The sequence below is a fragment of the Methylobacterium sp. PvP105 genome, from assembly GCF_017876975.1.
Taxonomy (GTDB): Bacteria; Pseudomonadota; Alphaproteobacteria; order Rhizobiales; family Beijerinckiaceae; genus Methylobacterium; species Methylobacterium radiotolerans.
This window is the reverse complement of the sequence record NZ_JAGIPA010000001.1, coordinates 3,263,604-3,370,588: the sequence shown is the minus strand read 5'-3', so window position 1 is coordinate 3,370,588 and position 106,985 is coordinate 3,263,604. Positions and strand designations below refer to the sequence as shown.

Here is a 106,985-nt window from a genome sequence, read left to right as displayed (position 1 = left end):
CGGTCGCCGGGCCGCGCCGAAGCGCGCCTCGGAGGTCCGCAGGATCGACCCGCGCGACTGGACGCCTCCGAGCGAGCGGTCCGCATGAACTGGAAGCTTGACGCCAAGAACGGCTTGGCGTAGTTCGGATCCTGCAGAAATTTAGAAGGCCTCGGCGGACCCCCGCCGGGGCCTTCGTCGTTACGGGCCCCGCCCGAGCGAACGGTGCGGCGTGCGACAGCGCGTGAAAAAGGCATCTCAGTAAGCCGGCCAGCCAGGACGCCCGAAAGACCCGCAGCCGTCCCGAGGACGGTGGTTGAAGCTGTAGCCCCGGCCCGCACCTCCCTAATTCGCTGACAAAGCAGACCATTCCTTGATAGGGTCGCCCCGATGACGGATCCGCGGCCGTGACCGAACGCGACATCGTCGAGCGCCTCCACGGCCTCTGCCTCCTGGCGGACCGCCTGCGCGCGCCGGGCCACCGGCACACGCCGGAGGACTACGTCGCCGATCGCGACGAGATCCGCGACCACGCGCGGCGCTTCTACCGGGACCTGACCGGCAGCTGGCCCGGCCACGAGGCCGGCGGCACGGCTGGCCCGGAGCGCAGGCCTCGGCCGCCAGTCCCGGCGGCGGTCCTTCGCCACCGCGAGCGCACCAAGGCTGCCCGCGCCGCTCGCGCCTGACGCGCGGCCCGGCCCACCGACCCACGCCCCGCCCTCGCGCGGGGTTTTTTCGTTGAGAGCCCCGATGACGCTTCGAGAGCGCATGGCCACGGTCGCGCTGTGCGACGCCGTGCTCGCCTGCTCGGCCTGCACGCCGAGCCTGCGCCGCCGCGCGGAGCGCCTGCGCGCCCACGCCGCCCGGGACTACTCCCGGGTGAGTTACCTCGTGATCGTGGTGGCCTGACGTGACGTTCGAGGACACCACCCTGCGCGTCGGCGTCGCCGCCGATGCGAAAGGCTACTCGGCCGCCGAGCGGCTCGGCGCCGGCAAGCCGAGCGCCGGCGAGAAGCGCCGCGCCGGTCGCACGCGCCGGATGATCATGGACCTGCCGAAGGACGGCGCGGTCGTGATCGTCCACTCGCCCTCGGTGATCGGCATTTTCCGCGACCTGATCCGCTCGGTGCGGGGCGACGCGGTCGCCGATGCCACTCGGGTTGTGGCCGCGCCGACCGTCCTCGACGAGATCGCCGTCGTGCGCCGCCTCAGCCTGCCCGTGTTCCGCGACCACTTCGTCGAGGAGCAGCGCGAGCACGCCCGCGGCGTCCTTCACGCGTGGCGGCAGTGATGCCCCGCGTGCTCCGGAGCCTCGCGCTCCTCATCCGTCTCCGCCGCGCCGCGCCGCCGCCAGTCCGCTCCTGGCGCGATCCCGCGCCGAAGCTCTGCGTCGGCCGACCCGTTCACTCCGGCCGGGCTCTGTCCGCCGGCGGGGCTCCCTGACATGGACGCCGCGCCGCTGCCGTTCATCGCGTGCGCCTTCGTGCTTCTGATCGCGATCGCCGGGATCGACGCCCATCACGGCGGCCGCAGCGCCGAGCGCGCCATCCGGGACGTGCTCCTGATCGGTGCCCTGCACTTCGCGCTCGCGGCCTGCGTCCTGATCGCAGCCATCTGCATGGGACACGCGGCATGAACACCGTCGTCGCCTTCGCCATGCTCTGCTCGGCGGCGATCGCCGGTTCGGATTGCGACCGCGCTAACGCGCTCGACGTCCTCGAGCAGCCCTCCGCCTCGGTGGAGGCGTGCAAGCTGCTCGGCCAGGTCATGGCCGCCGAGGCCTTCGGCGATGCGCGCGCGGGTCGCTACGTGAAGGTCGGCTGCAGCCGCCAGAAACGCTGATGTCGTCCAACCGCCGCGTCGCATGGGGCGCCGCCTTCAGCAGGGCCCGAGGGGATCGCATGGTACGCCGTGAGATCCGCGAGGAGCGTCTGAAGACGAAGCGCTGCTCGACGCTCGACCTCTCCGCGTGGCGCGGCCAATCGGGCAACCGCTACGTCGTGGCCGTCTACACGCTGGCCCAGGCCGGCGCGGTCAGCGCCCCTGGCGCCGTCCTTATCGGTGTCCGCCGCGGCTCTGACGGGCCTGCCCGCATCGTCGGCGTCGGCTGGCGCGGGACGATGGCCGAGGCCGTCGAGTTCGCCAGGGCCGACGGCGCGACGGAGATCCACGTGCACCGCCTCGCCGACTCCGACGAGGACCGCGAAGCGATCGTCGAGGACCTGGTGGGTGACGATGCGCTCTGAGCCCCGCCCACACCTCGACCTCTGGTCGCTCGTCGCGATCTACGCGGCCTCGGCGACGATCGTCGTCGAGGCGAGCTATCAGCTGCCGATGGCCCTGCTCGACGAGTGAGGCCGGATCCTGCGGGACCGATGATGTTCCGCGCCTGGTACCGTCGCTTCGCGCTGGGCTTCGCCCGGGCGCTGGCCGAGCCGACCGGTTCGGCCTAGACTGATCTCGCTCTGAAAAGAGGCGGGAGCCGAGGTGCTGCTACACCTCGAACCGCGTGCTAGGGACACGCATGACCGCAGACAGCCGCTCCGGAAACGGATCGGCGACCACCCCGCCACCGCTCGAGCGGCCGGGGCACACTGCATCAGGTTATGCCCGAACACCATTCCGAGGCGGCCACAGCGCCGCCGCACCGTGCCGCGCCAGCTCCCGGCGCGCTCGCAGACCCCGCATCGAGCGATCGGTGCGGGGTCTTGCGCTTCTCCTTCCCGGAGACCGTCCAGATCGGATCGGCGACGCTGATCCGCGCGGACAGCCTGTTCGACGTGCTCGCGGCCCTCGTGCCGGGCTCGATCGGCGGCGTGCTGACCGATCCGCCCTATTCGAGCGGCGGCCTCCACGCCGGCGACCGCATCCGCGCGCCGAGCCAGAAGTACCAGTCGAGCGAGTACCGGCACCTCCAGGCCGAGTTCGTCGGCGACAACCGCGATCAGCGGTCGTTCCTGGCGTGGTCCGGTCTGTGGATGCACCGGGCCCGGCTCGGCATGCGCCCCGGCGCGATCCTCGGCGCGTTCACCGACTGGCGACAACTGCCGGTGACCACGGACGCGTTGCAGACCGCCGGCCTCGTCTGGCGGGGCATCGTGCCCTGGGACAAGACCGAGGCGGTCCGGCCTCAGCTCGGGCGCTACCGCAATCAGGCTGAGTTCCTGGTGTGGGGCACGAACGGCCACCGCGCTTCGGTCGGTCGGATCGCGCCCGGTGCCTATCGGGCCTCGGTCCCGCGGGCGAAGCTGCACATGGCGGCCAAGCCCGTGTCGCTGATGCGCGAGCTGCTCGCGATTATCGACGGCCCGGTGCTGGACCCGTTCATGGGCTCGTCGCCGATCGGCGAGGCCTGTGCCGAGCTCGGGCTTCCGTACCTCGGGGTCGAGGCCGACCCGCGCCACTTCGACACCGCCTGCCGGCGGCTCGAGGCGTTCGCCGAGCGCGGCGCCGCGGCCTGATTTAACCGGGTTTTGATCCTGTCATCCGCAGGCCGAAACGGGCGATTTCCAAGGTCTTAAAAGACCTTGGAAATTTCGGGTCGTTGAGGGCGAAAAGCGTAGTAAAAACATGAGCTTGCAGGCGGTTTCGGGCTCGCGCCGCGTGGCCCGTCTGCGGGCACGGAATAAAGTCCAGGCAGAGGCGAAGGCCACGGCCTCGACCCGCGCGGTGATCTACACCCGGGTCAGCACGGACGAGCAGGTCACGGGCCACGGGCTCGAGGCGCAAGAGCGCGCGGTCCGCGCGTTCGCCGAGAGCCAGAGCTACGAGGTCGTCGGGATCGTCTCCGATCCGGGCGTCTCCGGCGCGGTTCGCCCCGCGGATCGCCCGGGGTTCGCGACGATCCTGCAGATGGCCGAGGCGCGCAGCTTCGAGATCCTGCTGGTCGCCAAGATCGACCGCCTGTCGCGCGATGTGCGGCACGCGCTGATGACGGTCTCCGATCTGGCCGAGTTGCACGGCGTGGCCTTCCGGTCCGTGACCGAGGCCGTGATCGACACGTCCAACTCGATCGGGCGGATGTTCTTCACCTTCTTCGCCGGCATGGCGGAGCAGGAGCGCTACCTGATCCGCGACCGCACCGCGGGCGGGCGCACCACCAAGGCTCGGAAGGGCGGCTTCGCCGGCGGCCAGGCGCCCTACGGCTATGAACGCGACCTGGAGGGCGGCCTCCGGATCGTCCCGGCCCAAGCGAAGGTCGTCCGCCGCATCTTCGAGGCCCGGAAGCGCAAGACGACGCTGAAGGCGATCGCCGAAGCGCTGAACGCCGACGGCATCCCGGCGCCGAAGGGCGGCCGCTGGTCCATCTCGACGGTCGCCTACGTGACCGACAACATGAAGTACCGCGGCGCCATCGAGTACCTGTTCCGCTGGAACGGGCAGGAAACCCACGTGCTCGCCGACGGCGACCATGAAGCCATCGTGAAGTCGCCATGACCTGTCCGAACTGCCCCGCCAGCCGCGCCGGTGCCTGCGGCCGCCAGGGCTGCCGCGAGCGCCTCGCGGAACTCCGCGTGGCGACCGTCGTCGGTCCCGCCCGGGACGAGATGCTGCAGGCCGCCCGCGCAGAGCTTGGCCTCTTTCGCCTCTTGCTGCCCGAGGATGACTTCGCCCCACAGCTCGCCCGCCTCGACCTCCAAGAGGGCGACATCGTCACGGTGCGCACCCGCTCCAAGCTCGACGCCGACAAGGCCAAGCGATGGCAGGACGGCTTGGAGAAGCTGATCCGCGCGCAGGGCTGGCGCGACGTCGGGGTGCTCATCCTCGATGACTGCACCGACCTGACGGTCGACCGGCCGACCACGCGCCCCGCGCAGCAGCGCCGGGAGTTTCCGCAACCGATGCAGGGCTGCTGATCATGCCGAAGGCAACGGACCAAGAGATCCTGGCAGCCTCGTACGCTCTCCGCGTGGCGCGCGCCGATCTCAATGTCGCGTTCGATGCCGAAATGGCGGCGGAGCGGGAACTCGTCGCCCGGCGTCAGGCCCGTGACGAGGCTCGGAGCGTCGCGGATCGGGCCCACCGCGAGTTCGATCGTCTGCTCGAGCTGCGCGATCATCCGTCCGAACAGGCATGACATGGCCGCGCAGACGCTGACGATCCTCGATCCGGTCTCGGGCGAGCTGAAGACGATCACGGTCGGGCGCTGATCCCATGCTGAAGCTCGACGCCAGCGAGTTCGGCCTCAAGGCCGAGGCCGTTGGCCGAGCTGCCCGGCAGGTGCCGTTCGTCGCCGCGGTCGCACTGACCAACGCGATGAAGGACGCACGGGAGGCCGAGCGCGAGACCATGCGGTCCGTGTTCGACCAGCCGTCGAGGTTCACGCTCAACAGCCTGATGGTCCGGCCGGCCACGAAGCAACGCCTCCAGGCAGAGCTCGGCTTCAAGGAAGGCAGCGGGTCGATCCCGGCCTGGAAGTTCCTCGGGCCTCAGGTCGCCGGCGGCACGCGCCGCCACAAGCGGTTCGAGGTCCTGCTGATCCGCAAGGGTCTGATGCTTGCGGGCGAGTTCGCGGTGCCCAGCACGCGCTGTCCGCGGGACGGCAACGGCAACGTGTCGGGCGCCTTCATCACCCGCATGCTCTCGGCGCTCGGGGCACAGTCGGACCGGTACCAGAACACCACGGCGCGCTCGAAGCGCCGCAACGTCGGGCGGAACGTCGAGTACATCGTCTTCCGCAACCACGGTAAGGCACCGGACGGGATCTACCTTCAGAAGGAGAAGTGGGCGGTGCCCATCTTCCTGTTCGTGAAGGGCGTCAGCTACTCCAAGCGCTTCCCCTACTACGAGAAGGCGGGCGCCGTGGTGCCGGCCGCGTACCGGAAGCACTTCCGGGCGGCCTGGGAGCGCTTCGTCGTCAACGACGTGCGCCGGAAGAGCTGACCGGACGGCGGCCGCCAGCGGCCCGCGAAGGCCACGGGAGGGCCATCCGGGCGCCCGAGGGGCGGGCCGGAGGGCCGAGGGGTGCCTCACCCCCCTCCCCGGCCAAATCCAGGGTCCTTCCGGGAGGGGGGTGCCGGTGAGGGGAATTCGGACCCCATCGGTTCACCCTCTGAGAAATTTTGAAAACAGGGGTTGTTGTTGATGTCCGGCGCCATCGACGGCCGGCTCGTAAACCGCGCCGACCTCGCCGGGATCTTCGGCGTCAGCGTCAACACGGTGACGAGCTGGATCGAGAAGGGCTGCCCCTACGTCGAGCGCGGCAGCAACGGCGTGGAGTGGCAGTTCGACACAGCCGCCGTGATCGACTGGAAGGTTCAGCGCGCCGTCGAGAACGTGGCGATGAGCGCCAGCGACGACGGCACGAGGGACAGCAGCAAGGCTCGGCGCGAGGACGCGGATTGCCGCCGCGCGGTGGCCAATGCGATCGTCGCCGAGATCAGCGCCGACGAGGCGCTGAAGGCGGTGGTGTCCCGCCATGACGCGGTCGCCGACATGGCGACCTTCTGCCAGGTCCTCCGGACCGGCCTCTCGAACATGGCCTCCAAGGTCGCCGGACGGGCGGCCACGATGACCAACGCCTCCGAGATCGAGGCGATGGCCAAGGCCGAGATGAACCGAGCCTTCACGGCCGCCCGCGAGGAAATCGCCCGGCGGTGGTTTGCAGGACGCGAACCCGACGATGACGCTGGCGGAGCGGATAGGAACCCACCGGCGGGGTGAGTACCCGGCCGGTCGCGACGCGACGCGCACCGAGCTGGACCAGCTTTTCGACGAGGCCCTCGTCTTCAAGCCGCATATGTCCGGCTCGGAGTGGGCGGAGGAGCACGGCCGGATCCCGAAGAGCACGGGCTCCGAGAGCGGGCCGGTCACCCTCTACGGGTACCAGCGCGGCCTCATGGACGCGATGTGCGATCCGACGCTGCCGCTGGTCACTGTCCTGAAGGCGGCCCGCGTCGGCTACACCCGACTCGCCACCCTGGCGATCGGCTACCACCTGCATCAGGACCCGACGCTCTGCGCGGTCGCGCAGCCGGTCGAGGACGACGCGGAGGAGTTCGGCGCCACCGAGATCGCGCCGATGCTGCGCGAGACCCCGGTGCTCGCGAAGATGCTACGGCCCGTCCGCAAGGGCGAGAAGCAGGACTCGGCGACCTTCTACCAGCTGTCGAACGGCGCCCTCGTGCGCGTCGTCGGCGCGGCTTCGGACGACGCGTTCCGACGCTACTCGGCCCGGTTCCTATTCGCCGACGAGATCGACGGCGACGGCTGGACGCCCGGTGCCAAGACGCAGGGCGACAAGCTCAAGCTGTTCTGGACCCGCGGTGAGACCTTCTACAACCGAAAGCAGGTCCGAGGCTCGACCCCGCTCCTCGAGGAGACGAGCCGGGTCTGGAAGCTCTGGCTGGTCTCGGACCAGCGGCGCTACTTCGTGCCCTGCCCGCAATGCTCGGAGGCCGCCGGCGAGCTCGACGGCTGGCAGTATCTGGACTGGGGCGGAAAGGACACGCCGCACGGTCTGAAGTGGGATCTGAACGAGGACCGCTCGCTCAAGTCCGTCTGGTACCAAGGCACCTGCGGCTGCATCATCGATGAGGGCAGCAAGGCCTGGATGGACGCCCACGGCGAATGGCGGGCGACCGCGACGCCGAAGACGCCCGGGCACGCCGGCTTCCATCTCTGGACCGGCATGTCGCTCAACGTGAACGCCGCCTGGCCGGTGATCGTGCAGGAATGGCTGGAAGCCCAGGACGATCCCGCGAACCTCGTCCAGCCGTTCGTGAACCTGCGCCTCGGCCGGCCGTACCGGCAGACCTACGGCCAGGAGATCAAGCCGACGGCGTTCCTGGAGCGCTGCGAGGAATACGGCGCCGAGGTCCCGGACTTCGTCACCACCCTAACGCTGGGGGGCGACGTCCAGTCCGGCGCCAACGCCCGCATCGAGGGCGGCATCTGGGGCTGGGGCCCCGGCCTGGAGAGTGCCCTGATCGGCCATTTCGTCCTGATGGGCGATCCGGCCGAGCCCGGCGTCTGGCAGTCCCTCGACGCCCTGCTGAAGCGGACCTTCCGCAAGGCCGACGGCACCGAGCTGCGCGTGAGAGCGGCCGCCATCGACTCCGGCGGCCACCACACGGCTGAGACCTACGCCTTCTGCACCGAGCGCCGGAAGCGCAAGGTCTGGGCGATCAAGGGCAAGTCAGAGGCGCGGGGCGCTCGCACCAAGGTGTGGCCGCGGCTCGCGTCCACGAAGCTCGGCTCGTCCTGGTACATGATCGGCGGCAACGCCGCCCGCGACTTCGCCTACGGCTCGCTGCCGCTGGTCGATCCCGGCCCGCGCTACGTCCACTTCCCGCTGGTGCCGGCGCGCGGCTCCCGGCCGATCGACGCCGAGTACTTCGAGCAGCTGACCCGCGAGAAGCTCGTGGTGCGACGGCAGGGCTTCACCGAGTGGGACAAGCCGAAGGTCCCGCGCGAGGCCGGCGTGTGCTTCGTCTACGCCTACGTGGCGATGTGCGGGCTTCAGAGCCTGTCCCGCCGCTACGTGGCGCTGGGCAAGATGCCCGAACGCGAAGAGCCTGAGGAGCCGCTGGACGACGAGCCGGCGGCCGAGCCGGGTCAGGCCGTCGTCGTGGCGCCGCCGGCCGAACGACCGGCGCCCCGCCCCGTGGTGGTGCAGCGCGCCGAACCCAAGAAATCGTCGGCGCCCAAGCCGCCCGGGAAAAGGCCGTCGACATGGCTGTAGACTACGCGGCCCGGATCACGGCGATCGAGGACGCGCTCGCGCAGGGCGTCCTCACCGTCAGCTACGAGGGCAAGTCGGCGAGCTATCGCTCGTTCGAGGAGATGCTGAAGATCCTGGGCTATCTGCGTCGCCAGCTCGCGCGGGCGAACGGGCAGCGCGTGTCGAACGTCGGCCTAGCGAGCTTCGATCGCGGCTACACCCGTCGCGGGTGGCGCTGCTGATGGCCGGCGAGGTCAAGGTCGCGGGCCCGAAACCGGACCGCGCAGGCGCTCCCTGCGCGCGGCGGCGCTCCTACGAGGCCGCGCAGCGCAGCCGCAACGGCGATACCTGGCTCGGCGCCGTCCGCTCGGCCGACGCAGAGCTCTACAACGAGGCCCGGACCCTGCGCGACAAGTCGCGCTGGCTCGTGCGCAACAACCCCTATGCCGCGAAGGCCACCGCGAGCCTCGTGTCGAACGTCGTCGGCGAGGGCATCGTGCCCCGGCCGGTCACCGGCTCGCCCTCGCGGGATCGCAAGATCTGGGAGGCCTTCCAGCGCTGGTCGTTTCGCTGCGATCACGCCGGGCAGCTCGATTTCTACGGCCTGCAGGCGCTGCTGTTCCGGGAGATGGTCGAGGGCGGCGACTCCCTGATCCGCCGCCGGTACGTGAAGAAGCGCGGCAAGGGAGACGTGCCGCTGGAGCTTCAGCTCCTCGAGGCCGATTTTCTCGACCCGATGCGCAACGGCGTGCTGCGCGAGGGCGGCCTGACGATCCAGGGCGTCGAGATCGACATGGCGAGCCAGAAGCGGCGCGCCTACTGGCTCTACCCCTACCACCCGGGCAACCTGCCGTACTTCTACGGCGGCGAGCCGATGATCTCCGCGCCCGTGCCGGCCGAGGAGGTTCTGCACGTCTACGAGCTGCAGCGGACCCAGACGCGCGGTGTCCCGTGGGGCACGCCGGCGATGGAGCCGACGAACCTGCTCTCGGACTACGAACTCGCCGAGAGCGTTCGGAAGAAAACCGAGGCGTGCGTCGTCGGCTTCGTGCTCGGCGCCGATGACGACGACGAGGACAACCTCGGCCTGCGGGTCCAGGACTCCGACGGACGCGAGGTTGAGCGCTTCGAACCGGGCATGATCCCGCGGCTGCACGGCGCGAAGGACGTGAAGTTCAACGCGCCGACCGCCGTCGGCGGCTATGGCGAGTACAAAACGAAGCGCCTCCAGGAGATCGCGGCCGGCTGGCGAATGCCCGCTGAGTTGATCTCGGGCGACCTGTCCGAGGTGAACTTCTCCTCGATGCGGGGCGGCCTGGTCGAGTTCCGGCGCCTCGTCGGCACGATCCAGTGGCAGATCCTGATCCAGATGGCGCTCCAGCCGATCTGGGAATGGTGGTGCGAGGCCGCCTACCTCGCGGGCGTAATCGACCTTCCGTACGTGCCGGTCGAGTGGTCGCCGCCCGAGTTCGCCTGGGTCGACCCGCTGGCCGACGCCCAGACCGCGGCCATCGAGGTCCGCAACGGTTTCCGCACCTGGCAGGACGTCGTGGCCGAGAAGGGGCGCAACCCCGACGACGTCCTCGACGGCATCCGCGCCTTCAACGTGAAGGTCGACGACCTTGGCATCATCCTCGACTCGGACCCGCGGCGCACCAATGCCAAGGGGGTCCAGCAACCCGAACAGGACGAGGCCGCGGGCGAAGAGCCCGAGCTCTCCCGCCCGAACCGGGGCGCCACCCGCGGCCGAAGGGGTCGTGCAGCTTCCGCAATTCGACCGCCTGGCGGCCGTGCGCGCGGAGAGCTTCGACGCGGACAGCAACACGATCGAGATCGTCTGGACCACGGGCGCGAGCGTCCGTCGCTACGACTGGTGGGACGGGACCGAGTACGACGAGGTCCTGTCGGTCGACCCTAAGGCGATCAGGCTGGAGCGCCTCAACCTCGGCGCGCCCTTCCTCGACAGCCACTGCTCCTACGGCTGCGACAACGTCATCGGCGCGGTCGTGCCCGGCTCGGCCAAGATCGAGGATGGCCGCGGGCTCGCCCGCATCCAGCTCTCGAAGGCGCCGGGCGTCGCCGACACGGTCCAGAAGATCCGCGAAGGCGTCATCCGCAACGTCAGCGTCGGCTACTGGGTCCACAAGGTCGAGAAGACCGAGGCCGACGACGGCACGGTCGCCCGCTGGGACGTCGTGGACTGGGAGCCGCTGGAGATCTCCGCGGTCCCGATCCCGGCCGACGCCGCCTCTCAGATCCGTTCCGACCAGGCCGAAGGCGAGAGCCCGAAGCTCCGCGCCTGCCTGGTCGTCACCCGCAACCCGGCCTCCGGGCCATCCCCGAAGACCCGAGGAGACAAGTCCATGGCCGGTAAGCCCAGCAAGCCCAAGTCCCAGCGCGCCAAGACCCCGGCCGAACTCGAGGCCGAGAAGAAGCGCCTCGCCGCGGCCCGCAGCGCCGCCGCCCGGAAGGCGGCGGCCCGGGCCGCGCGCGAGGACGAGTGCGACACCGACGAGGATGCGGACGGCGATGCCGAGCGCGACGAGGACCAGGACGAGGAGCGCGATTGCGACGACGGCGAGGATGGCGATGCCTGCTCGGACGACGAGCGCGACTGCGACGACGACGATGCCGAGGACGATGAGGATCGTGACGGCGAAGACGACGAGGACGACGGAGAATGCGAGCGCGCCGCGCCGAAGCCCGGCAAGCGCAAGGCCCTGACCGCCGCCGAGGTCCGCAAGGCGGCCGAGGTCGCGGTGCGCGCCGATCGCGTCCGCGGCGCCAAGATCCGCGAGATCGCCAAGCAGTTCGGCTTCCCGAACCTCGGCGAGCGACACGCCAACGGCGAGACCTCGGTGCGCGCCTTCAAGGATCTCGTGCTCGAGCGCCTGGCCGATCGCCAGAAGAAGCGCGGCAATACCACCTTCGCGGCCGCCTCGGCGGCCGGCGTGGGCGAGGAATACCGCGGCGCGGTGCCCGCCGCCCGCGACTTCGAGAAGGGTGCCGCCGAGGCACGCGCCCTGCTCGGCAAGAAGTAATCGGCGCCCACAGCGCACAGCGAAGGATCCCCCGCGATGGGCACCAGCAACGTTTACGCCTCCTACGACCCGACGGCGCTCTTCGCGGGCGCCTTCCCGGTCCGCCACCGCCCGGTCACCGTCGCCAGCGGCTCCAACGCCGCCGGCGCGCCGCTGAAGCGCGGCACCCTGCTCGGCCGCGTCACCGCGACCGATAAGTACGTCCCCTGCGTCGCCACCGTGAACGACGGTAGCCAGGTCCCGGCCGCGGTCCTGGCCGCCGACCTCGACGCGTCGGTCGCCGACGCCGTCGGCCCCGCCTACTTCGAGGGTGAGTTCGCCGGCGAGATCATGACGATCGACGCGTCCTGGACGATCCAGACGCTGCAGGCGTCCCTCCGGCAGAACAAGGCCGACCTCTACGTCCGCACCGTGGGCGTCCTCGGCTGATCCGCTTCCACCCATCCCGGTAGATCGCAGGGCCCCGTCGCGGGCCCTTTTCTTTTGGAGCCCGCGATCATGGCGATCGACTACAATTCCACCGCCCAGCTGCTCGGCGCCTTCGGCGTCCTCGACAAGGCCAAGCCCGTCCTCCTGAACCTGTTCTTCACGATGGAACAGGTGTTCGATACCGAGGAGGTCTACTTCGACAAGGTGCAGCGCGCCCGGCGCTTGGCCCCCTTCGTGGTGCCGACCGTCGAGGGCAAACCGCAGCGCTCGCGCGGCTACACCACGATGGGCTTCCGTCCGCCCTACGTGAAGCCGCTCCACATGATCGAGCCGCAGAAGATGCTGAAGCGCCGCGTCGGCGAACAGCTGCTCGGCAATATGACCCCGACCCAGCGGTTCGAGCTCGCGCTCTACGACAACATGCTGATCGAGGACGACGAGATCACCCGGACCGAGGAGTGGATGGCCGCGCAGCTGCTGCTCAACGGCGCCATGACCTGTCAGGGTGAGGATCACCCGCCGGTGCTGGTCGACCTCAACCGCAACGCCGCCCACACCGTCGCGCTCACTGGCGCGCTGCGCTGGAACCAGACGGGCGTCGACCCGTACCAGAACATGCGCACCTGGGCGAAGACGGTGCAGCGCAACTCGGGCTTCCACCCGGGCGTGGTCGTGTTCGACCCGCTGGCGGCCGATTACTTCCTCAACAGCCCGGGCGTCACCCGGGTGATGAACACCTACCGGCAGACCTCCGGCAACGTCGACCTCGCCGGCAAGGTGACGGGCGGCGGCCTCGGCGAGGAGGTGAAGTACCTCGGCTCGATCGGCGAGTTCGACTGCTTCCAGTACCAGCAGCTCTACACGGATGCCGCGGGCAACGTGCAGCAGTTCATGCCGGACAACACGGTGATCATGGGCAACACGGTCGGCTGCCAGGGCATCCGTACCTACGGCGCGATCATGGACGCCGATGCCGGCCTCGCCCCGCTCGCCCGCTTCCCGAGCGTGTGGAAGGAGAAGAACCCCTCCGCGTGGTTCTCGATGATGCAGTCGGCGCCCCTGCCGCTGCTCGGCTGGGTCGACGCGACCTTCTCCGCGACCGTCGCCTGACGCCTCCGCGCCCCTGATCCGGCGGCGCCCCTGACGGCGCCGCCTCGCCTGCAACCCTGAGATCGCGAGGGCCTCGACCCATGGCCACCAAGAAGATCGTCACCTCCGTGACGCTGCACATCCCGGCGAAGGGGCATACGCCCTTCGAGTTCGACGCCTTCTCGAACCGCATCGGCGGGAAGTACGCCATCGACGAGGTCCCGCCCGGTTCGGTGGTCGAGCTCGATGCCGATGAGGCCGACGCGCTGATCGCCGCCGAGCGGGCGACCGCGTTCGAGGACAAGGCCGCCCCCGCGGCTGAGAAGACCGCCGCGAAGCCGGCCGCCGCGTGATCGACTTCGCCGCCCTGGCACTCGGGCCCGGCATCACCGCGTTCGGGCGCCCGGTTACGGTGACGCCGCTGGCCTCGTCGCCGGTCCGCCAGCCGTTCGACGCCACCGGCGTCTGGACGGTGAAGAACACCAACATCCAGCTCGAGGGCGACCAGAGTCTGAACACCACGGTGCTCACGCTCGGGATCCGCCTCCCGGACTGGAAGTACGAGCCTGAGCAGTTCGCCCTCGTGCGCATCCCCGCCGCCGGCTTTTACCCGGACGAGGGCACGCTCTGGATCGACGACATCGATCCGGACGGCCAGGGCGGCGCCACCCTCACCCTGAAGCGCGGCTTGCCGCCGGAGCTGTGATGCCGTCACCGTCGACGCAGATCCGGGAGGCGATCATCGAGCGCCTCCAGGGTCAGGACTGGCTGGCGGTCAAGGCAATCCGCCGGCAGCCGCGACCGCAGATCCAGCACACGAACCTCCCCGCGCTCCTGGTCATCCTCGTCGACGAGCTCGAGACGCCGGAGGACGAGGCCAACACTGGGCCGCCGCGCTTCATCAGCGAGGTGACGATCGGCATCTCGGTGGTGATCGGGCATCAGCCGCCCGAGCAGCTCGACGCCGACCTCGACGACATCGTCGACCGGATCCGCTCGCATCTCCTGACCGACCCGACGTTCGTGCGCGGGGTCGACCCGGGCAAGGCCGAGGACGATCCGGAGCGCTTCCCGCTGTTCGAGGCGGTGAGCAAGGTCCGCCGCGGCCGCGTCTTCCCGCAGGACGGCGAGACGTACTTCGCGGAGGGGCGGCTGGAGATCACCTTCCTGGCGCGCACGAATTACGACCCGGTGATCCCGGACGTCCTCGAACACGTCGTCATCACCGCCCGCCCGGCCGGCGCCGGCCCGGGCACGCCCCCGATCGGGCTCACGATCGACCTTCCCACTACCTGAGCCGGCCCGCGCCGCTCCCAATCCGAGGACATCGCCATGGCCGGATCAGCCACGGTCGCCGTCAGGGCGACCGAGGAGCGCTACCGCGCGCTCAAGCACATGCCGTCGCAGACCGGCTTCGAGGCGGACGGCACAGCCCGCTGGCCGGCCGACCAGTTCACGTTCCGCCTGCGGGACGAGGGCGCCATCGAGCTCCTGGAGGATCTGCACGACGCCGGCGGCCCCACCGCCGCGCCGACCTCCGCCAAGCCCGCCACCAGCGCGAGCGCCGCCGCGCCCGCCGCCGCTTCGCAGGAGTAAGCCGCGATGGGCATCACGCGCGTTCCGGACAACTACAAGATCCCGGGCCCGAACACCCAGATCGACCCCTCGCAGGCCGGCACCCCAACCTCGCTGAAATGGGCGCTGCTCCCCGGCATCCTGACGTCGGCCGGCTCGGCCACGCCGAACCAGGTCGTCGCCTGCGGCACGAACGCGGACGCCGACGCCCTGTTCGGCCCGGGCTCGATGCTCGCACGCATGTTCAAGACGTTCTTCAAGGGCGTCACGAGCGTGCCGATCTACTGCCTGCCGGTGCCGGAGCCGGCCGCCGGCGTCGCGGCGACAGGCACGATCACGGTCACGGCTGCCCCGACCGTCGCGGGCACCTATCCGCTCTACATCGCGGGCCAGCTCGTGCCGATCGCCATCGTCTCGGCGGACACCACGGCGACGGTGGCCACCAAGATCGCAGCCGCGATCACCGCGACCCCGGACCTGCCGGTCACCGCCTCCGCGGCGGCCGCCGTCGTCACCCTGACGGCCAAGTGGAAGGGCCTGACCGGCAACGACATCAACGTGCAGGACTGCTACCTCGGCCGCTACGGCGGCGAGCAGCTGCCGGCCGGCCTCGCGGTGACCTACCCGACGGGCAATCAGCTCTCGGGCGGTACCGGCACGCCGGACTTCACCTCGGCGATCGCGGGCCTGGGCGATGCGCCCTACAAGTTCGTCGCCCTGCCGGTGAACGACTCGGGCTCCTACACCGTCTGGGACGCCGAGTACGGCTTCACCGACAGCGGTCGCTGGGGTCCGTACCGCCAGAGCTACGGCCAGATCTTCTCGGCGCGCCGCGGCGCCTACGCTGATCAGGCCACCTGGGGCCCGTCGAACAACTCGGCGGTCATCTCCCCGATGGCCTTCGAGCCGCAGAGCCCGTCGCCGGTCTGGGAGTGGGCCGCCGCCTACACCGCCGCCGCCGCGTTCTCGATCAACGCCTACGCGGCCCAGCCGCTGCAGACGCTCCCGCTGGTCGGCGTGCTGCCGGCGCAGAAGGCCTATCGCTGGAACAAGACCCAGCTGAACGCCCTCGCGCAGGTCGGCCTCGCGATCCAGGGAACCGACCTCTACGGCGGCACCACCAATCAGCCGGTGATCCTGCGCGAGCAGACTTCCTACCAGAAGAACGCCTACGGGCAGGCCGACAACGCCTTCGAGCTGGTGACGACGCTCGCTACCCTCGACGAGCGCTACACCCGGGTGCGGCAGCGGCTCACCAACGCCTTCCCGCGGATGGCTCTGGCCAACGACGGGACCAAGTTCGCCACCGGCAAGCCGATCGTCACGCCGCTGATGATCAAGGCGGAGATGGTCTCGGAGTACCGGGACATGGAGTACGACGGTCTCGTCGAGAACGCCGCGCTCTACATCGCGAACCTCTCGGTGGCGCGCTCGAACACCGAGCCGAACACCGTCGAGATCCTCGATCCGCCGGACATCGTGAACCAGCTGCGGCGGCTCAACATCCTCGCGCAGTTCCGCCTGCAGTTCCCGCTCAGCGCCTCCGGCACCTGATCGGTCCTCCACGCCTTCCCGCAATCCAACCCGCCCTCTGAGGCGGGTTTTTCTTTGGAGCACCGGCCATGGGCCAGAGGATCGCCGGCACCGCCTTCGTGAAGGCCGGCAACAAGCAGTACGACCTGCGCGGCTCGTTCATCGTGTCGCCCTCGCCGTCGAAGCGCGAGGGGGTCGCCGGCCAGGACGGCGTGCACGGTTTCATCGAGACGCCGCGCGTGCCCTTCATCAAGGGCGACCTCTCGACCACGGCCGGCCTGACCATCGCCGAGCTCGACGCCATGACGGACATCACCGTCACCGCCGAGCTCGCGAACGGCAAGACCTACGTCCTGTCGGGCGCCTGGACCGAGTCCGCGCACGAGATCGACACCGGCGCCGGCAAGGTGTCGGTGAACTGGATGGGCCTCACCTGCGACGAGATCTGATCATGGCGGACACCATCGAGGCCCCGGCGCGGGACCCGCGCGAGATCACCTGGCCGTACGAGCACCAGCTCGCGGCCGCGGTCCGCGCGCACGACGAGATGGTCAAGGTGCTCGTGCTGCGCGAGCCGACCGGCGAGGAGGTCCTGGAGTTCGGTCTCCTGGAGGGTCTGTCGGCCGACCAGTTCTTCCCGCTGGTGAGCAAGCTCGCGAGCGTGCCGACGTCGACGCTGAAGAAGATCGGCGCGCGCGACATCCTCTCGCTGGGGACCGTCCTCAGCCGTTTTTTCGTGTGGGCGGCCCTGCCGCCGGCGCCGTCCACGACAGTCTCCGCCTAGGCCTCGCTTTCCACGCGTGGCCGTTCTCGCGGCCGATCGGCACCTATCCGCCGGCGACCGTGGCTCACCTGATGGCCCACACCCTGGCGCTGATGCCGCGGCACGCCCCACGCGAGGACCAGGATGGCTGACGACAAGCTCAGGATCGTCGCCACCGTCGAGGATCAGTTCACCGGGCCGCTGACCAAGCTCCAGAAGGGGCTGAAGGGTGTCGGCGACGAGACGTCCAAGCAGGGGGCGACCTGGAAGAAGGACTGGGCCGGCGTCCGCGAGGAGGCCAGCAAGTTCCAGGGCGTCCTGCGCGGGTTCGACCCGATCTTCTCGGCCGTGGGTGTGACGGGGTTCGGGGCGGCCATGTCGATCACCGGCATGGTGTCGGCGATGCGCGGCTTCGCGGGATCGACGCAGCAGCTCTCGATGCTGTCCCGGGAAACCGGCGTGGCGGTAGACAAGCTGCGCGCGTTCGGGGCGCTCGGCGAGCGGTTCGGCGTGTCGGCCGACAGCATGAAGAGCTCGGTCGGATCCTTCGCGACCGTGATGTTCGACCTGCGCCGGCGGTGGGGCGAGGCTTACTCCAGCCTCCAGGCGATGAACCTCGGCAAGCTCGCCGAGGATGTGATTGGTGCGCCCAACATGGACGAGGCGCTCAAGCGCGCGATCGACGGCATCCAGGCGATCCCGGAACCGGAGGTGCGTCGGCGTGTATCCCGGTTGTTCTTCGGGACCGACGACATTGCGCGGGTGGTGGGCTCGATTTCGGGCAAGGCCAGCGAGGCACTGGCCCAGGTTCAGAAAGAGGTCGGACACCTCGACAAGCAGACCGAGGAGGCCGCCGCCCGCTTCGAGCAGAGCATGGGCCGGATCGGCGCCGCGGCCGAGCGGCTGAAGCTGAAAGTCCTCGGGCCGATGCTGAAGGGCACGGCCGACGTGATCGAGGACGCCGAGAAGAACGGCCTGCGCGGCAACGATGGCGAGCAGGCGCTCCGCAATCAGCTGTCCCCGTTCGGCGGCCCCGAGGCCACCCCGCGGGAGAAGCTGGAAGGCCGCCGCGCGCAGGTCGAGAGCCAACTCAAGCTCCTGGAGGCCGGCCCGCGCGGGGCAGACTACCAGCGCAAGCACGACCGGATGATCGAGGAGCTGAAGCGCGTCGCGGACGAGCTGCAGAAGGTCCGCGAGAACGGCGGGGCGAGCGTCAGCCCGTCGAGCTTCGGCGGGTCCACAGGCGGCGGATCGTTGATCCAGAAGGCGGCCTGGGGCGGCGGTGGGTTCGGTGGCGGTGGCCCGCTCAGCGGTGGTGGCGGGTTCGGCGGTAGTGGTGGAAGTGGCTACTCCGGCGGAACTTCACCACGCGCGCCGGTTCCGAACGCCGGGGCGATCCAGCGCAGCAGCGGCCCGATCACGCCCGGCACCGGCCCGTTGGGCGAGGCTCCTCAAGCGCAGGAGCCAAAGGAATACTTCGGGCAGGACGTCGACGTCTCCCGCCTGCCGGCCGGCATGCGCAACAACAACCCCGGGAACCTGAAGTACTCGGGCTCTGAGTGGCAGCGTCGCAACTTCCCCGGCATGGTCGGGCCGTCGCAGAACACCGATCAGGGCTCGCCTCAGATTGTGTTCAACAGCCCCGAAGCGGGCATGCGCGCGGCAGCCCGCCTCGCCCTGACGAAGTTCGACGGCGGAGCCGACACGCTCCAGAAAATCATCGCCGGGGCCAACGGCTGGACACCGGGGCATCCGACCGCCCCGGCCAACATCGCCAAGACGATGGGGATCGGCCCGAACGACAGGCTCGACCTGCGCGACCCTGCTCAGATGCAGAAGTTCCTCCGCGGCCTGCTGTGGCAGGAGCACGGACCGTCGAACCTGCTGTACAAGGACGACACGCTGCAGCGTGCCGCCGAGGCGGCGCTCGGTCGTGGGGGCGAGGCGGGTTCCGGCCCGCTGTCGCGCAGCGGCAAGGACGTCGAGCCGGTCGACGGCGTCGGCGGTGTCGACCAACGCCAGGGCGGGGGCATTCGCCGGCAGGCCATCACGGACGAGCTGCGCGACCAGTTGGCGAAGGCCGCCAAGAATGCGGCCGTCAACGCGGAGGTCTACTCCGGAGGCCAGGATGACCACGGCCGCCACCGGACGGGGAGCCATCGGCACGATGGCGGCCGCTCGGCCGACGTGAGGCTCTACACCACCGGGCCCGACGGCCAGCGGCGCTACCTGTCGATGAACGACCCCGCCGACCGCAAGGTCATGGAGGGTTTCATCCGCGGGACGGTCCGCAACGGCGCCACCGGCGTCGGCGCGGGCCCCGGCTACATGGGCGAGCACGGCATCCACATCGGCGGTGGCCCGTCGATGGCTTGGGGGGCTGGCGGGCGTTCCGCGAATGCGCCCGATTGGGTGCGGCGTGCTCACCGGGACGGCACGGTCGATCGGGCCAACGCGAGCAGGCAGGCTGACGCGGCCAAAGAGGCAAGCGCGACGCCGCCGAAGGCGAAAGCCCCGGTCGGGGACGCCTTGATGGACCGCTTCTACGGCCGCGGCGCGCCGGGCGCCGGGCCGGGCATGCAGATGCCGGGCGCGCCGGCCGATCCCAAAGGCACCCTGCACATCAAGTTCGACAACCCCCCTGCCGGGATGACGCACCGGGCCGATACGGGCGGTCTGTTCCGCGAGACGACCGTGTCGAAGGGTCGATCGCAGATGGACATGGACCGGGCGTAGCGGCTCGCGCCGAGCCACGATCCGAGGCTTTACGCATGAATTGGCGCGACGAGCTCCGCCCGCCGTCGTTCCGCGGCGTGCCGTTCAAGATCGAGGCAAACACCCGCTTCGGTGGGCGGCGCGGCTTCACCTACGAGTTCGCCAAGTCCGAGCGCAGCTCGGACGAGGACCTCGGGCGCCGCGTCACGCGCGTGGCGATCTCCGGCTACGTCATCGGCGAGGATTACCTCGATCAGGCCGACGACCTGGAGGCGGCGCTGCAGCGGGAGGGCGCCGGCCTCCTCGTCCTGTCCACGATGGGACAGGCGACGATGCGCTGCGAGACCTACCAGCGCATCGAGACGAAGGATCAGGGCGGCTTGGCCCGCTTCGAGATGGCCTTTGTGCGCTCTCAGGTCGGGGTCGCCGCCCCGTCCGGGCGGGAGAACACCCAGGCCGCCGCGCGCGCGGCGGCCGCGCAGAACGCGACCGCGGCCGAGCTGTCCGCCGGCAGCGACGACGACTGGAGCTAGGACCGGATGACCTTCGCCCAGCGCCGCGTCGCTGTCGCGGCGCTGAAGGCCGTGCTCGATGCGCTGCTCACGTCGGGCGTCGACGCCACGAGCCAGGAAGGGGCGACGCTCCGGCAGCTCTGCGGTGCGCTCTCGGCTGATGCCGTCGGCCAAGTCCAGGCCGGCACCTTCGGGCCGCCGCTGCGCGCGTGCTTCACGGCCGCCACCGCCGCCGGCGCCACGTTCGTCGGCATGGACCAGGTTCGACAGGCGGCGCAGGCCGTCACGGCTCCGGATCTGCCGGTGCAGCGCGTCGCCCAGATCGCGGCGCGTTTCGCGCTCACCGAGATGGTCAACATTCTGGCCGGGACCGTCTTCGTGTCGCGGCAGGATATCGACGCGGCGCTGGCGCGGGTGAACCTCGCCTTCGCCCCGGCCGAGGACTTCGCCGCCGGGCGCTTCGACAATACTGCGTGGCGTGCGCTCACCGCACTGCACGCGGCCTGTGTCCGCGATCTGACCGCCCGGGGCAGGCCGCTGCCGCGGCTCGTGCCCTACAGCTTCGGCACTCGCATGCCGCTCCTCACCCTCGCCAACCGCCTGTTCGGCGATGCGGGCCGCGCCGAGCAGCTGCTCGCGGAGAACCGCGACGTGGTTCACCCCCTGTTCATGCCGGCCTCCGGCAACGCCTTCTCCGGCTGAGAGCGACCGGTGCCCAATCCCGACCTGATCTGCGAGGTCCGCACCGAGGGCGGCGTCTATCAGGACTGGCTGACCGTCCAGGTGTCCCAGTCCTTCGACGCCGCGTGGCAGCGCACCTTCCGCCTCACCTGCGCCGAGCCGGAGGATCCGAACAGCCGCCGCCAGACGACATCGGGCTCCTCGTGGGGCGAGGCCGCTCAGATCGCGGCCCAGCGCCTCCTGCCCGGTATGCGCGTGGACATCGCGCTCGCGGGCGAGGTCGTCATTCAAGAGGGCTACATCGGCAACCGGCAGACCGCCTTCGACGCCAATCGGCACGGCGTCCAGGTGTCGGGCTTCTCGAAGGCCGAGCTCACCCGCAAGGCGTCGGCTGACGGCGGCACGGGGCAGTTCCGCGGCTACAAGCTCGACGCGATCGCCAACCGGCTGCTGAAGCCGCACGGCCTCAAGTTCCGGGTCGAGGGCGGTCCGGACGGCTGGGACACCCCGTTCCCGAACTTCACGATCCGGCACGGCGAGACGCCCTTTGACGCGATCTCGCGCGGCTGCCGACAGCGCGGCCTGTGGCTGCGGGCCGATGCCAACGGGGATATTGTCGCCGGCGCACGACAGGGCGGCAAGGGTGCGATGTTCGAGGAGGGGGTCAACATCCTCTCGGCGAACTGCTCGATCGACATGCCCTCGGTCCAGGAGATCGTCGCGCGCTCGCAGGTCGCGGGCTCCGACAGCCTGTTCGGGCGCCAGGCCGCGGAGATCTCCGCCAAGGCGCAGATGAGCAATGGCGTGCCCGGTCTCGCCCGCAAGGTGCTGGCCGAGATGCCGCTCGGCCAGAAAGAGCTGCAGCTGCGCACCAACATGGAGGCGCAGGCGATCGAGGCCGACCTCCTGCGGGTGACGCTGGCCTATCAGGGCTGGCTCAACCCGAACGGTGAGCTCTGGGCGCTGTCCGACTTCGTCAGCGTGCGCTCCGGGATGCTGTTCCCCCTCGCCGACCCGCTGATGGACCTAAAGCTCTGGGCTTACACCTACGGGCAGACGCCGGAGGGTCAGACGACGACGGCGATCGAGCTCGTGAACGCCAAGGCCTTCCAGCAGAAGAACCCCGACGGCCAGTCGTCCGACGGCTTCTACAACCAACCCGTGACGCAGGCGCAGCCCGAGGCGCGCACATGACCGGAGGCGGCGCATGAGCACGTTGCGCGCCGGAGGTGACGACGGCGCCCGCCGCGCCTACCTCGGCATCGCCCGCGGCACCCTCGTCGCGGTCGATGACTCGACCAAGCTCCAGGAGCACACGGTCCGGGCTTGGTTCGGGGACCAGTTCACCAACGTCGAGCACTGGCACCCCTACGGCTTCAGCAGCGTCCCGCTTAAGCCGACCGATCAGCAGCAGGGTCAGGCTGAGGTCCTTGTGGCCGCAGTGGGTGGCAACCCCGACCATCCGGTCGTGATCGCCACCGCTGACCGCCGCCACCGCCCGAAGAACCTCAAGCCGGGCGAGAGTTCGCACCACGACGATCAGCGCCAGCACACGCACCTGACCCGGGATGGCGTCAACCAGACCGGCAAGAAGGTCACGATCACGGGCGGAGACGACGGTGCGGGCCGGGCGGTGAAACCCGCCACCGACAATTTCGAGCTCAACGAGCAGCTGAAGGGGCTGGCGGCCCGCCTGTCGCAGGTGGAGGACTCGCACCACGCCCTCTTCGACGTGGTGTCCAAGTTTCGCCAGAACGCGGAGCAGGTCATCCCGGCGCTCGCCCCGGTCAACGCCGCGACCCAGGTCACGAACGCCCTCAGCGGCGCGCCGGGCGGCCTGGACGCCATGAAGGCGCTCGCGGAGGGAAAGCTCACTGGCTACCTCCAGAACGCCCTCCAGCGCGGCCTGAAGTCGTTTCTCGACCCCGGCCGGCTCATGGGCATGGCGAGCCTGCTGTCGGGCAACGTCGAGGGCCTGATCGCCGGCCTGGAGGCGCAGATCGCCGGCCTGATCGCCAACAACCCGGTGATCGGGATCGTGGACGACCTCGTCGACGAGCTGGAGGCGCTGAACGCGAGCGGCGGGCCCGAGGCGGCGATCGCCGCGAAGGCTGCCGAGCTGACCGGCCAGATCGAGCAGCTGACCGGCGCTAACCCGGTGATCGGCCAGATCGCCAACCTGCGGGGCCGGCTCCTGCAGCTCGCCGACCAGGCCGGGCCGGCGATGAACTTCCTGGAGCCGCAGAAGCGGCTCGTGCAGGGCCAGACGAAGTCGATGCGCTTCGGCGGCCCGGGCTGAGAGACGCGCCATGACGGATGTCCGGATCGCGCCGACGGGCACCGCCCCGGGCCAGCCCTTCCAGGCCGTCGACCTCGACCTGCTGCTCACGCCGGCGGGTCAGCTCGACACCTCGGACGAGCTGGCGACCGCCGTCGTCGTCGCCCTGATGACCGACGCGCTCGCCGGCCCGGACGACGACCTGCCGGACTCGCGCGACACCGACCGCCGCGGCTGGTGGGGCGACGTCGATGCCGAGGAGATCTGGGACGGCTGGCCAATCGGCTCGAAGCTCTGGCTCCTGTCCCGGACCACGATCACCGGGGCGGCCGCCCGCAAGGGCACCACCACCATCCAGATCGAAGACTACATCCGCGAGGCCCTCCAGCCCTTCCTCGACCGGAAGATCGCGACCCGCCTCGACGTCACCGTGGTCCGCGCCGGCATCGAGCGGATCGAGGCGCGCGTCGTGATGTACCGCGGCGACGAGCTGCTGCTCGACCTTCGCTTCAGTGACCTCTGGGCCGGGATCGTCGTCTCCGCGCCGACCGGCTGACCGGCCTCCCACCACCGCCACCGCCCGAGCCGACCCGCTGGAAGCCGCCCTGCGGCGCGCCTGAGGCTGCCCCATGCCGTTCAACCTGCCGGACCTGCCGAGCATGCGCCGGCAGAACCGCGACAATCTCGCGGCCTACCTGAAGGGCGCCGACGCGAGCGTCCCGAACAACGCCCTGCGCGTGCTCTCGGATCAGAACGCCGGCGGCGCGTTCCTGAACCTGAAGTACCTCGCCTACATCGCCAAGAACGCCCTGCCGGACAAATCCGAGGGCGACTGGCTGCTGCGCTGGGCCTACATCCTGTTCGGCGGCCCGAAGGCGGCGACCTTCGCCTCCGGCACGATCGCGCTCACCGGCGTGAAGGGCACGCTCCTGACGGCCGGGTCGATCCTGGCGACCTCGGACGGTGTCCAGTACCAGACCGCGGCCGACGTCTACCTCTCGGCCACCGCGACACTCGCCGCTGTCACGTGTCTGACCGCGGGCGCGATCGGCAACCGGGACGCCGGCGCGCCGCTGTCGCTGACGGTGGCGGTCTCCAGCGTCGACGCGCAGGCCACGGTCGTCCTGATCGACGGCGGCGCCGACACTGAGAGCGACGACGATCTGCGCACCCGGGTGCTGCTGCGCCTGCGCCGGCCCCCGATGGGCGGCGACGCCGACGACTACATCCAGTGGACGCTGGCCGTCCCCGGCGTCACCCGCGCCTGGTCGAGCCCGAACGGCATGGGCATCGGCACCGTGGTGGTGCGGTTCCTGTGCGACGCGCTGCGCGCCGGCAACGCCGGCCTGCCGACCGACGACGACATCGCCCAGGTCCGCGCCTATCTCGACACGGTCCGACCCGTCTGCGTGAAGGACTTCTTCGTGGTCGCCCCGATCCCGCAGGGGCTCGGGATCGCGATCCGCAACCTGTCGGACGACACGCCGTCGATGCGGCTCGCCATTGAGACGGCGCTTCAGCTGCTGCTCCTGGAGCGCGCCGCCCCCGGGCAGACGATCTACGCGGCCTGGGTGTCGGCGGCGATCTCCGAGGTCGTGGGCGAGGGCTACTTCGATCTCGACTTCGAGGACGCCGTGATGGCTTCGCCCGGGCACATGGCGAGCCTCTCGGCCGCGGCCGGCGGCGGGATCTCCTACCCATGAGCGACGGCTTCATCCGCCGCGACGGCGACGACTACGCCGAGGCCTTCGCGCGCCTGCTGCCGCGCGGCGAGGCGTGGTCGCGCGACCCCGACGGCGACCTGATGCGGCTCGTGCGGGGCCAAGCCGAGATCTGGGGCGCGGTGGTCGACCCGCGGGCCGCCGACCTTCTGGAGCTCGAACTCGACCCGCGCTTCACGACCGAGCTGCTGCCGGACTGGGAGCGCGCCTTCGGTCTGCCCGACCCGTGCGTCCAGGAGCAGTACACCCTGGAGGAGCGGCGCCTCGCCCTCATCGAGCGGATCACGACCGAGGGCGGCCAGAGCCGGGCGTTCTTCTACAACGTCGCCTCGCGCCTCGGGTACGTGATCCGGATCGTCGAGTACTCGCCGTTCATGGCCGGGATCTCCCGGTGCGGCGACACGCGGGCGACCGGCACCAACGGCGAGCAGTACCGCTGGCAGGTCGGACCGCCTGAGATCCGGTTCTACTGGACGGTGCGGGTCTACGGTTCGCGCGTGTCGTGGTTCCGGGCCGGCGCTGGCCAGTGCGGCATCGATCCGATGGTGCGCTTCAGCATGGCCATGGACCTCGAATGCCTGTTCCGGCGCTACAAGCCGGCGCACACCGAGATCCTGTTCGACTACGCCAACGTCACGCCGAAGTACCAGGAATACGTGCCCTTCCGGGCAGGCGTGAACCACTGCGGGACCGACCCGCTGCTGACGATCATCGAGCACGGCGGCGACCCGCTGCCGGCCGAGAGCGTGCCGCTCTACTAGCCCCGCCCCTCAACCGATCGCTTGGCCGACGCTGACCCGCCCCGCGGGCCGGGCGCGGTCGCGCGCGTCCGGAGCGCCCGCCCGTGCAGTACAATAAACCCTTCGATCAGACGAACCCGGCGGCCGGCTACGTCAACGGCAACCCGGCGACCAACACGGCGGGCTCGATCCCCTGCGCCGAGGGTCTGGAGTACCCGCAGCGCGAGATCGTCAACGCGATCACCGCTGCCGGCCTCACGCCGACGAACGGCGATCTGACTCAGCTCGCCCAGGCGATCAAGGCGCTCATCGCCTCGACCGCGATCACGCCGGTCGTGGCGGCCGTCACGCTCTACGTCGACAGCTCCACGGGCAGCGACGCGACCGGGGACGGATCGCAGGCCAAGCCGTTCCGAACCAACGCGCGGGCCATCCGGTATGCCGCCTCGCGCTACGCGTTCGGCGGCTACGGGCTCCTGGTGCAGATGCTCTCGGCCGGTGCCTACGATCTGCCGGCGGTGGTCACCGGTGTCCCGAACCTCACGATCCTGGGCGCTCCGGCCAATCGCGGCAACTACCTCCTCACCGGTGCGGGCACGAAGGATGCCCAGACGCAGGTTACGGGAACGGTCTGCACCATCAGCGGGGCGACGCTGCGCAACACCAATCCGGCGCTGAATACGATCGCGGCCGGCAGCAACGTGACGATCGACAACTGCGATTTCACCGGCGACACGGCGCTGAACGCCAGCCACCTCTTCGCCGGACCGGGCGGCTCCGTCACCCTCAGCGGGACGATTGGCATCGCGCAGAGCGCGGGCGCGATCCTCGACGCGCAGGGCGGCACGATCACCTCGTTCGGCACGATCAACGTGCCGTCGGCCGGCGTCTTCACCAACGTCGTCAACTGCATCAACGGCCGCGTCGCCTTCGGCACGGGCGCGGCGTGGGGTGGCACGACTTCGGGACGGCGGTTCTACGCCGGGCTCAACGGCGTGATCCAGCTCTACGGCCGCGGCGTCAACTTCATTCCGGGCACGACGGCCGGCACTTCGGACACGGGAGGTCAGGTTGCGTAACTTCAACGCCTCGGACTGGTACTGGCGCCTGCCGAACGGCACCGACATCTTCGCCTCGGCGCGCGGGGCGATCGTCGGCGCCGACGACGCCGCCCTGAAGGCGTGGAGCGCGCCCGACGATTGGGAGCCGACGCCCTGTCCGGTCGACGCCAGCGGCGCGCCGACGCTGGTCGCGCTTCGCGAGGAGCTGGCACGCTGGGGACTGGCGCTCCCCGATGCTCTGGCGGCGGCGCCCTCCGCGGCCGATCTCGTCGCCTACGCAGCGGCCCGGCGCTTCGCGGTGGAGACCGGCGGAGTGGTGGTCAACGGCGTGACGGTCGCCACCGACCGGGACAGCCAGTCGATGGTCGCCAATGCCTACGCCGGGATGCAGGCGGGCGCCGTCGCCTCCGTCAAGTTCAAGGCCGCCTCCGGCTGGATCGAGCTGACGGCCGACCAGATGAAGGCGGTGGCGCTCGCCGTCTTCGCCCACGTCCAGGCGTGCTTTGCCGCCGAGGACGGGTGCGACGCCGGCATCAACGCCAGCCCGCCCACGATCACGACCCTCGCGGAGGTCAACGCCGCCTTCGCAGGACTCGCGCCCGCGGCCTGATTGCCAGCACCCCGTACCGGTCTGTCCCGCGCCGCCTCCGGGCGGCTTTTTGCTGCCCACTCGCCTGAGGTCCGGTGCATGTCGAGCCTCGCCCCGATCCAGCTGATCCAGCCGCAGCGCGTCGACTTCGACACGACGCAGGCGACCGACTGGCTCGATGGCTTGCCGCTGATCGGCTCGCCGAGCTTGGGCGGGGTGATCGCCGGGCCATCCAACGTTGGCCAAGCGAGCTTCACGGCCTCCGTCGCGCCCGGCACCGCGCTTGGCGTCCACAGGGTCACCGTGGCGGCCCTCGTGAATGGGCTGGTTGACCTGACCGTTTTGGATCCGTCGGGGACGATCACGGGCTTCGGGATCGCCGGCCTGCCCTTCTACGCCGGCGGCCTCACGATCAACCTGACCCAGCTCACCGGGCAAGCTGCGCTGGCGGTCGACGACACCTTCGCGGTGTCAGTTGTGCCCACGCCGGTCGACCTCACCGGCCTCGTGTTCGACCTCGATGCGCGCCAGTCGCTTGGGGCGGCGACCATCGCGCTCCAGGCCACCAGCGGCGGCGCGAACCCGAGCATCGCCAACGGTGGCCCGCTCGGCGTGATCGCCATGGCGGTCGCCCGCGCGACCATGGCCCGGCTGCCGGTCAAGCCCGAGGGCTACCCCTACGGCATCACCGCCACCGACCCGGCGACGGGCCTCCGGGTCCCGACCTTCTACGGCCTCATCCACCACACCGCCGTCCCCGCACAGATCGGACAGGGAGCCTGAGAGCATGGCGATCCGAGGTTCTTCGCTCGCCCGTGCCTATGTGCCGGTCGGCGGGCCGGCCGGCCTGCCCGGGCAGAGCACCTACGCGGCGTGGCTGGCCCTGGGCAACACCGGCGAGCTTGCCGACTTCGTGGCGGCCCAGAAGGGTGCGCCGGGTGGCGTCACGACGCTCGCCGGCAAGGTTGGCGCTCTGGGTCTGGACGATATCGGGGCGCTGGCCAAGACCGGCGACGCCTCCGGGACCAAGGTCCGACTTGCCATCGCCGCGGCGGTCGCGCGAGCCGTCACCGATCGGGCGACCGACCATGGTGTGACCCCGCAGGATTTTGGCGCCGTCGGCGATGGTGTGGCCGATGACACGACGGCCCTTCGCTCGTGGCTGGCGGCGCTCGGGCTCGGCCGGCGCGGTGCCATGCCGCCCGGGCTTTACCGGTTTACTCAGCCGCTCCAGTTCCCGATCGTCAGCAATCTGTCGCTCGCCGGCTCCGGCAGCCATTCGAGCGTGTTCTGGTACGACGGACCAGACGCCGCCAAAGACATCATCACGATTGGAGACACGACCAGTTCAATCTCTCAGGTCCGGCAATGCAACCTGTCCGGCTTTCGAGTTGCCTCTAATCTGAAGATGACGGCCGGCGCCGGGCTTCGGATGCGCGGTCTGGTTCGGTCCGTGCTGCGAGATATCATTGCAGACGGTCAGGACGGCAACGGCAACCTGTTCCACGGCCTATGGTTCGACCAGGTCGATATGGTCGTGCTGGGGCAATACGAAGCGCGCGCTCAAGGCGATGCGGTTCGGCTCAACGGCGCGCTGGGGAATGGCGCCAAGGCCGGACTTTTCCTGCATCAAGGCAAGATCGCCGGCAGCGGCGTCGGCATCCGCGTCGGGGGCGCGTTCGGCGGCTTCAGTCTGGAACAGACGGACGTCATTGCCAACGGCACCAACATGATCGTCGATACAACTCTGACTGCTGAAGGCAACAGAGAGGTATTCATCGGTGCCACCGTATCTTTCGACAGCGCTCAGGACGCCAGCTCCGCGTCGATCGTCCTCGACGATAGCTTGATCGCCAACGGCATCATCGCGTTCACCGGCACTTGGAACACATCCGGCCCCGGCCACGGCTTGTGGGTCAAGAACTGGCGCGGTTCCGACCTCATCTGGACTGGCGGTACGATCGGCGCATTCACCGACAACGTCCGGGTCGATGATGCCTCGGCGAGGGCGACCTTTTCAGGAGGGTTGGCGATCCGGGCAGCGCGAGCATACGGCGTCAACCCGACCGTCGCTGGCCACGCCGTGGTTGTTTCCAATGTCCGCGGCGTTGGGAATGCGCTCGGGACCTTGAATGCAACCTATCAGGCTGGGCGGCTTCTCACCTCTAGCGAGCTTGTTCCCGCCGTCGCGACGACGGGGCTGACCCTCTCGAACGACGTTACGACCCCAGCAAGCGTCATCAACATCGGTCCGGGATCCGCGACATCTTCTCCCCGGTCCGGGGTGATGGCGATGTTCGGCGTGCTGAACAAATCCATCCTCAGTACTTGGGTGGCGGGCACGGGTGGCGGGCTGGACACAGGCGCCGTAGCGTCTTCGACTTGGTATCACGTGTTCCTGATCAGCAACCCGTCAACGGGCGCTGTGGACGCGCTGTTTTCGCTCTCGCCCAGTACGCCCACGCTGCCGGCTGGATATCTGCTGTATCGGCGCATCGGTTCCGTTCGCACTGATGCGAGCAGCAACATTCTACCGTTCAAGCAAACCGGGTCCACCTTCGTCTGGACTGCGAGCGTGACCGATTTGAACGGGGGCGCATCGACGACAGCGTCGCTCGTGCCGTTGACTGTCCCGACGGGGGTCCAAGTCGAGGCGCTGTTCCGAGCGGGGGCCTCCAGCAGTTCCCCGAACGGCCTCATGATTTCCTCTCCAGATGCCGCGGATGAGGTGCCAACGTTCCCAAACTACTCGCTGACATGGGCGGCAAATACCAACGCCTTCGGGGAGTTTCGCGTCCGAACGGATACGTTCGGGCGGATCCGTGCTCGCTCGTCCGTCGACAGCACGATTTTCGGCGTACGCACCTACGGCTGGGTCGACCCTCGCTGACCTGACGCCCACGGCGCCCCGCGGATCCCACCCGCGGGGCGCCGACCTGATGCCGCGCGGCTGATCGCCCGGCCCCAACCCGACACCTTGGATCCCGCCATGCTCCTGCAGCGCCTCGCGCTACGGGCCGCAGTCGCTTGCGCGCTGCTGTTCGCGCCTGCCCACGCCCGAGCCTGGGAAGGCATTGCCTCGACCTACGGCCGCGAGATCTTCCGCATCAACCCGAAGGGGCTGACCGCCAACGGGGAGCGGTTCAAGCCGATGGGGCTCACGGCGGCGATGTGGGACGTCCCGTTCAATACGCGCGTTCGCGTGACGAACCTCGCCAACGGCTGCAGCGTGATCGCCCGGATCAACGACCGAGGGCCACACAGGCGGCTGCGCCGCGCGATCGACATGTCCACCGGCGCGGCCCGCGCGCTGTGCTTCGACGGCCTCGCTCGCGTCCGGATTGAGATCCTGGACCGGGCCGGGTCGGGACGCCGCTTGGCGGACGCGCGCTGATGCGGGCCCGGATCCTGGCGGCGTTGCTGGCCGTCCTTGTGTCCGGCGCGCCGGCAGCGGCCACCGCCCGGCCGCGCATCCCGCACCTGCCGCCCCGGCCGAGCGCGGCGAGCCTTCTGGCCGCGGCGCCGATCGCGCCGAACGGCCTGCTCATCCACGACGCCGGGCGCCTGCGCACCCTTGAGCTCGACGAGATCGCGCCGCTGCGCCTGCGCCTCTCCATCCCCTTCTGAGGACCTGACCCATGGCGAAGGACGGTTTCGCACGAGCCTACGCGCGCGTGCGCGTCTACGAGGGCGGCAACGTCGACGATCCGCGCGATCCCGGCGGCCGCACGTCGCGCGGCGTCACGCAGCGCGTCTACACCGCGTGGCTGCGCCGACAGGGCCTGCCGAACGCGGACGTCTGGACCGCGACCGACGCGCAGGTCGCCGCGATCTATCGCGCGCTCTACTGGGATAAGGCCGCCTGCGACGAGCTGCCGGCCGGCGTCGACTTCGTCGTCTTCGACGGAGGGGTGAACAGCGGAGTCGGGCAGTCGATCCGGTGGCTGCAGCGCAGCCTCGTCGGCTACCCGGGCGCGATCGACGGCGCGATCGGCGACGTCACGCTGCACGCGGTCGGCCAGGACGAGGACAACGACGCCCTGATCGCGCGCTACTGCGCAGCCCGCCTCGGAACGCTGCGGGGGCTCAAGACCTGGCGGGCCTACGGCAAGGGCTGGTCGGCCCGCATCGCCAACGCGCAGAAGATCGGCCAGGGCTGGGCCTCGGGCAGCGTCGGGCCCGCGCCGGTCGCCGTCGACCAGGTCGGCGGACACCGTAAGGCGGTAGTTTCACCGGAAACGATCGCCCGGCCGCTGCTCTCGACGGCCTCGACCACGGTGGTGACCTCGGCCTCCGCGGTCGCCGCGCCCGTGTCCGAGCTCGGGCAGCAGCTCGAGGTGATGCGCGATTGGTTCGCGTGGATGCCCTACGTGCTCGGTGGACTCGCGGTCGTCGCCGGCGTCGCCGGCATCATCGTGAAGTACGGGCACGCGGTGGCCGACAAGGTCCAGGCGGGCTCCGCCACCGAAGCGGTGGACACGAGCGCCGACGAGGACCTGCCCGCAGTCGCGGTCGAGGATCCCGCCGCTCCGCAGGCCGCACCCGTATCGCCGGTCCCCGCGGCGGAGGCGGCCTGACATGCGCGCCCTCCTGGATCGCATCAAGGCCCTCGCCGAGCGCGGGGCCGGCCTCCTGGGCGTCGGCGCCGTCGCCTTCGCTCTGCTCTCCGGCCTCACGCTGGGGTCGCTGCCCAGCGCCGGGCTGTCCTTCCTGATCGGTAAGGCGGCCGGCTACCGCGCCGCGGACCGGCAGGCCGAGATCAATCGCCTCGCCCGCGACGCCGCCGAGGCGCGCGTCGACGCGGCTGCCGCTCGGGTCGCCGAGCAGGCTGCCCGGGCGGGTGAGGCCCGCAACGCGAGCGCCCAAGCGGCGGCGGAGAAACGCAATGTCGAATACGCGAAGGCTCTTCGGTCGCTCGGCCCGATGGGCGCTTGCGGGCTGTCTGACGCTGACATCGGCCGCCTGCGGGACAACGCGTGGGCTGTTCAGCGCGGCGCCCGGCGTCCGCACGCTCCCGCCAGTCGCTGACATCGTCCCAGCGCCGGCGCCAAGGCCGGTGCCGAAGTGGGGCGAGGATGCGCGGCTCTACGCGCGGCGCGCCCTCGACTACGGCGACGCCAACGCGGCCGGCCTCGCCGATGCCGCAAACCGGTACGGAGCGCTCGCCGACGCGATGAAGCATCCCGCGCCGGCGCCGGAAACGGCCGCGCCGTAGCCCCGCAAGCCTGTGAAAGTTTCACGGGCTTCCTGGCCGGCTGCTGCCTCTCACCCACCGAACGCAAGCCGGTTTGTCTCTCACGAGAGGCCGGCCCGCTTAACACAACGCGCGACCGGAACACCGGCGCGCGGTTCTCCGGCCTTGGGGGCCAGGATCATGACGCAGCAGCTCCAGCAGACCCAGCAGATGCAGATGCAGCCGCGGGACACGGATACGCGTCTCGGGATCCTGGAGACGGCCGTCTCCGACATCCGCTCAGTGATGCAAGACATCCGTAGCGACCTGAAGACCCGCAGCTCGATCAACTGGGCGCCGGTGAACATCATGCTCGCCGTCTGCACGGTCGCCGGCGGCATGTTCTTCACGTGGGTCAATTCGAACAACGGTCGCCTCGAGGGCGCGATCGCCAAGGTGGAGGCGCGCACCGAGGCCTACGTGCCGCGCCAGGACCTCGACACACGTTTTGCAGTGGTTTCGCAGCGTCGGGACGATCTCCAGCGCCTGACCGATGCCCGGGTCGAGCGGGTCGAGCGCGATCTCGACACGATCACGAAGCAGCTGGTCCCGCGCGGGGAGCACGAGCAGATGTGGGCGGCCCAGCGCGCCCGCGATGCGGATTTGCAGCGCCAGTCCGACCAGAACCGGCAAGGGCTCTATGACCTCAACACCCCGCGCGACACCATCCAGGGCATGCAGCGCCGGATCGACGAGCTGGAGCGGGATGCTCGCGCGCCGGCGCGGCGCTGAGTTTTGCGGGTTAACGTCTTTCGGGGTTGATCCGCGGTCAAAACGTACCCGCAGCCAAATCGGCTTCCAAGGTTGATAGCGGCACACCGAGGATGAGCTTCCGGGTCCGCAGCGCGCCATGTCCGTGGCCCTCGCGGGTAATCCCGAGCCGGATCTCTTCGCCAATCCGGCCGTGCTTGAGCAGGGCCTTGGCCCGCAGCGTTTCGAGGTCGTAGCCGACGCCTTGCATGTTCATGCGGCCGATGAGGTTGTTCAGGCTTTCGACATAGGCGTTGGTCTGGAGGTGGTCCCAGTAGTTCAAGATCCACGGCCGCCAGTTGTTGATGGCATCGATGCTCGGCTTGAATGGGCGACGGTAGGCGGGCGGCAGATCCCGCAGCCATTGGTCCATGCGCTCGCTCGCCTCGGCCTTGGAAGTCGCATCGTAGATCTCGTAGTAGGCTTCCTTCCACTCGTAGGCGTGTTTGAGTTCAGGGAAGAACGTGAACAGGGCAGTCAGTTGATTGCGGGTGAAGGGCTTCGCGGTTTCCCAGCGAGCGAGGAAGACCTTCTGCTTGTTCTTGAGGTGAATGCGCTCGGACTTCGATATGTCCCCTTGGAACAGGCGTCTGATCGCCTCCACGCCTCGGTTGGATGTCCGTTGGACATGGTACTTGTCGATGACCGTAACGGCATTCGGGAACAGCTTCTTGGTGATGCCGCGATAGTCCTTCCACATGTCCTGACAGACCACCTCGACGTGGTTCCTGCCGGGCATGGCCCCGAAGTAGCGGTTCAGGTCCAGCACCTTCCGGGACGGCTGCATGTCGAGCATGTAGCCCCGTTCGATGTCGCCGATGATGAAGCGGGCCTTCTTCTGGATGTACTTCTCGTCCATGCCGAGCACGCGGGGCATCGTCGGCACGTAGCCCTTCAGCTTCTTGGCGGCGTAGTCCTTGAAGATCCGCTCAACCTGCTTGGCATCGACGCCATTGACCTGCGCGGCCTGATTGAACGGCCACTCAACGGCGTCCTTCTGGATGCGCCGGAGCAGCTTCTTGGTCATGTCGTGGCGCGTGTCGATGTCGGGCAAGCCCTCGTACATCGGCCTGCCGCACTCCTTGCACTTGTAGCGCTGGCGGTCAATTTCGATGAACACGGTCTGCCGCCGCATCTTCAATTTGACGGGCTGCCCCTGGATCGGGAAGTCGCGATGCTTGCCGTTTCGCTTCGTGACATGCCGCATGTCCGCCAGCAGGCAGCACCGCGGGAACGTCGGCGCCTTGCTCCGAACGGTGATGATGAGGGTGCCATCCTCGGTGCGGGTGTCCTCAACGATCAGCCGGTCGAGGCGCAACAGGTCCGTCACTCGGACCCCTCGGCAGCCCCTTTGCCCGGCTGCCGTTTCTCCCGCCGCTTCAGTTCGCGCTCGACGGCTCCGCGAAGGAGATCGGACCGCTTTTCGCCCTGATCCAACACAGCATCCATCCGCGCGAACGTCCCGGCCGGGAGCCGCGCAGGCATCTGCTCTTCGTTGATACGCTTCCGGCCCACGGCCACGTTCATTGCTGATATCTCCATTTTCCGCAAACTGATATCACCTACACGGATCGCGCTTGACCCGTATCAGATATCATCTATTGTGAAAAGAGATATCAGATTGAAGGACATCTTAGATGGAAAACGCAGCGAGAATTAACCCTGCGGCCTATGCCGCAGTTCTTGAAGCCGTCCGCTCGGCTTGGGCGCTTGTCGATAATACGGGGTATGACGAGTTTCTTCCTCTCGCCATCAACCGGGATGACTGGAATGACTTGGCGGCCAGTATGGCGGCCTTGAACGCCCTGATCCCGGCGGGTGAACTTCCAGCGGAGCCGCCTCATGCTGTTGTCTGCTGTTGGCCCGCCGCCTCCGGTTCGAGGCCGGAACTCAGTGAAGTCACGGAGTTGCAGATCCGCTATTTGTGCAGCGCTCTTGGTGGCTCAATTGACGAGAAGGCGGCGCTGGCTTTGCGCGTCCGTGAACTCGAAGCCGATTGCGGGGCAGCCATCGGCGCGATCCGCAACACCATCGTGGCGCTCGATGCGCAAGGTTGCTGCCAGATGATGGCAGACGCGCTGCGCATCCTGATCGACAGGGTGGATGCTGGCGGATCAATCCGCGGCGAGTGGCCACCCTCCGGGTCAACCGACACGACCCATCAACCTCCAAAGCCCCAATCGACCTGATGGGCGGCTATGGGCTTAGCAACCTCGAATGTCGGATACCCTAAAAATGTTCCGCGGAACATTGCGCGGCAATCGCCAAGGCCAGGTCGTGGCGGCCGTCACTGGCGAATTTTGGGGGGCTCCCGGAAAGAATGACCAGCAATAAAATCAATAACTTAACGTTGCGAGTTCGTTAACAGACCTTTTAATCGAGCGGGCGCAAGACAATAGGTCGGGATCGCGGCGGCCGCCCGGCCGAACCGGGGGCTCCCCGCCCCGGGGGCGCGATCTGACGCGGGCACCGGCCGGCCCTGCGATCGGGCTTAACGCGCCGTTAACCATGCAGGCGGCAGATTTTGCCGAGCCCGCTCGTCCCGGCGCGGCCACGCCATCCCGGAGGCGACCATGGCCCTCACCGATCTGCCCGTGCTGAGCATGCTGCGCACGCGGATGCAATGGGCGCAGGCGCGCCAGGGCGTGATCGCCGAGAACGTCGCCAACGCCGACATGCCGGGCTTCAAGCCCCGCGACCTCGTGGAGCCGCGCTTCGACCGGGCCACCGGCGCGCTGGCCACCACCGGGTCCAGCCTGACGCTCACGAGCGCGGGCCACATGGCCCCGCCCGGCCAGAGCGTCGGGGCCGATTCCAAGCGCGCCAAGGGCTTCGAGATCCGCCCCAGCGGCAACGGCGTCAACCTCGAGGACGAGATGATGAAGGCCGGCGAGAACCAGTCGGACTACCAGCTCGCCGCCTCGTTGTACCAGCACAGCCTGACCACCCTGAAGATCGCGATCGGCAAGAGCTAGGCGCGCCGGCCGAAAGTGGAGCGCTGACGGCCGCGGCGTCGCGGCGGCGGGAGGGTCCTGAGCCATGGAATTCACGAAGTCGCTGGCGGTGGCGGCCGCGGGCCTCAAGGCCCAGTCGGGCCGGATGCGCATCATCGCCGAGAACATCGCCAACGCCGATTCCGCGCCGGCCTCGGCCGGGGCGCAGCCCTACCGGCGCAAGATCCCGACCTTCACCAGCCACCTCGACGACGAGACCGGCGCCCGGCTGGTCGAGGCGGGGCGCGTCAAGCGCGACCCGTCGGCCTTCCGGACCAAGTACGAGCCGGGCAACCCCGCGGCCGACGCCCAGGGCGTGGTGCAGATGCCCAACGTCAACGCGCTGATCGAGAACATGGACCTGCGCGAGGCCCAGCGCTCCTACGAGGCGAACCTCAACATGATCAGCGCCACCCGCAAGATGCTGGCGCAGACCCTCGGCATCCTGAAATGAGCCCCGAGGCCCGCGGCAGGACCGCATAGCAAGGACGCATGGCGATGGCTTCGAGCAACTTCGCGGCGGGGGCCTACGCGGCCGTCCAGGGCCTCGCCGGCGGCCGGCCCGCCCCCCGGGTGCAGCCGACGACCGGCACCGGCACCGACTTCATGCAGATGCTCGGGCAGACCCTGGACAGCGTCGGCGATGCCGGCCGGCGGGCGGATTCCCAGGCCGTCTCGGCCGCCGCCGGCAAGGCCAACGTCGTGGACGTGGTCACCGCGGTCGCCGAGAGCGAGACCGCCCTCCAGACCATGGTGGCGGTGCGCGACCGCATGATCTCCGCCTACGAGGAGATCATGCGCATGCAGATCTGACCGGCCGACCGTTTCGCCGCCCGCTCCCCCCGCACAGATCGCACCCCCATGACCGGCCTCGCCATCCTCGACATCGCCCGCGACGGCATCTTCGTGTTCCTCAAGGTGGCCGGGCCCCTGATGCTGGTCGCCCTCGCGGTCGGCCTCGCCGTTTCCCTGGTCCAGGCCCTGACGCAGATCCAGGAGCAGACGCTGATCTACGTGCCCAAGGTCGTGGCGGTGTTCGCCGCGCTCCTGCTGATGCTGCCCTTCATGGGCGACGCCATGGCCGGCTACATGACCCGCATCGCCGCCCGCATCGCGGCCGGCGGCTGATGCGCGCGCCGGCCGGGACAGGCGCGGCTCCCGCGTGCCATAGGGGCCGCGATGAACCTGCTCCTGCCCGGCATCGCCTCGGCCTACCTGATCACCTTCGCGCGCATCGGCACGCTGATCATGCTGATGCCGGGGATCGGCGAGCAGACGGTGTCGCCACGGCTGCGCCTCGCCTTCGCGCTGCTCACCGCCCTGGTGCTGTTCCCGACCGTGCGCCCGCTGCTCGGCGGCACCGAGGGCGTGGCCGGCCCGCGGCTGATCGGGCTCCTGTTCGGCGAGACGATCATCGGGCTCGTGCTCGGCCTGACAGCGCGCATGATCCTCGCCGCCCTTCAGACCGCCGGGGTGATCATCTCGGCGCAGGTCGGGCTGTCCTACGCCATGACGGTCGATCCCAGCCAGGGCGGCCAGCAGGTGGCGATCGGCAACTTCCTGTCGCTGCTCGGGATCACGCTGATCTTCGCCGCGGACCTGCACCATCTCGCCATCGAGGGCGTGGCCCGCAGCTACGAGGTGCTGCCCCCCGACGGCGTGCCGTCCTTCTCGGACGCGCTGATGCTGGCCACGAAGGCGCTCGCCCGGGGCTTCACCCTGGCGGTGCAGATCTCCGGCCCGTTCATCGCCTTCGGGATCCTGTTCAACCTGGGGCTCGGCGTGCTGTCGCGGCTGATGCCCCAGATGCAGGTGTTCTTCCTGGCGGTGCCGGCCTCGGTGCTGATCGGCATGCTGCTGCTGATGGGATGCCTCGGCGTCATGATGGGCGTCTTCCTCGACGATCTGGGCCGGTATCTCGGGGATTACGTCGGCCGCTGAGCGGCCGGACCGCCCGTGACCCGATGATGTCCACGCTCTGAGCGCGACGTGAGATGGCCGACGATACCGACGACGAGGACAAGACCGAGGAGCCGTCCCAGCGACGGCTCGATCAGGCCATCGAGCGCGGCGACGTCGCGACCAGCACCGAGATCAACACCTTCGCGATGCTGGGCGCGTTCACCCTGGCGCTGCTGGTCGCGGCCCCGACCATCGCCACGAACCTCCTGCACGGGCTCAAGGCCTACCTCGCCAACGCCCACGCCCTGCCGGACGACGCCGCGGCCATGAAGGCGGCCATGACGCGCGGCCTGTGGCTGTGGCTCCAGGCGGTGGCGGTGCCGGTGGGACTGGCCGTCGTGGCGGGGCTGGCCGCGGGGCTCCTGCAGCACCCGCTGGTGTTCTCCGCCGAGACGCTGATGCCGAAATTCTCGCGCCTCTCGCCGATGGCGGGCGTGAAGCGGCTCCTCGGCGTCGAGGCCCTGTTCCAGTTCGGCAAGGGGCTGGCGAAGATCGCCGCCGTGGGCGTGGTCGGCGCGGTGATGCTGTGGAACGACCGCGACCGGCTGGAGGTGTTCGCCCGCCTGGACCCGGCCGCCTCCATGCCGGCGATCCTGTCCCTCAGCCTGAAGCTGCTCGCCGGCATGCTGTGCATGCACCTCGCGATCACCCTCGGCGACGCGCTCTACGCGCGGTTCCGCTGGCGCAAGCGCCACCGGATGTCGAAGGAGGAACTCAAGCAGGAGATGAAGGAGTCGGACGGCAATCCCGAGGTCAAGGGCCGCCTGAAGCAGCTCCGGATGGCCCGGGTGAAGAAGCGCATGATGGCCGCGGTCCCCACCGCCACCGTCGTGGTGACGAACCCGACCCACTACGCGGTGGCGCTCCGCTACGAGACCGGCATGGCCGCGCCGGTCTGCGTCGCCAAGGGCGTCGACGCGCTGGCCCTGCGGATCCGCGCGGTGGCGGCCGAGACCGGCGTCGCGGTCATCGAGAACCCGCCGCTCGCCCGGGCGCTTCACGCCACCGTGGAGATCGACCGGGAGATCCCGGCCGAGCATTACCGGGCCGTGGCGGAGGTCATCGGGTTCGTGCTGCGCCTGCGCAGAAGGGCGGCGTAGGCCGCGCGCGACCCCGCGCCGGGGCAATTCGCCGAGTCAGTTTGCCGAGTCAGTTTGCCGAGCCGTTCTGCCGAACGCCCGGGCCGGCGAAAGCCACGCTTCCTCCACCTTTTTTCGCGAGGCTGTGTCTAGGCTTGGCGCGACGAGACTGATGCCGCGCCGCGCATGTCCTGATATGGCCGGCGGACTAACCGGGTGACTGTTCTGGAATGAAGCCGATGGCCGACGTCACTGGACCTCCGGCGCCCGCCGCGGGCCCGCAGAATTCGGGTCCCCCGGTCGCACAGGCGTCAGCCCTGCTGGGAACGGGCTCGATCGACCGGTCGGAACAGCCGGGCCGGGTCGGCCTGCTGCTCGTGCTCGCCGGGCTGCTGGTCGGCGCCGCTATCGGCCTGTCCTTCGTGGCCAACGAGCAGGCCCAGTCGCTGATCGTCTGGCTCCTGGCCCTGCTGGCCATGGCGGGCGTGTTCTTCCTGTTCGCCCTCGCCATCGGGGCGCTCCAGCTCAGCGGCAGCGCCGCCCGGGACGACATCACCAAGGGCATCGTCGACGCCTCGCCGGACGGCAAGCTGGTGGTGGAGGACGGCGGCCGGCTGATCTACGCCAACGAGGCCTACCTGCGGATCGCCAGCGGCGACACCTTCTCGAACCTCGTGCCGGTGGAGCGCATCCTCGTCGGCTCCCCGGAGGTTTCCGAAGCCGTCTACCGCCTGTCGCAGGCCTCGCGCGACGCCCGGGCCCACACCGAGGAGGTGCGGATGTCGCCGCCCCTCGGACCCACGGCCGGCGAGCGCGGCTTCGGCTGGTACCGGGTCTCGGTGCGGCCCCTCGCGCGCCCGCGCCGGGCGGCCTCCCTCTGGACGGTCGCCGACATCACCGCCGAGCGCGAGCGGCAGGAGAACGTCTTCCAGGAACTCCAGCACGCCATCGACTACCTCGACCACGCCCCGGCGGGCTTCCTGTCGATCGATCCGGCCGGCGCCATCGTGTACATGAACGCGACCCTGGCGGCCTGGCTCGGCTACGACCTCGCCAGCGTCGGACCGGGCGGCCCGCACCTCACCGAGATCGCACCGGAGGCGGACGTGCTGGTGCGCACCGCCGGCCTGCCCGGCGAGGTCCGCACCGACCGCTTCGACCTCGACCTGCGCCGCCGCAACGGTCACACCCTGCCGGTCCGGCTCTACCACCGGGTCGCCTTCGGCAAGGACGGCAAGCCCGGCTCGTCGCGGACCTTCGTGATCAACCGCTCCGCCGGGGCCGAGACCGACGAGCCGCAGCGCGCCGCCGAGGTGCGCCTCGCCCGCTTCCTCAACAACTCGCCGATCGCCATCGCGACGCTCGACAGCAGCGGCCGGATCGCCCGCGCCAACGCCTCGTTCACGCGGCTGTTCGGCACGGTCCCGCGGCAGGCCGACGACGGAGCCCCGGACGGCGAGGGCGTGCCCCGGGTCGAGCCCAACGTCGCCGACTCGGTGGCGGACCGGACCGCCCTGGAGGCCGGCCTCGCCCGCGCCGCGAGCGGGCGCACCGATCCGGAGCCGATCGAGGTCCAGCTGAACGGGCCCGGCGGCCGCTCGGCCCGGGTCTGGCTGAGCCCGGCCGACGGCGGCGATCCCGGCCAGCAGACCGACGAGGCCGAGCGGGTGATCCTCTACGCCCTCGACACGACGGCGCAGCGCCAGCTGGAGCAGCAGGTCGCCCAGGCCCAGAAGATGAACGCGGTCGGCCAGCTCGCCGGCGGCATCGCGCACGACTTCAACAACGTCCTGCAGGCGATCATCGGCTACTCGGACCTGCTGCTCGCGAGCCACCGGCCGACCGACCCGGCCTTCCAGGACATCATGCAGATCAAGCAGAACGCCAACCGGGCGGCGGGCCTCGTCCGCCAGCTCCTGGCGTTCTCCCGCCGGCAGACCCTGCGTCCCGAGGTGATGAATGTCGGGGAGGCGCTCTCGGAGCTGACCCTCCTCCTCAAGCGGCTCCTCGGCGAGCGCGTCGCCCTGGAGCTGAAGCACGGCCGCGAGGTCTGGCCGGTGAAGGCCGACGTCAACCAGTTCGAGCAAGTGATCGTCAATCTCGCGGTCAACGCCCGCGACGCCATGCCGGAGGGCGGCAAGCTGATGATCCGTACCGAGAACGTCTCCGATCCGGGGGCGGCCGCGGGGGCGGAGGGGCGCGGCGGGGCGCCGGCGGGCGACCACGTGCTGATCGAGGTGCGCGACACCGGTCAGGGCATCCCGCCCGAACTGATGGAGAAGATCTTCGAGCCGTTCTTCACCACCAAGGAGATCGGCAAGGGCACCGGCCTCGGGCTCTCGACGGTGTTCGGCATCGTCAAGCAGTCCGGCGGCACCATCGACGTGCAGTCGAAGGTCGGGGAGGGCACCGCCTTCCGCATCTACCTGCCGCGCCACGTGCCCGTGGCAGAGGCCGAGGAGGTGCCGGTCGCGGCCGCCGAGCCCGCCCTGCCGCGCGCGGAGCCGCTCGCGCCGACCGTCCTGCAGCCGGGCGCCGATCCGACCGCCAAGCCGGCCACCGGCAGCGACGGCGTCGCGCCGCGGGGTGAGGCGCCGCCCGCCAAGGCCGACAAGCCGGCGCCGCGCAAGCCCGCCGCCGACCATACGGGGCAGGGCACCATCCTGCTCGTCGAGGACGAGGATCCGGTGCGGGCGGTCAACAGCCGGGCGCTCTCGGCCCGCGGCTACACGGTTCTGGAGGCGGCCTCGGGCCTAGAGGCCCTGGCGATCGTGCGCGAGGGCGCCCAGACCATCGACCTCGTCGTCTCCGACGTGGTCATGCCCGAGATGGACGGCCCGACCCTCCTGCGCGAGGTGCGCAAGCATCAGCCCGACCTGAAGGTGATCTTCGTCTCCGGCTACGCCGAGGACGCGTTCCGCAAGAACCTGCCCGAGGGCGAGACCTTCAATTTCCTGCCGAAGCCCTTCAGCCTGAAGCAGCTCGTCGAGACCGTGAAGAAGACGATGGCCGACTGAGGGTCGGCGCCGGCGCGTCCTCCCGCCGCCCCTGAACGCGAAGCGGCCCCGGAGAGGCTCCGGGGCCGCCGATCTTCGCGGGTCGCAAGGTCCGCCGCGCGCCGATCCCGGTGCGCGGCGGCGCGGCTCAGGCCTCGCCCTCGTCGAGATCGTCCGCCGTTGGAGCGGCGTTCTCCAGGATCTTCTCGGCGACCAGACCGGAATTCTGCCGGATCGAGCCCTCGATCTCGGCGGCGATCTTCGGGTTGTCGCGCAGGAAGCCCTTCGAGTTCTCGCGGCCCTGGCCGAGGCGCTGGCTGTTGTACGAGAACCAGGCGCCGGACTTCTCGACGATGCCGGCCTTCACGCCGAGGTCGATCAGCTCGCCGACCTTCGACACGCCCTCGCCGAACATGATGTCGAACTCGACCTGCTTGAACGGCGGCGCGACCTTGTTCTTCACCACCTTGACGCGGACCTGGTTGCCGATCGCCTCGTCGCGGTCCTTGAGGGTCGAGATGCGGCGGATGTCCAGGCGCACCGACGCGTAGAACTTGAGGGCGTTGCCACCCGTAGTCGTCTCGGGGCTGCCGTACATGACGCCGATCTTCATCCGGATCTGGTTGATGAAGATGACCATGCAGTTCGAGCGCGAGATCGAGCCGGTCAGCTTGCGCAGGGCCTGGCTCATCAGCCGGGCCTGGAGGCCGGGCTGGCTCTCGCCCATCTCGCCCTCGATCTCGGCCCGCGGGGTCAGCGCGGCCACCGAGTCGACCACCAGCACGTCGATGGCGCCGGAGCGCACCAGCGTGTCGGTGATCTCGAGCGCCTGCTCGCCCGTGTCGGGCTGGGAGATGAGCAGGTCGTCGAGGTTCACGCCGAGCTTGCGGGCATAGACCGGGTCGAGGGCGTGCTCGGCATCCACGAAGGCGCAGACGCCGCCCTTCTTCTGGGCCTCCGCGATGGTGTGGAGCGCCAGCGTCGTCTTGCCCGACGATTCGGGACCGTAGATCTCGATCACGCGGCCGCGCGGCAGGCCGCCGACGCCGAGCGCGATGTCGAGGCCGAGCGAGCCGGTCGAGACGGTCTCGACCTCCTGAACCTTGTCGCTCTTGCCGAGCCGCATGATCGAGCCCTTGCCGAAGGCGCGCTCGATCTGAGACAGGGCGGCGTCGATCGCCTTGGACTTGTCCTTGTCCACCGGGGGCATGTCGACCACTTTCAATGCGGGCTGGGCCATCTGGCGGGCTCCTTATGAAGGGGTTGGACGCAGTTCACAACGCGCGTCGCCACCGCTTCTATGTACCCGTTTTGTTCTCAGTCGACAAGGCCCGGGACGCCGCTCGTCCGCCGGGCGGACGCGAAAGTGCGGCTGCGCGGCGCACACCGAGTTCGAGACGGAACGCTGGCCGTTCACACGCCCGGGAAAAACCCGGCGGCCGATCGGCCGAATCGTCCCATAGGCGCTCCCGGAAACGACGACGCCCGGCACGAATCCGGCTCTCGCGAGTCGAATTGCGTCCGGGCGTTCGTCGTTCCGGTCACCCGGCGAACCCGGGACGGACACCCTCGCGGGCACCATCCCGCGACGCCGCGGGCCGGGATCAGGCGATCGCGGGAAGCCGCAACCGCCGGGATCGCGGGATCAGGCGGCTTCGCCGGCCTCGGCCTGGGCAGCGTCGCCCTCGACCAGCTTCCAGGTCTTGGTCTTCGAGAACGGACGGCACTCCTCGATGAACACCGTCTGCCCGACCTTGGCGACGTTGCCCTCGTCGTGCGCGTGATAGTTCTTCGAGCGACGCACGGTCTTCTTCATCACCGGGTGCGTGAAGCGACGCTCCACCTTCACCACGATGGTCTTCTCACCCTTGTCGCTGACGACGGTGCCCTGCAGGATGCGCTTCGGCATGGTTGTCTCCTAAAACCCGCCTCAGCCCTTGGCCTGCTGCAGCGTCTTGGCGCGCTGCAGAGTCCGGACACGGGCGATGTCGCGGCGGACCTCACGGACGCGGGCGACGTTCTCGAGCTGGCCGGTGGCCCCCTGGAAGCGCAGGTTGAACTGCTCCTTCTTGAGGTTGATCAGCTCGTCATTCAGCTGATCCGGCGACAGCGCCTTCAGATCAGACAGTCTCTGGATCGACTTCACGATATCCTCCGTTCAGTCGGCGATGCGCTGGACGACCCGCGTGCGGATCGGGAGCTTCGCGGCGCCGAGGCGGAGCGCCTCCTTGGCGATGTTCTCGGCAACGCCGTCGACCTCGAACATGATCCGGCCGGGATGGACCCGGGCCGCCCAGTAATCCGGGGCGCCCTTACCGGAGCCCATGCGGACCTCGGTCGGCTTGGACGAGACCGGGACGTCCGGGAACACTCGGATCCAGACGCGGCCCTGGCGCTTCATCTCGCGGGTGATCGCGCGGCGGGCCGCCTCGATCTGGCGGGCGGTGACGCGCTCGGGCTCCACCGCCTTCAGGCCGAACTGGCCGAAGTTCAGCTCGAAGCCGCCCTTGGCCGCACCGTGGATGCGGCCCTTGAACTGCTTGCGGAAGCGGGTCTTTTTCGGTTGCAGCATGGCTTCCTACCTTACGCGTGCTCGCGCTCGCGGCGTCCGCGCTCGCGGCCGCCCTCGCCATCGCGCTCACGGCGTCCGCCGGAGCGGCCGCCCTCTTCCTGGGCCTTCTTGTCCTGAGCCATCGGGTCGTGCTCGAGGATCTCGCCCTTGAACACCCACACCTTGATGCCGCAGGTGCCGTAGGTCGTGAACGCCGTGGCGGTGCCGTAGTCGACGTCGGCGCGCAGCGTGTGCAGCGGGACGCGGCCCTCGCGGTACCACTCCTGGCGGGCGATCTCGGCGCCGCCGAGGCGGCCCGAGCAGTTGATCCGGATGCCCTCGGCGCCCAGACGCATGGCCGACTGGACGGCCCGCTTCATGGCGCGACGGAAGGCGACGCGGCGCTCGAGCTGCTGGGCGATCGAGTCGGCCACCAGGGTGGCGTCGATCTCGGGCTTGCGCACCTCGACGATGTTGATGGTCACGTCGGCCTTGGTCATGGTGCCGACGAGCTTGCGCAGCTTCTCGATATCCGCGCCCTTCTTGCCGATCACCACGCCCGGACGACCCGAGTGGATGGTGACGCGGCACTTCCGGTGCGGGCGCTCGATGACGATCTTGGAGACCGCCGCCTGCTTGAGCTGCTTCATGAGGGCGGCGCGGATCGCGACGTCCTCGTGCATGAGCTTCGCGTAGTCGCCCTTGTTGGCGAACCAGCGGGAATCCCAGGTCCGGTTGATGCCGAGCCGGAGACCGATCGGGTTGACTTTCTGGCCCATCAGATCCTCCTCAGGCCGCTTCGGCCTGGCGGACTTCGCGAACCACGATGGTGAGGTTCGAGAAGGGCTTCAGGATGCGCGCGCCGCGGCCGCGGGCGCGGGCGTGGAAACGCTTGAGAACCAGCGCCTTGCCGACGAAGGCCTGGGAGACGACGAGGTCGTCCACGTCCAGGTCGTGGTTGTTCTCGGCGTTGGCGATGGCGCTCTCGAGGCACTTCTTGACCTCGGTCGAGATCCGCTTGCGCGAGAACTGCAACTCGGCGAGCGCCGTGTCGACCTTCTTGCCGCGGATCATCTGCGCCACGAGGTTGAGCTTCTGCGGGCTGACGCGCAGCATGCGCGCGACGGCCTTCGCCTCGTTCTCGGGGAGCGCGCGGGGGGTGGCTTGCTTGCCCATCTCAGCGCCTCTTCGCCTTCTTGTCGGCCGCGTGGCCCGGGAAGGTGCGGGTCGGCGAGAACTCGCCGAACTTGTGCCCGACCATCTCCTCGGTGACGTAGACCGGGATGTGCTTCTGCCCGTTGTGCACACCGAAGGTGAGCCCGACGAACTGCGGGAGGATCGTGGAGCGGCGGCTCCAGATCTTGATGACCTCGGAGCGCGAGGAGCCCCGCGCCGCCTCGGCCTTCTTGAAGAGGTAGCCGTCGACGAACGGCCCCTTCCAGAGAGAGCGTGCCATAGCGATTACTTCTTGCGGTTGTGGCGGCTGGACAGGATGAACACGTCGGTCCGCTTGTTGGACCGGGTCTTCTTCCCCTTGGTGGGCACGCCCCAGGGCGTGACCGGGTTGCGGCCGCCCGAGGTGCGACCCTCGCCGCCGCCGTGCGGATGGTCGACCGGGTTCATCGCCACGCCGCGGTTGTGCGGGCGCTTGCCGAGCCAACGGTTGCGCCCGGCCTTGCCGAGCGAGATGTTCATGTGGTCCGGGTTCGAGACCGCGCCGACGCTGGCGAAGCACTGACCATGGACCAGGCGCTGCTCGCCGGAGTTCAGGCGGAGCGTCACGTAGCCCTGGTCGCGGCCGACGATCTGCGCGTAGTTGCCGGCCGAGCGGGCGATCGCGCCGCCCTTGCCGATCTTCAGCTCGACATTGTGGACGATCGTGCCCACCGGCATCGAGCCGACCGGACCGGCATTGCCCGGCTTGATGTCGACGCTCTCGCCGGCCACCACCTTGTCGCCCGGCTGCAGGCGCTGCGGGGCCAGGATGTAGCTCTGCTTCCCGTCCGGGAAGTTGATCAGCGCGATGAACGCGGTGCGGTTCGGATCGTACTCGATCCGCTCGACGGTGGCGGCGACGCCCAGCTGGTCGCGACGCTTGAAGTCGACGTTGCGCAGCACGCGCTTGTGGCCACCGCCGCGGAAGCGGACGGTGATGCGGCCGAGGTTGTTCCGGCCGCCGGAGGACGACTTGCCCTCCGTCAGCGCCTTCACCGGCTTGCCCTTGTAGAGCTCACGGCGGTCGACGAGCACGAGCTGGCGCAGGCTCGGCGTGACCGGTTTGAATGTCTTCAAGGCCATCGGCTTGGATCCCTAAAACCCGTCCTCAGAGCCCGGTCGTGACGTCGATCGTGTGGCCCTCGGCCAGGGTCACGATCGCCTTCTTCACGTCGGAGCGCTGTCCGCGGAGGCCGCGGAAAATCTTCTTCTTTCCCTTGGTGACAAGGGTGTTCACGGCCGTGACCTTGACGTCGAACAGCTTCTCCACGGCCTCCTTGATCTGAGGCTTGGTCGCCTTGGGGGCGACCCGGAACACGACCTTGTTCTGCTCGGTCAGGTTCGTCGCCTTCTCGGTGATGACCGGGGAGACGACGATGTCGTAGTGGCGCGGATCGGCACTCATTTGAAACGCTCCTCCAGCGCGTCGACGGCGGCCTTCGTCAGGACGAGCGTGTCGCGGCGCAGGATGTCGTAGACGTTGATGCCCTGCACGGGCAGCACGTCGATCTGCGGGATGGCGCGGGCGGCCCGGCCGAAATTCACGTCGACCTCGGCACCGCCGATGATCAGCGCGTTCGAGAGGCCCATCTTGCCGAAGCGCTCGATGAGACCCTTGGTCTTGTGGTCCTCGATCTTGATGTCGTCGACGACGATCAGGGTCGAGGCCTTGGCCTTGGACGACAGGGCGTGGCGCAGGGCCAGCGCGCGGACCTTCTTGGGCAGGTCGTGGCTGTGGTCGCGCACGACCGGGCCGAACGCTCGGCCGCCGCCGCGGAACTGCGGCGCCGAGGCCGCGCCGTGGCGGGCGTTGCCCGTGCCCTTCTGCTTGTAGAGCTTCTTGCGGGTCCGGTTCACGTCCGAGCGGTTCTGCACGGCATGGGTGCCGGCGCGGCGCTTGGCGAGCTGCCAGCGGACCATGCGCTGCAGCAGGTCGGCGCGCGGCTCCAGGCCGAAGATCTCTTCGTTCAGCTCGACCGAGCCGGCACCGGCGCCGTCGAGGGTTTTGATATCGAGCTTCATCACGCGGTCTCCTCAGCCGCAGGGGCCTCGGTCGCCGGAGCGGAGGCGCCGTTCTCGCGGAACTTGCCCGGCAGCGGAACATCGGCGGGGAGCTTGCGCTTCACCGCGTCGCGGATCTGGATCCAGCCGCCGGCGACGCCCGGCACCGCGCCCTCGACCAGGATCAGGCCGCGCTCGGGATCGGTGCGCACGACGCGCAGGTTCTGGGTCGTGACCCGCTCGACGCCGAGGTGACCCGGCATCTTCTTGTTCTTGAAGGTCTTGCCCGGGTCCTGACGGCCACCGGTCGAGCCGATCGAGCGGTGCGAGATCGACACGCCGTGGGTGGCGCGCAGGCCGCCGAAGTTCCAGCGCTTGATACCGCCGGCGAAGCCCTTACCGGTCGTGGTGCCGGTGACATCCACGAACTGGCCGGGGATGAAGTGGTCCGCGGTGATCTCGGCGCCGACCGGGATCAGCGCGTCCTCGGTGACGCGGAACTCGGCGAGCTTCTTCTTCGGCTCGACCTTGGCGACCGCGAAGCGGCCCCGCTCGGCGGCCGAGACGTTCTTGACCTTGGCCTTGCCGACGCCGACCTGCAGCGCGACGTAGCCGTTCTTCTCGACGGTGCGGTGGGCAACCACCTGGCACTGATCGATCTTGAGCACGGTGACAGGGACATGCTCCCCCGCGTCCGTGAAGACGCGGGTCATGCCGACCTTCTGTGCGATGACGCCTGAGCGCATAGGTTCTCTCCCTCGCGCGATGAAACGGTAAGCTCTAAGTCCTCAGCGGACTCAGAGCTTGATCTCCACGTCCACGCCGGCGGCGAGGTCGAGCTTCATCAGCGCGTCCACGGTCTGAGGCGTCGGATCGACGATATCGAGCACCCGCTTGTGCGTGCGCATCTCGAACTGCTCGCGCGACTTCTTGTCGATGTGGGGCGAGCGGTTCACGGTGAACTTGGCGATGTGCGTCGGGAGCGGGATCGGGCCGCGGATGGTCGCGCCCGTACGCTTGGCCGTGGAGACGATCTCCTTAGTCGACGCATCGAGGATGCGGTGATCGAACGCCTTGAGGCGAATGCGGATGTTCTGACCGTTCATGATCCTGGAACCTTGAGAGGGACGGCGGGGTACGCGGGGCGCTCACCCCGCCGCGCCCTGCTAAGGATGCTTGCTCGAGCTCAGTCGTTGATGGCGGCGACGACGCCGGCGCCGACGGTGCGGCCGCCCTCGCGGATGGCGAAGCGCAGCTTCTCCTCCATGGCCACCGGCACGATCAGCGCCACGTCCATGGTCACGTTGTCGCCCGGCATCACCATCTCGGTGCCCTCGGGGAGCGTGCAGATCCCGGTCACGTCCGTGGTCCGGAAGTAGAACTGCGGCCGGTAGTTGGTGAAGAACGGCGTGTGGCGGCCGCCCTCCTCCTTGGTCAGGATGTACGCCTCGGCCTTGAACTTCGAGTGCGGCTTCACCGAACCCGGCTTGCACACCACCTGGCCGCGCTCCACGTCCTCGCGCTTCGTGCCGCGCAGCAGCACGCCGACGTTGTCGCCCGCCTGGCCCTGGTCGAGCAGCTTGCGGAACATCTCGACGCCGGTCACCGTCGTCTTGGTGGTCGCCCGGATGCCGACGATCTCGACTTCCTCGCCCACCTTCACGATGCCGCGCTCGACGCGACCCGTCACCACCGTGCCGCGGCCCGAGATCGAGAACACGTCCTCGATCGGCATCAGGAACGGCATGTCGATCGGACGCTCCGGCTGCGGGATGTAGGCGTCCACGGTCGCCATCAGCGCCAGGACCGCCTCCTTGCCGATCTTCGGCTCCTTGTCCTCGAGCGCCATCAGCGCCGAGCCCTTGGTGATCGGGATGTCGTCGCCGGGGAAGTCGTACTTCGACAGCAGCTCGCGCACCTCGAGCTCGACCAGCTCCAGCAGCTCCTCGTCGTCGACCATGTCGACCTTGTTGAGGAACACCACCAGCGCCGGCACGCCGACCTGGCGGGCCAGCAGGATGTGCTCGCGGGTCTGCGGCATCGGGCCGTCGGCCGCCGACACAACCAGGATCGCGCCGTCCATCTGCGCCGCGCCCGTGATCATGTTCTTCACGTAGTCGGCGTGGCCGGGGCAGTCGACGTGCGCGTAGTGACGGTTCTGCGTCTCGTACTCCACGTGCGCCGTCGAGATCGTGATCCCGCGCGCCTTCTCCTCAGGCGCCTTGTCGATCTGGTCGTAGGCCGTGAACGTCGCCCCGCCCGTCTCGGCCAGAACCTTCGTGATCGCCGCCGTCAGAGACGTCTTGCCGTGATCGACGTGGCCGATCGTGCCAATGTTGCAGTGCGGCTTGGTGCGGGAGAACTTTTCCTTGCCCATCAGAGCCTCCTAAATTCGAATTCGCGTTGCGGAAGAAGAGATGCTTAGGCGTACTTGGCGATGACCTTGTCGGCCTCGCCGCGCGGCACCTCTTCGTAGTGGTCGAACTGCATCGTGAAGTTGGCGCGGCCCTGGGAGAAGGAGCGCAGCTGATTCACGTAGCCGAACATGTTGGCCAGCGGCACCATCGCGTTGATGACGTTGGCGTTGCCGCGCATGTCCTGGCCCTGGATCTGGCCGCGGCGGGCGTTCAGGTCGCCGATGACCGAGCCGGTGTACTCTTCCGGCGAGACGACCTCGACCTTCATCACCGGCTCGAGCAGGACCGAGCCGCCCTTCTGCAGGGCCTCACGGAAGGCCGCGCGGGAGGCGATCTCGAAGGCGAGCGCCGACGAGTCGACGTCGTGGTAGGCGCCGTCGACCAGCTCGACCTTGACGTCGACGACCGGGAAGCCGGCCAGCACGCCGGCGCCGAGCACCGAGTTCAGGCCCTTCTCGACGCCCGGGATGTACTCCTTCGGCACCGCGCCGCCGACGATCTTCGACTCGAACGAGAAGCCGGCGCCCGGCTCGTTCGGCTCGACCACGAACTTCACGCGGGCGAACTGACCGGTACCGCCGGTCTGCTTCTTGTGCGTGTAGTCGATCTCCTGACGGCGGGTCAGCTTCTCGCGGTAGGCGACCTGCGGCTGGCCGATATTCGCGTCGACCTTGTAGGTGCGGCGCAGGATGTCGACCTTGATGTCCAGGTGGAGCTCGCCCATCCCCTTGAGGATGGTCTGGCCCGACTCCTGGTCGGTGGAGACGCGGAAGGACGGATCCTCGGCGGCGAGCTTCGAGAGCGCGATGCCGAGCTTCTCCTGGTCGGCCTTCGACTTCGGCTCGACGGCGATCTCGATGACGGGCTCGGGGAACTCCATCTTCTCGAGGATCACGGCCTTCTGCGGGTCGCAGAGGGTGTCGCCCGTGCGGGTATCCTTGAGGCCGGCGAGGGCGACGATGTCGCCCGCGAAGGCCTCCTTGATGTCCTCGCGGTTGTTGGCGTGCATCAGGAGCATGCGGCCGACGCGCTCCTTCTTGTCGCGCGACGAGTTCAGGACGTTGGCGCCCGTCTCGACCTTGCCCGAGTACACGCGGCAGAAGGTGATCGTGCCGACGTGGGGATCGTCCATGATCTTGAAGGCGAGCATGGAGAAGGGATCCGAGTCCGACGGGTGACGGACGGTCTCTTCCTCGGTCTTGAAGTCGATGCCCTTGATCTCGCCGCGGTCGGCCGGGGAGGGCAGGTAGTCCACGACGGCGTCGAGGAGCGGCTGCACGCCCTTGTTCTTGAACGCCGAGCCGCAGAGCACCGGGTGGAAGGCGCGCAGCTGCACGGCCTTGCGCACTAGGGTGCGCATCGTCGCCTCGTCCGGCTCGTTGCCGTCGAGGTAGGCGGACATGGCGTCGTCGTCGAGCTCGACGCAGGCCTCGACCAGCTTGGTGCGGTACTCGACGGCCTGGTCCTTGAGGTCGGCCGGGATCTCGGTCTCGTCGAAGTTGGCGCCGAGCGCCTCGCCCGACCAGACGATCGCCTTCATCTTGATGAGGTCGATGACGCCCTGGAAGCTGGACTCGGCCCCGATCGGGAGCTGCAGGCACACGGGCTTGCCGGCGACGCGGTCGATGATGTCTGCGACGCACTTGAAGAAGTCGGCGCCGATCTTGTCCATCTTGTTGACGAACACGACGCGCGGCACGTCGTACTTGTCGGCCTGGCGCCACACGGTCTCGGTCTGCGGCTCGACGCCCTGGTTGCCGTCGAGCACGCACACGGCGCCGTCGAGCACGCGGAGCGAGCGCTCCACCTCGATGGTGAAGTCGACGTGGCCGGGGGTGTCGATGATGTTCAGGCGCTTGTCGCGCCAGAAGCAGGTGGTCGCAGCCGAGGTGATCGTGATGCCACGCTCCTGCTCCTGCGCCATCCAGTCCATGGTGGCGGCGCCCTCATGGACCTCGCCGATCTTGTGGGACTTTCCGGTGTAGTAGAGGATCCGCTCCGTGGTCGTGGTCTTGCCGGCATCGATGTGGGCCATGATGCCGAAGTTGCGGTAGTCCTCGATCGCGTGCGTGCGGGGCATCGAATTGCTCCTGAGAGACGGCGGAACCGCTTACCAGCGGTAGTGCGAGAAGGCGCGGTTGGCTTCCGCCATCCGGTGCGTGTCTTCGCGCTTCTTGACGGCGTTGCCGCGGTTGTTGGCGGCGTCGAGCAGCTCGGCCGAGAGGCGCTCGACCATGGTGCGGTCGTTCCGCGAGCGCGCGGCCTGGATCAGCCAGCGGATCGCCAGCGCCTGGCGGCGCTCAGTGCGGACCTCGACGGGGACCTGGTAGGTCGCGCCGCCGACGCGGCGGGAGCGGACCTCGATCATCGGGGCCACGTTGTCGAGCGCGGCGCGGAACACCTCGATCGGGTTGGCGCGGGCGCGGTTCTCGACGATGTCGAAGGCGCCGTAGACGATCCGCTCGGCGGTCGACTTCTTGCCCTCGTACATGATGGAGTTCATGAACTTCGTCAGCACCACGTCCCCGTACTTCGGGTCCGGGATGATCTCACGCTTCTCGGCAGAGTGACGACGGGACATCTTCTGAGACTCTCGAACGAAAAGATCTTAAGCGCCCCGCGCAGGTCGCCTCAGCCCTGAGGCCGGCGACATCCTTACGAGGCCGTGGAAACACGGACCGGCGCCCGGGAAATATCCGGGCGTCCGACTTACTTCGGCCGCTTGGCGCCGTACTTCGACCGGCGCTGCTTGCGGTTCTTCACGCCCTGCGTGTCGAGCACGCCGCGCAGGATGTGGTAGCGCACGCCCGGAAGATCCTTCACGCGGCCGCCGCGGATCATCACCACGGAGTGCTCCTGAAGGTTGTGACCCTCGCCCGGGATGTAGCCAATCACCTCGAAACCGTTGGTGAGGCGCACCTTGGCGACCTTCCGGAGCGCCGAGTTCGGCTTCTTCGGGGTCGTCGTGTAGACGCGGGTGCAGACGCCGCGCTTCTGCGGGCAAGCGTCGAGCGCCGGAACCTTGTTGCGGCTCCGCTGGATCTTCCGCGGCTGGGCGATCAGCTGGTTGATCGTCGGCATCCTGTGCCCTCTTCCTCGGTCACCTAGTCCGAACTGCGCAGGGCAGTCCGCAAAACGAATATGCGCCGGAGGGCCTGTCACGGACCCTCGGCGCGGTGTGGGCAGAGGAGCACGCCCGAAACGAACGCGCTCGTACCTACGGATCTGACTTACAGCGTCAGGCGATTTGAACCCTCGGAGCGCTCGGGGCGATGGCGGCGGCTTCCGGGGGTTTGCCCGTGGGCCGTCGGCAGGCGATGGCCGTCCGAAGTGGCGCGCTTCTAGACGCGGTTGCCCCTCAGGTCAATGCGGTTACGGCAGAAAACTGCACCGCGGCTGAGGTTAAGGATCGGTCAAGGCCGCGCCATCTGGCGCCGCGCCTGCGCGACCGCTGTCGGATCGCTTATCGCCCACGGCTGTCGGCCGGGTCAACGCAGACCGGCCGGGCCGCGCCACTTCCGGCGCCACGCCCGCGCCGGGGCGGATCGAGGAAGACCTGCCCTCCGGCACGGCGGGAAAATGCGTCCCTCGCCGCCGGCGGTCTCGGCGAGATCCCCACGCCGTCAGAGAATAAAGGAAATCTTTTCCCGTTGATTTAGCCGCATGCTCGAGATGATGATGGGTCGTTTCCCGACTCAGCGCCGCGCTGTCGCTCATCTGAGCGCAGCATGGACTGAATCAATACGCATCTCGATCTGTTAATTATTCTCCACACGCACAGCCAGACCGAGAATATCCGGGAAACTGGGCAATACCTTCACCTGTACGGACTTCCGACGATCTGATGGAGCTACCTTTGCGCCGCCTCTTCGCCTTCGCCCTCGCCATCGTCCTGTCTGCGGGCCCCGCCCTGGCCGACCGTCTGGACGCCATCCGACAGGCCGGCGTTCTCCGGGTCGCCGCCTTCGACAGCAACCCACCTTTCGGTTTCGTCGATCCGGCGACGAAGCGGATCAACGGCCTGGACGTCGAGTACGCGCAGGCCATCGCCGACGCGCTCGGCGTCAAGCTGGAGGTTCGGCCCACCAATCCGGCGAATCGGATCCCGCTGCTCACCTCCGGCAAGGTCGATCTGGTTCTGGCGAATTTCACCATCACGGACGAGCGGGCCAAGCAGCTCGATTTCAGCATCCCGTACTTCGCCTCCGGCCAGCAATTCCTGGCGAAGAAGGGCACCCTGTCGTCGCCGGAGCAGCTGAACGGGCTCCGGATCGGCGCCGACAAGGGCACAACCAATGAGATCGTCCTGCGCCGCGATTTCCCGAGGGCCATCGTGGTAGCCTTCGACGACACGCCCTTCGCCTTCACGGCGCTGCGCAACGGCAACGTTCAGGCGATCACGCAGGACGGTCCGAAGCTGGTCGGGCTGCTCGCGAAGGTGCCGGACCGGGAGAACTACGAGATTCCCGCCTTCAGTATCTCCAACGACTATATCGGCGTCGGCATCCCGAAGGGCGAGACGCGCCTGCGGGATCTCGTGAACGAGACTCTGCGCGGCCTGGAGGCGAGCGGGCGGGCGGCCGCGATCTACGACCGCTGGTTCGGGCCCGAGACCGAGCAGCCCCTGCCGCGCCTGTTCCGGATCGGGGACCGTCGCTGACCGAGCCGGCCCGGCACCGATGACTCCACTGGTCGGCGACGCGCTCGCGCCGCGCTACCTCGCCTGGCTGCTGCAGGGCTTCGGCGTCACCCTGGCCCTGTCGGCAGCCACCTGCCTCGCCGGCACAGCGCTGGGCTTCGCGGCGTGCGGGCTACGGGAGGCGGGCGGCCGCGCGGGACGCGGTGTCGTCACCCTCTCGGTCGGCATCGTCCGCAACACGCCGCTGCTGGTCCAGCTCTTCATCTGGTACTTCGCGGTCGCCGCCGCTCTGCCGCACGGCGTGACGGCCTGGCTCAACGCGCCGCACGTCCTGGACCTGGGACTCGGCGCCCTGCGCTGGCCCGCCTACGAGAGCCTCGCCGGGCTCTGCGGGCTCGCGCTCTACGCGGGCGCCTACATCGCCGAGGAACTCCGCGCCGGCATCGGGGCCGTCCGGTCCACCCAGCGGGAGGCCGCCCTCGCCCTGGGCCTGGCGCCCGTCCAGGCGTTCCGCCACATCGTGCTGCCCCAGGCCCTGCGCGTCGCCTGGCTGCCGATCGTCGGCCAATACCTGAACACGCTCAAGAACACCTCGCTGACCATGACGATCGGCCTCGCGGAGTTGTCCTACGCGTCCCGGCAGGTCGAGACCGAGACCTTCGAGACCTTCCAGGCCTTCGGCATCGCGACGCTCCTCTATGTCGGCGCGGCGGCCGCGGTGGAGACGGCCGGGCAGATCCTCGGCCGCCGGTTCCGTCCCCCGGGCCGGCACCGATGAACCCCTCGATCGTCATCGACAATCTCGGCTACCTGCTGGTCGGGGCTTGGCCCGACGGACCGGTCGGCGGGCTTGCCCTGACCCTGATTCTCTCCGGCCTGTCCGGTCTCGCCTCGGCCGCACTCGGGCTCATCTTCGGCGTCGTCCTGGCCGTGAGTGCGGGTGCCGCCCGGACGATCCTCACCGCCGGGCTCGGCTTCCTCCGCGCCGTGCCGGTCGTGATGCTGATCTTCTGGACCTACTTCCTGCTGCCGATCCTGTTCGGCGTGTCGATCCCGGAGGCCGGTACGGTCGCGGCGGCGCTGTCGCTCGTCGGAGGCGCCTACCTGTCCTACGGCGTGGCGTCGGGCATCGCGAGCGTCGGCCGCGGCCAGTGGGAGGCCGGCCTGGCGCTCGGCCTCGGTCCCTGGCGCACCCTGCGATTCGTCATCCTGCCGCAGGCGCTGCGCGCCATGGCGCCGTCCTTCGTCAACCAGTGGACCACGCTCCTCAAGGACACGTCGCTCGCCTACGTGATCGGCGTGCCCGAATTGTCCTTCGTGGCCGCGCAGGTGAACAACCGCGCCATGATCTACCCGGCCGAGATCTTCCTCTTCGTCGGTGCCGTCTACGGCGTCCTGTGCGTCTCCCTGGACGGGCTGGCCTCCCGTGTGAGGTGACCCGGCAAGGTCCCGGCGCATCGCGCCAAGTGACGGAGCGGCCGAAGGGCCCACGCGCCCGAGCCGGCCCGCGGGACGTGGCCGATTCCTCCGGGCACACGCGCAAGGCGTACCGGATCGGGGCAGGCGCGCGCCGGCACGGTCTACGGAGAATTAAAGCGATCCATCGAATTGTCGCGCTCATCGGGCGGCCAGGTCGCCGCCGCAGGTTCGCGTCGAGGGTGTTGCGTATGGGTTGCGTCGCGGTCAGCAACGTCGTTCCGTTCCGGCGGCCGATTCCCGCCCAGGCCCCCGGCGAGCGGGAGGCGCGCAACCGTCGCCGCAGCGAGCAGCGCTCCCTGCTGGACGCGGTCTACGCCACCGGCAGCATGGTCGTCGCCGCGGAGGATCGAGGCCTCAAGCTCACCGCCTCGCGGCTGCAAGTCTACGGCTTCCTGGCGATCGAGGAGGTGGGCGAGGACGGCCGGATGCGGCGGCTCCGCCCGTCCGAGGCGATTCGCGCCCGCTCGGAGCGGCCCTGGCGCCTGTCGAAGCCCGCGAGCGGGGCCTCGGTCACCATCCCGAGCCTCGACGGCTTCCTGTTCGAGACGGCCGGCCAGCCGATCTGATCGATTCCGACCGCCGCGCGACAACCGACCGGTGCGCCGACAGGCGTGCCGGTCGTCGCGCGTCCGGGGCCCGGGCTCCGCCAGGGCACCGCCAACAGGCCCCGACGCCGGATCAGCCCCCGATGCGGCGGCGACGATTTCCCGCCGGTCGGCTTGCCATCGGCGGCCGCCCGTAGTATGCGCCCGGCCTTCGCGACATTTCCGATGGGTGCTCGCACCCCGTGAACGCGGTGACCGCGCCGGTGTCTCAAAACACCGCCAGCGCGGTCGAACACATGAGCCGGGGACGTCAGGTCCCCATCAGGCGTCGTCCGCCGGGCAATACCGTCCGTGTGCGGAAACCCGCCTGAAACAAGGAGTCACGCACGTGATCCAGATGCAGACGAATCTGGACGTTGCCGACAACTCGGGTGCACGCCGTGTGATGTGCATCAAGGTTCTCGGCGGGTCGAAGCGCAAGTATGCCGGCGTGGGCGACGTGATCGTCGTCTCCGTCAAGGAGGCGATCCCGCGCGGTCGCGTCAAGAAGGGCGACGTCATGAAGGCGGTCGTCGTCCGCACGGCCAAGGACGTGAAGCGCGCCGACGGTTCGGTGATCCGCTTCGACAAGAACGCCGCGGTCCTGATCAACAACCAGAAGGAGCCGATCGGCACCCGTATCTTCGGACCGGTGCCGCGCGAGCTCCGCGCCCGCAACCACATGAAGATCATCTCCCTGGCTCCGGAGGTGCTGTAATGGCTGCCAAGATCAAGAAGGGCGACAAGGTCGTCGTGCTCACTGGCCGCGACTCGGGACGGTCGGGCGAGGTGATCCAGGTTCTGCCGAAGGAAGGCCGGGCCTTCGTGCGCGGCATCAACCTGGTGAAGAAGCACCAGAAGCAGACCCAGAACCAGGAAGGCGGCATCATCTCCAAGGAGGCCGCCATCCAGCTCTCGAACATCGCGGTGGCGGACGCCAACGGCAAGCCGACCCGCGTGGGTTTCCGCATCCTCGAAGACGGGCGCAAGGTCCGGTTCGCCAAGACCACGGGGGATCAGATCGATGGCTGAGGCCGACAAGAACGCCTACACCCCGCGCCTGCGCAAGCACTACGACGAGGTGGTTCGCCAGAAGCTGATCGAAGAGTTCGGCTACAAGAACCCGATGGAAGTGCCGCAGATCACGAAGATCGTGATCAACATGGGCGTCGGCGAGTCCACCGCGGACTCGAAGAAGGCCTCGGTGGCGGCGGCCGATCTGGCCCTGATCGCCGGCCAGAAGCCGGTCATCACGAAGGCCCGCAAGGCCATCGCGACCTTCAAGGTCCGCGAGGGCATGCCGATCGGCTGCAAGGTGACCCTGCGCAAGCAGCGCATGTACGAGTTCATGGACCGGCTGATCACCATCGCGCTGCCGCGCGTGCGTGACTTCCGCGGCCTGAATCCGCGCTCGTTCGACGGCCGCGGCAACTACGCCCTGGGTCTCAAGGAGCACCTCGTGTTCCCGGAGATTTCCTACGACAAGGCCGAGCAGATGTGGGGCATGGACATCGTCGTGGCGACCACCGCCAAGACCGATGCCGAGGCCAAGGCGCTGCTCGCCGCCTTCAAGTTCCCGTTCCGGCAGTGAGGCCCTCGGGTCTCAGACGCGGACACCGGAGATAGACGACATGTCGAAGAAAAGCTCAGTCGAGAAGAACGAGGCCCGCAAGGCGCTGGTGAAGCGCTTCGCGGCCAAGCGGAAGGCGCTCCTGGAGATCGCCAACAACGACGCCCTCGAGATGGAGGAGCGCTTCGAGGCGCGCCTCAAGCTCGCGGAACTGCCGCGCAACTCGTCGGCCACGCGCATCCGCAACCGTTGCGGCATGACCGGCCGTCCGCGCGCCTACTACCGCAAGATGGGCATCTCGCGCGTGGCGCTGCGCGAGCTTGGCAACCGGGGCCTGATCCCCGGCCTGGTCAAGTCGAGCTGGTAAGGAGGTCCCCATGGTCAACGATCCCGTGGGCGACATGCTCACCCGCATCCGCAACGGCCAGCTGCGCCGTCGCAACGTCGTCCAGACGCCCGGCTCGCGCCTGCGCGCCAGCGTCCTCGACGTCCTGAAGGCCGAGGGCTACATCCGCGACTACGCGGCGACGGACCTCGGCAACGGCCGCACCGAGTTCGCCATCGAGCTCAAGTACTACGACGGGCGCCCGGTGATCCGCGAGATCAAGCGCGTGTCGAAGCCGGGCCGCCGGGTCTACTCGTCGGTCGGCGAGCTGCCGCACGTGGCCGACGGCCTCGGCGTCACCATCGTCTCCACCCCGCAGGGCGTCATGGCCGACCACGAGGCGCGCGAGCGCAACGTCGGCGGTGAAGTGCTCTGCACCGTGTTCTGATCGGGACGGAGGAGGTTATCCCATGTCTCGCGTAGGCAAGAAGCCGGTCCCCGTGCCGGCCGGCGTTACCGCCACGGTCACCGGTCAGACGGTGAAGATGAAGGGTTCGAAGGGCGAGCTGTCGTTCGTCGTTCCCGCCCTCGTCAACGTGGCGATGAAGGACGGCGCCATCGAGGTGCAGCCCGTCAACCAGTCTAAGCCGGCGCGCTCCCTGTGGGGCACGTCGCGGGCGCAGATCGCCAACATCGCCGAGGGCGTCTCGAAGGGCTTCGAGAAGAAGCTCGAGATCACCGGCGTCGGCTATCGCGCCGCGATGGCCGGCAAGGCGCTCAAGCTGTCGCTCGGCTACAGCCACGACATCGAGTACGCGATCCCCGCCGGGATCACGATCGCGACCCCGAAGCCCACCGAGATCACGATCTCCGGGATCAACCGCCAGCAGGTCGGTCAGGTCGCCGCCGAGATCCGCGAATATCGCGGACCCGAGCCCTACAAGGGCAAGGGCGTGAAGTACGCGGGCGAGTTCATCTTCCGCAAGGAAGGCAAGAAGAAGTAAGGAGGGCATCATGTCTCGCAAGCTCGAAGCCCTCGATCGCCGCAAGGCGCGCGTCCGCCGCGCGCTGCGGGCCGCCGCCAACGGCCGCCCGCGGCTCTCGGTGTTCCGCTCGTCGAAGCAGATCTACGTGCAGGTCATCGACGACGTCGCCGGCAAGACGCTGGCCTCGGCCTCGTCGATCGACAAGGCCCTCAAGGGCGAACTCAAGACCGGCGCCGACGTCGCCGCCGCCACCGCGGTGGGCAAGCTCGTCGCCGAGCGCGCCAAGGCCGCGGGCGTCACGAAGGTGATCTTCGACCGCTCCGGCTACATCTATCACGGCCGCGTCAAGGCCGTGGCCGAGGCCGCCCGCGAGGGTGGCCTGGAGTTCTGAGTCACGACGGCGGGCCGGGCGGATCCTCTTCGCCCGGCAGATCCGAAACCCGATCGAGCGAGCGGCCCCGCCGGCCGCGTCAGTGAGATGGATAGGTAGACAACATGGCACGTGAACGTGAAGGCGGGGGCCGCGGCCGCCGCGAAGACCGCGAGGAGCGCGACAGCGAGTTCGTGGACAAGCTCGTCCACATCAACCGCGTCGCGAAGGTGGTGAAGGGCGGCCGGCGCTTCGGCTTCGCCGCCCTCGTCGTCGTCGGCGACCAGAAGGGCCGCGTCGGCTTCGGCCACGGCAAGGCCCGCGAGGTGCCGGAGGCGATCCGCAAGGCGACCGAGGCTGCCAAGCGCGGTCTGATCCGCGTCTCGCTCCGCGAGGGCCGGACCCTGCACCACGACGTCAACGGCCGCCACGGCGCCGGCAAGGTGATCCTCCGCGCGGCCCCGCAGGGCACCGGCATCATCGCCGGCGGCCCGATGCGCGCCGTGTTCGAGACGCTCGGCATGCAGGACGTCGTCGCCAAGTCGCTGGGGTCCTCGAACCCCTACAACCTCGTGCGCGCCACCTTCGAGGCGCTCAAGAACGAGGACAGCCCGCGCTCCGTGGCGGCCCGCCGCGGCATCAAGGTGTCGAGCCTCCAGGCCCGTCGCCGCGACGCCGACCCGGCCGACCAGTCCGAAGCCGCGGTCGCGTAAGGGGAGGGTCCGATGGCACAGAAGACTCTCCGCGTCGAGCAGATCGGCTCGCCGATCCGCCGCGAGGCCAGCCAGCGCCAGACGCTGATCGGCCTCAAGCTCAACAAGCTCCACCGCGTGTCCGAGCTGGAGGACACGCCCTCCGTGCGCGGCATGATCCGCAAGGTTGCGCACCTCGTGCGCGTCCACGGCGACGTGGCGTGAGGAGGTCCCGATGAAGCTCAACCAGATCAGCGACAATCCCGGCGCCACCAAGGACCGGATGCGCGTGGGCCGGGGCATCGGCTCCGGCAAGGGCAAGACCGCGGGTCGCGGCGTGAAGGGTCAGAAGGCCCGGACCGGCGTGGCCATCAAGGGCTTCGAGGGCGGTCAGATGCCGCTGCATCGTCGCCTGCCGAAGCGCGGCTTCAACAACCTCTACGCCCAGGACCTGAACGAGGTGAACCTCGGCCGGATCCAGGAGGCCGTCGACGCGGGCAAGCTCGACAAGGCCGCCACCGTCACGGTGGAGAGCCTGGTCGCCGCCGGCATCATCGCCCGTCCCCGCGACGGCGTGAAGCTGCTCGGTGTCGGCGAGATCACCGCGAAGCTCAGCTTCGAGGTCACCCGCGCCTCCAAGTCCGCCGTCGAGGCGGTCGAGAAGGCCGGTGGCTCGGTCAACGTCGTCTACGCCCAGGGTGCCTCCACCCGCGGCGGCAGCGAGGCGGCCACGGCCTGACGGACGCGACGGGGCGACCGCGGGACCCGTTGCACGGGCTCCGCGCACCCTTTAAGCCGATCCTTCGAGCGGCGGCCCTGCGACCACGCGGGCCGCCGTTTTCATTTCATCCGGGCCGCTCGCCCGGCGACACTTCCAGGACGCGACGCTTATGGCCTCAGCCGCCGAGCAGCTTGCCGCCAATCTCAATTTCGGTGCGATCGCCAAGGCCGATGAGCTGAAGAAGCGCATCTGGTTCACGCTCGGCGCGCTCGTGGTGTTCCGTCTGGGCACGTACATCCCGATCCCCGGCATCGACCCGGAGCAGTTCGCCCGGAACTTCCAGCAGCAGGCGGGCGGCGTGCTGGGCCTGTTCAACATGTTCTCGGGCGGCGCCGTGGAGCGCATGGCGATCTTCGCCCTGAACATCATGCCCTACATCTCGGCCTCGATCATCGTGCAGCTCCTGACCTCGGTGATCCCGAGCCTGGAAGCGCTGAAGAAGGAGGGCGAGTCGGGCCGCAAGGTCATCAACCAGTACACCCGCTACCTGACGGTGGTGCTGGCGCTGGTTCAGTCCTGGGGCATCGCGATTGGTCTCCAGGGCTCCTCGGCCGCGATCGATCCGGGCCCGTTCTTCCTGGCCTCGACGGTGATCACGCTGACGGGCGGGACCCTGTTCCTGATGTGGCTCGGCGAGCAGATCACCTCGCGCGGCATCGGCAACGGCTCGTCGCTGATCATCTTCGCCGGCATCGTGGCCCACCTGCCGGTGGCGATCGCGGGCGCGCTCGAACTCGGCCGGACCGGCGCCCTGTCGCCGGCGATCATCCTGGGCGTGGGCGTCGCCGCCGTGGCGCTCGTCTACTTCATCGTGTTCATGGAGCGCGCCCAGCGCCGGCTGCTTATCAACTACCCGAAGCGCCAGGTCGGCAACCGCATGTACGAGGGCCAGACCTCGTTCCTGCCGCTCAAGCTCAACACCTCGGGCGTGATCCCGCCGATCTTCGCCTCGTCGCTGCTGCTGCTGCCGGCCACCGCCGCGAGCTTCTCGGCCAACGGTGGCGCCACCGGCTGGCTCGGCACGGTCACCGCCTATCTCGGCCACGGCACGCCGCTGTTCATGGTGCTCTACGCGGCGCTGATCATCTTCTTCACGTTCTTCTACACGGCGGTGGTGTTCAATCCGCAGGAGACGGCCGACAACCTGAAGAAGCATGGCGGCTTCATCCCGGGTATCCGCCCGGGTGAGCGCACCGCGGCTTTCATCGACAAGGTGCTGACCCGCATCACGGTGATCGGCGCCCTGTACCTGACCTTCGTGTGCCTCTGCCCGGAGATCCTGTCGTCCTACGCGGCGGCCAGCCTCGGCTTCGGCGGCACCTCGCTGCTGATCGTGGTCTCGGTCACGATGGACACGGTGGCGCAGATCCACGGGCACCTGATGGCCCATCAGTACGAGGGCCTCGTGAAGAAGGCCAAGCTGCGTGGCGCCTCGACCACGCAACGGCGGCGCTGAGCCTGCTACAGAGGCGGGCCGACCCCGAGGACACTCCCGCCTCTGGCCCAAAGGTCTGGATGCCTCACCGGCCCGGACCGGCTAGAAAATCCCGAACCCGGCGATGCCAGGGAGGCTTCGCCACCACGGCTTGTGCCCACTGAGAGAGTGGGCCGAACGAGGACAACGCCATGCGTATCATTCTGCTCGGGCCGCCCGGTGCGGGGAAGGGGACGCAATCCGAGCGGATCGTACAGCGCTTCGGCATCCCGCAGCTCTCCACCGGCGACATGCTCCGCGCCGCGGTGGCCGCCGGCACGCCGGTCGGCCTCGAGGCCAAGGCCGTGATGGAATCCGGCGGCCTCGTCTCCGACCGGATCGTCGTCGGCATCGTCGCCGACCGGATCGAGGAGCCGGACGCCCGCCGCGGCTTCATCCTCGACGGCTTCCCGCGCACGGTCGCGCAGGCCGAGGCGCTCGGCGAGATGCTCGCCAGCAAGGGTCTGAGCCTCTCCGCGGTCGTCGAGCTGAAGGTCGACGAGAACGCCCTGGTCGGCCGCATCGAGAAGCGCGCCGCCGAGACCCTGGCCCGCGGCCAGGCCGTGCGGAAGGACGACACGCCGGAGGTGTTCAAGCAGAGGCTTGAGGCCTACCGCGCCCAGACGGCGCCCCTCTCCGCCTACTACGCGCAGAAGGGCACGCTGGAGACCGTCGACGGCATGCAGCCGATCGACAAGGTCACCGCCGACCTGATGGCGGTGCTGGAGCCCCACGAGGAGCGCGTCGCTTCCTGAAGCGATCGCGGCGCGCTGACCGATAAGTGAAGCGCGCCCGTGAACCCGGCGCGATCGCGGAGGGTTATGGGGCGGATCCACGATCGGAAACGCCATGACCGTCCGCCTCCTCGCCACCGCCTCGCTCCTGCTCGCGGTGGCCCTCCCGCCGCTGCCGGCCTTCGCGCAGAGCCCGGCCCAGTCCTTCGTGTACGGCCAGAAGCGGTTCCGCCACGCCTGCCGGCCGCCGCTCAAGTACGCGGCGGGGACCTGCGTTCGACGCTGCCCGGCGGGCTACCAGAACATGGGCGGCTACTGCCGGCTACGGAACCAGGGCTTCCGCTGAGACGCGGTCCGCGCGCAGGGGGCGCTGTCCCGAGATCCGGCGATCGCCCCCGGCTCCGTCGTTCAGATCCGCCCCTCGCGGCGGAGGCTCCCGAAGAAGTTGACGATGTCCATCTGCAGCGACCGGTGGCCGAACAGGCGGAACGGGTAGCCTTCGGCCGTTCCGTCGCGCAGCTCGATCATCGCCGTCATCGTGTTGTAGCGGAACACCATGCGGCGACCGGCGAGGGTCGCCCAGAGCAGCGGCGGCCCGCCGTCCCCGTCCTGGAGCGCGACCGAGCCGGGCTCCGCCTCGGCGAGCACGCCGCCGATCACCGCCAGCGTCACCGGCATGACCTCTTCCAGGGTCTCTTCCGCGGCGCGCAGCACCGAATCGGCGAAGGACCGCAGGGTCGCGCCGTCGCTCGTCAGGACCGCCATCTCCGCTCCTCGATCACACATTGTGGGCGCGCACCGTGCGCTTGGGGGGACAGAACCATGGCGACCCGTCGTTGACATCGGGCCGCCCGCGCGCTAGCAGGCCCTCCTTCGTCCAACCGAACGATGGTCCGAGGTGCCCTGTCCGGGGCCGCCCGCGGGCCGCGTCGTCGTTTCACGCGCGCAGGGGCCGGCCTCCACCGGACGCGCGCGACACCGGCCCGGATCATCGGGCCCCAGATGGAGAGTGATCGTGGCCCGTATCGCAGGCGTCAACATCCCGACCAACAAGCGCGTCGTCATCGCGCTCCAGTACATCCACGGCATCGGCGCCAAGAAGGCCGAGGAGATCACCCAGAAGGTGAACATCCCCGCCGAGCGTCGCGTCAACCAGCTGACCGACGCCGAGGTTCTGCAGATCCGCGAGACGATCGACCGCGACTACCTCGTCGAGGGCGACCTGCGCCGCGAGGTCTCGATGAACATCAAGCGCCTGATGGATCTCGGCGCCTACCGCGGCCTGCGCCACCGCAAGCAGCTGCCGGTTCGCGGCCAGCGCACCCACACCAACGCCCGCACCCGCAAGGGCAAGGCGAAGCCGATCGCCGGCAAGAAGAAGTAAGTTTTGGGATCGGGAGGCTGCGCTTCGCTCGGCCTCCTTCCCGTCACGCCGGGTGTCCCGCGGGGGGCCCGGCTTTGGCACGGCGATCCTGCACGGACGCGCCGGCCAAGTCCCAAAAACAATCCCGAGCGCCTGGTGTTACGGGCGTGCCTGAAGGAAGAGTGAGACGAGAATGGCCAAGGAACCGCAACGCGTCCGCCGCCGCGAGCGCAAGAACATCGTGTCGGGCGTCGCCCACGTGAACGCCTCGTTCAACAACACGATGATCACCATCACGGACGCGCAGGGCAACACGATCTCGTGGTCGTCGGCCGGCGCGATGGGCTTCAAGGGTTCGCGCAAGTCGACCCCGTACGCCGCCCAGGTCGCCGCCGAGGATGCCGGCCGCAAGGCCGCCGAGCACGGCATGCGCACCCTCGAGGTCGAGGTGTCGGGTCCGGGTTCGGGCCGTGAGTCCGCGCTCCGCGCCCTCCAGGCGGCGGGCTTCACGGTGACCTCGATCCGCGACGTCACCTCGATCCCGCACAACGGCTGCCGGCCGCGCAAGCGCCGCCGCGTCTGATCCGAGCCTGCGAAGCCCTTTGACGGAGAAGCTCATGACGGGATCGAAGCCGCTTCCGGGCGTGCTGCGTTGGAAACTCGGCGACCTCACGGTCACCGCGCTCAACGACGGCTGGTTCCAGGCCAGCCTCGATCTCGTCACGGGCATCTCCAAGGAGGAGGCCGGGCGGCTCCAGGTGGCGGGTTTCCGCACCGAGCAGCCCAAGATCACGCTGAACGCCTTCCTGATCACGGGTCCCGGCCTCAAGCCGACCCTGATCGACACGGGCTACGGCGACCTCGCGCCGGCGCCGACCCTCGGCCGGGCCGGCGCGGCGCTCGCGGTCACCGGCGTGATGCCGGAGGAGATCGGCACGGTGCTCGTCAGCCACCTGCACCCCGACCATGTCGGCGGTCTCGTGAAGGACGGCGCGGCGCGTTACCCGAACGCCGAGATCGTGCTGCACGCCGACGAGGCGGCGCACTGGCTTCCCGACGCGGCCCTGGCCCAGGCGCCCGAGGCCGCGAAGCCCTATTTCGAGGGCGCCCGGAAGTCCCTGGCGCCCTACGCCGGCAAGGTGCGCGAGCACCGCGGCGGCGAGGTCCTCCCGGGGATCACGGCGGTCCATCTGCCCGGACACACGCCGGGCCATTGCGGTTTCCGCATCGTCTCCGGTGGACAGTCGCTGATGATGTGGACCGACGTGGTGCACCTGCCGGCGATCCAGTTCAAGAACCCGGAGGCCGGCGTCGGCTTCGACGTCGACGGCGACCAGGCCCGGGAGACGCGCAAGCGGATCCTGGACGAGGTGGCCAGCGAGCGGACGCTCATCGCCGGCGGCCACCTCGAATTCCCGGCGCTCGGCTACGTGGACCGGGACGGGGCTGGCTACAGCTTCGTGCCGGTGCTGTGGGTCGGCGGCGAGTAACGGCGGACAGACATTCAGGGACCGTTCGGGGCGCCAGGGGGCGGCACCGAGCGGCCGAAGCGCGGGGACGGGCGTCGCGGATCCCGGGCAAGGACGAGAGGTAGGATCGTGGTCATTCAGAAGAATTGGCAGGAACTGATCAAGCCGAACAAGCTGCAGGTCACGACCGGCGACGACCCCAAGCGGGTCGCCACGGTCGTCGCCGAGCCGCTCGAGCGCGGCTTCGGCACGACGCTGGGCAACGCCCTGCGCCGCGTGCTCCTGTCGTCGCTCCAGGGCGCGGCCGTGACCTCGGTGCAGATCGACGGCGTGCTGCACGAGTTCTCGTCGATCCCGGGCGTGCGCGAGGACGTCACCGACATCGTCCTCAACATCAAGACCATCGCGATCCGCTCGCAGACCGACGCGCCCAAGCGCATGACCCTGCGCAAGACCGGCCCGGGCCTCGTCACCGCCGGTGACATCGGCACGGTCGGCGACATCCAGATCCTGAACCCCGACCTCGTGATCTGCACGCTCGACGACGGCGCCGAGATCCGCATGGAGTTCACGGTCGCCACCGGCAAGGGCTACGTCCCGGCCGAGCGCAACCGCCCCGAGGACGCGCCGATCGGCCTGATCCCGGTGGATTCGCTGTTCTCGCCGGTCACCAAGGTCAGCTACCGCGTCGAGACCACCCGCGAGGGCCAGGATCTCGACAAGGACAAGCTGACCATGACGGTCGAGACCAACGGCGCGGTCTCGCCGGAGGATGCCCTGGCCTACGCCGCGCGCATCATCCAGGACCAGCTGCAGGTCTTCGTGAACTTCGAGGATCCGCGCAAGGAAGAGGCCGCGCCGCTCGCGCCGCAGCTGCCCTTCAACCCTGCGCTGCTCAAGAAGGTCGACGAGCTGGAGCTGTCGGTCCGCTCGGCGAACTGCCTGAAGAACGACAACATCGTCTACATCGGCGACCTGATCCAGAAGTCCGAGGGCGAGATGCTGCGGACCCCGAACTTCGGCCGCAAGTCGCTCAACGAGATCAAGGAAGTGCTCGCCGGCATGGGCCTGCACCTCGGTATGGACATCCCCGGCTGGCCGCCGGAGAACATCGAGGATCTCGCCAAGCGCTTCGAAGAACACTACTGAGAGGCGCAGCCGCCTCGGGCCGAACTGGGCGGCGCTAGGCGGCGCCGCTCGTAGGGCCGATCGAGACCCGGGACCTCGCCGAGCCGACGCGAAGTCCCGCAAAATCCCGCCGCGGGGTCAAGCGGAGAGCAACAGCCTCAACGGGGCACCCGGCCGTACCGTGGCACGGCGGCCGAGACCAGAAGGAAGCCAGCACCATGCGTCACGCCTATCGCGGCCGCCGTTTCAACCGCACCGCCGAGCATCGCAAGGCGATGTTCGCCAACATGTCCGCCGCGCTGATCAAGCACGAGCAGATCATCACCACCCTGCCGAAGGCGAAGGACCTGCGTCCGGTCGTCGAGAAGCTGATCACGCTGGGCCGCATCGACAGCGTGCACACCCGCCGCCTCGCCATGGCGCAGCTGCGCGACGCCGACATGGTCAAGAAGCTCTTCACCGTGCTCGGGCCGCGCTACAAGGGCCGGCCGGGCGGCTACTGCCGGATCATGAAGGCGGGCTTCCGTCAGGGCGACAACGCCCCGCTCGCGGTGATCGAGTTCGTCGACCGCGACGTCGACGCCCGTGGCAAGGATTCCGGTCCGAGCCAGGTCGCCGACGCCGCCTGATCGGCACCGGGCGTCCCGACGCTCCCGGTCCCTGAGAAGCCGTCCCGGATCCTCCGGGGCGGCTTCTCGCGTTTCGGCGCGCTCGGTCTCGCAGCCGGCGTGGAGCGATCGAGGGCGCATGAAAAAACCCGCCGGCTCGCGCCGACGGGTCTGTAGCAGGGTCCACGTCTCGGATGGTCGCGGGAGCTCGCCCTGGCGGCCCGTCTCAGACAGGCCGGGAACTCGACCGCGCCGCGCTCCGAAAACCCCTATCCCTGCCGGGACTCGTCCGGTGGACCGTCCTGGTCCAGGTCGTTGTCACGCCTGCGGCGCGGGAAGATGCCGTGATTGCTCATGGTCCACCTCCTCTTCGTAACCCGGGGGCCTGCGAGCCCCACGGAGAGAGAATGAGCCGGCAATCGATTGGTTGCAAGCCCCCCGTCAGGTGGCGGGCTCGGCCCCGCCGTCGAGCAGCGTCGCGACCCGAGCGGCGAGATCGGCGGAGCGGAACGGCTTCGTGAGGACCGGCAGGTCGTCGGGGATCTGCATCGCCTCGGCATGGCCGGTGAGGATCAGGACCGGCAGGCCCGGATCCCGGTCGCGGATCTCGGCGGCCAGGTCGATGCCGCTCATGCCGGGCATGGCCAGGTCGGCCACGACGATGTCGTAGCGGCCGTCCTGGAGGAGACGGAGGGCGGCCTCGCCGTCGCCGGCCTCCGTGGTGCTGTGGCCGAAGGCGGTGAGGAACGAGGCGGTCACGTGGCGGACCTGCGGATCGTCGTCGACGATCAGGACGCGGGCGCGCCGTCCGGCGACCGGGACGGCACCGGAAGCCTCCGCGGCCTGCTCGGGCGCCTGATCGGCGAAGGGGAGGGCGAGTTCGACGCGGGTGCCACGACCGACCACGCTGTCGATCACCAGCCGCCCCTTGGATTGCTGCGCGAGGCCGAACACCATGGCGAGGCCGAGCCCCGTACCCTGGCCGACAGCCTTGGTGGTGAAGAACGGCTCGCAGACCCGGCGCAGGATCTCCTCCGGAATGCCGGTGCCCTCGTCGGTGACGCTGATGCCGAGATAGGGACCGTCGGCGATCTCGGGATCGCCGCTGATGGCGAGCCGGCGCGTCGCCACCGTGATCGCGCCCCCGTCCGGCATCGCGTCCCGGGCGTTGATGCACAGGTTGAGCACGGCGAGCTCGAGCTGGTCCGGATCGACCTGGACCGCCGGCAGACCGTCCTCGAGGTCGGTCCGGACCGTGACGAGGCCGCCGAGGCTCCGGCCGAACAGGTCGCTCATGCCGGTGATCAGGGTGTTCACGTCGACGGGGCGCGCCTGGAGGTCGTGGGCGCGGCTGAAGCTCAAGAGACGCTTGGTCAGGGACGCCCCGCGCTCGGCGGCGCCGCGGGCGTTCTCGATCAGGCGCTGGACCCGCGGCTGGTCGGCGACCTTCGGGCCGGCGAGCTCGAGGCTGCCGAGGATCGCGGTCAGCAGGTTGTTGAAGTCGTGCGCGATGCCACCCGCGAGGGTGCCCAGCGCCTGCATCTTGTCCGACTGGCGCAGGCGCGCCTCCAGGGTCCGCTGCTCGGTCACGTCGCGCTCGATCATCGCGAGGTGACTGATCGCCCCGCTCGCGTCGCGGATCGGCACCCGCGTCACGTGGCTCCACTGCTCGGCGCCGGTCGGGCCGTCGCTGATGAGGCTCTCGGCCACCGCGCCGGACCGGACCGCCGCCGCGTCCGCCGCCGTCACGGCCTCGGCCTTCGGTCCAAGAAGTTCGTCCTCGCGCCGCCCGAGGCTGGCGGCGACGTCGTGGCCCAGGAGGGCGGCCTTGCGGCCGTTCAGCCGCACGAAGCGGCCCGCCGCGTCCTTGAAGCTGATCGCGTCCTGGGCGTGGTCGAGGAGTCCGCGCAGGAGCGCCCGCTCGGTGGCGAGGTCCCGGCCGAGGCGGTGGCGCTCGAAGGCCTGCCGGACGGTGGAGCGGAGCAATCCGGCATCCCAGGGCTTGGTGACGTAGCCGACGATGCCGCCCCGGTTGAGGGCGGCGATCACCGCGGTGATGTCGGCGTAGCCGGTCAGCAGGATCGCCTGCGCGTCGTGGAAGGTGCGGGCCTCGGCGAGGAGCGCGTCGCCCGTGAGGCCCGGCATCCGCTGGTCCGAGAGCACGACGGCGATGTCGGGCTCGGCGCGCAGGATCTCCAGCGCCTCGGCCGGGCGCGAGGTCGTCAGAACCCGGTAGGACTCCTCGAACAGGTCCTCCAGGGCGATCAGGATGTCCGGCTCGTCGTCGACGGCCAGGATCGTCCCTACACCTGCCGTACCGTCACTCATGCACTGGCCGCCTGCCGCGGAATCCCGATCACGAAGCAGGCTCCCCCACCCGGGGCCGTCTCCACGGTGAGCGAGCCGCTATGCGCTTGAACGACGCTGTAGGCAATCGCAAGACCCAGGCCCGTACCGGATCCGACCGGTTTCGTCGTGAAGAACGGCTCGAAGATCTTCTCGCGCAGCGTATCTGGAATGCCGGGACCGGTATCGCTGATGCGAATCTCGTCGAGTTCGGGGTTCGACTGCGTCGTGATCCGGATCGTGCCGCCCTGCGGCATGGCGTCGGCGGCGTTGCCCAGGATGTTCATCACCACCTGGTTGAGCAGCGCCGGGGTGCAGTGGATCTCGGCACGCCCCGCGAAGCTGCGCTCCACGGCGATGCGCTCGCCGAGCTTGTGCTGGATCAGCGCGAGGACCGTCTCGATCGCCTCCGGCACGTTGACCAGGGCGCGCTCGCCCTCGTCGAGGCGCGAGAACTTCCGCAGGTTCAGCACGAGATCCTGGATCCGGGTCAGCCCCATCCGCATCGAGCCGACCCGCTGCCGGGCCTTGTCGATGGCGCGTGCGGCCGCCTCCGGGGCGGCGTCCGGCAACTCGCCGAGCAGGCGCTCGACCGTGCCCTGGTGGGCCAGGATGAAGGCCAGGGGATTGTTGATCTCGTGGGCGATCCCGGCCACCAGCTCGCCCAGCGAGGCCATCTTGGCGGCCTGGACGAGCTTGGACTGGGCCTCGGTGAGCTGGCGGTTGGCGTCGGCGAGGTCGCGATTGGCCCGTTCCAGGGCGTCGGCGAGGCGCGCCCGGGCCTCGGCCGCTTCGGCCTCGGCGCGGGCGCGCTCCACAGCCCGCTCGCGCTCGCCGAACTGGCCGGCGATGCGCCGGTCATCCTCCTCCAGGAGGCGCCGCCGCACGAAGCCGCGGACCCGCAGCGCCAGCACCTCGGCGTCGGTCTTCGAGACAACGTCGTCGGCGCCGGCCGCGTAGGCCTCCACGAGGAAGTCCTTGGCCGGATCGCTGCCGGCGATGCCGACGAGGTGGAAGCCCGCGCCGGCCGCCTGGCCGGAGCGCCGCTGGCTGATCGCCCGGCACAGGGCGAGGCCGTCATAGGCGTGGCCCAGGAGATCGACCGTCACGCAGTCGAAGGCCTCGTCGCCGGCCGCCGCGTCCAGGGCGGCCAGCGCCGCCTCCGGCCCGTCGACGCTCGCCACATGGTGTCCGTCCTGGCCCATCACGCCGGCCAGGAAGGTCCGGTAGGTGGCGCTGCCGTCGATCACCAGGACGCGCCCCCGCCGGAAGGCGGCCGCGCCCGGCCCCTCGCCGTCGGTCGTCGGGCGGCGCTCGCGCAGCAGGGCGCGGATGCGCAGGATCATCAGGTCGCGGTCGGCGGATTTCGGCAGGTAGGCGTCGGCGCCGCTCTCCAGGCCCTGGCGCTCGCCGCCGCTGCCGCCGGTCAGCATCAGGACGGGCAGGGCCCGGGTGCGCAGGGACAGGCGCATCTGCCGGATCAGCTCGTCGCCGTTCATGCCCGGCAGGTGGTAATCGGCCACCACGAGGTCGGGCTGGCTGCGGTTGAGATGATCGAGGGCGGTCTCGGCGGAGGCGCAGCGCTCCACCGCGAAGCCGTGCGCCTCCAGCAGCAGGCGCAGTTCCAGGGCCTGCGTCTCCGAATCCTCGACCAGCAGGATCCGGGCCGGCACCTCGGACGTGCCGGCCTCGCTCACGGCCGCGCCCCCGCATCCACGAGGCGCAGGACGTGGTCGGCGACGCGGTCGAGGGGCAGGACGGCCCGGGCGGCCCCCAGACGCACGGCCGCCGCCGGCATGCCGTAGACGACGGCGGTGCTCTCGTGCTCGGCCACGGTCTGGGCGCCGGCCTTCTGCATGTCGGCGAGCCCGACGGCCCCGTCCTCGCCCATGCCGGTGAGCAGCACGCCGATGCCGGACGCTCCGGATTGCCGGGCCATGGACCGGAACAGCACGGTGGCGGCCGGGCGCTGGCCCGAGACCGGCGCGGAATTGATCACCCGCAGGATCCGGCCGGAGCCGATCTCCAGGTGGCGGTCGCCCGGTGCCACGTAGACCCGGCCGGGTTCGGCGCGCTCGCCGTCCTGGGCGAGGGAGACCGGCAGGGTCACGACGCTGTCGAGCCAGCTGGCGAACCCGTCCATGAAGGCCGCGCCCATGTGCTGGACGACCAGGACCGGCAGCAGGAAGTCCTTGGGCAACGCGCCGATCACCCGCGCCAGCGCCGGCGGACCGCCTGTGGAGGCGGCGATGCCCAGGAGGCTCGGGGCCTGCCCGGGCAGTTCGGCCGGCGGCGCCTGGGGCGCGGCGGCGCCGCGGCCGGCCCACTCGGTGCCGATCGGGCGGCGGCGGATGACCGGAACCTGGGCCATGATCCGCAGCTGCGTGCAGATCTCGCCGGCCACACCCTCGTAGCCGGCATGGGTCGTGGCCACGGGCTTCTCGACCACCGACAGGGCCCCGGCCCGGAGCGCGTTCATCGAGATGCGCAGGGAGGAATCCTCGACCGAATCCGCCACCACGACGATCGGGGTCGGAAGCTCGGCCATGATCCGGCGGGTCGTCTCCAGGCCGTCGATGCCGGGCAGGCGGATATCCATCGAGATCACGTCCGGTCGCACGGTCCGGAGCTTGTCGAGGGCCTCCTCGCCGGAGGCGACCGCGGCCACGAGCTCGAGGCGGGGGTCGCGGGAGACGATGTGGCGCAGCAGCTCGCGCACCACGAGACTGTCCTCCACGAGCATCACGCGGACGGGGGTCATAGGAGCTGCCCGATCGTATCCAGCAGCTGGCGCTGGTCGAACTTCTGCTTGGTCAGGTAGGCGTCGGCGCCGAGATCCAGGCCCCGGGCGACGTCGGCGGCGTCCCCGCGGGAGGTCATCAGGATCGTCGGCAGCCGGGCGAAGCGCTCGTCGGCCCGCAGGGCCTTCAGGAGGCCGAACCCGTCGAGGCGCGGCATCTCCACGTCGGCGAGAACCAGATTCACAGGCTCGATCTCGGCGCGCAGCCGGTCGAGGGCGTCCTGCCCGTCGACGCACACGACCACGCGGTAGCCGGCGGCTTCCAAGATTCCCTTCTCCAAAGTCCGGGTGGTGATCGAATCGTCGACGACCAGGATCGTGGCGCGCGCGGACGCGCCCGGCGTGGCGTGAGTCGTCGAACGTGGAGCCGGCGCCATCGTTCCGAGCGAACTGCCCGAGATTCCGGCCTGGGCGCGCGCCGCGAGCCCCTCGGGGTCGAGGACGAGCACCGGCACGTCCCCGTGCAGCACCGCCGTGCCGGCGATCAGCCCCGGATCGGCGCCGAAATCCGGCGCGGGCAGGACCAGGAACGGGCGGACGTCGTGCAGGCGGTCGACCGCCAGGGCCAGACGGCCGCCGCCGGTCCGCAGCACCACGGCGGTCAGCGTGCCGGGATCGGCCGGATCGGCGACCTGTCCGAGGATCGCGGCGAGATCCGTCACCGGGTGGCTCGTCGCGGCCTCCCCGTCGCCGAGGCGGACGATCGTCCGGCCCATGGCGACGGGCAGCTCGCCGCGCTTCAGGCGCAGGAGGCGCTCCACGGCGCCCCCGGGGAGCGCGTAGCTGCGCCCGGCCGCCTCGACCAGCAGCAGGCTGCGCCGGGCCGCCGAGAGCGGCAGGCTGAAGATCAGGGCGGTGCCGGCCGGGTCGCGCGGCTCCAGGCGGACGCTGCCCATGAGCTGGCGGGCGGCGTCGGCGGCCACCGAGAGGCCGTAGCCGCGCCCCGACAGGGTGTCGACCGCCTCGGCGGTGGAGAAGCCGGGCTCGAACACGAGGCGCAGCAGGGTGTCGGGTTCCGCGGCGGAACCGGGGGCGAGGAGGCCGCGCTCGCGGGCCGCCGCCTCGATCCGGGCAAGGTCCGGGCCGGGCCCGTCGTCGAACACGGTGACCTGGAGGCGGGAGCCGCGCACCGCGACCTCCAGGCCGAGGCCCAGGGCCTCCGGCTTGCCGGCCGCGCGCCGCACCTCCGGCGCCTGCCAGCCGTGGCTGAGGGCGTTGCGCAGGGCGTGGAGCAGCGGATCCTTCAGGGCCTGCAGCGTGCCGCGCTCCACCGGCAGATCGAGGCCCCGCAGGTCGAGATCGACCTCGCGGCCCTGCTCCCGGGCGGTCTCGCGCAGCGACCGGGCGAGGGGGGCCAGGACGGTCTCGGCCGGGACCAGGGCGAGGCGCTCGGCCGCGGCGCGGACGCGGGTCGCGGCACCCTCGACCGCGCTCGTCGCGGAGGCCTGGCGCCGCGACAGGTCCGCGGCCTCCCGGGCGAAGGCGCCCGCGCGCGCCGCGAGGGCGCGCCACTCGGGCCGCTCCGCGCCGGCCCCGGCCGCGAGCGCCTCGGCGCCGACGCGCAGGTCGCGGGCGAGGCGGGCGAGCCGGGCGAGCCCGTCGGCCGCGGGCGCCTGGCCCGCCAGGGTGCTGGCGAGATCGTGGCTCGCCCGGGCCAGCGCCTCGACGGCGTCGGCCGGCACCCGCAGGATCGCCGCGGAAGCCTCCGCCGGCTCGGGGCCGGGCTTCGGCGCGGGGGCGGCCGGCGCCGGCGGTGCGGTCGCGGCCGGCGGGGATGACGGCGCGGCGGGCGGACGCGGTGCCGGGCTCGGCGTCGGATCCGGCGACGGAGCGGCCTGTGGTGCTGGCGGTGGAGCGGGTGATGGAGCTGGCGAGGGCGCCGGCTGCGCCTCGCCCGGGAGCCGGAGGACACGGCCGAGGGCCGCCAGGGCGTCGGACGGCATGTCCGGACCGGCGCCATCGGTGAGGCCGGCGACGTACGACTCGATCCGGTCGAGGGCGAGGTGGACGGCGTTGGCCGCCTCGCGATCGAGGGCGGTGGCGCCGGTCCGCACGCCCTCGAACAGAGTCTCGAGACGGTGGGCCACCGCCTCGACTGCCGGAAGGTCGACGGCGCGGGAGGCTCCCTTCAGGCTGTGGGCGCGGCGGAAGACGTCGTTCCAGTCCGGCGTGGCGCTGCCGAGCGCCCCGCGGATCGCCGCCACGTGCTCCCGGTGCTCGACGTCGAAGGCGGCGAGCAGGAGCTTGCGGATATCCTCGGCCAACGGGGTGCCCGCCTCAGTGCCGGTAGCGTTCGGCCAGGGCCATGAGGGCCTGGGCGAGTTCGGTGAGGTTGGCGGACGCGGCCTCGACCTGCCGGGTGCCGGCGGCCGTCTGCTGGCTGGCCTGGCGGATGTTCTGCAACGCCCCCATCACCTGCTCGATGCCCAGCTGCTGCTGGTTGGTCGAGGCCACGATCTGCTGGAACGTCTGCACGTTCTCCTCCACCCGCGCGGTGATCTCCTCGATCGTGCGCTGCGTCGTGTCCGAGCGCGTCTTGCCCGCCGCCGCGCGCTTGACCGCCTCCTCGGTCAGCATCACCGACGTGTTGATGCCCCGCTGGATCTCGCCCAGGATCGCCCGCACCTGACCGGTCGCCGCCTTGGCCTGGTCGGCCAGGAGCTTCATCTCCGCGGCCACCACCGCGAAGCTGCGCCCGCTCTCGCCGGCCGCGGCCGCCTCGATGGCGGCGTTGAGCGCCAGCAGGTGCGTGCGCTCCGAGATGTCGTTGACCGTCTCGATGATGTCGCCGATCGTCTGGGTCTTCTCCGACAGGCTGACGATGTTGCCCGCCACGGCTTCCGCCTGCTCGCGGATCGCGTCCATGGCCTTGGCGGTGTCCGACACCGCGCGCAGGCCCTGGCGCGAGGTCTGCGCGGTCGCCTGGGCGGTGGCGATCACCTCCGTGGCGCGCTTGGAGATCTGCGCGCCCGAGTGGGTGATCTCGTCGACCGTGGCGGCCGTCTCCTGGACCGCGGCGAACTGCTGCTCGACCGAGGCGGCCTGCTCCTGCGCCGAGGCCCGGATCTCCGCCGCCGCCGCGTTCAGGTCCGCCGTCGCCGCGCGGTTCGTCCGCGCCAGGTCCGACAGCCCCGCGACCATCGTGTTCAGCGTCGTACTCAGACGGCCGATCTCGTCGCGCCCGCCCGCCGCGAGCTGGCCGGAGAGGTCTCCCTCACCGACGCGGGCGACGAAGGCCATGACCGTCTCGAGGGGCCGCACCACGGCGCGGCTGATCAGCCACGTGATCAGGGTCGCCAGCAGCACCGCGGCGGCTAGCGTCAGGTAGATCGAGAGGCGCGAGCGGTCGTAGACCTCCTGCGCGGCGCGCTGTCCCAGCGCCATGCCGCCGTCGAGCTGGGTCCGCAGGTTCTTGATCCCCTCGAGGAAGGGCGCCTGCAGGCGGGTGATCTCCGCATTGCGGGCCTCGACCGCCGCGACGTCCTGCTGGGCGATGGCGGCGAACTGCGCCTCGCCCTGCGCCTTGACCTCGCGGAACGAGCCCTGGACCGCGGTCGCCGCCGCGGCGATGCGGTCCCAGGCCGCGACGCGCTCGGCGGACACGACCTGCGTCCGATACTGGGCGGCGAGCTGGATCGTCGTGGCGAGGCGGTTCTCGACCTGGGCCGCGGTCTGGCGCCAGGCCGCCAGGGTGTCACCGCCCTGCGTCGTGCGCCCCTGGGCCTGCATCAGCATCGCGATCACGGCGGTGCGGCGCAGGAGCCCGAGGTCGCGCGCCTCGTTCCCGAGATCGTCGAGCTGGCGCAGGATCGTCATGTCCCGCCGGACGATCGCGTCGGTCGTGTCGCGCACCGCGCCGATCTGCTCCAGGGCGTAGAGGCCGAGCGCCACCACAACCACCGTGACGGCGAAGAAGCCGAGAAGGATGCGTTTTCCGATCGAGAGCGACACGGGCGGGGATGGCTCCGGTTGTGGCAGGCGGCCCGGTCAGGGAAGGGCGCGGCGCAGGAGGCGGGGGAGGTCGATGACGACGAAGTCGGGACGGCCGTCGCCCGCTGCTCCGGAGCCGGGGGCATAGACCGAGGCGGCCTCGTTGCCCAAGCGGTCGGGATCGGCCGCCTCCGCGGCGGCCGCGCCGGAGGCCCGGGCGATGCCCAGGACCCGGTCGACCGCGAGGGCGAGGGGCTGGGGATGGACGCCGCGCAGCACGATCAGGTGGCCGGCCGCCGCCTCGGCGTCGGACGCGGGCTCGGGCCGGCCGAGGGCCCTGGCAAGGCTGAGCACGCCGACGATCCGCCCGGACAGGGCGATGAGGCCGTCCAGCGCCGGCACCGCTCCGGGCATCGGCGTGGAGGGGCGCGACGGGAGGACCTGGGCGACGGCCGCCAGCGGCACGCCGTAGCGCTCGCCGCCGCAGGCGCAGACGAGGTGATCGTCCCCCGAATCGGTCGCGACCGCGACGGCACCGCGCCGGGCGAGGGCGGCCGCGCGCTCTGCGCGCAGGTCCCGCTCCGGCCGCGTCCGTTGACGGCCGTCCTGTGCACTCGGGCGCGCGCCCATCAGGACCTCCTGCTGCCGACGCCGCCGAGCGCGGCGCGGGCCGCGGCCGCGCTGGCCGCGATCTCGCCCGCGGAGGCGCCATCACCCTCGGGCAGCGCCGTGTCCGGCCCGAGGGCTTGACTCAAGGCGACGGCGTTGTCGAGGGCGCGGACCGCCTCGCTCGGCCGCTGCAGGGCGATCAGCAGCAGGCCGAGGTGGTAGTGGGCCATCACGAAGCTGCGGTCGAGGTAGAGCGCGGCCCGCAGCGCCCGCTCGGCCTCGGCGTCGCGCCCGAGGGTGCGGGCCAGCAGGCCCTCGTAGAAGCGCAGGGCCGTGTCGGTCGGGTCGCGGTCGAGGGCGGCCCGCAGCGCCCGCCAGGCCGCGCCGGTCTCGCCGGAATCGGCCAGCGCGCGGATCCGGTCGAGGTCGCAGGCCTCGTCCAGGACTGCCCCGTGATCCCGCGTTCCGGGCGCGTCGGGAACCGGCGCTGTCCCGGGTGCGGCGACCGGATCCGGAGCGGGAACGACCGCAGCGTCGGGCAGCCCCGCCCCGGACACGCCCGACGACGCGCCCGCAGACGCGCCCGGACCGGGATCCCGCGCGGGCGGCCCCGGCACCTGCCCCGTCGAAGGGGCGGGATCCGGCACCGAGGTGCCGGGCAGCGCGACCGGCGGCGCATCGGCGCGCGGTCGGTAGGCCACGGTCCCGGGCAGGCTGACGGCGTCCAGGAAGCTCGCGAAGGCGGGACTCGGCTCGGCGTGGCCGAGGAGCAGCCAGCCCTCCGGCCTCAGCCTGCGGCCGAGACCGCGGACCACCGCGGCGACCGTCCGGGCGTCGAAGTAGATCAGCACGTTCCGGCAGAGAATCAGGTCGAAGGGCTCGCCCTGCGGTGGCCCCGGCTCGACGAGGTTCAGCAGGTTGCCGCGCTCGAACCGGACCGAACCCCGATATTCCGGACGGAGGGCGTAGCCGCCCTCGCGCCGGATGCCCGGCGCGGCCGGCAGCCGCGTGAAGTAGCGGAGCCGGTCCTCCGGCGGCATGGTCCGGAGGGCCCAGCGGCCGTACTCGGCGGCGCGGGCGGTGGCGAGCGCCTCGACGCTGATGTCGGTGCCGAGGATCGAGACCCGCCAGTCGGACCGGGCGTCGCCCAGCAGTTCGTGCACCAGGATCGCCAGGGAATAGGGCTCGGCCCCGGTGGAGCAGCCCGCGCTCCAGATCCGCAGGACGCGCTCGGACGCCCGCGCCGCGATCAGCGCCGGCAGGATCGTCGCGCGCAGCGCGTTGAACTGCTCGGCGTAGCGGAAGAAGAACGTCTCGCCGACGGTGATCTCGGCCTCGAGCCGGGCCCATTCCGCCTCGCCCTCCGCCCCGCTCGACAGGAGGGCCGCGTAGGCGGCGCAGTCGGCCACGGCGGCGGCGCGGAACCGGCGGTGCAGCCGCTCGATCAGCAGCTCGTCCTTGTCAATGTAGTAGTGGTGGCCGGTGCGCGCGATGATCCGCGCCTTGAGCGGCGGGTAGGCGGGATCGACACCCAGGTCGGGACGGGGATTACCCGGACGGGCCATCGCGCGGTCAGACGGCGTGCGGCAGCGCGGCCAGACGTTCGGCGGCGGCCCGCGCCAGGGCGTCGACCCGGACCTGTTCCTGCACGGTGAGGAGGCGCTCCGGCGCCAGCGCGTGGACGAGGCGCGCGCCGAGGACCAGCTCGGCGGCGACGCAGCCGTTGAGCGTGTCGGCCGCCTCGGCCTGCCGGATCGCGGATTCCGCGACGATCGTGAGGTCGGCCGCGCGATCGACGAGATACGCGACGGCGCCGCCCTGCATCAGCACGAGATGGGCGTAGAGACCGGGCGCCGCGACGGCCGGGCGCAGGCCGAGCAGGGCCGCGAGGTCGACCACGGGGACCGGCGTGCCGCCGAGATTGAGGAAGCCGGTGAGCCAGCCGCCGGAAGCGGGCGGCGCGTGCAGATCCGGGAGCGGCAGGATCTCGGCGACCGCGCCGCGGGGCAGGGCGCAGGCGGTGCCGGCGACATCCAGCAGGAGATAGGCCGAACCGCTGCTGGCCACCGCCACCCGCTCCGTGTTGCTCGGTCGCGGCCGGGCCGGGACGGCTCGCGACATAGGCCGAGTTAACGCTGCCGGCAATTGTGCGCCGCACGGGCGCGATGACGCGGAACCAAGTCTCGTCTGAGCCGCTTATTTTCCGACGCAGCGGCAACGCGCCTGACGAGGCGCGGCGCTTTGCCTGCGCCGGTCTACGCCAGGGATTGACGATGAGGAAACTTCTGTTGGCCGCCGCGTCGCTGACGCTCCTCGCGGGCTCCGCCTACGCCCAGGGTAACTCGCCCTACAACGCCTCTGGCGCTCAGGCCGGCGGCCCGCGCGGCGGCATGGAGCGCGCCGGTGAGGCGGCCGCGATGGAGCAGGGTGCCGCTCCGGCCGCGCGTCCGACGATGCGCAAGCGCATGAAGCACAAGCGCATGAAGCATCATCGCCGGATGCGCCACCACATGTGAGTGGCGATCACCGGGGCGCGCCGCAGGCGGCGTCGCCCGGGTGGCTCGGCCTGTCGCACCCGCGGCAGGCCTTTTTCGTGCCTGTTCACAGGCGAAGCGCCGGCCGCGCGGGACTGAAGCATATTGCAGCCCGATCGCCGGTTGCGGGACGACGCAGCGCGGTTCAATCTCGCGCGAAAGCCGCGGCGCCCGGAAAATGTTCGCAAACGAACATCGCCCGATCATCAGTACAGCGGCGCGGCGGCCTGACGGAAGGCGAGGGAGCACCGATGTCACGACCGCTCGACCGGAGATCCGACGACAGGATCGAGGCGACCGGTGTCGAGGGGCGGCGGAGCGCCATCGTCGCCTCGGTCCGCCAGCGCGGCTTCGTGACGATCGAGGCCCTGGCGGCGCAGTTCGGCGTCACCGTTCAGACGATCCGGCGCGACCTCAACGAACTGAGCGCCGAGGGCCGGCTGGAACGCTACCGCGGCGGCGGGGGACTGCCCTCCAGCGTCGAGAATATCGACTACGCCGACCGCCGGGTGACCCTGCTGCCGGAGAAGAGCCGCATCGGCCGCCTCGCGGCGAGCCGCATCCCGTCGCACTGCTCGGTCTTCATCAACATCGGCACGACGCCGGAGGCCGTCGCCCGCGAGCTGGCCCGGCACGACGATCTCAGCATCATCACCAACAACCTCAACGTGGCGATCTCCCTGGCCGAGACGACCGAGTTCCGCATCGTCGTGGCGGGCGGAACCGTTCGGAACCGCGACGGCGCGGTGCTGGGCCAGCTCACCTGCGACACGCTCAGCCAGTTCCGGGTCGACGTGGCGGTGATCGGCATCAGCGGCATCGACGGCGACGGGGCGCTCCTCGACTACGATTACGAGGAGGTGCGGGCGACGCAGACGATCCTGGCCCACGCCCGGAAGACCTTCCTGGTGGCGGACCACACCAAGTTCACCCGCCGCCCGATGGTCCAGGTCGGGCGCCTGGAGCAGGTCGACACCTTCTTCACGGACCGCCCCCCCCCGGCCGAGATCGTCGCGCTCATGGAGCGCCAGGGCGTCACCCTGGCGGTGGCGGACGGCGCGGCCGAACCCTAACGAACATCGATTTTTTCGCTTGCGAAAGCCGAGGGCTGCGTCAATATACTGCCAATCCGCCAGCAGGGCGGCTCCGGAGGAACCATGGCGGCAGCACCGGGCCAGCGCGAGCCGTCCGACGCCTACGATCTCCTGATCATCGGCGGCGGCATCAACGGCACGGGCATCGCCCGGGACGCGGCCGGCCGGGGCCTTTCGGTCCTGCTGGCCGAGCGCGGGGATCTGGCGGGCTTCACGTCCTCGTCCTCGACGAAGCTGATCCACGGCGGCCTGCGTTACCTCGAATATTACGAGTTCCGCCTCGTGCGGGAGGCGCTCGCCGAGCGCGAGCGGCTGCTGCGGCTCGCCCCGCACGTGATCTGGCCCCTGCGCTTCGTCCTGCCCCACGACGAGGGCCTGCGCCCGGCCTGGATGCTGCGGCTGGGCCTGTTCCTGTACGATCACCTCGCGCGGCTGCGCACCCTCCCGGGCTCGCACGGGGTCGACCTGCGCAGCTCCGCCTACGGAGCGCCGCTGCAGCAGCGCCTGAAGCGCGGCTTCGTCTATTCCGACTGCTGGGTCGAGGACAGCCGCCTCGTGGTGCTCAACGCCATGGACGCGCGCGAGCGCGGCGCGACGGTGCTGACCCGAACCGGCGTGGTCTCGGCCCGGCGCGAGGGTGACGGCTGGGCCGCGACCTTGCGCGACGAGCGCGGCGGCACCGAGCGGACGATCCGCACGACGGCCGTCGTCAACGCCGCCGGTCCCTGGGTCAGCGAGACGCTCGGCGGCACGCTCGGCGTCAACAGCCGCGCGGCGGTGCGGCTGATCAAGGGCAGCCACATCGTGGTCAAGCGCCTGTTCGACGGCGATCAGGCCTACATCCTGCAGCAGCCCGACAAGCGCATCATCTTCGCGATCCCCTACGAGCGCGACTTCACGCTGATCGGCACCACGGACGTTCCCTACGAGGGCGAGCCCGGCCCGGTCACGATCTCGGAGAGCGAGACCGACTATCTCTGCGGCTGCATCAACCGCTCCTTCGACACGACGCTCACCCCGGCCGACGTGGTCTGGAGCTATTCGGGCGTGCGCCCGCTCTACGACGACGCGGCGGAGAACGCCTCGGCCGTGACCCGCGACTACGTCCTCGACGTGGAGGACCAGGGCGGGACTGCGGCGGTGCTGTCGGTCTTCGGCGGCAAGATCACGACCTACCGGCGGCTCGCCGAGCACGCGCTCGAGAAGCTGAAGCCCTATTTCCCGCACCTCAAGAAGGCCTGGACCGGCGACGCGGTCCTGCCCGGCGGCGCCATGAAGGACGCGGATTTCGACCGGTTCCTCGCCGAGCTGAGGGCCGAGAAGCCGTTCCTGCCGGAGGAGACCGCCCGCCGGCTCGCCCGCGCCTACGGAACCCGGGCCCGGGACATCGTCGGGACGGCGCGGTCCATGGCGGATCTCGGCGAGGCCTTCGACGGCGGCCTCACCGCCGCCGAGGTCGATTACCTGCGCACCGAGGAATGGGCGGTCACCGCCGACGACATCCTGTGGCGGCGGTCGAAGCTCGGCCTGCGCACCGGCGCGGAGAGCGCCGCGCGCCTCGCCGCCTACCTCGACCGCAGGGCCGAGGCCGCCTGATGCTTTCGAACCCGATCCGGCGGCAGACCGGTCGGGCCTATGAAGGGAGGGAACGATGAGCCGTTACGTCGGGGCCATCGACCAGGGTACCACCAGCAGCCGCTTCATCGTGTTCGACCGGGAGGGCAGCGTCATCGCGCTCGCCCAGGCGGAGCACGCGCAGATCTACCCGGCCCCCGGCCATGTCGAGCACGACGCCACGGAGATCTGGACGAAGACGCAGAGCGTGATGCGCGAGGCGCTGGAGAAGGGCGGGCTCCAGGCCTTCGACCTCGCGGCGGTCGGCATCACGAACCAGCGCGAGACCACGCTGATCTGGGATCGGAAGACCGGCAAGCCCCTGCACAACGCCCTGGTCTGGCAGGACACCCGCAACGACCGCCTGGTGGCCGAGTTCGCCCGCGACGGCGGCCGCGACCGGTTCCGCGACCTCACCGGCCTGCCGCTGGCGAGCTACTTCTCCGGGCTCAAGCTCCGCTGGCTGCTCGACCATGTCGCGGGTGCCCGCGCGAAGGCCGAGGCCGGCGACGTGCTGTTCGGCAACATCGACACGTGGCTCGTCTGGAACCTCACCGGCGGCACCGAGGGCGGCCTCCACGTCACCGACGTGACCAACGCCAGCCGCACGCAGCTCATGTCGCTCAAGACCCTGGAATGGGACGAGGGCATGCTCCGGACCTTCGGCATCCCGAAGGCGATGCTGCCGAAGATCGTCTCGTCGAGCGAGGTCTACGGCGAGACCCGGGCGCCGTTCGCGGGCGTGCCGATCGCCGGCATCCTCGGCGACCAGCAGGCGGCCCTGTTCGGCCAGACCTGCTTCGCGCCGGGCGAGGCCAAGAACACCTACGGCACCGGCTGCTTCGCGCTGATGAACACCGGCGAGGAGCCGGTCCCGTCGAAGGCCGGCCTCGTCACCACGCTGGCTTACCGCCTCGACGGCCAGAAGCCGGCCTACGCGCTGGAGGGTTCGATCGCCATCACGGGCGCCCTGGTGCAGTGGCTGCGCGACAACCTGCACATGATCAAGGATTCCGCCGAGGTCGAGACGCTCGCCACGACGGTCGAGGACAACGGCGGCGTCTACTTCGTGCCGGCCTTCTCGGGCCTCTACGCGCCGCACTGGAACGAGGGCGCCCGGGGCCTGATCATCGGCCTGACCCGCTACGTCAACCGCGGCCACATCGCCCGCTCGGTGCTGGAGGCGACCGCCTTCCAGACCCACGAGGTGCTGGACGCCATGGCCAAGGATTCCGGCATCCCCGTCAAGGAGCTGCGCGCCGACGGCGGCATGGTCGCCAACAACACGCTGATGCAGTTCCAGGCCGACATGCTCGACGTGCCGGTGGTGCGGCCGAAGGTGGCCGAGACCACCGCGCTCGGCGCCGCCTACGCGGCCGGACTCGCGGTCGGCTACTGGAAGGGGCTCGACGACCTCAAGCGCAATTGGGGCGTCGACAAGCGCTGGACGCCCAAGATGGATGCCGGCAGGCGCGAGACCATCGCCGCCGCCTGGAGCCGGGCGGTGCAGCGCTCCTTCGACTGGAAGACCGACGAGGATTGAGGACACCGCCCTCGGGCCCGCGCGCGGCGCGCGGGCCTGACGGCCTCGCGACCGACTCCATCGCACCCGCGCCCTCATCCTGAGGCGCGGCGAAGCCGCCTCGAACGAGGGCTCCGGCCAGCCGCGCGATCCCTGGAGCTCTCCTGCGAGGCCTCCGCTGCGCTCCGGCACCTCAGGATGAGGGAAGTGGATGGGGCCTGCGCAGATATCGGTGACCGCCTCCGGCGATCACGCGCTCGCCAAAGCTTTGAACGTTCACAAAAAGCAGCGAACGGGGGAGACGACACGATGACATCACCCTTCCTGGGCGAATTCCTGGGCACGATGACCTTGATCGTGCTCGGCGACGGCGTCGTGGCCGGCGCCCTGCTCAAGCATTCCAAGGGCGAGAATGCCGGCTGGATCGCCATCACGGCGGGCTGGGCCTTCGCGGTCCTCGCCGGCGTCTTCGTGGCCAACGCCACCGGCAGCGCCGACGCCCACATCAACCCGGCCGTCACCGTGGCGGGCGCGGTCAGCTCCGGCGATTTCAGCAAGATTCCGGTCTATATCCCGGCCCAGATGCTCGGCGCCTTCGTGGGCGCCGTGCTGGTCTGGCTGCACTACCTGCCGCACTGGGGCGCGACCCAGGATCCAGGCCTCAAGCTCGCCTGCTTCTGCACCGGCCCGGCGATCCGCGACGCGAAGGCGAACTGGATCTCCGAGATCATCGCGACCTTCTTCCTGATCCTGACGATCTCCGCCCTCGTGACCACCACGCTGGGCTCGGCCGGCGCGATCCCGCGGGCCGTCGCGCCCTACATGGTCGGCATGCTGGTCTGGGGCATCGGCCTGTCGCTCGGCGGGACCACCGGCTACGCCATCAACCCGGCCCGCGACCTGGGGCCGCGCGTGGCCCACGCGGTGCTGCCGATCGCCGGCAAGGGCACCTCCGACTGGGGCTACGCGCTGATCCCGGTGGCCGCGCCCCTGGTCGGGGCGGTGCTGGCCGGGCTGTTCGTCCGGGCGCTCGGGATCTGACGGAACGCCCGCACCCTCAACCGCCGCGGGGCGGCCCGGCGTCGCGGCGGTTTGCGGCGCGCGGCCTTGGGCCTTAAGTCAGGGCGATCCCGACCGCGCCCCTGGGGCGCTTGCCCGCGGTGTGCCCCCGACCCATGGCCGTCGTCCTCGACACCCTGAAGAACGATCCGCGGCCGGTCCGCCTGCGCCACCCCGAGAAGGCGCACCGGCCCGACCAGCCCGTTCAGGCCAAGAAGCCGGACTGGATCCGCGTGAAGGCACCCGGCTCCAGGGCCTGGTCCGAGACGCAGAAGATCGTGCGCGAGCACGGGCTGGTCACGGTCTGCGAGGAGGCGGGCTGCCCGAATATCGGCGAGTGCTGGGAGAAGCGGCACGCCACCTTCATGATCATGGGCGACACCTGCACGCGGGCCTGCGCCTTCTGCAACGTGCGCACAGGCCTGCCCGACGCCCTCGACCTGGGCGAGCCGGACAAGATCGCCGATTCGGTCGCCAAGCTCGGCCTGCACCACGTGGTCATCACGTCGGTCGACCGGGACGACCTGAGGGACGGCGGCGCCGAGCACTTCGCCCGCACCATCGCGGCGATCCGGCGGGCGAGCCCCGGCACGACGGTCGAGATCCTGACCCCCGACTTCCTGCGCAAGGACGGGGCGCTCGAGGTCGTGGTCGCCGCCAAGCCCGACGTGTTCAACCACAATCTGGAGACCGTGCCGGCCAAGTACCTCACGGTTCGGCCGGGCGCGCGCTACTTCCACTCGGTGCGCCTGCTGCAGCGGGTGAAGGAGCTCGACCCGGCGATCTTCACCAAGTCCGGCATCATGGTCGGGCTCGGCGAGGAGCGGAACGAGGTGCTGCAGCTCATGGACGACCTGCGCTCGGCCGACGTCGACTTCCTGACCATCGGCCAGTACCTGCAGCCGTCGAAGAAGCACCACGAGGTCGTGCGCTTCGTCCCCCCCGACGAGTTCAAGGCCTACGAGACCACCGCCTACGCCAAGGGCTTCCTGCTGGTCTCGGCCACGCCCCTGACGCGGTCGTCGCACCATGCGGGCGAGGACTTTGCGCGACTTCAGGCGGCGCGTCTGGCCAAACTGTCGCCCGCGCTCTCGGCCTGAGGAATCCCGAACACCATGCCGTCCTTCCGGGTCACCCGCGCGGTGAAGCACACGCCGCAGCAGATGTACGACCTCGTCGCCGACGTGGAGCGCTATCCCGAGTTCCTGCCGCTCTGCGAATCCCTGCGGGTGATCCGCCGGCAGGACATGCCCGATGGCGGGCAGGTGCTGATCGCTGAGATGGGCGTGGGCTACAAGGCGATCCGCGAGCGCTTCACCACGCGGGTCACCCTCGATCCGGCGAGCCTCAAGATCGTCGCCGAGTACATCGATGGGCCGTTCCGGCACCTGGAGAACCGCTGGCTGTTCAAGGACGGCCCGGACGGCGGCTGCAACGTCGACTTCTTCATCACCTACGAGTTCAAGAGCCGCACCCTGGGGCTCCTCATGGGCACGATGTTCGACCGGGCCTTCCGCAAGTTCACCGACGCCTTCGAAGGCCGGGCGAACCGGATGTACGGGGCGCGGGCTTAGCCACCGTCACCGCGCGCAGGGGCAGCGTCAGGCCCGCAGCGGCACGCGCACGTGCTCGGGCCGCACGCCCATCCCGATCATCCGCGCCGGAAGAACCTGAAGCCGCGGCAGGGCGTCGAGGAGGCGCAGGGCGAGCGGCGCCCGGAACGGCGCGTCGGCCGCGAGCGACGCGGCGATGACGCGGGACTGGATCACCCGCTGCAGCGCCTGCGTGGCCCGCACCGGAAACATCCGCCGGGCCTGGACCCGGGCGAGGTCGGCCTCCGCGGGGCGCCCCGCCCGCAGGGGCTCGGCCAGGAGGTTGGCCGCCGCCACCGCGTCCTGGATCGCGAGGTTGATTCCGACGCCGCCCACCGGCGACATGGCGTGCGCGGCGTCGCCGACGCAGAGCAGGCCCGGGCGATGCCAGCGGTCGAGCCGGTCGACCGTGACGGTCAGGAGCTTGACGTCGTCCCAGGCGGCGATGGCGTCGGTGCGGTCGGCCAGGAACGGGGCGATCTGCGCAACCGCGGCCCGGAAGGCCGCCAGTCCCTTCGCCCGGAGCGCGGCGTCGCCGCCCTTCGGCACCACGTAGGCGCATTGCCACATGTCACCCCGGTCGAGGGTGATCAGGATCCGCCCCGGGCCGAACCGCCCCGCCGCCGCCTCGGGATCGCCGTGCCGGCGCGGCAGGCGGAACCACAGCACGTCGATCGGCGCGCCGAAGGCCCGGGGCACGAGGCCCGCGCGTTCGCGCATCCGCGAGTGACGGCCATCCGCGCAGAGCACGAGATCGGACCGGATCTCGACCCGGCCGTCCGGCCCGGTCGCGCGCACGCCGGCGATTCGACCCTCCGTCTCGATCAGGTCCTGCGCCTCGGTGCGGCGGATCAGCCGGAACGCCGGGTAGCGGGCGGCCTCGGTGGCCAGGAAATCCAGGAAATCCCATTGCGGCATGAAGGACAGGAAGCGGTTGCGGGTCGGCAGCCGGCTGAAATCGGCGACCCGGTAGCTGCGCCCGTCGACGACGCCCGAGAAGTTCTCCACGCGGCGCTGGGGGAGGGCGCGGAAGCGCTCGGTGAAGCCCAGCTCGTCCATCAGGTCGAGGGTGGAGGGGTGGATCGTGTCGCCGCGGAAGTCGCGGAGGAAATCCGCGTGCTTCTCCAGCACGGTGACGTCGATGCCCGCGCGGGCGAAGAGCAGTCCGGCCATCATCCCGGCGGGGCCTCCGCCGACGATGCAGAGGCGGGTCGTCACCGTATCCATGGGCCGTCCTCCCCGTGCCGCGATCAGTCGCCGAGAGCGTCCTCCAGCAGACCGAGCGCGTCGGCCACGGCGGCGCGGCGGATCCCCGCGCGCCCGAGATCGCCGTAGCGCCGCTCCAGATGACGCGTCTCGCCGTCCCGCTGGCCGAGGCCGAAATGCACCAGCCCGACCGGCTTCTCGGCGCTCCCGCCGCCGGGGCCGGCAATGCCGGTGATCGCCACCGCGACCGAGGCCCGCGACGCCGCCAGCGCCCCGGCGGCCATAGCCCGCGCCACGGCCTCGCTGACCGCGCCGTGCCGGCGGATCAGGTCCATGGGTACGCCGATCGCCTCGGCCTTCGCCTCGTTCGAGTAGGTGACGAAGCCGCGCTCCAGAACGGCCGAGGAGCCCGGCACCGCGGTGAGCAGGCCGGCCACGAGGCCACCCGTGCAGGATTCGGCCGTGGCGACGGTGCGCCCGTCCGCCGCGTAGGCCGCCACCAGCGCCTCGGCCCGGGCGAGAAGCTCTGCGTCGTCGACCATCGCGAACGGGCTCCCCTCGGGCGGCGGCGCCCTATCTCATGTTGTGACCCAAGGCCGAGCCCGGCTCAAGGACCGGCGCCCCGATCGGAGACACCCTTTTCATGATCTTCCCCGCGATCACGGCCTTCTATGCCGGGCTGCTCGCCCTCGTGTATCTGGGCCTGTCGGGGTGGGTGATCGGGGCCCGCGTCTCCGAGAACGTGCTGTTCGGCGACGGCGGCGACGACACGGTGCTCAAGCGGATCCGCTCGCACGCCAATTTCGCGGAATACGTGCCGCTGGCCCTGATCGTCATCGGCCTGCTGGAGGCGAGCGGCGGCAGCCACGGCCTGGTCCGGGCGCTGCTGGTCGCCCTGCTGGTCGCCCGGATCCTGCACCCGATCGGGATGTTCGCGCCCCCGAACTCGCCGCGCCAGTTCGCCTGCCGGGGCGGCGGGATCCTGCTGACGATGGCGGCCCTGGCCATCGCGGCGATCGCGCTGCTGGTGCGGGTGGCCTGAGGCGGAGCGCGACGCGCCCTCTCTTCCGTGCGGGAGAGGGGACCCGCGCTCGCCCCGAAACCGCTCAGCCCTGGCGCATCGCGGTCTCGGCCTGCGCGTCGAGGGCGGGGCCGTCCTCCTCGGGCAGCCGGACCGTCGCGGCCGCCTGGGCCGCGAGACCCTCCGCCCGCCCGACGAAGCCGAGCTTCTCGGTGGTCGTCGCCTTGATGGAGACCGCCGAGAGCGGCACGCCCGCGATGGCGGCGATGCGTGCCCGGATCTCCTCACGGTGCTTGCCGATGCGCGGCGCCTCGGCCAGCACCGTGATGTCGAGGTGGTCGATACGGCCGCCGCGGGCGCGGATTAGGCCGCAGGCATGGGCCAGGAACTGGTCCGAGGACGCGCCGCGCCAGCGCTCGTCGGAGGGCGGGAAGTGCGTGCCGATATCGCCGTCCGCGATGGCGCCGAGCAGGGCGTCGGTCAGGGCGTGCAGCGCCACGTCGCCGTCCGAATGGGCGAGCACGCCGCGGTCGGCGGGGATCTTCACCCCGCCCAGCCAGACATGGTCGCCGGTGGTGAAGGCGTGCACGTCGAAGCCGGTGCCGAGGCGGGTCACGTAGGTGGTCATGGCGCGGGCTCCCGGCGCTGGCAATTCGGTGGTCTCGGTCGCGAAGGCGCGGTCCGCCTCGATCAGGTCGGCGGGCTGGGTGATCTTGCGGTTGGCGATGTCGCCCGCAAAGACGACCACCGGCAGCCCGGCCCATTCGGCGAGGGCGCCGTCATCGGTGAAGCCGTCGAGACCCTGCGCGGCGGCGTCCCGGTGGCCCTTGAGCAGCGGGCCGAAAGCGAAGGCCTGAGGCGTCTGGACCGCGCGCAGGTGCTCCCGGGGCGGGGTCTCGTGGACCCGGCCGATGCCGGGCGCGATGTCGACGACGCGCTTGACCGTGTCGGTCACCGGCACGCCCGGAACGGCCGCACCGTGGTCGCGCCCGGCCGCGATCGCCCGGGCGATCAGCGCGGAATCCACGTAGGGGCGCGCCGCATCGTGGACCAGCACGATCTCGGGCGCGTCGCCGGTGGCCAGGGCCTCGAGACCAGCGCGCACCGAAAGCTGACGCGTCGTGCCGCCTTCGACGGGCTGGGTGATCTTGGCGCGAAGCGCGGGCGCGAGTTCCTCCAGGCAGCTGCGGAAGAAGTCCGCCGCGTCGGCGGCGATCACCGGCTGGATCCGCGCGATCGCGTCGTCCGCCGCCAGCGCCGCCAGGGTGCGAGTCAGGACCGCCTGCCCGCCGACCCGGCGGTACTGCTTGGGCGTGCCGCCGCCGATGCGGATGCCGCGCCCGGCCGCCACCACAACCGCGGCGACGCCGGCTCCCGCGCTGGCGGGTCCGGTGGCTGGCGTGCCGGTGGCGGGCATGGGCGACGAACTCGTGAGGTCCTGAGGGGCGGCAGCGGCGGCCAGCGCGCGGGCCAGCCGTGCCGGCTCAGCCCTGCCGCGGAGGGTGCCCGTCGTTTAAGCGGGGGAGGGCCCGAAATCAACGCGCGGCCCCGCTTGCCAGCGGACCGGACTTGCCTCATTGTTGTGCAGAATGACGACTGACCATTATTTGAGCGCGCTGCGTCGCGCGGGGGCGACCGCCGAAGGGGCGGATCCCGTCCCGCTCTGCCTGCTCGCCCCGCTATCGGGTGTTACCGACCTGCACATGCGCCGCATCGCCCGCCGCTGCGGCGCCGACGCGGTCGTGTCCGAGATGGTGGCGGCCCGGGAACTCACGCGCGGATCCGGTGAGGCCACGCTGCGCGCCGAGGGCTCCGGCGTCGACCTGCACGTTGTCCAGCTCGCGGGCTGCGAGGCGGGCCCGATGGCGGAGGCCGCGCGGCTCGCGGAGGCCGGGGGCGCCGACGTGATCGACGTGAACATGGGCTGCCCGGCCAAGATCGTGACGGGGATCGCCTCGGGCTCGGCGCTCATGCGCGACCTCGACCACGCCGAGCGCCTGCTCGCGTCCGTGCGGGGCGCCGTGTCGATCCCGGTGACCGTCAAGATGCGCCTCGGCTGGGACGACGCGAGCCGCAACGCCGCCGACCTCGCCGCCCGCGCCGAGCGGCTGGGCCTGAACGCCGTGACGGTCCACGGGCGGACCCGGCAGCAATTCTACAAGGGCAGCGCCGACTGGTCGGCGATCCGGGCCGTCGTCGCGGCGGTGTCGATCCCGGTGATCGCCAACGGCGACGTGACCGACCTCGCCAGCGCCCGCGCCTGCCTGGACGCCTCGGGCGCCGCGGGGGTCATGATCGGCCGCGCGGCGACCGGCCGCCCCTGGCTGGTCGGGCAGGTCGCCGCGGCGCTGGCGGGCCGGCCGGCCGCGGAGCCCTCCCGGGCCGAGCAGGCCGCCCTGGCGGCCGAGCACTACGCGGGGCTGCTGTCGCTCTACGGCCGCGACATGGGCGTGCGCCACGCCCGCAAGCACCTCGCCGCCTACGCCGAGACCGGCGGCGCGCTGGGTCCCGCGGAGCGCGCGGCCCTCCTCACCACCGCCGATCCGGAGACGGTGCTGGCCCTGCTGGCCCGGGCCTTCGCGGGCGCGGCGAACCCCGTCCAGGAGGCCGCGTGAGCGACGAGCCCCTCCCGCGCGAGCCCGGCGCCCGGCGCGACACCGCCGCCGAGGCCGTGCTGAACGCGCTGCCGCTGCCGGTCCTGACCATCGGCGCCGACGAGCAGATCCTCCACTGCAACCACGCCGCGGAGGCGTTCTTCGACTACTCGGCGCGGCTGATGCAGCGCCGGCGCCTGCGCGACATCATCCCGTTCGCCTCGCCGATCATCGCGCTCGTGGCCGAGGTCCGGCGGCGGCGCGCCAGCGTCAGCGAATACCGGGTGGAGCTCACCCAGCCGCGCCTCGGCCTGGAGCGCAGCGTCGACGTGTTCGCGACGCCGCTCGGCGACGACGGCGAGGCCGTGGTGATGATGCTCCAGGAGCGCACCATCGCCGACAAGATGAACCGCCAGCTCACCCATCGCGGCGCGGCGCGCTCGATGGTGGCGCTCGGCGCGATGCTGGCCCACGAGATCAAGAACCCGCTCGCGGGCATCCGCGGCGCGGCGCAGCTCCTCGAGAGCACCGGCGCCGAGGAGGACCGGCTGCTCACCCGCCTGATCTGCGACGAATCGGACCGGATCGTCCGCATCGTCGAGCGCATGGAGCTGTTCGGCGACGAGCGCCCCTCGGATCGCGGCGCCGTCAACGTCCACGGCGTGCTCGATCAGGTGAAGCGCTCGGCGCAGTCGGGCTTCGCGCGGCACATCCGGTTCATCGAGACCTACGACCCGTCGCTGCCGCCGGTGCTGGGCAACCGCGACCAGCTGATCCAGGTGATCCTGAACCTGGTGAAGAACGCCGCCGAGGCGATCGGCCCGGACGCGGTCGAGGGCGAGATCACCCTGTCGACCGCCTTCCGCACCGGCCTGCGCCTGCAGGTCCCGGGCTCCCGCGAGCGGGTCAGCCTGCCGATCGAGGTGGCGGTGCGCGACAACGGCCCGGGCATCTCGGCCGACCTGCTGCCCGACCTGTTCGACCCGTTCGTCACCACCAAGGCGCAGGGCTCCGGCCTCGGTCTTGCATTGGTGGCCAAGATCGTCGGCGATCACGGCGGGATCGTCGAGTGCGATCCCGCCCCGCGCCGCACGGCGTTCCGCATCCTTCTGCCGATGTCGAGTGCCCGGGACGGGCGCGAATCGGCGGTCGATCCGTGATGTCGATCCCCGAATCCGGCCCCCGTCGGAGGTCTGAGTAGAGAGTCATGCCGAACGGCCACATCATCGTCGCCGACGACGACGCCGCCATCCGCACCGTGCTGAACCAAGCGCTGTCCCGGGCGGGCTACGAGGTTCGCTCGACGGGCAATTGCGCCACCCTCTGGCGCTGGGTCGCGCAGGGGGAGGGCGACCTCGTCATCACCGACGTGGTCATGCCCGACGAGAACGTGTTCGACCTGCTGCCGCGCATCAAGCGGGTGCGGCCGGAGCTGCCGATCATCGTGATGAGCGCGCAGAACACCTTCATGACGGCGATCCGCGCCTCGGAGCGGGGCGCCTACGAGTACCTGCCGAAGCCCTTCGACCTGAAGGAGCTGATCGCCATCGTCGGCCGGGCGCTCTCGCGCCCGCGGGGCGCGGCGCCGGCCGGGGCGCCCCCCGAGAACGAGGACATCCCGCTGGTCGGCCGCTCGCCGGCCATGCAGGAGATCTACCGGGCGCTCGCCCGGCTGATGCCCACCGACCTCACCGTGATGATCACCGGCGAGTCCGGCACCGGCAAGGAGCTGGTCGCCCGGGCGCTGCACGATTACGGCCGCCGCCGCACCGGCCCGTTCGTGCCGGTCAATATGGCGGCGATCCCGCGCGACCTGATCGAGTCCGAGCTGTTCGGCCACGAGAAGGGCGCCTTCACGGGCGCGCTCCAGCGCTCCGCCGGCCGGTTCGAGCAGGCCGAGGGCGGCACGCTGTTCCTCGACGAGATCGGCGACATGCCCATGGAGGCGCAGACCCGGCTGCTGCGCGTGCTCCAGCAGGGCGAGTACACGACGGTGGGCGGCCGCGTCCCGATCCGCACCAACGTCCGGATCATCGCGGCCACCAACAAGGACCTGCGGGTCTCCATCCAGCAGGGCATCTTCCGCGAGGACCTGTTCTTCCGCCTCAACGTCGTGCCGCTGCGGCTGCCGGCCCTGCGCGAGCGCTCCGAGGACGTGCCGGATCTCGTCCGCCACTTCTTCGTGCTCGTCGAGCGCGAGGGCCTGACCCGGAAGACCCTCGACGGCGACGCCATGGAGCGGCTGAAGCGCTACCGCTGGCCAGGCAACGTCCGCGAGCTCGAGAACCTCGTCCGGCGGCTCGCCGCCCTCTACCCGCAGGAAACGATCACCGGCCCGGTGATCGAGGCCGAGCTCGACACGCTGCCGCTGGCGACGCCCGCGGCGCCGGCGGCCAACGGCGCCGCCCGCAAAGCGAACGGGGAATCGGAGACCCTGTCCAGCGCCGTGGAGCGCCACCTCTCGGACTACTTCTCCGGCTATCGCGACACGCTGCCGCCCCCCGGCCTGTATCACCGGATCCTGCGAGAGATCGAAGGCCCGCTGATCGGCGCGGCGCTCGCCGCCACCCGCGGCAACCAGATCCGCGCCGCGGAACTGCTCGGCGTCAACCGCAACACCCTGCGCAAGAAGGTCCGCGACCTCGACCTGCAGGTCTTCCGGACGGCGCGATAGGACGGTCCCCGGCCGATCCGGCCGGGTCCCCTCAACCCGAGGCGCGTCGGGCGCCGCGCGACGAGATCCAGAACGGGATGAGCGCGATCCTGGCCGCCCTCAGCGGCCCGGCAGGATCGGGTCGCCGCGCATCAGCGCGTGCAGCCGCTCCGTGTCGAACCCGTTCGGGATGCTGGGCACGGCCGGCTTCGGCGCGGGCGCGGCCCTCGCGGGGGCCGGGATCGACCCCGTCGCCGACGGCTCGGCCTGGGCGGCGCGGATCACCGGCGCCGGCGCCAGATGGGCGAGCCGGTCGGCGCTGACGAGGGCGACGGTCGCCGTCGAGACGAGGACGAGGACGGCGCCGAGAAGGGAACGCAGGATACGCACGCGACGACCCGGGACGCGACTTGAGACGGCAACAGATTTACGGCGCGGCCGTTAACGAAGCCCCACTCCAAGTCTTCGGGAGGCGATATTGACCAACGTCCAGGCCACCGCGAGCGACAGCCCGTTCATCCAGGGCCGTAACGCGCGCCTCTACGGGAAGCCCGTGAGCGAATGCCCCTATCCAGAGGGCTCTCAGGAGCGCGCCGCCTGGATGGAGGCCTACGAGGAAGCCGTCGTCTCGGATCCGCCGGAGAAGCCGTGATCGCGAGAAACCCGGAGGCCCGGCACCGCGAGCCCGCGCGTCCGCGCGTCCGGCTTGACCTTGCCGGGCGCGGCGCGCTTCGTGCGGTGCACCGCAACGCGATCTCCGAGCCTCGATGTCCCTGAAGTCCTCGCCCGACGCCAAGCAGACCTTCGCGCCCGCGACGCGCCTCGTCCACGCGGGCCGTGACCCGGGCGAGCAGCACGGCTTCGTGAACACGCCGATCTACCGCGGATCCACGGTCCTCTACCCGACCTACGACGCGATCAAGAACCGGCGCGGGCGCTACAATTACGGTACCTCGGCGACGCCCACCATGGACGCGCTGACGGAGGCGTGGACGGAACTCGCCGGCGCCGCCGGCACCGTCGTGACGCCCTCCGGGCTCGCGGCGCTGACCGTCGCGCTGATGGCCGCGGTCTCGGCGGGCGACCACCTCCTGGTCACCGATTCCGCCTACCGGCCGACCCGCCAGTTCTGCGACGGCGTGCTGGCGCGCTACGGCGTCGAGGTGACCTACTACGACCCGACCATCGGGGCCGGCATCGCGGAACTGATGCGCCCGAACACCCGGGCCGTGCTGGTCGAGGCGCCCGGCTCGCAGAGCTTCGAGATGCAGGACATCCCGGCCATCGCCGAGGTCGCGCACGCACACGACGCCTGCGTGATCATGGACAACACCTGGGCGACGCCGCTGCTGTTCCCGCCGCACGCGCGCGGCGTCGACATCGCGGTCGAGGCCGGCACCAAGTACCTCAGCGGCGGCTCGGACCTGCTGATCGGCCTGACCTCCGCGAACGCGCGCTACTACCCGGCCGTGCGCCGCACCTTCGACCATTTCGCCATGTGCGCCGGCGCCGAGGACATCTTCCTGGCGCTGCGCGGCCTGCGCACCATGTCCTTGCGGCTGCGCGAGCACGGCCGCGCCGGACTGGAGATGGCCCGGTGGTTCCAGGCGCGGCCCGAGGTGCTGCGGGTGCTCCATCCCGGCCTGCCCGAGGATCCCGGCCACGCCATCTGGAAGCGCGACTTCGCGGGCGCGTCGGGCCTGTTCGGGGTGATCCTGAAGCCGGTGCCCGAGGCCGCGGTGGCCGCCATGCTGGACGGGCTGCAGCTCTTCGGGATGGGCTTCTCGTGGGGCGGCTTCGAGAGCCTCGTGATCCCGTTCGACTGCGCCGGCTACCGGACCGCGACCCGGTGGGCTCCCGGCGGACCGGCGCTCCGCTTCCACATCGGGCTTGAGGACACCGCCGACCTAAAGGCCGACCTCGACGCCGGCTTCGCGCGCCTCCGGGCGGCGTCGTAGGGCGGGGCCGGGCGCCGCGCTACGACGCTGCCCTTCCCGGACAGGTGAGGACCGGCGAACCTTGACCCGGACCGCGCGCCGCGGGCGGTGCCGCATCCGCGCGTCGTGATGGGCCCGCGCCGTCGCGACCGGCGACGGCATCGCTGCATTTGACCTCGCGCCGCGTTCCTGATTGACCGGCCCGGTATGACCACGAGCCTCTCCGCCGGCGGCGCGCCGCGCCTTGCCCCCGTCGACCGGATCGGCCGCGGGCTCGACGCGCTGAGCCTCACCCATGCCAGGGCCGTCGCCGCCCTGCTGGCGCTGTGCCTGATCCTGTTCCTGCCGGGGCAGATCTCGCTGCAGCCGATGGACCGGGACGAGCCCCGCTTCGCCCAGGCCTCGAAGCAGATGCTGGAGAGCGGCGACCTCGTGGATATCCGCTTCCAGGGGGAGGCGCGGCACAAGAAGCCGGTGGGGATCTACTGGGCGCAGGCCGCCGCCGTGGCGGCCGGCGAGGCGCTGGGCGTGCCCGGGGCCCGCACCCAGATCGCCCTGTACCGCGTCCCGTCGCTGATCGGCGCCGTCGCCTCGGTTCTTCTCGCCTACTGGGCGGCGCTCGCCTTCCTGCCCCGGCGGTCGGCGCTGCTGGCGGCCGCCCTCTACGGCGCCTGCCTGATGCTCTCGGCCGAGGCCCACCTCGCCAAGACCGACGCGCTGCTCGCCGCCTGCGCCACCGCGAGCCTCGCCGCGCTCGCCCACGCGTGGCTGGCGCCGCGGGACGGTCGGCCGGTCTCGGGACCGACCTTCGCGGCGTTCTGGCTCGGGATGGCGGTCGGGATCCTGGTGAAGGGGCCGATGGTTCCGCTCTTCGCCGCGCTGCCGGCGCTCGGCCTGTCGCTCGCGGCGCGGTCCGGCCGCTGGCTGCTGCCGCTCCGGCCCTGGCCGGGCCTCGCCCTCACGCTCCTGCTGGTGGCGCCCTGGTTCGCGGCGATCGCCTGGAAGAGCGGGGGCGCGTTCTACGCCGAGGCGGTCGGCCACGACATGCTCGGCAAGGTCGGCGGGGCGGCCGAGCGGCACTGGGGACCGCCCGGCGCCTACGCGCTCGTGTTCTTCGCGACCTTCTGGCCGGCGGCGGCCTTCACCGCCATGAGCCTGCCGTTCGCTTGGCGGGCGCGACGGGAGCCCGCCGTGGCCTTCCTGATCGCCGCGGTGCTGCCGGCCTGGCTGATCTTCGAGGCGGTGCCCACCAAGCTGCCCCACTACGTGCTGCCGCTGATGCCCTGGCTCGCGATCCTGACCGTGCTGGCGCTGAGCCGGGGGGCGCTGGACCCGCGCCTGCGGGGCGCCCGCCTGACGGCCCTGCTGCTGCCGGCGATCCCGGTCGCCCTGACCCTCGGCCTCTGCCTCGCCGGCTGGCGGCTCGACAGCCACACGATCCCGTGGCCGGCCCTGCCGCTGCTCGCCGCCGCCTGCGCGGTCGCGGTCCTGGCCTGGCTCGCCTTCGCGCAGGGATCCGCCGAGCGCGCCCTCGTCCTCGGGGTGCTGGCCTCCGCCCTGCTGGGCCCGGCGGTGCTGGGCGTGGCGCAGCGCTCGCTGCCGGCCCTGAAGGTCTCGCCGCGGCTCGCGGCCCTGCGCGACCGCGCGCCCTGCCCGAACCCGCTTGTGGCGAGCCTCGGATACCGCGAGCCGAGCCTCGTCTTCCTGATTGGCACCGGCCTCGCCCTGCCGCCCGACGGGGCCGCCGCCCGGTCCTTCCTCGAGGGCGGCGGCTGTCGCCTGCTCTTCGTCGAATCCCGCGATCGCGACGATTTCAACGCGGCCTGGCCGGTCGGCCGCGGCGCGCCCGCGCCCCTGGCGGAGGTCGAGGGCTTCAACCTCAACACCGGCCGCCGGGTCTTCGTGACGGCCTACGCGGTGGCCCCGTGAGCGGATCCCCCCATCTCAGCGTCGTCGTGCCGGTCAAGAACGAGGCCGGCAACATCGCGCCCCTGGTGGCCGAGATCGAGGCCGCCTGCGCGGGCCTCGCCTTCGAGCTGATCTACGTGGACGACGGCTCCACCGACGGCACGCCGGCGGCGCTGGCGGCGGCCCGGGCGGCGCGGCCCTGGCTGCGGGTGCTGCGCCACGCGCGGAGCGGCGGCCAGTCGGCGGCGGTGCGCAGCGGCGTCCTGGCGGCCCGCGGCGGGATCGTCGCGACCCTCGACGGCGACGGCCAGAACGATCCGGCCTTCATCCCCGCGCTGCTCGCGGCCCTCGAGGCGGCGGGGCCGGGAGCCGGCCTCGCCCAGGGCCAGCGGCGCGGCCGCAAGGACGGCCGCTTCAAGATGCTCCAGTCCCGGATCGCCAACGGCGTGCGCGGGCGGATCCTCAACGATTCCACCCGCGACACCGGCTGCGGCCTGAAGGTCTTCCGCCGCGCCGTGTATCTCAGGCTGCCGTATTTCGACGCCCTCCACCGATTCATGCCGGCCCTGGTCGCCCGCGAGGGCTTCTCGGTCGTCCACCGCGACGTGGTCGACCGGCCGCGGCTGACGGGGGTGTCCAATTACGGCCTGTTCGACCGCCTCTGGGTCGGGCTCCTCGATCTCGCCGGCGTCTGGTGGCTGATCCGGCGCAAGCGCGCGGATCCGCGGCCCGAGGAGATCGCCGGCCCGGCCGGCCAAACCGCGGACCAGGACGTCGGATGCTGATCCAGCTCGCCCACGATCTGCCGGCCTATTTCTACGACGTGTTCGTCACCCAGCTCGACTTCTGGCTGGTGTTCGGCATCGTCGCGCAGGTGGTGTTCGGCTCGCGCTTCATCCTGCAATGGATCGCCAGCGAGCGCGCCGGGCGGAGCGTGATGCCGCTGTCGTTCTGGTTCCTGTCGATCCTCGGCGGGATGATGACGCTGGTCTACGGGTTCGTCCGCCGCGAGCCGGTGATCATCATCGGCCAGGGCCTCTCCACCGGCATCTACCTGCGCAACCTCGCGCTGATCTTCCGCGAGCGGCGGCGGAAGCGGGGCGCCGCGTGAGCCGCACGCCGCTGCCCGCCTTCTACGACGACCTGGACGCCACCTTCGCCGAACTGTGGCGCCTGCTGGCGGACGGCGCCGCCCATGGCCGGAGCGGTTTCCACCTGCCGACCCTGGGGACGCTGGGTGCCGATGGCGGGCCGCGGCTGCGCACGGTGGTCCTGCGCGCCGCCGACCCGGCCGAGGGGACGCTCCGGTTCCACTGCGACCGCCGCTCCGACAAGGCCTCCGAGATCCTGGCCGCTCCTGCCTGCGCCCTCGCCGCCTACGACGCGGCCGCGAAGATCCAGATCCGCGTCGCGGGTCGCGCCACGCTGCACACCGACGACGCGCTGGCCGAGGCGGCCTGGACGGGGTCCCGGGCGATGAGCCGGGTCTGCTACGGGGCGGAGCCCGGTCCGGGCACGGCGCTGCCGACGGGGGACGCCTACAGCCTGCCGGACGAGACCGCGGCCGCGACGCTCGGCCGGCCGCACTTCGCCGCCGTACTCGTCCGGGCGGAGCGGCTCGACTTCCTCTATCTCGACCGCCGCGGCCATCGCCGGGCGGCCTGGCACGCGGCCGGAGGCCTGTGGTCCGGCCGCTGGATCGCGCCCTGACCGGGCTCGCTCGGGGCGGGCAGGGCCGGTCAGGCGGACGCCCCGGTGCCGCCGCGCCCGGCGCTGCGGGGGCCATCCGGCCCCCCGGGATGGCAGCCCTGCGCCGCCCCCCCCTGACGGCGGCCGGGCCGGCGCGCTAAACCCCCTGACCCGGCCGCCGAACCGGGTCGATCGGGAGGAGTCCGTGGGCCTCGTCTACGCGCTCGCCGCCTACCTGAGCTGGGGCCTCCTGGTCCCGGTGCATTTCCGGATGCTCGGCGCCTACTCCCCGTACCACATCCTGTCGGAGCGGATCGTCTGGTCGAGCGTGTTCGCCGGCGCGCTGGCGCTGATCCTCGCGGCGCGCCACCGCCTGAACCTGCCGCTGCCGCTCCGGAAGCGCCACGCGCTGCTGCTGCTCTCGGCGGGGATGATCGGCGTGAACTGGCTGCTCTACCTCTACGCGGTCAGCGGCGGGCACCTGCTCGACGCGAGCCTCGGCTACTACATCAATCCCCTGGTCAGCGTCGCCCTCGGCCGGGTGGTGCTGGGCGAGCGCCTGCGGCCGGCGCAGGCCGTCGCCATCGGCATCGCCGCGACGGGCGTCGCCGTCGCGGTGGTGTGGGCCGGGGAACTGCCCCTGATGTCGCTGTCGCTGGCAGTGAGCTTCGCGCTCTACGGCCTCGCCCGGAAGATCGTCGGCGTCGACGCGCTGGTCGGCTTCCTGGCCGAGACGCTGCTGCTCCTGCCGGCCGCGCTCGTCTGGCTCGTCCTATCACCCGAGCCGTTCCTGCCGGCCGCGCCGGGCGACCGCGCCCTGCTGATGCTCACCGGCCTGACGACCGCGCTGCCGCTGATCTGGTTCGCCGCCGCGGCGGTGCGCCTGCGGCTCACGACCTTGGGCCTCCTGCAATACGTAGCGCCGACCTGCCTGCTCGTCCTGAGCGTCCTCGTCTACGGCGAGCGGGTCGAGCCGCATCGGGCGCTGATGCTCGCGCTGATCTGGGTGGCGCTCGCGCTCTACACGATCGACGCTCTGCGGTTTCGGCGGCCGCCGGCCCCCGCGGCCCCGCGGTCGGATCCCGACGCGATGCGTGTATAAGGAGTACGGGTATAAGCCGCCGCGGGGCGGGTGACGGGACAGCGTCGGGTCGATGAGCGAGACTGAGAGCGGCCCAGGATCCGTCACGGATGCCGATTACCGCAACCTCGCCGAGACGCTGCCGCAGCTCGCCTGGATCGCCGAGGCCGACGGCACGATCATCTGGTACAATCAGCGCTGGTACGACTACACCGGCACCTCCCTCGACGAGATGCGGGGCTGGGGCTGGCGCACGGTCCATCACCCGGACCACGTCGCGGCCGTGACCGAGCGCTACCGCGCCGCGATCACGCTGGGCCGGTCCTGGGAGGACACGTTCCCGCTGCGCGGCCGCGACGGGAGCTACCGCTGGTTCCTGTCGAAGGCGCTGCCCCACCGGGACGAGTCCGGGCGGATCCTGCGCTGGTACGGGACCAACACCGACATCACCGGCCGCCGCGCGGTCGAGGAGCGCCTGCGCCACTCCGAGCAGCGCTTCCGGGCGCTGGTGGACGCCTCGGCGGCGGTGATCTGGAACACCGACGCGGCGGGCGAGCTGATGCCGCCGCAGGTCCGGTGGAGCACCTATACCGGGCAGACCGAGGAGGCCTACCAGGGCTGGGGCTGGCTGGACGCCGTCCATCCCGACGACCGGGGCCACGCGGCCGACGCCTGGGCGGCCTGCGTCGAGGCGCGCGCGACCTACGAGGTCGAGTACAGGCTGCGCCGGTACGACGGGGTCTGGCGCGCCATGGAGGTGCGCGGCGTGCCGGTCCTCGCCGAGGACGGCTCCCTGCGGGAATGGGTCGGCACCTGCGTCGACGTCACCGAGCGGAAGGAGGCCGAGGAGGCGGTGGAGCGCGCCCGGCAGGCCGCTGAGGCGGCCAACCGGGCTAAGAGCCAGTTCATCGCCAACATGAGCCACGAGCTGCGCACGCCGCTCTCGGCGGTGATCGGCTACTCCGAGATGCTCGGCGAGGAGCTGGAGGATATCGGCCAGGCCGCCCTCCTGCCCGACCTGCGCAAGATCGAGGCGGCCGCCCGCCACCTGCTCTCGCTGATCAACGACGTGCTCGACATCTCGAAGATCGAGGCGGGCCGCATGACCGCCTCGGCCGAGACCTTCACGGTGTCGGACCTGCTCCGGGACGTCTCCGACTCCACCGACTCCCTGGTTGAGAAGAAGGGCAACCGCTTCGTCCTGGACACCGGCGCGGCCGGGACGGCCGACCTGGGGTCCATGCACCAGGACCAGACCAAGATCCGCCAGTGCCTGCTGAACCTGATCGGCAACGCCGCGAAGTTCACCGAGCGGGGAACGATCACCCTGACGGTGCGGCGGCACCGGGAGGAGGGAGCCGACTGGCTGTCCTTCGCGGTCGCCGACACCGGCATCGGCCTGACCGAGGAGCAGATCGGGCGCCTGTTCGAGCGCTTCGTCCAGGCCGACGATTCGACGACCCGGCAATTCGGCGGCACGGGCCTCGGGCTCGCCATCACCCGCGCGTTCTGCCGGACGATGGGCGGCGACATCGGCGTCGCCAGCACGCCGGGCGCGGGCGCGACCTTCACGATCCGCCTGCCCGCCACCCTGCGGCCCGAGGACGCGCCGCCCTCCGAGGCCGAGGCCCACACGCCGGTGGAGCCGCACGAGCAGCACGAGACGGTGCTGCTGGTCGACGACGACCCGGCCGCCCGGGAATTGCTCCAGCGCTTCCTGGAACGCGAGGGCTTCCACGTCCGCAGCGCCAACGACGGCCGCGCCGGCCTGACGCTCGCCCGGGCCCTGAAGCCGCGCGCGATCCTGCTCGACGTCGAGATGCCGCGCATGGACGGCTGGGCGGTCCTGCACGCGGTGCGCAACGATCCCGACCTCGCCGGGACGCCGGTGATCATGACCTCGGTCGTGGCCGAGCAGGGGCTCGGCCAGGCGCTCGGCGCCACCGACTACTTCGTCAAGCCGATCGACTGGGATCGGCTCAAGGGCCTGATGGAGCGCTACCGGCCCGAGGCGCCGGAGGATGCCCGCGTCCTCGTGGTCGACGACGACGCGGATGCCCGCGAGCGCCTGCGCCGGTCGCTCGGCCGCGAGGGCTGGACCGTCGACGAGGCGGAGAACGGCCGGATCGCCCTGGAGCGGGTCAGCCAGGCGCGGCCGAGCCTGATCCTGCTCGACCTGATGATGCCCGAGATGGACGGGTTCGGCTTCCTCCGGGCCCTGCGGGCGCGGCCCGACGGCGACGTGCCCGTGGTGGTGCTCACCGCCAAGGAGGTCACGGCGGCCGAGAAAGAGAGCCTGAACCGGCAGGCCGACCGGGTGATCGCCAAGGGCTCCATGAGCCTCGCGGAGATCGGCCGGCAACTGCGCGTCCTCTACGCGCGTTCGGCGACCGAGCCGGTGCCGGGGCAGCTCCAGGGGTTGCTCGATCGGCTCGCCGAGAAGGACGCGGGAGAACCACGATGAGTGCCGACGGGATCGATCCGGAGAAGGCGGTGGCCATCCGGCTGCGGGCGCGGCTCGCGGTGGTGGAGCGGGCGGCGTGGTTCGGCTTCGTCCACGCGATGAAGACCCGGCCGGTCGAGACCGAGGCCTACATCGCCGCGGAGCGGGCGCGCTGCACCGACGGGTTCGGCAGCGGCGCCTGGGCCAAGGATCTCACCGACGCCGAGCGGGCGATGCTCGCCGACGAGGTCGACAGCGGGCTGGCTCAGCTGCTGGAGGATGCCCGCGCGGAGCTGTGAGGCCGGGCCTCCCGGGCGGAGGCGTCTCCGGGCGTACCGATGGCAACGAAAGACGCTCTCCCGCTTTGACGGCCTGACGTCGACGGGACGACGTCGCCGAGGCGCCCATGCTGTACGAACTCGCGACCCTCTCGTGCCCGCTGCTCGCGGTGGGCCAAGTCTCGGCCGGCGTCGAGGCTTGGCTGGACGATCCCGATGCCAAGGGGGAGCTGGTCGGCTGCTGGCGCAGCGAGATCGGCACGCTGGGGCGCCTGATCGTGCTGCGCGGCTTCGCGGCGCCCGAGGACATGACCGCCGAGCGCCGGCGCGCCCTCCTCAGCGCCAACCCGTTCAACGCCGGGCCCGTGATCACCGCTCTGGAGATGGACAGCTACGCCCCGTTCCCCTTCCTGCCGCCGATCCGGACGGGCGACCGCGGCGGGGTGTACGAGGTCCGGACCTATCGCCTGAAGCCGGGGGGCCTGCCGCCGACCCTCGCGGCCTGGGAGGCCGCGATCGGGCCGGCACGCGCCTACACGCAGCACCTCGTCCTGAACATGTACGCCCTCGACGGTGCGCCGCGCATCACGCACATCTGGGGTTTCCGCAGCCTGGAGGAGCGGGCCGCGTTGCGGTCCCGCGCCTACGAAGCGGGGATCTGGCCGCCGAAGGGTGGCCCGGACCAGATCGCCGAGGCGACCTCGACGATCGCGCTCCCCCAGGGGCGCTCTCCCCTGAGCTGAGCGCCGGCCCCACGGAAGCGGCCGCCCCCGCGGCGGGCCCGACGCGTGACGACCGCGCTCGACCGGGCCTGGATCGAGGCCGGGGGCGCTGTTCCGCGCTGGCGCCGCCCGTGCGGGCGGCGCCAGCGCCGTCACTCAGCGGCGGCAGACGCCCCGCGGGCCGCGATAGAGGCCGGGCGGGCAGCCGCGGGGGGCGCCGGTGATGGCGCGGCGGATCGCACCGCGCGGCCCGCGATTCAGGCGGCAGCCGCCGTAGGCCCCGCGATGGGCGCCGAACCCGCAGCCGCCGCGGACGAGGGTGACCGCGGCGTCGCCGCCGGTCAGCGGCGCCACGGGCATCGCCTGGGCTCCACTGGCGAACAGTGCGACGGACGCGGCGACGATCAGGCCGGTCATTCTCATGGGGTCTTCTCCCGCTGGGCACAGGGCGCGGCCCGAGGAGATCCCGGCCGCGGCCGCTAACCACGGTCCGGCGGCATCGTTCCGCGCGCGGGCGGAGCCGGCACCGCCGATCAGGCGCCGAACACGTCGCGCCAGGCCGGCGGAAGCCCCGTGCCGGCCAGGGGCGACGACGGCGCGTGCCCGGGCAGGCTCGTCGCCGAGAACACGCCGCGCGCCACCGCCCGGGCCAGGACCCGCGCGGCGGCGTCGCCGAGGCGGGCGAGGTCCACCACCGGGTCGGCGAGGGGCACGGCTCCGGTCGCCGCGGCGAAGACCAGGTCGCCGTCGAGGGGCGTGTGCGCCGGCACGAGGGCCCGAGCGAGGCCGTCCTGCGCCGCCACCGCGAGGCGCCGGCACTGCGCCTTTGTCAGCGCCGCGTCGGTCGCCACCACGGCCAGCGTCGTGGCGGCGCCCGGCAGCGCGCGGGCCGGAAAGGCGTGGGCCTCGGGCGGCACCCGGACCGGCACGCCCAGGCCGCCGAACTCGTCGTCCACCTCGAAGGGCGCGGCCCAGAAATGCGGCCCACCGCCGATCGTCGCGTTGCCGAAGGCGTTCACGGCCGCGAGGGCCCCGACCCGGAAGCCCGTGCCCGGCACGGCCGCCGAGGCGGATCCGATCCCGCCCTTGAGCCGGCCGGTGCGGGCACCGGTCCCGGCTCCCACGGAGCCCAGGGCGAACGCCTCGGTGGCGGCCGCGGCGGCCTGGAAGCCCAGCTCGCGATAGGGCGGATAGCGGCCCCAGGCCTTGTCGCCGCCGTTGGGAAGATCGAACAGCACCGCCCCCGGGACGATCGGCACCCGCATGGCGCCGACCGGGAACCCGCGCCCGGCCTCGGCGAGCCACGCCGCCACGCCGGCCCCCGCATCGAGGCCGAAGGCCGAGCCCCCGGAGAGGACGAAGGCGTCGACCCGCTCGACGGTGCGCTCGGGATCGAGCAGGTCGGTCTCGCGGGTGCCCGGCCCGCCGCCGCGCACGTCGACCGCGGCGACGGCCGGCTGATCGAAGAGGATCGCGGTGACGCCGCTGGCGAGCCGCAGGTCGGTGGCGTGGCCGACCCGCAGGCCGGGAATGTCCGTGATGCGATTCTGCGGCATGGTCCGAGCTTGCCACGGCGGCCCATCGGC

Annotated in this window: 130 protein-coding genes (1 of these 130 only partly in view); 96 read left to right on the top strand and 34 right to left on the bottom strand. The window is 70.6% G+C overall.

Annotated features, from left to right (window positions below):
• The 27 genes from J3A75_RS16345 to J3A75_RS16225 form a co-directional block, all read left to right on the top strand.
• Positions 1-88, top strand: the final stretch of a protein-coding gene (locus J3A75_RS16345) for a hypothetical protein (RefSeq protein ID WP_209650462.1). It extends 896 nt beyond the left edge of the window; the window shows 88 of its 984 coding nt (coding positions 897-984); the start codon falls outside the window, past its left edge; its stop codon occupies positions 86-88.
• Positions 89-386: 298 nt separating this feature from the next.
• The gene (locus tag J3A75_RS16340; RefSeq protein WP_132367723.1) at positions 387-665 is read left to right on the top strand and encodes a hypothetical protein; all 279 of its coding nucleotides are present in this window, start codon (positions 387-389) and stop codon (positions 663-665) included.
• A 64-nt stretch (positions 666-729) separates the two neighbouring features.
• A complete protein-coding gene (locus tag J3A75_RS16335; RefSeq protein WP_209650461.1) occupies positions 730-888 on the top strand; it encodes a hypothetical protein in 159 nt (52 codons plus the stop codon).
• A gap of 1 nt (position 889) precedes the next feature.
• Entirely contained in the window at positions 890-1,270 is a 381-nt protein-coding gene (locus tag J3A75_RS16330) for a hypothetical protein (RefSeq protein ID WP_209650460.1), read from the top strand.
• A gap of 153 nt (positions 1,271-1,423) precedes the next feature.
• Positions 1,424-1,615, top strand: a complete 192-nt coding sequence (locus J3A75_RS16325) for a hypothetical protein (protein ID WP_209650459.1) — start codon at positions 1,424-1,426, stop codon at positions 1,613-1,615.
• The gene (locus J3A75_RS16320; protein ID WP_209650458.1) at positions 1,612-1,821 is read left to right on the top strand and encodes a hypothetical protein; all 210 of its coding nucleotides are present in this window, start codon (positions 1,612-1,614) and stop codon (positions 1,819-1,821) included. The genes J3A75_RS16325 and J3A75_RS16320 overlap by 4 nt, the downstream gene beginning before the upstream one ends.
• Positions 1,821-2,225, top strand: a complete 405-nt coding sequence (locus J3A75_RS16315) for a hypothetical protein (protein ID WP_245364422.1) — start codon at positions 1,821-1,823, stop codon at positions 2,223-2,225. The genes J3A75_RS16320 and J3A75_RS16315 overlap by 1 nt, the downstream gene beginning before the upstream one ends.
• Positions 2,209-2,334, top strand: coding sequence for a hypothetical protein (locus tag J3A75_RS37045; protein ID WP_281068216.1), 126 nt, complete (start codon positions 2,209-2,211; stop codon positions 2,332-2,334). Before J3A75_RS16315 ends, J3A75_RS37045 begins: the two co-directional genes overlap by 17 nt.
• Before the next feature lie 353 nt (positions 2,335-2,687).
• Complete coding sequence (locus J3A75_RS16310; protein WP_245364423.1) at positions 2,688-3,440, top strand: DNA-methyltransferase; 753 nt, start codon at positions 2,688-2,690, stop codon at positions 3,438-3,440.
• Between the two features lie 109 nt (positions 3,441-3,549).
• Positions 3,550-4,416, top strand: coding sequence for a recombinase family protein (locus J3A75_RS16305; protein ID WP_209650369.1), 867 nt, complete (start codon positions 3,550-3,552; stop codon positions 4,414-4,416).
• Between the two features lie 77 nt (positions 4,417-4,493).
• Complete coding sequence (locus J3A75_RS16300) at positions 4,494-4,835, top strand: hypothetical protein (RefSeq protein ID WP_209650370.1); 342 nt, start codon at positions 4,494-4,496, stop codon at positions 4,833-4,835.
• A 2-nt stretch (positions 4,836-4,837) separates the two neighbouring features.
• A complete protein-coding gene (locus J3A75_RS16295; RefSeq protein WP_209650371.1) occupies positions 4,838-5,056 on the top strand; it encodes a hypothetical protein in 219 nt (72 codons plus the stop codon).
• A 77-nt stretch (positions 5,057-5,133) separates the two neighbouring features.
• Complete coding sequence (locus J3A75_RS16290) at positions 5,134-5,862, top strand: hypothetical protein (RefSeq protein WP_209650372.1); 729 nt, start codon at positions 5,134-5,136, stop codon at positions 5,860-5,862.
• 201 nt (positions 5,863-6,063) lie between these two features.
• Positions 6,064-6,642: a terminase small subunit gene (locus J3A75_RS16285; RefSeq protein ID WP_209650456.1), complete on the top strand. Its 579-nt coding sequence runs from the start codon at positions 6,064-6,066 to the stop codon at positions 6,640-6,642.
• Positions 6,602-8,662, top strand: coding sequence for a phage terminase large subunit family protein (locus J3A75_RS16280; RefSeq protein WP_209650455.1), 2,061 nt, complete (start codon positions 6,602-6,604; stop codon positions 8,660-8,662). The genes J3A75_RS16285 and J3A75_RS16280 overlap by 41 nt, the downstream gene beginning before the upstream one ends.
• A complete protein-coding gene (locus J3A75_RS16275; RefSeq protein ID WP_209650454.1) occupies positions 8,653-8,883 on the top strand; it encodes a phage head-tail joining protein in 231 nt (76 codons plus the stop codon). Before J3A75_RS16280 ends, J3A75_RS16275 begins: the two co-directional genes overlap by 10 nt.
• Positions 8,883-10,559 carry a phage portal protein gene (locus J3A75_RS36565; RefSeq protein WP_245364424.1) on the top strand — a complete coding sequence of 559 codons (1,677 nt, stop codon included), beginning with the start codon at positions 8,883-8,885 and terminating at the stop codon, positions 10,557-10,559. Before J3A75_RS16275 ends, J3A75_RS36565 begins: the two co-directional genes overlap by 1 nt.
• Complete coding sequence (locus tag J3A75_RS16270; protein WP_312892924.1) at positions 10,468-11,682, top strand: HK97 family phage prohead protease; 1,215 nt, start codon at positions 10,468-10,470, stop codon at positions 11,680-11,682. Before J3A75_RS36565 ends, J3A75_RS16270 begins: the two co-directional genes overlap by 92 nt.
• A 36-nt stretch (positions 11,683-11,718) precedes the next feature.
• Positions 11,719-12,111, top strand: coding sequence for a head decoration protein (locus J3A75_RS16265; RefSeq protein ID WP_209650452.1), 393 nt, complete (start codon positions 11,719-11,721; stop codon positions 12,109-12,111).
• Between the two features lie 69 nt (positions 12,112-12,180).
• Positions 12,181-13,221 carry a major capsid protein gene (locus J3A75_RS16260; protein WP_209650451.1) on the top strand — a complete coding sequence of 347 codons (1,041 nt, stop codon included), beginning with the start codon at positions 12,181-12,183 and terminating at the stop codon, positions 13,219-13,221.
• An 80-nt stretch (positions 13,222-13,301) separates the two neighbouring features.
• Positions 13,302-13,553 carry a hypothetical protein gene (locus J3A75_RS16255; RefSeq protein WP_209650450.1) on the top strand — a complete coding sequence of 84 codons (252 nt, stop codon included), beginning with the start codon at positions 13,302-13,304 and terminating at the stop codon, positions 13,551-13,553.
• On the top strand, positions 13,550-13,906 hold the full coding sequence (locus tag J3A75_RS16250; RefSeq protein ID WP_209650449.1) for a hypothetical protein: 357 nt from the start codon (positions 13,550-13,552) through the stop codon (positions 13,904-13,906). The genes J3A75_RS16255 and J3A75_RS16250 overlap by 4 nt, the downstream gene beginning before the upstream one ends.
• Positions 13,906-14,496, top strand: coding sequence for a hypothetical protein (locus J3A75_RS16245; RefSeq protein ID WP_209650448.1), 591 nt, complete (start codon positions 13,906-13,908; stop codon positions 14,494-14,496). Before J3A75_RS16250 ends, J3A75_RS16245 begins: the two co-directional genes overlap by 1 nt.
• Positions 14,497-14,532: 36 nt before the next feature.
• Complete coding sequence (locus J3A75_RS16240; RefSeq protein ID WP_209650447.1) at positions 14,533-14,796, top strand: hypothetical protein; 264 nt, start codon at positions 14,533-14,535, stop codon at positions 14,794-14,796.
• Positions 14,797-14,802: 6 nt separating this feature from the next.
• Positions 14,803-16,329, top strand: coding sequence for a phage tail sheath subtilisin-like domain-containing protein (locus J3A75_RS16235; RefSeq protein WP_209650446.1), 1,527 nt, complete (start codon positions 14,803-14,805; stop codon positions 16,327-16,329).
• Between the two features lie 68 nt (positions 16,330-16,397).
• Positions 16,398-16,757, top strand: coding sequence for a phage tail tube protein (locus J3A75_RS16230; protein WP_209650445.1), 360 nt, complete (start codon positions 16,398-16,400; stop codon positions 16,755-16,757).
• Between the two features lie 2 nt (positions 16,758-16,759).
• Positions 16,760-17,092 carry a phage tail assembly protein gene (locus tag J3A75_RS16225; RefSeq protein WP_209650444.1) on the top strand — a complete coding sequence of 111 codons (333 nt, stop codon included), beginning with the start codon at positions 16,760-16,762 and terminating at the stop codon, positions 17,090-17,092.
• A gap of 164 nt (positions 17,093-17,256) precedes the next feature.
• Here the strand turns inward: J3A75_RS16225 and J3A75_RS16220 are convergent, their stop codons facing one another.
• Positions 17,257-17,448: a hypothetical protein gene (locus tag J3A75_RS16220; protein WP_209650443.1), complete on the bottom strand. Its 192-nt coding sequence runs from the start codon at positions 17,446-17,448 to the stop codon at positions 17,257-17,259.
• On the opposite strand from J3A75_RS16220, the gene J3A75_RS16215 reads away from it, so the two are divergent.
• The 18 genes from J3A75_RS16215 to J3A75_RS16130 all read left to right on the top strand — a co-directional run bounded on the left by J3A75_RS16215 (position 17,447) and on the right by J3A75_RS16130 (position 33,333).
• Positions 17,447-19,807, top strand: coding sequence for a hypothetical protein (locus tag J3A75_RS16215; RefSeq protein ID WP_209650442.1), 2,361 nt, complete (start codon positions 17,447-17,449; stop codon positions 19,805-19,807). The two genes, J3A75_RS16220 and J3A75_RS16215, sit on opposite strands and share 2 nt — an antisense overlap.
• 35 nt (positions 19,808-19,842) lie before the next feature.
• Positions 19,843-20,319, top strand: a complete 477-nt coding sequence (locus J3A75_RS16210) for a DNA circularization N-terminal domain-containing protein (protein ID WP_209650441.1) — start codon at positions 19,843-19,845, stop codon at positions 20,317-20,319.
• Between the two features lie 6 nt (positions 20,320-20,325).
• The gene (locus J3A75_RS16205; RefSeq protein WP_209650440.1) at positions 20,326-21,000 is read left to right on the top strand and encodes a hypothetical protein; all 675 of its coding nucleotides are present in this window, start codon (positions 20,326-20,328) and stop codon (positions 20,998-21,000) included.
• Positions 21,001-21,009: 9 nt separating this feature from the next.
• Entirely contained in the window at positions 21,010-22,173 is a 1,164-nt protein-coding gene (locus tag J3A75_RS16200; RefSeq protein ID WP_209650439.1) for a phage baseplate assembly protein, read from the top strand.
• A 13-nt stretch (positions 22,174-22,186) separates the two neighbouring features.
• Positions 22,187-23,278 carry a phage baseplate assembly protein gene (locus tag J3A75_RS16195; protein WP_209650438.1) on the top strand — a complete coding sequence of 364 codons (1,092 nt, stop codon included), beginning with the start codon at positions 22,187-22,189 and terminating at the stop codon, positions 23,276-23,278.
• Between the two features lie 10 nt (positions 23,279-23,288).
• The gene (locus tag J3A75_RS16190; protein WP_209650437.1) at positions 23,289-23,813 is read left to right on the top strand and encodes a phage GP46 family protein; all 525 of its coding nucleotides are present in this window, start codon (positions 23,289-23,291) and stop codon (positions 23,811-23,813) included.
• Positions 23,814-23,886: 73 nt separating this feature from the next.
• Entirely contained in the window at positions 23,887-24,960 is a 1,074-nt protein-coding gene (locus J3A75_RS16185) for a baseplate J/gp47 family protein (RefSeq protein ID WP_209650436.1), read from the top strand.
• On the top strand, positions 24,957-25,739 hold the full coding sequence (locus J3A75_RS16180) for a YmfQ family protein (protein WP_209650435.1): 783 nt from the start codon (positions 24,957-24,959) through the stop codon (positions 25,737-25,739). Before J3A75_RS16185 ends, J3A75_RS16180 begins: the two co-directional genes overlap by 4 nt.
• 83 nt (positions 25,740-25,822) lie before the next feature.
• Positions 25,823-26,797, top strand: coding sequence for a hypothetical protein (locus J3A75_RS16175; protein ID WP_209650434.1), 975 nt, complete (start codon positions 25,823-25,825; stop codon positions 26,795-26,797).
• Entirely contained in the window at positions 26,790-27,389 is a 600-nt protein-coding gene (locus J3A75_RS16170; protein ID WP_209650433.1) for a DUF4376 domain-containing protein, read from the top strand. Before J3A75_RS16175 ends, J3A75_RS16170 begins: the two co-directional genes overlap by 8 nt.
• Before the next feature lie 78 nt (positions 27,390-27,467).
• Positions 27,468-28,151 (top strand): hypothetical protein, encoded by a 684-nt coding sequence (locus J3A75_RS16165; protein ID WP_209650432.1) that lies wholly within the window; start codon positions 27,468-27,470, stop codon positions 28,149-28,151.
• 4 nt (positions 28,152-28,155) lie between these two features.
• Positions 28,156-30,258, top strand: coding sequence for a hypothetical protein (locus J3A75_RS16160; protein ID WP_209650398.1), 2,103 nt, complete (start codon positions 28,156-28,158; stop codon positions 30,256-30,258).
• Between the two features lie 99 nt (positions 30,259-30,357).
• Positions 30,358-30,762 carry a septal ring lytic transglycosylase RlpA family protein gene (locus tag J3A75_RS16155; protein ID WP_209650399.1) on the top strand — a complete coding sequence of 135 codons (405 nt, stop codon included), beginning with the start codon at positions 30,358-30,360 and terminating at the stop codon, positions 30,760-30,762.
• Positions 30,762-30,995, top strand: coding sequence for a hypothetical protein (locus J3A75_RS16150; protein ID WP_209650400.1), 234 nt, complete (start codon positions 30,762-30,764; stop codon positions 30,993-30,995). The genes J3A75_RS16155 and J3A75_RS16150 overlap by 1 nt, the downstream gene beginning before the upstream one ends.
• Before the next feature lie 11 nt (positions 30,996-31,006).
• On the top strand, positions 31,007-31,945 hold the full coding sequence (locus J3A75_RS16145; protein ID WP_209650431.1) for a glycoside hydrolase family 108 protein: 939 nt from the start codon (positions 31,007-31,009) through the stop codon (positions 31,943-31,945).
• Position 31,946: 1 nt separating this feature from the next.
• The gene (locus J3A75_RS16140; protein ID WP_209650430.1) at positions 31,947-32,396 is read left to right on the top strand and encodes a hypothetical protein; all 450 of its coding nucleotides are present in this window, start codon (positions 31,947-31,949) and stop codon (positions 32,394-32,396) included.
• 28 nt (positions 32,397-32,424) lie between these two features.
• Positions 32,425-32,583, top strand: coding sequence for a hypothetical protein (locus tag J3A75_RS16135; protein ID WP_209650429.1), 159 nt, complete (start codon positions 32,425-32,427; stop codon positions 32,581-32,583).
• Positions 32,584-32,742: 159 nt separating this feature from the next.
• Positions 32,743-33,333, top strand: coding sequence for a hypothetical protein (locus J3A75_RS16130; protein ID WP_091927510.1), 591 nt, complete (start codon positions 32,743-32,745; stop codon positions 33,331-33,333).
• A gap of 37 nt (positions 33,334-33,370) precedes the next feature.
• Here the strand turns inward: J3A75_RS16130 and J3A75_RS16125 are convergent, their stop codons facing one another.
• Together J3A75_RS16125 and J3A75_RS16120 are read right to left on the bottom strand one after the other, a co-directional pair.
• Positions 33,371-34,681 carry an ISL3 family transposase gene (locus J3A75_RS16125; protein WP_209650428.1) on the bottom strand — a complete coding sequence of 437 codons (1,311 nt, stop codon included), beginning with the start codon at positions 34,679-34,681 and terminating at the stop codon, positions 33,371-33,373.
• Positions 34,678-34,878 (bottom strand): hypothetical protein, encoded by a 201-nt coding sequence (locus J3A75_RS16120; protein ID WP_209650427.1) that lies wholly within the window; start codon positions 34,876-34,878, stop codon positions 34,678-34,680. The genes J3A75_RS16125 and J3A75_RS16120 overlap by 4 nt, the downstream gene beginning before the upstream one ends.
• A 110-nt stretch (positions 34,879-34,988) precedes the next feature.
• Between J3A75_RS16120 and J3A75_RS16115 the strand changes: the two genes are divergently transcribed.
• From J3A75_RS16115 to cckA, 8 genes are all read left to right on the top strand, one after another.
• The gene (locus tag J3A75_RS16115) at positions 34,989-35,540 is read left to right on the top strand and encodes a hypothetical protein (RefSeq protein ID WP_209650426.1); all 552 of its coding nucleotides are present in this window, start codon (positions 34,989-34,991) and stop codon (positions 35,538-35,540) included.
• A gap of 384 nt (positions 35,541-35,924) precedes the next feature.
• Positions 35,925-36,326 carry a flagellar basal body rod protein FlgB gene (gene flgB / locus J3A75_RS16110; protein WP_012319203.1) on the top strand — a complete coding sequence of 134 codons (402 nt, stop codon included), beginning with the start codon at positions 35,925-35,927 and terminating at the stop codon, positions 36,324-36,326.
• 64 nt (positions 36,327-36,390) lie between these two features.
• Positions 36,391-36,798, top strand: coding sequence for a flagellar basal body rod protein FlgC (flgC, locus tag J3A75_RS16105; RefSeq protein WP_012319202.1), 408 nt, complete (start codon positions 36,391-36,393; stop codon positions 36,796-36,798).
• A gap of 44 nt (positions 36,799-36,842) precedes the next feature.
• Positions 36,843-37,157: a flagellar hook-basal body complex protein FliE gene (gene fliE, locus J3A75_RS16100; protein ID WP_012319201.1), complete on the top strand. Its 315-nt coding sequence runs from the start codon at positions 36,843-36,845 to the stop codon at positions 37,155-37,157.
• Between the two features lie 48 nt (positions 37,158-37,205).
• Entirely contained in the window at positions 37,206-37,472 is a 267-nt protein-coding gene (fliQ, locus tag J3A75_RS16095; RefSeq protein ID WP_012319200.1) for a flagellar biosynthesis protein FliQ, read from the top strand.
• Between the two features lie 51 nt (positions 37,473-37,523).
• Entirely contained in the window at positions 37,524-38,285 is a 762-nt protein-coding gene (fliR, locus tag J3A75_RS16090; protein WP_209650425.1) for a flagellar biosynthetic protein FliR, read from the top strand.
• Positions 38,286-38,338: 53 nt separating this feature from the next.
• Positions 38,339-39,406: a flagellar biosynthesis protein FlhB gene (flhB, locus tag J3A75_RS16085; RefSeq protein WP_209650424.1), complete on the top strand. Its 1,068-nt coding sequence runs from the start codon at positions 38,339-38,341 to the stop codon at positions 39,404-39,406.
• A 218-nt stretch (positions 39,407-39,624) separates the two neighbouring features.
• Positions 39,625-42,402: a cell cycle histidine kinase CckA gene (gene cckA, locus J3A75_RS16080; RefSeq protein WP_012319197.1), complete on the top strand. Its 2,778-nt coding sequence runs from the start codon at positions 39,625-39,627 to the stop codon at positions 42,400-42,402.
• A 127-nt stretch (positions 42,403-42,529) separates the two neighbouring features.
• Here cckA and recA read toward each other — a convergent pair whose 3' ends face one another.
• The 16 genes from recA to rpsL form a co-directional block, all read right to left on the bottom strand.
• On the bottom strand, positions 42,530-43,591 hold the full coding sequence (gene recA / locus J3A75_RS16075) for a recombinase RecA (RefSeq protein ID WP_373866322.1): 1,062 nt from the start codon (positions 43,589-43,591) through the stop codon (positions 42,530-42,532).
• 435 nt (positions 43,592-44,026) lie between these two features.
• Positions 44,027-44,290 carry a 30S ribosomal protein S17 gene (rpsQ, locus tag J3A75_RS16070; protein ID WP_012319195.1) on the bottom strand — a complete coding sequence of 88 codons (264 nt, stop codon included), beginning with the start codon at positions 44,288-44,290 and terminating at the stop codon, positions 44,027-44,029.
• A 21-nt stretch (positions 44,291-44,311) separates the two neighbouring features.
• On the bottom strand, positions 44,312-44,527 hold the full coding sequence (gene rpmC / locus J3A75_RS16065) for a 50S ribosomal protein L29 (protein ID WP_209650423.1): 216 nt from the start codon (positions 44,525-44,527) through the stop codon (positions 44,312-44,314).
• Positions 44,528-44,539: 12 nt separating this feature from the next.
• The gene (gene rplP / locus J3A75_RS16060; protein ID WP_012319193.1) at positions 44,540-44,953 is read right to left on the bottom strand and encodes a 50S ribosomal protein L16; all 414 of its coding nucleotides are present in this window, start codon (positions 44,951-44,953) and stop codon (positions 44,540-44,542) included.
• An 11-nt stretch (positions 44,954-44,964) separates the two neighbouring features.
• On the bottom strand, positions 44,965-45,711 hold the full coding sequence (gene rpsC, locus J3A75_RS16055; RefSeq protein WP_012319192.1) for a 30S ribosomal protein S3: 747 nt from the start codon (positions 45,709-45,711) through the stop codon (positions 44,965-44,967).
• Positions 45,712-45,721: 10 nt separating this feature from the next.
• Positions 45,722-46,108 carry a 50S ribosomal protein L22 gene (gene rplV / locus J3A75_RS16050; RefSeq protein ID WP_012319191.1) on the bottom strand — a complete coding sequence of 129 codons (387 nt, stop codon included), beginning with the start codon at positions 46,106-46,108 and terminating at the stop codon, positions 45,722-45,724.
• 1 nt (position 46,109) lies between these two features.
• Positions 46,110-46,388, bottom strand: a complete 279-nt coding sequence (rpsS, locus tag J3A75_RS16045; protein WP_012319190.1) for a 30S ribosomal protein S19 — start codon at positions 46,386-46,388, stop codon at positions 46,110-46,112.
• 5 nt (positions 46,389-46,393) lie between these two features.
• Entirely contained in the window at positions 46,394-47,230 is an 837-nt protein-coding gene (gene rplB / locus J3A75_RS16040) for a 50S ribosomal protein L2 (protein ID WP_012319189.1), read from the bottom strand.
• Between the two features lie 25 nt (positions 47,231-47,255).
• Positions 47,256-47,552, bottom strand: coding sequence for a 50S ribosomal protein L23 (locus J3A75_RS16035; RefSeq protein WP_012319188.1), 297 nt, complete (start codon positions 47,550-47,552; stop codon positions 47,256-47,258).
• On the bottom strand, positions 47,549-48,169 hold the full coding sequence (gene rplD, locus J3A75_RS16030; protein ID WP_012319187.1) for a 50S ribosomal protein L4: 621 nt from the start codon (positions 48,167-48,169) through the stop codon (positions 47,549-47,551). The genes J3A75_RS16035 and rplD overlap by 4 nt, the downstream gene beginning before the upstream one ends.
• Complete coding sequence (rplC, locus tag J3A75_RS16025) at positions 48,169-48,894, bottom strand: 50S ribosomal protein L3 (protein WP_012319186.1); 726 nt, start codon at positions 48,892-48,894, stop codon at positions 48,169-48,171. The genes rplD and rplC overlap by 1 nt, the downstream gene beginning before the upstream one ends.
• A gap of 51 nt (positions 48,895-48,945) precedes the next feature.
• The gene (rpsJ, locus tag J3A75_RS16020; protein WP_007569268.1) at positions 48,946-49,254 is read right to left on the bottom strand and encodes a 30S ribosomal protein S10; all 309 of its coding nucleotides are present in this window, start codon (positions 49,252-49,254) and stop codon (positions 48,946-48,948) included.
• Positions 49,255-49,334: 80 nt separating this feature from the next.
• A complete protein-coding gene (gene tuf / locus J3A75_RS16015; RefSeq protein WP_012319185.1) occupies positions 49,335-50,525 on the bottom strand; it encodes an elongation factor Tu in 1,191 nt (396 codons plus the stop codon).
• Positions 50,526-50,569: 44 nt separating this feature from the next.
• Complete coding sequence (gene fusA, locus J3A75_RS16010) at positions 50,570-52,645, bottom strand: elongation factor G (protein WP_012319184.1); 2,076 nt, start codon at positions 52,643-52,645, stop codon at positions 50,570-50,572.
• 30 nt (positions 52,646-52,675) lie between these two features.
• On the bottom strand, positions 52,676-53,146 hold the full coding sequence (gene rpsG / locus J3A75_RS16005; RefSeq protein ID WP_012319183.1) for a 30S ribosomal protein S7: 471 nt from the start codon (positions 53,144-53,146) through the stop codon (positions 52,676-52,678).
• Between the two features lie 128 nt (positions 53,147-53,274).
• Positions 53,275-53,646 (bottom strand): 30S ribosomal protein S12, encoded by a 372-nt coding sequence (gene rpsL, locus J3A75_RS16000; protein WP_007557568.1) that lies wholly within the window; start codon positions 53,644-53,646, stop codon positions 53,275-53,277.
• Positions 53,647-54,421: 775 nt separating this feature from the next.
• Here rpsL and J3A75_RS15995 point away from each other — a divergent pair.
• The 17 genes from J3A75_RS15995 to J3A75_RS15915 all read left to right on the top strand — a co-directional run bounded on the left by J3A75_RS15995 (position 54,422) and on the right by J3A75_RS15915 (position 64,545).
• Positions 54,422-55,225, top strand: a complete 804-nt coding sequence (locus tag J3A75_RS15995) for an ABC transporter substrate-binding protein (protein ID WP_199825840.1) — start codon at positions 54,422-54,424, stop codon at positions 55,223-55,225.
• A gap of 19 nt (positions 55,226-55,244) precedes the next feature.
• Positions 55,245-55,982 carry an amino acid ABC transporter permease gene (locus J3A75_RS15990; RefSeq protein ID WP_083374348.1) on the top strand — a complete coding sequence of 246 codons (738 nt, stop codon included), beginning with the start codon at positions 55,245-55,247 and terminating at the stop codon, positions 55,980-55,982.
• Positions 55,979-56,641 (top strand): amino acid ABC transporter permease, encoded by a 663-nt coding sequence (locus J3A75_RS15985; RefSeq protein ID WP_070999478.1) that lies wholly within the window; start codon positions 55,979-55,981, stop codon positions 56,639-56,641. Before J3A75_RS15990 ends, J3A75_RS15985 begins: the two co-directional genes overlap by 4 nt.
• Positions 56,642-56,871: 230 nt before the next feature.
• Positions 56,872-57,249 (top strand): hypothetical protein, encoded by a 378-nt coding sequence (locus tag J3A75_RS15980; protein WP_024830095.1) that lies wholly within the window; start codon positions 56,872-56,874, stop codon positions 57,247-57,249.
• Positions 57,250-57,616: 367 nt separating this feature from the next.
• Complete coding sequence (gene rplN / locus J3A75_RS15975; RefSeq protein ID WP_010686182.1) at positions 57,617-57,985, top strand: 50S ribosomal protein L14; 369 nt, start codon at positions 57,617-57,619, stop codon at positions 57,983-57,985.
• Positions 57,985-58,299, top strand: coding sequence for a 50S ribosomal protein L24 (gene rplX, locus J3A75_RS15970; protein ID WP_012319178.1), 315 nt, complete (start codon positions 57,985-57,987; stop codon positions 58,297-58,299). The genes rplN and rplX overlap by 1 nt, the downstream gene beginning before the upstream one ends.
• Complete coding sequence (gene rplE / locus J3A75_RS15965; protein ID WP_012319177.1) at positions 58,292-58,858, top strand: 50S ribosomal protein L5; 567 nt, start codon at positions 58,292-58,294, stop codon at positions 58,856-58,858. The genes rplX and rplE overlap by 8 nt, the downstream gene beginning before the upstream one ends.
• A gap of 40 nt (positions 58,859-58,898) precedes the next feature.
• The gene (gene rpsN, locus J3A75_RS15960; protein WP_010686179.1) at positions 58,899-59,204 is read left to right on the top strand and encodes a 30S ribosomal protein S14; all 306 of its coding nucleotides are present in this window, start codon (positions 58,899-58,901) and stop codon (positions 59,202-59,204) included.
• Positions 59,205-59,214: 10 nt separating this feature from the next.
• Positions 59,215-59,610, top strand: coding sequence for a 30S ribosomal protein S8 (gene rpsH, locus J3A75_RS15955; RefSeq protein WP_012319176.1), 396 nt, complete (start codon positions 59,215-59,217; stop codon positions 59,608-59,610).
• A 22-nt stretch (positions 59,611-59,632) separates the two neighbouring features.
• Complete coding sequence (gene rplF / locus J3A75_RS15950; protein ID WP_012319175.1) at positions 59,633-60,166, top strand: 50S ribosomal protein L6; 534 nt, start codon at positions 59,633-59,635, stop codon at positions 60,164-60,166.
• 10 nt (positions 60,167-60,176) lie between these two features.
• Positions 60,177-60,539, top strand: a complete 363-nt coding sequence (gene rplR / locus J3A75_RS15945) for a 50S ribosomal protein L18 (RefSeq protein WP_012319174.1) — start codon at positions 60,177-60,179, stop codon at positions 60,537-60,539.
• 104 nt (positions 60,540-60,643) lie between these two features.
• The gene (gene rpsE, locus J3A75_RS15940; protein ID WP_010686175.1) at positions 60,644-61,231 is read left to right on the top strand and encodes a 30S ribosomal protein S5; all 588 of its coding nucleotides are present in this window, start codon (positions 60,644-60,646) and stop codon (positions 61,229-61,231) included.
• Positions 61,232-61,243: 12 nt separating this feature from the next.
• Positions 61,244-61,435 (top strand): 50S ribosomal protein L30, encoded by a 192-nt coding sequence (gene rpmD, locus J3A75_RS15935; protein ID WP_012319172.1) that lies wholly within the window; start codon positions 61,244-61,246, stop codon positions 61,433-61,435.
• A 10-nt stretch (positions 61,436-61,445) separates the two neighbouring features.
• Positions 61,446-61,949 (top strand): 50S ribosomal protein L15, encoded by a 504-nt coding sequence (gene rplO / locus J3A75_RS15930; RefSeq protein ID WP_209650422.1) that lies wholly within the window; start codon positions 61,446-61,448, stop codon positions 61,947-61,949.
• Between the two features lie 151 nt (positions 61,950-62,100).
• Positions 62,101-63,447: a preprotein translocase subunit SecY gene (gene secY, locus J3A75_RS15925; protein ID WP_012319170.1), complete on the top strand. Its 1,347-nt coding sequence runs from the start codon at positions 62,101-62,103 to the stop codon at positions 63,445-63,447.
• A gap of 170 nt (positions 63,448-63,617) precedes the next feature.
• Entirely contained in the window at positions 63,618-64,220 is a 603-nt protein-coding gene (locus tag J3A75_RS15920) for an adenylate kinase (protein ID WP_012319169.1), read from the top strand.
• Between the two features lie 94 nt (positions 64,221-64,314).
• A complete protein-coding gene (locus tag J3A75_RS15915) occupies positions 64,315-64,545 on the top strand; it encodes a hypothetical protein (protein WP_043073699.1) in 231 nt (76 codons plus the stop codon).
• A 62-nt stretch (positions 64,546-64,607) separates the two neighbouring features.
• Here J3A75_RS15915 and J3A75_RS15910 read toward each other — a convergent pair whose 3' ends face one another.
• Positions 64,608-64,964, bottom strand: a complete 357-nt coding sequence (locus J3A75_RS15910) for a hypothetical protein (protein ID WP_029360798.1) — start codon at positions 64,962-64,964, stop codon at positions 64,608-64,610.
• 250 nt (positions 64,965-65,214) lie between these two features.
• Between J3A75_RS15910 and rpsM the strand changes: the two genes are divergently transcribed.
• The 5 genes from rpsM (at position 65,215) to rplQ (ending at position 68,788) form a co-directional block, all read left to right on the top strand.
• Complete coding sequence (gene rpsM / locus J3A75_RS15905) at positions 65,215-65,583, top strand: 30S ribosomal protein S13 (RefSeq protein WP_012319166.1); 369 nt, start codon at positions 65,215-65,217, stop codon at positions 65,581-65,583.
• 172 nt (positions 65,584-65,755) lie between these two features.
• Complete coding sequence (gene rpsK / locus J3A75_RS15900) at positions 65,756-66,145, top strand: 30S ribosomal protein S11 (RefSeq protein WP_010686167.1); 390 nt, start codon at positions 65,756-65,758, stop codon at positions 66,143-66,145.
• A 34-nt stretch (positions 66,146-66,179) separates the two neighbouring features.
• Positions 66,180-67,052 carry an MBL fold metallo-hydrolase gene (locus J3A75_RS15895; RefSeq protein WP_070999473.1) on the top strand — a complete coding sequence of 291 codons (873 nt, stop codon included), beginning with the start codon at positions 66,180-66,182 and terminating at the stop codon, positions 67,050-67,052.
• Positions 67,053-67,160: 108 nt separating this feature from the next.
• Entirely contained in the window at positions 67,161-68,180 is a 1,020-nt protein-coding gene (locus J3A75_RS15890; RefSeq protein ID WP_010686165.1) for a DNA-directed RNA polymerase subunit alpha, read from the top strand.
• Positions 68,181-68,377: 197 nt separating this feature from the next.
• A complete protein-coding gene (gene rplQ, locus J3A75_RS15885; RefSeq protein ID WP_012319164.1) occupies positions 68,378-68,788 on the top strand; it encodes a 50S ribosomal protein L17 in 411 nt (136 codons plus the stop codon).
• A gap of 420 nt (positions 68,789-69,208) precedes the next feature.
• On the opposite strand, the gene J3A75_RS15880 is transcribed toward rplQ, so the two are convergent.
• From J3A75_RS15880 to J3A75_RS15845, 8 genes are read right to left on the bottom strand one after another with little or no spacing between them, the layout of a single operon-like run.
• The gene (locus J3A75_RS15880; RefSeq protein ID WP_063111703.1) at positions 69,209-71,095 is read right to left on the bottom strand and encodes a response regulator; all 1,887 of its coding nucleotides are present in this window, start codon (positions 71,093-71,095) and stop codon (positions 69,209-69,211) included.
• Entirely contained in the window at positions 71,092-72,810 is a 1,719-nt protein-coding gene (locus J3A75_RS15875; protein ID WP_012319162.1) for a response regulator, read from the bottom strand. The genes J3A75_RS15880 and J3A75_RS15875 overlap by 4 nt, the downstream gene beginning before the upstream one ends.
• Complete coding sequence (cheB, locus tag J3A75_RS15870; RefSeq protein WP_070999472.1) at positions 72,807-73,874, bottom strand: chemotaxis-specific protein-glutamate methyltransferase CheB; 1,068 nt, start codon at positions 73,872-73,874, stop codon at positions 72,807-72,809. The genes J3A75_RS15875 and cheB overlap by 4 nt, the downstream gene beginning before the upstream one ends.
• Positions 73,871-76,177 (bottom strand): response regulator, encoded by a 2,307-nt coding sequence (locus J3A75_RS15865; protein WP_209650421.1) that lies wholly within the window; start codon positions 76,175-76,177, stop codon positions 73,871-73,873. Before J3A75_RS15865 ends, cheB begins: the two co-directional genes overlap by 4 nt.
• 13 nt (positions 76,178-76,190) lie before the next feature.
• Positions 76,191-77,864 (bottom strand): methyl-accepting chemotaxis protein, encoded by a 1,674-nt coding sequence (locus J3A75_RS15860; protein ID WP_012319159.1) that lies wholly within the window; start codon positions 77,862-77,864, stop codon positions 76,191-76,193.
• A 36-nt stretch (positions 77,865-77,900) separates the two neighbouring features.
• Positions 77,901-78,473, bottom strand: coding sequence for a chemotaxis protein CheW (locus J3A75_RS15855; protein WP_012319158.1), 573 nt, complete (start codon positions 78,471-78,473; stop codon positions 77,901-77,903).
• A complete protein-coding gene (locus J3A75_RS15850; protein ID WP_070999471.1) occupies positions 78,473-80,017 on the bottom strand; it encodes a CheR family methyltransferase in 1,545 nt (514 codons plus the stop codon). The genes J3A75_RS15855 and J3A75_RS15850 overlap by 1 nt, the downstream gene beginning before the upstream one ends.
• Before the next feature lie 7 nt (positions 80,018-80,024).
• Complete coding sequence (locus J3A75_RS15845; RefSeq protein ID WP_058607485.1) at positions 80,025-80,519, bottom strand: chemotaxis protein CheW; 495 nt, start codon at positions 80,517-80,519, stop codon at positions 80,025-80,027.
• Positions 80,520-80,725: 206 nt separating this feature from the next.
• On the opposite strand from J3A75_RS15845, the gene J3A75_RS15840 reads away from it, so the two are divergent.
• From J3A75_RS15840 to J3A75_RS15810, 7 genes are all read left to right on the top strand, one after another.
• On the top strand, positions 80,726-80,968 hold the full coding sequence (locus tag J3A75_RS15840) for a hypothetical protein (RefSeq protein ID WP_012319155.1): 243 nt from the start codon (positions 80,726-80,728) through the stop codon (positions 80,966-80,968).
• Positions 80,969-81,237: 269 nt separating this feature from the next.
• On the top strand, positions 81,238-82,059 hold the full coding sequence (locus J3A75_RS15835) for a DeoR/GlpR family DNA-binding transcription regulator (protein WP_012319154.1): 822 nt from the start codon (positions 81,238-81,240) through the stop codon (positions 82,057-82,059).
• 84 nt (positions 82,060-82,143) lie between these two features.
• The gene (glpD, locus tag J3A75_RS15830) at positions 82,144-83,676 is read left to right on the top strand and encodes a glycerol-3-phosphate dehydrogenase (RefSeq protein ID WP_043073691.1); all 1,533 of its coding nucleotides are present in this window, start codon (positions 82,144-82,146) and stop codon (positions 83,674-83,676) included.
• A 55-nt stretch (positions 83,677-83,731) separates the two neighbouring features.
• Complete coding sequence (glpK, locus tag J3A75_RS15825; RefSeq protein WP_209650420.1) at positions 83,732-85,237, top strand: glycerol kinase GlpK; 1,506 nt, start codon at positions 83,732-83,734, stop codon at positions 85,235-85,237.
• Between the two features lie 288 nt (positions 85,238-85,525).
• The gene (locus J3A75_RS15820) at positions 85,526-86,257 is read left to right on the top strand and encodes an MIP/aquaporin family protein (protein ID WP_029360856.1); all 732 of its coding nucleotides are present in this window, start codon (positions 85,526-85,528) and stop codon (positions 86,255-86,257) included.
• A gap of 134 nt (positions 86,258-86,391) precedes the next feature.
• Positions 86,392-87,375 carry a lipoyl synthase gene (lipA, locus tag J3A75_RS15815; RefSeq protein ID WP_012319150.1) on the top strand — a complete coding sequence of 328 codons (984 nt, stop codon included), beginning with the start codon at positions 86,392-86,394 and terminating at the stop codon, positions 87,373-87,375.
• 15 nt (positions 87,376-87,390) lie between these two features.
• Entirely contained in the window at positions 87,391-87,849 is a 459-nt protein-coding gene (locus tag J3A75_RS15810) for a type II toxin-antitoxin system RatA family toxin (RefSeq protein ID WP_024830108.1), read from the top strand.
• Between the two features lie 27 nt (positions 87,850-87,876).
• On the opposite strand, the gene J3A75_RS15805 is transcribed toward J3A75_RS15810, so the two are convergent.
• Together J3A75_RS15805 and J3A75_RS15800 are read right to left on the bottom strand one after the other, a co-directional pair.
• Positions 87,877-89,094: an FAD-dependent oxidoreductase gene (locus tag J3A75_RS15805; RefSeq protein WP_012319148.1), complete on the bottom strand. Its 1,218-nt coding sequence runs from the start codon at positions 89,092-89,094 to the stop codon at positions 87,877-87,879.
• A 23-nt stretch (positions 89,095-89,117) separates the two neighbouring features.
• Positions 89,118-89,615, bottom strand: a complete 498-nt coding sequence (locus tag J3A75_RS15800; protein ID WP_024830109.1) for a CinA family protein — start codon at positions 89,613-89,615, stop codon at positions 89,118-89,120.
• A 101-nt stretch (positions 89,616-89,716) separates the two neighbouring features.
• Between J3A75_RS15800 and J3A75_RS15795 the strand changes: the two genes are divergently transcribed.
• Positions 89,717-90,115, top strand: a complete 399-nt coding sequence (locus tag J3A75_RS15795) for an MAPEG family protein (RefSeq protein WP_070999468.1) — start codon at positions 89,717-89,719, stop codon at positions 90,113-90,115.
• A 64-nt stretch (positions 90,116-90,179) separates the two neighbouring features.
• Here the strand turns inward: J3A75_RS15795 and J3A75_RS15790 are convergent, their stop codons facing one another.
• The gene (locus tag J3A75_RS15790) at positions 90,180-91,511 is read right to left on the bottom strand and encodes a bifunctional 2-C-methyl-D-erythritol 4-phosphate cytidylyltransferase/2-C-methyl-D-erythritol 2,4-cyclodiphosphate synthase (protein ID WP_209650419.1); all 1,332 of its coding nucleotides are present in this window, start codon (positions 91,509-91,511) and stop codon (positions 90,180-90,182) included.
• Positions 91,512-91,683: 172 nt separating this feature from the next.
• Between J3A75_RS15790 and dusB the strand changes: the two genes are divergently transcribed.
• From dusB to ntrC, 3 genes are read left to right on the top strand one after another with little or no spacing between them, the layout of a single operon-like run.
• On the top strand, positions 91,684-92,709 hold the full coding sequence (gene dusB, locus J3A75_RS15785) for a tRNA dihydrouridine synthase DusB (RefSeq protein WP_070999464.1): 1,026 nt from the start codon (positions 91,684-91,686) through the stop codon (positions 92,707-92,709).
• Positions 92,706-93,848 (top strand): two-component system sensor histidine kinase NtrB, encoded by a 1,143-nt coding sequence (locus J3A75_RS15780; RefSeq protein WP_024830113.1) that lies wholly within the window; start codon positions 92,706-92,708, stop codon positions 93,846-93,848. Before dusB ends, J3A75_RS15780 begins: the two co-directional genes overlap by 4 nt.
• Before the next feature lie 47 nt (positions 93,849-93,895).
• Positions 93,896-95,362, top strand: a complete 1,467-nt coding sequence (gene ntrC, locus J3A75_RS15775) for a nitrogen regulation protein NR(I) (RefSeq protein WP_012319142.1) — start codon at positions 93,896-93,898, stop codon at positions 95,360-95,362.
• Between the two features lie 99 nt (positions 95,363-95,461).
• On the opposite strand, the gene J3A75_RS15770 is transcribed toward ntrC, so the two are convergent.
• Positions 95,462-95,731: a hypothetical protein gene (locus J3A75_RS15770; protein ID WP_012319141.1), complete on the bottom strand. Its 270-nt coding sequence runs from the start codon at positions 95,729-95,731 to the stop codon at positions 95,462-95,464.
• A gap of 88 nt (positions 95,732-95,819) precedes the next feature.
• Between J3A75_RS15770 and J3A75_RS15765 the strand changes: the two genes are divergently transcribed.
• The 10 genes from J3A75_RS15765 to J3A75_RS15720 all read left to right on the top strand — a co-directional run bounded on the left by J3A75_RS15765 (position 95,820) and on the right by J3A75_RS15720 (position 105,420).
• Positions 95,820-95,993, top strand: coding sequence for an Rmf/CrpP family protein (locus J3A75_RS15765; protein WP_012319140.1), 174 nt, complete (start codon positions 95,820-95,822; stop codon positions 95,991-95,993).
• Between the two features lie 115 nt (positions 95,994-96,108).
• Positions 96,109-97,299 (top strand): cystathionine beta-lyase, encoded by a 1,191-nt coding sequence (metC, locus tag J3A75_RS15760; RefSeq protein ID WP_043073687.1) that lies wholly within the window; start codon positions 96,109-96,111, stop codon positions 97,297-97,299.
• A 186-nt stretch (positions 97,300-97,485) separates the two neighbouring features.
• The gene (locus tag J3A75_RS15755; protein ID WP_053622677.1) at positions 97,486-99,207 is read left to right on the top strand and encodes an ArnT family glycosyltransferase; all 1,722 of its coding nucleotides are present in this window, start codon (positions 97,486-97,488) and stop codon (positions 99,205-99,207) included.
• Positions 99,204-99,971, top strand: coding sequence for a glycosyltransferase (locus tag J3A75_RS15750; RefSeq protein WP_012319137.1), 768 nt, complete (start codon positions 99,204-99,206; stop codon positions 99,969-99,971). The genes J3A75_RS15755 and J3A75_RS15750 overlap by 4 nt, the downstream gene beginning before the upstream one ends.
• Complete coding sequence (locus tag J3A75_RS15745; RefSeq protein ID WP_070999463.1) at positions 99,965-100,297, top strand: lipid-A-disaccharide synthase N-terminal domain-containing protein; 333 nt, start codon at positions 99,965-99,967, stop codon at positions 100,295-100,297. The genes J3A75_RS15750 and J3A75_RS15745 overlap by 7 nt, the downstream gene beginning before the upstream one ends.
• Positions 100,294-100,896: a pyridoxamine 5'-phosphate oxidase family protein gene (locus J3A75_RS15740; RefSeq protein WP_053622678.1), complete on the top strand. Its 603-nt coding sequence runs from the start codon at positions 100,294-100,296 to the stop codon at positions 100,894-100,896. Before J3A75_RS15745 ends, J3A75_RS15740 begins: the two co-directional genes overlap by 4 nt.
• 184 nt (positions 100,897-101,080) lie before the next feature.
• Complete coding sequence (gene rarD, locus J3A75_RS15735; protein ID WP_012319134.1) at positions 101,081-101,977, top strand: EamA family transporter RarD; 897 nt, start codon at positions 101,081-101,083, stop codon at positions 101,975-101,977.
• A 52-nt stretch (positions 101,978-102,029) separates the two neighbouring features.
• The gene (locus J3A75_RS15730) at positions 102,030-104,420 is read left to right on the top strand and encodes a response regulator (protein ID WP_209650418.1); all 2,391 of its coding nucleotides are present in this window, start codon (positions 102,030-102,032) and stop codon (positions 104,418-104,420) included.
• Positions 104,417-104,698, top strand: coding sequence for a hypothetical protein (locus J3A75_RS15725; protein WP_012319132.1), 282 nt, complete (start codon positions 104,417-104,419; stop codon positions 104,696-104,698). Before J3A75_RS15730 ends, J3A75_RS15725 begins: the two co-directional genes overlap by 4 nt.
• 107 nt (positions 104,699-104,805) lie before the next feature.
• Entirely contained in the window at positions 104,806-105,420 is a 615-nt protein-coding gene (locus J3A75_RS15720) for an NIPSNAP family protein (RefSeq protein WP_058607476.1), read from the top strand.
• A 135-nt stretch (positions 105,421-105,555) separates the two neighbouring features.
• On the opposite strand, the gene J3A75_RS15715 is transcribed toward J3A75_RS15720, so the two are convergent.
• Positions 105,556-105,822 carry a GCG_CRPN prefix-to-repeats domain-containing protein gene (locus tag J3A75_RS15715; RefSeq protein ID WP_076727421.1) on the bottom strand — a complete coding sequence of 89 codons (267 nt, stop codon included), beginning with the start codon at positions 105,820-105,822 and terminating at the stop codon, positions 105,556-105,558.
• A gap of 110 nt (positions 105,823-105,932) precedes the next feature.
• The gene (locus J3A75_RS15710) at positions 105,933-106,955 is read right to left on the bottom strand and encodes a P1 family peptidase (RefSeq protein ID WP_076727419.1); all 1,023 of its coding nucleotides are present in this window, start codon (positions 106,953-106,955) and stop codon (positions 105,933-105,935) included.
• Between the last annotated feature and the right edge of the window lie 30 nt (positions 106,956-106,985).

What these genes read in the sequence shown, in the direction of transcription:
- fliQ (WP_012319200.1), top strand. Translation starts at nt 37,206, where the DNA reads ATGACCGGCCTCGCCATCCTCGACATCGCCCGCGACGGCATCTTCGTG.
- rpsQ (WP_012319195.1), bottom strand. Translation starts at nt 44,290, where the DNA reads ATGCCGAAGCGCATCCTGCAGGGCACCGTCGTCAGCGACAAGGGTGAG.
- J3A75_RS36565 (WP_245364424.1), top strand. Translation starts at nt 8,883, where the DNA reads ATGGCCGGCGAGGTCAAGGTCGCGGGCCCGAAACCGGACCGCGCAGGC.
- rplB (WP_012319189.1), bottom strand. Translation starts at nt 47,230, where the DNA reads ATGGCCTTGAAGACATTCAAACCGGTCACGCCGAGCCTGCGCCAGCTC.
- J3A75_RS16145 (WP_209650431.1), top strand. Translation starts at nt 31,007, where the DNA reads ATGGCGAAGGACGGTTTCGCACGAGCCTACGCGCGCGTGCGCGTCTAC.
- rplO (WP_209650422.1), top strand. Translation starts at nt 61,446, where the DNA reads ATGAAGCTCAACCAGATCAGCGACAATCCCGGCGCCACCAAGGACCGG.
- J3A75_RS15895 (WP_070999473.1), top strand. Translation starts at nt 66,180, where the DNA reads ATGACGGGATCGAAGCCGCTTCCGGGCGTGCTGCGTTGGAAACTCGGC.
- J3A75_RS16295 (WP_209650371.1), top strand. Translation starts at nt 4,838, where the DNA reads ATGCCGAAGGCAACGGACCAAGAGATCCTGGCAGCCTCGTACGCTCTC.
- flgB (WP_012319203.1), top strand. Translation starts at nt 35,925, where the DNA reads ATGGCCCTCACCGATCTGCCCGTGCTGAGCATGCTGCGCACGCGGATG.
- J3A75_RS16320 (WP_209650458.1), top strand. Translation starts at nt 1,612, where the DNA reads ATGAACACCGTCGTCGCCTTCGCCATGCTCTGCTCGGCGGCGATCGCC.
- J3A75_RS15805 (WP_012319148.1), bottom strand. Translation starts at nt 89,094, where the DNA reads ATGGATACGGTGACGACCCGCCTCTGCATCGTCGGCGGAGGCCCCGCC.
- J3A75_RS15800 (WP_024830109.1), bottom strand. Translation starts at nt 89,615, where the DNA reads ATGGTCGACGACGCAGAGCTTCTCGCCCGGGCCGAGGCGCTGGTGGCG.
- rplE (WP_012319177.1), top strand. Translation starts at nt 58,292, where the DNA reads ATGGCTGAGGCCGACAAGAACGCCTACACCCCGCGCCTGCGCAAGCAC.
- dusB (WP_070999464.1), top strand. Translation starts at nt 91,684, where the DNA reads ATGACGACTGACCATTATTTGAGCGCGCTGCGTCGCGCGGGGGCGACC.
- J3A75_RS16160 (WP_209650398.1), top strand. Translation starts at nt 28,156, where the DNA reads ATGGCGATCCGAGGTTCTTCGCTCGCCCGTGCCTATGTGCCGGTCGGC.
- J3A75_RS15990 (WP_083374348.1), top strand. Translation starts at nt 55,245, where the DNA reads ATGACTCCACTGGTCGGCGACGCGCTCGCGCCGCGCTACCTCGCCTGG.
- J3A75_RS15820 (WP_029360856.1), top strand. Translation starts at nt 85,526, where the DNA reads ATGACATCACCCTTCCTGGGCGAATTCCTGGGCACGATGACCTTGATC.
- glpD (WP_043073691.1), top strand. Translation starts at nt 82,144, where the DNA reads ATGGCGGCAGCACCGGGCCAGCGCGAGCCGTCCGACGCCTACGATCTC.
- J3A75_RS16115 (WP_209650426.1), top strand. Translation starts at nt 34,989, where the DNA reads ATGGAAAACGCAGCGAGAATTAACCCTGCGGCCTATGCCGCAGTTCTT.
- secY (WP_012319170.1), top strand. Translation starts at nt 62,101, where the DNA reads ATGGCCTCAGCCGCCGAGCAGCTTGCCGCCAATCTCAATTTCGGTGCG.
- flgC (WP_012319202.1), top strand. Translation starts at nt 36,391, where the DNA reads ATGGAATTCACGAAGTCGCTGGCGGTGGCGGCCGCGGGCCTCAAGGCC.
- J3A75_RS16335 (WP_209650461.1), top strand. Translation starts at nt 730, where the DNA reads ATGACGCTTCGAGAGCGCATGGCCACGGTCGCGCTGTGCGACGCCGTG.
- J3A75_RS15795 (WP_070999468.1), top strand. Translation starts at nt 89,717, where the DNA reads ATGATCTTCCCCGCGATCACGGCCTTCTATGCCGGGCTGCTCGCCCTC.
- J3A75_RS15745 (WP_070999463.1), top strand. Translation starts at nt 99,965, where the DNA reads ATGCTGATCCAGCTCGCCCACGATCTGCCGGCCTATTTCTACGACGTG.
- J3A75_RS16185 (WP_209650436.1), top strand. Translation starts at nt 23,887, where the DNA reads ATGCCGTTCAACCTGCCGGACCTGCCGAGCATGCGCCGGCAGAACCGC.
- glpK (WP_209650420.1), top strand. Translation starts at nt 83,732, where the DNA reads ATGAGCCGTTACGTCGGGGCCATCGACCAGGGTACCACCAGCAGCCGC.
- rpsE (WP_010686175.1), top strand. Translation starts at nt 60,644, where the DNA reads ATGGCACGTGAACGTGAAGGCGGGGGCCGCGGCCGCCGCGAAGACCGC.
- J3A75_RS15715 (WP_076727421.1), bottom strand. Translation starts at nt 105,822, where the DNA reads ATGAGAATGACCGGCCTGATCGTCGCCGCGTCCGTCGCACTGTTCGCC.
- J3A75_RS16140 (WP_209650430.1), top strand. Translation starts at nt 31,947, where the DNA reads ATGCGCGCCCTCCTGGATCGCATCAAGGCCCTCGCCGAGCGCGGGGCC.
- rpsN (WP_010686179.1), top strand. Translation starts at nt 58,899, where the DNA reads ATGTCGAAGAAAAGCTCAGTCGAGAAGAACGAGGCCCGCAAGGCGCTG.
- J3A75_RS16290 (WP_209650372.1), top strand. Translation starts at nt 5,134, where the DNA reads ATGCTGAAGCTCGACGCCAGCGAGTTCGGCCTCAAGGCCGAGGCCGTT.
- J3A75_RS16220 (WP_209650443.1), bottom strand. Translation starts at nt 17,448, where the DNA reads ATGGCCGCCCCGAACCCCGTCACACCCACGGCCGAGAAGATCGGGTCG.
- cckA (WP_012319197.1), top strand. Translation starts at nt 39,625, where the DNA reads ATGGCCGACGTCACTGGACCTCCGGCGCCCGCCGCGGGCCCGCAGAAT.
- rplQ (WP_012319164.1), top strand. Translation starts at nt 68,378, where the DNA reads ATGCGTCACGCCTATCGCGGCCGCCGTTTCAACCGCACCGCCGAGCAT.
- J3A75_RS15840 (WP_012319155.1), top strand. Translation starts at nt 80,726, where the DNA reads ATGAGGAAACTTCTGTTGGCCGCCGCGTCGCTGACGCTCCTCGCGGGC.
- fliR (WP_209650425.1), top strand. Translation starts at nt 37,524, where the DNA reads ATGAACCTGCTCCTGCCCGGCATCGCCTCGGCCTACCTGATCACCTTC.
- rpsL (WP_007557568.1), bottom strand. Translation starts at nt 53,646, where the DNA reads ATGCCGACGATCAACCAGCTGATCGCCCAGCCGCGGAAGATCCAGCGG.
- J3A75_RS16275 (WP_209650454.1), top strand. Translation starts at nt 8,653, where the DNA reads ATGGCTGTAGACTACGCGGCCCGGATCACGGCGATCGAGGACGCGCTC.
- J3A75_RS16205 (WP_209650440.1), top strand. Translation starts at nt 20,326, where the DNA reads ATGACCTTCGCCCAGCGCCGCGTCGCTGTCGCGGCGCTGAAGGCCGTG.
- rplX (WP_012319178.1), top strand. Translation starts at nt 57,985, where the DNA reads ATGGCTGCCAAGATCAAGAAGGGCGACAAGGTCGTCGTGCTCACTGGC.
- J3A75_RS15710 (WP_076727419.1), bottom strand. Translation starts at nt 106,955, where the DNA reads ATGCCGCAGAATCGCATCACGGACATTCCCGGCCTGCGGGTCGGCCAC.
- J3A75_RS15980 (WP_024830095.1), top strand. Translation starts at nt 56,872, where the DNA reads ATGGGTTGCGTCGCGGTCAGCAACGTCGTTCCGTTCCGGCGGCCGATT.
- J3A75_RS15850 (WP_070999471.1), bottom strand. Translation starts at nt 80,017, where the DNA reads ATGGCCCGTCCGGGTAATCCCCGTCCCGACCTGGGTGTCGATCCCGCC.
- J3A75_RS16155 (WP_209650399.1), top strand. Translation starts at nt 30,358, where the DNA reads ATGCTCCTGCAGCGCCTCGCGCTACGGGCCGCAGTCGCTTGCGCGCTG.
- rpsG (WP_012319183.1), bottom strand. Translation starts at nt 53,146, where the DNA reads ATGTCCCGTCGTCACTCTGCCGAGAAGCGTGAGATCATCCCGGACCCG.
- rpsC (WP_012319192.1), bottom strand. Translation starts at nt 45,711, where the DNA reads ATGGGCCAGAAAGTCAACCCGATCGGTCTCCGGCTCGGCATCAACCGG.
- J3A75_RS16225 (WP_209650444.1), top strand. Translation starts at nt 16,760, where the DNA reads ATGGCGGACACCATCGAGGCCCCGGCGCGGGACCCGCGCGAGATCACC.
- J3A75_RS15835 (WP_012319154.1), top strand. Translation starts at nt 81,238, where the DNA reads ATGTCACGACCGCTCGACCGGAGATCCGACGACAGGATCGAGGCGACC.
- J3A75_RS16180 (WP_209650435.1), top strand. Translation starts at nt 24,957, where the DNA reads ATGAGCGACGGCTTCATCCGCCGCGACGGCGACGACTACGCCGAGGCC.
- J3A75_RS16130 (WP_091927510.1), top strand. Translation starts at nt 32,743, where the DNA reads ATGACGCAGCAGCTCCAGCAGACCCAGCAGATGCAGATGCAGCCGCGG.
- J3A75_RS16265 (WP_209650452.1), top strand. Translation starts at nt 11,719, where the DNA reads ATGGGCACCAGCAACGTTTACGCCTCCTACGACCCGACGGCGCTCTTC.
- fusA (WP_012319184.1), bottom strand. Translation starts at nt 52,645, where the DNA reads ATGCCCCGCACGCACGCGATCGAGGACTACCGCAACTTCGGCATCATG.
- J3A75_RS16325 (WP_209650459.1), top strand. Translation starts at nt 1,424, where the DNA reads ATGGACGCCGCGCCGCTGCCGTTCATCGCGTGCGCCTTCGTGCTTCTG.
- J3A75_RS16215 (WP_209650442.1), top strand. Translation starts at nt 17,447, where the DNA reads ATGTCGATCACCGGCATGGTGTCGGCGATGCGCGGCTTCGCGGGATCG.
- rplV (WP_012319191.1), bottom strand. Translation starts at nt 46,108, where the DNA reads ATGGGCAAGCAAGCCACCCCCCGCGCGCTCCCCGAGAACGAGGCGAAG.
- rpmD (WP_012319172.1), top strand. Translation starts at nt 61,244, where the DNA reads ATGGCACAGAAGACTCTCCGCGTCGAGCAGATCGGCTCGCCGATCCGC.
- J3A75_RS15725 (WP_012319132.1), top strand. Translation starts at nt 104,417, where the DNA reads ATGAGTGCCGACGGGATCGATCCGGAGAAGGCGGTGGCCATCCGGCTG.
- cheB (WP_070999472.1), bottom strand. Translation starts at nt 73,874, where the DNA reads ATGACCCCCGTCCGCGTGATGCTCGTGGAGGACAGTCTCGTGGTGCGC.
- rpsH (WP_012319176.1), top strand. Translation starts at nt 59,215, where the DNA reads ATGGTCAACGATCCCGTGGGCGACATGCTCACCCGCATCCGCAACGGC.
- rplC (WP_012319186.1), bottom strand. Translation starts at nt 48,894, where the DNA reads ATGCGCTCAGGCGTCATCGCACAGAAGGTCGGCATGACCCGCGTCTTC.
- J3A75_RS16235 (WP_209650446.1), top strand. Translation starts at nt 14,803, where the DNA reads ATGGGCATCACGCGCGTTCCGGACAACTACAAGATCCCGGGCCCGAAC.
- rpsJ (WP_007569268.1), bottom strand. Translation starts at nt 49,254, where the DNA reads ATGAACGGTCAGAACATCCGCATTCGCCTCAAGGCGTTCGATCACCGC.
- J3A75_RS16195 (WP_209650438.1), top strand. Translation starts at nt 22,187, where the DNA reads ATGAGCACGTTGCGCGCCGGAGGTGACGACGGCGCCCGCCGCGCCTAC.
- recA (WP_373866322.1), bottom strand. Translation starts at nt 43,591, where the DNA reads ATGCCCCCGGTGGACAAGGACAAGTCCAAGGCGATCGACGCCGCCCTG.
- J3A75_RS15855 (WP_012319158.1), bottom strand. Translation starts at nt 78,473, where the DNA reads ATGGGCGCGCGCCCGAGTGCACAGGACGGCCGTCAACGGACGCGGCCG.
- J3A75_RS15880 (WP_063111703.1), bottom strand. Translation starts at nt 71,095, where the DNA reads ATGAGTGACGGTACGGCAGGTGTAGGGACGATCCTGGCCGTCGACGAC.
- tuf (WP_012319185.1), bottom strand. Translation starts at nt 50,525, where the DNA reads ATGGGCAAGGAAAAGTTCTCCCGCACCAAGCCGCACTGCAACATTGGC.
- J3A75_RS16315 (WP_245364422.1), top strand. Translation starts at nt 1,821, where the DNA reads ATGTCGTCCAACCGCCGCGTCGCATGGGGCGCCGCCTTCAGCAGGGCC.
- lipA (WP_012319150.1), top strand. Translation starts at nt 86,392, where the DNA reads ATGGCCGTCGTCCTCGACACCCTGAAGAACGATCCGCGGCCGGTCCGC.
- J3A75_RS16240 (WP_209650447.1), top strand. Translation starts at nt 14,533, where the DNA reads ATGGCCGGATCAGCCACGGTCGCCGTCAGGGCGACCGAGGAGCGCTAC.
- J3A75_RS16245 (WP_209650448.1), top strand. Translation starts at nt 13,906, where the DNA reads ATGCCGTCACCGTCGACGCAGATCCGGGAGGCGATCATCGAGCGCCTC.
- rpsK (WP_010686167.1), top strand. Translation starts at nt 65,756, where the DNA reads ATGGCCAAGGAACCGCAACGCGTCCGCCGCCGCGAGCGCAAGAACATC.
- J3A75_RS16165 (WP_209650432.1), top strand. Translation starts at nt 27,468, where the DNA reads ATGTCGAGCCTCGCCCCGATCCAGCTGATCCAGCCGCAGCGCGTCGAC.
- J3A75_RS16280 (WP_209650455.1), top strand. Translation starts at nt 6,602, where the DNA reads ATGACGCTGGCGGAGCGGATAGGAACCCACCGGCGGGGTGAGTACCCG.
- J3A75_RS15915 (WP_043073699.1), top strand. Translation starts at nt 64,315, where the DNA reads ATGACCGTCCGCCTCCTCGCCACCGCCTCGCTCCTGCTCGCGGTGGCC.
- J3A75_RS16305 (WP_209650369.1), top strand. Translation starts at nt 3,550, where the DNA reads ATGAGCTTGCAGGCGGTTTCGGGCTCGCGCCGCGTGGCCCGTCTGCGG.
- metC (WP_043073687.1), top strand. Translation starts at nt 96,109, where the DNA reads ATGTCCCTGAAGTCCTCGCCCGACGCCAAGCAGACCTTCGCGCCCGCG.
- fliE (WP_012319201.1), top strand. Translation starts at nt 36,843, where the DNA reads ATGGCTTCGAGCAACTTCGCGGCGGGGGCCTACGCGGCCGTCCAGGGC.
- rpsS (WP_012319190.1), bottom strand. Translation starts at nt 46,388, where the DNA reads ATGGCACGCTCTCTCTGGAAGGGGCCGTTCGTCGACGGCTACCTCTTC.
- rplR (WP_012319174.1), top strand. Translation starts at nt 60,177, where the DNA reads ATGTCTCGCAAGCTCGAAGCCCTCGATCGCCGCAAGGCGCGCGTCCGC.
- ntrC (WP_012319142.1), top strand. Translation starts at nt 93,896, where the DNA reads ATGCCGAACGGCCACATCATCGTCGCCGACGACGACGCCGCCATCCGC.
- J3A75_RS16120 (WP_209650427.1), bottom strand. Translation starts at nt 34,878, where the DNA reads ATGAACGTGGCCGTGGGCCGGAAGCGTATCAACGAAGAGCAGATGCCT.
- J3A75_RS15755 (WP_053622677.1), top strand. Translation starts at nt 97,486, where the DNA reads ATGACCACGAGCCTCTCCGCCGGCGGCGCGCCGCGCCTTGCCCCCGTC.
- J3A75_RS15810 (WP_024830108.1), top strand. Translation starts at nt 87,391, where the DNA reads ATGCCGTCCTTCCGGGTCACCCGCGCGGTGAAGCACACGCCGCAGCAG.
- rplF (WP_012319175.1), top strand. Translation starts at nt 59,633, where the DNA reads ATGTCTCGCGTAGGCAAGAAGCCGGTCCCCGTGCCGGCCGGCGTTACC.
- J3A75_RS15910 (WP_029360798.1), bottom strand. Translation starts at nt 64,964, where the DNA reads ATGGCGGTCCTGACGAGCGACGGCGCGACCCTGCGGTCCTTCGCCGAT.
- J3A75_RS15730 (WP_209650418.1), top strand. Translation starts at nt 102,030, where the DNA reads ATGAGCGAGACTGAGAGCGGCCCAGGATCCGTCACGGATGCCGATTAC.
- rplP (WP_012319193.1), bottom strand. Translation starts at nt 44,953, where the DNA reads ATGCTGCAACCGAAAAAGACCCGCTTCCGCAAGCAGTTCAAGGGCCGC.
- J3A75_RS16035 (WP_012319188.1), bottom strand. Translation starts at nt 47,552, where the DNA reads ATGAGTGCCGATCCGCGCCACTACGACATCGTCGTCTCCCCGGTCATC.
- J3A75_RS16230 (WP_209650445.1), top strand. Translation starts at nt 16,398, where the DNA reads ATGGGCCAGAGGATCGCCGGCACCGCCTTCGTGAAGGCCGGCAACAAG.
- J3A75_RS15720 (WP_058607476.1), top strand. Translation starts at nt 104,806, where the DNA reads ATGCTGTACGAACTCGCGACCCTCTCGTGCCCGCTGCTCGCGGTGGGC.
- J3A75_RS16260 (WP_209650451.1), top strand. Translation starts at nt 12,181, where the DNA reads ATGGCGATCGACTACAATTCCACCGCCCAGCTGCTCGGCGCCTTCGGC.
- rplD (WP_012319187.1), bottom strand. Translation starts at nt 48,169, where the DNA reads ATGAAGCTCGATATCAAAACCCTCGACGGCGCCGGTGCCGGCTCGGTC.
- J3A75_RS16210 (WP_209650441.1), top strand. Translation starts at nt 19,843, where the DNA reads ATGAATTGGCGCGACGAGCTCCGCCCGCCGTCGTTCCGCGGCGTGCCG.
- J3A75_RS16285 (WP_209650456.1), top strand. Translation starts at nt 6,064, where the DNA reads ATGTCCGGCGCCATCGACGGCCGGCTCGTAAACCGCGCCGACCTCGCC.
- J3A75_RS16150 (WP_209650400.1), top strand. Translation starts at nt 30,762, where the DNA reads ATGCGGGCCCGGATCCTGGCGGCGTTGCTGGCCGTCCTTGTGTCCGGC.
- flhB (WP_209650424.1), top strand. Translation starts at nt 38,339, where the DNA reads ATGGCCGACGATACCGACGACGAGGACAAGACCGAGGAGCCGTCCCAG.
- J3A75_RS15920 (WP_012319169.1), top strand. Translation starts at nt 63,618, where the DNA reads ATGCGTATCATTCTGCTCGGGCCGCCCGGTGCGGGGAAGGGGACGCAA.
- J3A75_RS16255 (WP_209650450.1), top strand. Translation starts at nt 13,302, where the DNA reads ATGGCCACCAAGAAGATCGTCACCTCCGTGACGCTGCACATCCCGGCG.
- J3A75_RS15790 (WP_209650419.1), bottom strand. Translation starts at nt 91,511, where the DNA reads ATGCCCGCCACCGGCACGCCAGCCACCGGACCCGCCAGCGCGGGAGCC.
- J3A75_RS16190 (WP_209650437.1), top strand. Translation starts at nt 23,289, where the DNA reads ATGACGGATGTCCGGATCGCGCCGACGGGCACCGCCCCGGGCCAGCCC.
- J3A75_RS15985 (WP_070999478.1), top strand. Translation starts at nt 55,979, where the DNA reads ATGAACCCCTCGATCGTCATCGACAATCTCGGCTACCTGCTGGTCGGG.